A 114,073-nucleotide genomic window follows, 5' to 3' on the forward strand; every position below is an offset into this window, starting at 1 on the left:
TGAACCTGCCGCCGAAGCTGACGGATGACGCGGGCCGCATCCTGCTCAACCGCGCGCGCTTTCCCATGACGGTGCGCACGGGCGAACAGCCGCCGCTGCTCAAATTCCCGGCCCCGTTCGGCATCATCGAAGCGAAGGGCGACGGCTTGCTGCCCGTCACCGTGCGCAATATCGAGCCTGTGCTGTCGGGCAAGGAAATCGCCCAGCCATCGGCTGCCGCCACGGGCGCCACCTTGCGCGTGCCCGACAATGACGACAAGTTCATCATCGAGTGGATGCAGCGCCTGGCCGGCGATGGCGCCGGGGGCGAGTACTGGCAACCGTATGCGCAATATGCGGGCAACATGAGCAAGTCCGTGCTGGCGGGCGCGGCCGGTACGCGTCCCATCAGCCTGCCGCGTCCGGACGGCAAGAAAACCTTCGAAGTGATCGGCATCCCGTTGCAAAAACCGGGCTTTTATGTGGTCGAGCTGGCCAGCCCCATCCTCGGCAAGGTGCTGCTGGGCAAGCCGACCACGGCGTACATCCGCACGGCCGCGCTGGTGACGAATCTGGCGGCCCACTTCAAGCATGGCGCGCAATCGTCGCTCGTGTGGGTGACGTCGCTCGACAAGGGCGCGCCAGTTGCGAAAGCGCAAGTGGCCGTGCGCGACTGCGCCGGCAAGCTGCTGTGGCAAGGCCCCACGGGCGCGGACGGCGTGGCGCACATCCCCGGCGAGCTGGCCAACTCCAGCTGCAAGAACAATGGCCGCTACTTTATCAGTGCGCGTAGCGGCGGCGACATGACGTTCACCCTGTCGGACTGGGTGGGCGGCATCGAAGCCTGGCGTTTCAATTTGCCGACCGACGATACGCGCGCCGACAACACCTTGCTGGCGACGGTATTCGACCGCACCCTGCTGCGCGCCGGCGAAACGGTGCACATGAAGCATTTCATTCGCAAGCACACGGGCGAAGGCATGAGCCTGGTCGACAAGAACAACGGTCCCGGCAGCGCCACCTCCGTCGTCATCACGCACCAGGGCAGCGACCAGAACTATCAATTGCCGCTGCGCTGGTCCGCCAGCGGCACGGCGGAAAGCGACTGGGTCATTCCCGCCGACGCCAAGCAGGGCGAATACAGCGTCACCATGGCGGGACGCCCGTCCGGCAGTTTCCGCGTCGAAGCGTTTCGCGTACCGACCATGAAAGCCGTGCTGCAGGGGCCAAAGGCGCCCGCCGTGCAGGCAAAGCAGCTGGCCCTCGATGCGCAAATCACCTATCTGGCCGGCGGCGCCGCCACGAATGCGCCCGTCAAGCTGCGCACGGTGCTGCAAGACAAGAGCGTGACGTTTGCCGATTATCCCGACTATAGTTTCAGCAATGGCGACGTGAAGGAAGGTCTGGTGAAGCAGGGCACCGGTTACGACGACGACGAGGGCGAATGGCAGGACGAAGGCCATGGCGCGGCTGGTGCCGGTGCAGCTGCCGCGCGCACGCAAAGCTTGACCCTCGACAAGGCGGGCGGCGCGCGCATCGTCATCGACCAGCTGCCGCAGTTGTCCACGCCGCGCGACCTGGTGGCGGAAATGGCCTTCCAGGATGCGAATGGCGAGACAGCCTCGGTTGCCACGCGGGTGCCGCTGTGGCCGTCAAACTATGTGATCGGCATCAAGCCTGATGCCTGGGCCTTGAGCAAGGAGGCCTTCAAGTTCACGGTCGCCGTGCTCGGCACGAATGGCAAGCCCGTGGCGAATGCCCCGGTCGCCGTCGATTTCTTCCAGCGCAACAGCTATTCGCACCGCCGGCGCCTGATCGGCGGCTTCTATGCGTATGAAAACAGCAGCGAAGTGGTCAAGCTCGGTCCCGCTTGCAATGGCAAGACGGACAATAAAGGCCTGTTGATCTGCGACGTGAAAGCGCCCGCCAGCGGCAATCTGGTCTTGCGCGCCCGCACGCAGGATGCATCCGGCAACGCGGCCGTCGCCAACCGCGAAACCTGGGTGGCCGGCAGCGGCGACTGGTGGTTCAACGCCAGCGACAATGACCGCATCGACGTGCTGCCTGAAAAGAAACGCTATGAACCTGGCCAGGAAGCAAGCTTGCAGGTGCGCATGCCGTTCCGCTCGGGCACGGCCTTGATCACGGTCGAGCGCGAAGGCATCCTCGACACCTATGTGCGCCAGCTCAATGGCCGGGAACCGGTGGTCAATATCCCGGTCAAACCGAATTACGCGCCGAATGTGTATGTGTCCGTGTTTGTCGTGCGCGGACGCGTCGATGGCGTGCAGCCGACGGCGCTGGTCGACCTGGGCAAGCCAGCCTACAAGATGGGCATTGCACCGCTGAACGTGGGGTGGCAGGCGCATGAGCTGAACGTCATGGTGGTGTCCGACAAGGAAGTGTATAAAACGCGTGACAAGGCGGAAGTGTCCGTACGCGTGCGCCGCGCCGACGGCAAGCCGTTGCCGGCCGGTGCCGAAGTGGCGCTGGCGGCCGTCGACACGGGGCTGCTGGAACTGATGCCCAACGAGAGCTGGAAGCTGCTCGACACCATGATGGCGCAGCGCAGCCTGCAGGTGGAAACGGCGACGGCGCAGATGCAGGTCATCGGCAAGCGCCACTTCGGCCGCAAGGCTTTCCCGGCCGGCGGTGGCGGCGGCAAGGGTGCCAGCCGCGAACTGTTCGACACCCTGCTGTTCTGGAAGGGCACGGTCAAGCTCGACGCCAAGGGCGAGGCAACCGTACAAGTGCCGCTGAACGATTCGCTGACGGCGTTCCGCATCGTTGCGATCGCCAGCGCCGGCAAGGAATTGTTCGGCACGGGCAGCACGGATATCCGCAGCTCGCAAGACTTGATTTTGATGTCGGGCTTGCCGACCCTCGTGCGCGAAGGCGACCAGTTGCGCGCAGGCTTCACGGTACGTAACACCTCGGCCGCCGCCTTGAGCGTGGACCTGAACGCCACGGCGGCCGGCAAGGCGCTGCCGCGCCAGAGCTTGAGTCTGGCGGCGGGCGAAGCGCGCGAGGTGGGGTGGGATTACCAGGTGCCGCTCGGCGCGCAAACGGTCGTGTGGGAGATAGTCGCGAAAGCGGGAAGCCACAGCGATAAACTGAAAATCACGCAAAAAGTGGGCCAGGCGACGCCCGTGCGCACGTATCAGGCCACCTTGCAGCAGATCGACAAGCCCGTCAATATGTCCGTGCAAATGCCGGCCGGCGCCTTGCCGGGCCGGGGCGGCATCCAGACGAGCTTTGTCGCCAAGCTCGGTGGCGAGCTGCCCGGCGTGCGCGAGTACATGGCCGCCTACCCGTACACCTGCTTCGAGCAAAACACGTCGAAAGCCATCGCCCTGCAAGACCAAGAGGCGTGGAACAAGCTGGCTGCCAGCCTGCCCGCCTACCTGGACAGTGATGGCCTGCTGAAATACTTCCCCATCATGGAGCAGGGCAGCGACAGCTTGACGGCCTACGTGCTGTCGGCAACAAAAGAAGCGGGCTATGCGATTCCTGAACAGACGAAGAACCGCATGGAAGCAGCCTTGACGGCCTTCGTGCAGGGCCGCATCGTGCGCCGTTCCGCGCTGGATACGACCGACTTGGCCGTGCGCAAGCTCGCTGCGCTGGAAGCGCTGTCGCGTTCCAACAAGGTGCCGCCCGATGCGCTGGAAAGCATCAGCATCAACCCGAACCTGTGGCCGACTTCCGCCGTCATCGACTGGAGCTTGCTCCTGCAACGCACGCCAGGCCTGGCGCGCCGCGCTGCGCTGCTGGCTGAAGCGCAGCAGATCCTGCGTTCACGCCTGAATTTCCAGGGCACGACCATGGGCTTTTCCACCGAGCGCAAGGATAACTGGTGGTGGCTGATGGTGTCCGGCGATGTCAACGCCAACCGCCTGCTGCTGGCCGTGATGGACGACCCGGCGTGGAAAGACGACATCGGCCGCCTCGTGCGCGGCAGCATGGGCCGGCAGAAAAAGGGCCGCTGGGATACGACTGTCGCCAACGCCTGGGGCACCCTGGCGATTGCCAAATTCTCGGCCACATTCGAATCGACACCCGTGACGGGCGCCAGCGCCGTCAAGCTGGGTAGCGATACGCAAGCGCTCGTGTGGAATGGCGCGGCGAAAGTGGGCCCCGTGCTGCAGGCGTGGCCGAAGGGCACGGATACCCTGGGCCTGGCGCACAGCGGCACGGGCAAGCCTTGGGCCACCGTGCAAAGTCTGGCGGCCATCCCGCTCAAGGCGCCCGTCTCCAGCGGCTACACGATCAGGAAAACCGTGACGCCCGTGGAACAGAAGACGGCGGGTGCCTGGTCGCGCGGCGATGTCTACCGCGTGCGCCTGGATTTGTCGGCGCAGGCAGACATGAGCTGGGTAGTAGTCGACGATCCGATCCCCGCCAGCGCCACGGTGCTGGGCAATGGCCTGGGCCGCGATTCGCAACTGCTGACGGCGGGCGAGAAATCCACGGGCTGGGTCTGGCCCACGTTTGAGGAGCGGGCGTTTGACGCTTTCCGCGCCTACTACGCTTTCGTGCCGAAGGGCAACTGGAGCGTGGAATACACGGTGCGCCTGAACAATGCAGGTGACTTCAGCTTGCCGGCCACGCGCATCGAAGCGATGTATTCGCCCGAGATGTTTGGCGAGTCGCCGAACGCGAACGTGAAGGTGGGGCAGTGAGGAGTGTCATCGTTGTCCTGGGCTGCCTGCTGGCCAGTCCCGTCTTTGCAGAAGCGATATTGACGCCGGCCCAGGTGCAAGCCGCCTACCGCAGTTCGGAAGCACAGTTGCTGGACCGCAGCGGTGCACCGCTGCAATCGTTGCGCGTGGACATGAAGGTGCGGCGCTTGCCATGGGTGCCGCTGGCCGATATTTCACCGGCCGTGCAGCAGGCCGTGCTGCTGGCGGAAGACCAGCGCTTCATGCGCCATGGCGGCGTGGATGTGTCCGCGCTGGCCACGGCCGCCTGGGACAATCTGTTTTCGAAAAAGCCCCGGGGCGCTTCGACCATCACCATGCAGCTGGCGGGCCAGCTCGATGCGGACTTGCAGGCATCTTCGGGCGGACGCAGCCTGCGCCAGAAATGGGACCAGATGCGCGCCGCGCAAGCCATCGAAGATAGCTGGAGCAAGGCGCAGATTTTTGAAGCGTATCTGAACCTGGTGTCGTTCCGCGGCGAGCTGCAGGGCATCGCCTCCGCCTCGTACAGCCTGTTCGGCAAGGCGCCGTCCGGCCTGAACCAGACCGATGCCATCATTTTGGCCAGCCTCGTGCGCGCACCGAACGCGCCGCCAGCCACCGTCACGCGCCGTGCCTGTGCGCTGGCCAAAGAGTGGCGCATGGACAGCAGTTGCCAGCTGATCGGCCAGCGCGTGCAAACGGCACTGCAGCGCAATGCGGTCTACGCGGACCTGGCGCCGGCGCCGCAAGTGGCGCAGCAATTGCTGAAACAGCCCGGTGCGCAGGTGGCCAGCACGCTCGATGGCCCCTTGCAGCGCTTTGCACAGGAAAACCTGCGCCAGCAACTGGCCTCCTTGCGCGAGCGCAATGTCAACGATGGCGCCATCATCGTGTTGGATAACCGCAGCGGAGAAATCCTTGCCTATGTGGGCAATGCGGGCGGCAGCCACGTCGATGGCGTGGCTGCGCTGCGCCAGGCGGGATCCACATTAAAACCGTTTTTATATGAACTGGCCATCGAGCGCCGCTTGATGACGGCCGCGTCCGTCATGGACGACTCGCCGCTCGACGTCGCCACGGTGTCGGGCATGTATGCGCCGCAAAATTACGACCGCAACTTCAAGGGTTACGTCAGCGCCCGCACCAGCCTGGCCAGTTCGCTCAACATTCCCGCCGTGCGCACGGTGCTGCTGACGGGGCAGGACGGCTTTTACAACCGTCTCAAGGAAGTGGGCCTGTCCAGCCTGACGGAACCTGCCGAATACTACGGCCCTTCGCTGGCCCTGGGCTCATCCGAAGTGACCCTGCTGGAACTGGCCAACGCCTACCGCGCGCTGGCCAATGGCGGACTGTACAGCACCGCCAGCCTGCAGCCGGGGCAGGCGGGCAAGGACCGGCGCCGCGTGATGGACGCGGGCGCCGCCTTCATCGTCGGCGACATCCTGGCCGACCGCGCCGCGCGCAGCATGACGTTTGGCTTGCGCAATGAACTGGGGACGAATTTCTGGAGCGCCGTCAAGACGGGCACGAGCAAGGACATGCGCGACAACTGGTGCATGGGTTACTCGGCGCGCTACACGGTGGGCGTGTGGGTGGGCAACTTCGACGGCAAGCCCATGTGGGACGTGTCGGGCGTGACGGGCGCCGCGCCCGTGTGGCGCGACGTCATGGATTACCTGCACAAGAACGTGCCCAGCCACGCGCCGAAAGCCCCGCCCGGCGTGCTGCAGCAGATGGTGGCCTACCAGCCCGGGCTGGAGGCGCCGCGCCGCGAATGGTTTATCGCCGGCACGGAAAGCCCCGTCATCGCCGTCTTGGGCGACACCGTGAAGCCGCCCGCCATCGTGTATCCGGCCGAAGACAGCATCCTCGCCATCGACCCCGACATTCCGCCAGCCTTGCAGCGCGTCTTCTTCCAGGCCCAGGGCAGCCATGCCTTGCGCTGGGTACTCGACGGCAAGGATATGGGCGCGGCGCTTGACAGCATCAGCTGGCGTCCCGTGCCAGGCAAGCATGCGCTGGCCCTCGTCGATGCTGCCGGCAAGACGGTGGCGCAGGTGGCGTTTCAGGTGCGGGGCAATGCCTTGGCGCCGCTTGCCGCGCACTGAGATCAGTTCGATGGATAATTCGCCGGGTCGATGGCCGGCGTGACGTAATGCCGCAAGACGTCGCCGCCGTGCGGGTGTTTTTGCGTGCGGCGTTTTTCGTCCGACGGCGGGCTGACCAGTACGATGGTCGCTTCGTCCGGATTGCGTAAATTCACCACGGCGCTGACGCCGCCATCGCGGTAGCTGCCCATCACGGCGATGGCCATTTGCACGAACAGGGTGGCCGCACCCGTGTTGCCCAGGCGCTGGTCCGTGTCTATCCATTGCGCCGTGTTGCCGCTGTCGAGTTCCGTGCCGCCATCTTCCGCATGGCTCAGCAGGGTCTTGTGCAGTGCCACCAGCTGCGCCTGATTGCCACCGGTGGCGGCGACCAGGCGCGCCGGCGCAGCGGGGCGCTCCGCTTCCGGCAGACTGCGCAAGGCTTGCTGCCAGCCCGCCTGCAAGGCTTGTTCGCGCTGATCGCGCCGCGTCAGGGGCTTGCCATCTTTGTCGACCATTCTGACGAATGTGGGCCGGTGGAGGAAACCGAAGGTCGGCAGGCGGTCCAGTTGGGCCAGTTGTTCCTTGTTGAAGGGCAAGGGAAACCAGGGCGTGGGTTGCCAGTCTTTGGGCGGTTGGTAGGTCTTGTGCTGGAGCCTGTCGACCATGCTGAAGCTGCCCGTGCCGCGGATATCGGAGCGCTGCGCGAATTGCGCGGCGGCGGGGAGCCATTCGGCAACTAAAGGCGGGCGCCGGGTAATGGCTGATGGATCGCTTTCCAGGCGCGCTTGCGGCACGGTGCCCATCAACTCGTAGTACGCCAGATACAGCCGCCGCGCTACACCGAAAGTATTCAAATCATCGACGCTGTCTTCTGGCGGCGCATCGTCATACGCAAACTTCCGCACGGCATCGATGCGCTCGCGCCGGGCCAGCACGAACAGGGCGGAGGCGTCGGGCATTTCGGGGATGTAGCGGCCGTCCTTGACCAGCGATGGCGAATCAATGGGCCGGTACAGATCGCGCGTGGGCGTGCTGTCTTCGGAATTGAGCACGATGTAGGGTACGTCGGGATTGGCGTCAAAAAAGGCGAACACGTCTTCCAGGATGCGATCCGGATGCTCGCTGAAGCGGCGCGGACCGGCAATGAACAGATGCCAGTGCAGACCGGAGGGGGCGGCGCCACCTGTTAAACCGATGAGTGGAGCATCTGGTTTGTCCACCATGCGAGAATTGAAGACAGGCGGTTCTGCGTTAAACACGGGTACACCAAAATACATGGGGATGTACTTTGCGCCATTTTCCAGTGCATCGCCACCACGACTACCCGACATGCCTGATCTTTCCATGGCATCCCATGGATATTTTTCCTTGTCCTGTTCGCGGATGCTGGCATAGACATTTCCCTTCTGCAGCGCTTCCCACAATTTTCCTTGTCGGTATTTGTCCAGGGTGACGCCAAGGCCGATGACTTCCAGCACATATTCCCGCTTTTCCTGCTCGGTGGGCGTAGCAAGTTGCACTTGCGGCTTTGCGATGGGCACAGGCTTGGACGAATGCAGCCAGCGTGCACCGAGCAATGCGGCCGCCACGATGGGCAGGATCAGCAAGAACCATCGCAGGTGCTTCCATATTTTGCTGCTCATCGTTGCCTCCAGCAAGAAAGGTGAGTGATTGCTCAGTGCAGACCAAAGCAGTAGCAGTGCCAGTGCACCAAGGCCAGCAGCGAACGGATACGTCAAGCGAGGAAGCAAGTTGTTCATTTTGGGATATCATCGCTGGCTTTGTGGACGACTGGCGTGATGACCGATTCGGTGCGTTTGCCCATTACGGTTTCACACACGACGGTGGAGGGCATGCCAGCTTCCAGGGCAGGTAACCAGGCCGGTAGCACTCCCGAACTGTAGTAATGGGCATTTCCTTCGATAATTTGTCTGTATTGCGTGGATTCAGCCGCCCAATAGACACCAAATTGCGTCAAGAATTCTTCCCATCCGAGGATGGATAATCGCTTCGGGGCATAGATATTTCGTTGCAACCGCCAATCCGCCACCGCACACAAATACCGGTAAAACTTCGGATCGCTGCTCGCCTTGCCGCTACCGATGGCCACGTCATACGCCGTCACGTTGCGGTGGTTTTCCGCATTGCCGATAATGGCGCCGTGGAAGGATTTTGGGCTGACCTCGTTCTGCCAGCGTTTGCGCGCCTGGTTTGGGGTTTCCAGTGGATCGATGTACAGCAGGTCGCCGCCGCGCGGGTAGCGGGCCACGCGTTCCAGCTTGCGCCAGTCTCCCGGTTCTTTGCCCAGATTCAGAGCTTGCTCCACCTGTTTGAGTGCGGACGGACTGAAGGGGCCATAGTTGTATTCCGATTTCCGGTCGTGCAGGGGGCGAGGATCGTCCACGACTTCCCTCGGGAGTTTTCGCACGCCTTTTTTACTGGTAATGGCGATGGCCGCATCGATCGGGTCGACTTCTTCGCATGGTCCTTGCTTCTCGCGCGGCAGCTTGGCCTGGTCGGAATCCTTGGGAAACTGCCCAGGGCGGATCTCGCCGCCGTCCAGCACGGCGGCCCTGGGCACGCGCAGCGCTTCGCCATTGATCGTGCGCAATCCTTCGCGCCGACCAGCCTCCGTGGAAAAGACGTTCCATTTGCTGGGTTTGACGGGCGGCCACGGCGCCTCGTCATGGTTGCCGCGATGGCCACGGTTGGCGGCGGCCACGTGGGCGTGGTCGTCCTCGCCGTCCAGGCGCAGGGCGAAGTCGTGCGGCGGCAGGCCCACCAGCACCGGCCCTTTGTTCTTGCCAGCCGCATCGAGCCGCTGCTTGTTGGTGAAGACGCGCTGGTAGAATCCCGCCCCCAGTTCCGCCAGCGGCTTGCGCATTTGATACTCCTTTTCCCAATTAGTGGGACCTGCGCTCCAGATACCCCCCTCCTTCTTGCCCTTGCTTGTCGACAGACCATGGCCGTTCTGATGATCGGGTACGCCCTGCCAGCCGATGCCCTGCATATTGTCCAGCGCCACCGTCATGTCTTCGGGGCAGAAGTACAGGTAGACCTTGCCCCGGTTGTCGCGGTCCGCTTCCGCGCGCCATGCCGCGCCTGCCATGCCATGGCAAACGGCATGATCCTTGATCTGCGCAAAGGCGGGTGTGGCGTGCTTCTTGCTCACCACGCCTTGCACGATCTGCACCAGCGTTTGCAGGCGCGCATGAAAGGTCTGGCGGTCCGTGATGGCCATGTACTGCTTGCGCATGGCCGCATCCTGGCCGCCGCCGAAGATGCGGCTCGTTTCCGCCGCGCCGAAGAACATGGTCGTGTCTTCCACCAGGCTGTAGGGCGGATGCGTGAGAATCAGGGTGTCGGCGGGCCGCTTGCCCTCGTCGAGCAGGAAGGCTTGCGCCAGCAGCGAGATCAAGCAGCCCTGGCTGTGCGCGACGATGGAAACCACGTCGTCGCTGTCGTAATCGCGGATCATGGCGATGAGCGTTGCCAGGCGCTTGGCGGCCAGCACCATGTACATGCGGCCCGGCGCCGTCATCAGGGGGCGCACGGGGTCGCCGCCCAGGTCGTACGGAGAGAATAATCCCGTGTTCCACATGTCGGGCAAGGTGTTGGTGGCATTGCCGAACGGGCCGCCGTTCTTCGACATATCCTTGTCCAGGCGGTTGCCGTAGCGGTCAGTGTTCTGGCCGTTGACCACTTTGCTGGCGTTGCTGTGTTCGCGAAAGCCCCAGTAAAACGGGATGACGGGGCTGTACGTCGTGTCATCAGGCTTGCGCTTGAAATAGACGGCGTCCGGATCGGCGATCACTTCACGCTTGTCGGCCTCCTGCGGCAGGCGGTACGCGGCTGGGGTGAACACGTGGCCACCGTCATACATGCGCGCGTCGAGTCCCTGGCATAAACCCTTTTCCACGGCGGCAAAACTGGTGCCCACGTCATTGACGCCATGGATGACGATGATGTTGCCCGGCAGCTCAGGGCGGATGCGCACGATGGCGTCCTGCATGCGGTCGCAGTGCAGCAAGGCGGTACTCTTGCCGCTGGTGTAGGGAAGTTTGGGATACGCCATCGCCGCTCCATGCTGACCAGACAGGACAGTGTAGAGGGGCGCGATGGCGGATTAGTTGTGCTTGCGCAAGCTTTGCAGGAAAGAAGGCAGTGCTGCCGTAGGTGCAGGCGCTAGCGGCTGGCCGGTTTGCCCTCGGTTAGCTTGCTGTCCGCCAGCCCCGGTGCGGCCCACAACAGGCCCATCCAGATGCAGAACGACAGGCCGCGGTGCAGCGCTGTGAAGCACAGGCCGAAAATCAGGCCGCGCGCGAACGGGTTCATGTTTGGCACGTTGGCACTGTCGAGCAGAAACAGGGTAGCGATGGCGGCGACCATCATGACGGGCAGCATGAACCACCATTTGCGTTCGATCGGCGACATGGTTTCCTGATAAGAAGTGTGTCACCGATTCTAGCGCAATATTTTCAAAGTATCTATGGCGCGCTGAGGATGTTCGTCAGCGCAATGCGGTAGGCCGGCTGCACCTCGCCATCCCTGTCCAGCTTGTCCGTCATGATCACGCCATAGCCTTGCGCGTACCACACGTATTCGCCGCTTTTGCCTTTGCTCTTGCCACCGACGTCGCGCAGTTCGAACTTGCAGGCGTCGGGGAAGCGGCGCCCGCCCAGTTCCAGGCGTTCCCAGCCGAGGAAGGTGATGGAAAAGTTGCGTTCGTCCGTGCGCGTCGAGGTGGTGATCTTGTCGGACAGGCCCGCCAGCGGGTAGTGGGTGCTCGTTTGCGTGTCCGTGAACTGCACGCGCACTTCCTGGCCGGCGCGCATGTTGGCGGGGATGGCAGACTGCGCCGCGTAGACGTTCTTGCTGCGCACGCTGCCGTCTTCGTTGTAATGGACTGCGCCCGTCAGGAAGACCTGGCCGTCGCGGATGTCCTGGTAGGACGTGGCCAGCAGCACGCCGCCGTTGAGGATCAGCTGCGTGCCCTTGAGTTTCTTGCCCTCGAACAGTTCCTCGACGTTGACTTGGGCGTCGCCATTGTTCTTGCCGAACTTGATGCCCGTCGTCAGCTCCATGCACTCGCCCACCGTGGGTGCCGCCTGTACACCGGCGGCGGCCAGTACGCCTGCCGCAAGCATCATTTGCCATGCTGCTTTCATTGCCATCCTTGTTATTGTTAATGATGCGATGATAGCGTGCGGCTACTGTTCATGAGTGCACGATTGCCTTATGCTTGAGACGCGGGCGGCATCAGGACCACCTGCGACTGGCGTCAGCGGCCGCGCGTTTCGCGGCATGGATTGTTGCAGGAGTTAGCCCATGACGTTACGATTATCGATATTGCTGTCCCTGCTGTGCGGCGCGCTCGTGTTGTCAGCCGCGCAGGCGGAAGATGCGCCGTATGCCATGCGCGCCGCTTCGGCGCCTGTGCCAGGCGCGCTGGATCTGGGCTTCATGAATGAGGCGCCCAACCGGAAATTCAAGCAGCGCGTGGACTTGTCCGCCATCACCCGTGCCGACGACCTGGCGGTCGTCAAGGCGGCCATCAATCCGATCGTGCAATTTTTCCAGATGACAGGGCAGGTGCGCCAGCCTGCGCATGCGATACGGATGGTGACGACCCGCAACGGCGAACTGGCCTTGATCAAGCCGCCGCGTATCGATGACTACAATTATCTTCTTGCGCGCCGCTTATGGAACTGGACCGTGCATGATGCACAGACCATCAGCTTGACGGTCGAGTTCGTGGGACTCAGTCCTACTCAGCCCCACTATGTCAACACCTATGTCTTTGTCGAACGCTATGGCAGCTGGCTGTTCGACCGCCATGTGCTGTAGTTCAGCGCGTCGTCGCTGGCGGCGAGGTGGCCGGTCCGCTGGCGACCGGCGTGGCTGTCGGCTTGCCGCGCCGCGTGCGCTTGTCCGTGCGCGCCTTGGCGGGCTTGGCGTCGTGGATGACCTTGCCCTTGTTGTCGAGCTTGTCGGACTGGTCCGATTTCTGGCCCGGATCGTTGGGATTGTTGGTGTGGTTGCCCGTCTGGTTGACATTTGTCGTCGACTGGGCTTGCACCCAGGCGCCGCCGACGGTCATCAGGATGGCTGCCAGCAAGAGAGCGGGAGTTTTCATGGTGCGTGTCCTGTATCAAAGTTGGGAATTGCTGTCGAGACTGGATTGTCACATGCGTGTCGCCGTTTCCAAGTAGGAATATGCCGCATGCGCGTGTGAGCATATTGCCAGTGTTCAGGCATGCTTGCCCGCACGCAAGCGCAGGCGCCGCGCGCTCAGACCGTCGCGCACGCACCATGCCAGCGAGATGGCGCCCATGGCGGCCAGGCACTGGCCAGCTGCGCCGGGCGGCAGGGCTTGCATGGCGGTGGACAGGGCCAGCCAGCCGGGCAGCGCTTGCAGCAGCAAGTCGGCGATCACGCCCAGGTTGATGAACAGCAGGACGTGCAGGATGCGTTCGGGCACGGGCAAGCGGCGCGTGTCGCCTTCGACCACGGTGTCGCGCAGCGAGACGAGTATTTCCGCCAGCAGCAAAGCTACAGGCCAGCAAGCCAGCCAGCCATGCCAGCTGAGCAGGCCCAGCGAGGGAAACAGCAGGCCGAAGATGGCTTCGCGGGCGCTGTGCAGGCGCTGCTCGGCGGCCGCACCTGGGCGCGATGGCAGGCGCACGAGCAGTTCGTGGTTGAGGATGACGTCGGCCCCGCCCAGCAGGCCATGCAGCAGCAGTGCGGCCTGCAGCGCCGTCATGGCTATCCCGTGCCGTGTTGCCGGCGATTAGCGGCCGGGCTGGCGCGGCGGCACCACGCCCGTGTTGCCGTTCATGTTTTGCGTGCCGCTGCGCGCGGCGTTGCCTGCGGACTGGCCGGCGCTGCCCGGGGCGCCGCCGCCCGAGTTGCTGCCGCTGCTTGATTGTCCCGTATCGTGGCTGCGCGATTTGCCTGATTTCTTGTGTTGCTTCTTGCCATGCTTGCGCGTCGTCGTGTCGTCTTGCGATGTATTTTGCTGGGCGGACGTACCGGTGTTGCCGGTGCCCGTCGATTGCGCCTGTGCCAGGGCGCTTGCACTACCGAACAGCAGGATGGCCAGCATCAATGCGGATGGTTTCATGGAGAACTCCATCTCGTGGCAGGAAGTGGAGTCCCGATTCTGGCACGTTGGGGCAGGCCGGCAAGTAGGAGCGCGCCGCCTGCTGCTGTGGGTGCAGCGCTGGCCGCAGCGCAGGCGTCAGCGGAACTGCTCGGTTGAAATGTCGAATCGCTTGAGCTTGTCGTACAAGGTTTTCTTCGGGATATTCAAAGCTGCAGCCGCCTCGATGACGTTGCCGTTGTGACGGCGCAAGGCTTCCTCGATGATGGCAATCTCGAAGGTGTCGACTTGCTCGGCCAGCGACGCTTCGCGGCAGCCGGCCGGACTCAGCGTGTCGTCGAGCAGGCCCAGCACGAAGCGGTCGGCCACATTGTGCAGCTCGCGCACATTGCCGGCCCAGCGCTGCGCCATCAACGAGGTGATCAGCTCGCCGCTGACGAGGGCGGCCGGCTGGCCATAGCGCAAGGCTGCCTGCAGCACGAAAAACTCGAACAGCAGCGGGATATCCTCGCGCCGGTTGCGCAGGGCGGGCAGGGTGAGGCTGGCCACGTTCAGGCGGTAATACAGGTCGGGCCGGAATTTTCCTTGTTCCGCCAGCACATTCAAATCTTCCTTGGCGGCGGCAATCACGCGGAAATTGACGGAAATCAATTTGTTCGAGCCGAGGCGCTCCACTTGCCGTTCCTGCAGCACGCGCAGCAGTTTGACTTGCAGTGCCAGCGGCATGCTTTCGATTTCATCGAGGAACAGGGTGCCGCCATTCGCGTATTCGATCTTGCCGATGCGCTGGCGCTGCGCACCTGTAAATGCGCCTTCCTCGTGGCCGAACAGTTCCGACTCAAAGATCGATTCGGGCAGCGCGCCGCAATTGATGGCCACGAAAGGGTGGTCGCGCCGCTCGCTGAAGTCGTGCAGGCAGCGCGCGATCAGTTCCTTGCCGGTGCCCGTTTCGCCGAGGATGATGATGTCGGCCGACTTCGGCGCCAGGTTCAGCACCAGCTGGCGCACCTTGGCCATGGCCGCGCTGCGGCCCACGATGCGCGCCTCGATGCCGACCCGCTGCTCGAGCTGGCGGCGCAAGTTCATGTTTTCCAGCACCAGGTGGCGCTTGTCGAGCGCACGGCGGCACACTTCCACCAGCAAGTCGGCGGAAAACGGTTTTTCGATGAAATCATAGGCGCCACGGCGCATGGCGCCCACGGCCATCGACACGTCGCCGTGGCCCGTGACGAGGATCACGGGCAGGCTGGCATCCTGCGCCACGGCGATATCGAGCAGTTTCAAGCCATCCATACCGGGCAGCTTGATATCGCTCAATAAAATGCCCGCAAATTCGGGCACCAGCCAGGGCAGCGCTTCCTCGGCCGTGGCGACGGCCGTCACTTGCAGTCCCGCCAGTTCCAGCGATTGCCGGGCGCCCTTGCGCACGACGGCGTCATCTTCCACCAGCAGCACTTGCATGCCTTCAAAATTATTCTCGTGCATCAGATGTTTCCTTCGTCTCTCTCCCCCGGGTCGCAGCTCAGGGTGATGGTAAATTGTGCGCCGCCCCCTTCCTGCGCGCTGCGGTTGCGCACGGCCAGTGCGCTGCCGGCCGCGCGCAGTATGCCTGCGCTGATCGACAATCCCAAGCCCAGCCCGTGTTCCTTGGTGGTGTAGAAGGGATCGAAGATCTTGTCGAGCGAGGCCAGCGGGATGCCGGGACCATTATCGGTGATATGCAGCACAGCAAGGCTGCCTTCGCGGCGCACCTGTAACCATATCTGCACGGGCTCGCTTTCCGGCACGGCATCCATGGCGTTGGTGATCAGATTGGTAAACACCTGTTCCAGGCCGATGGCGTTGCACAGCACGATGATGTCATCCTCCAGCCAGCTTTCATGCAGGGTCAAACGCTGCGAGTTCTTGCGCGTGCGGATTTGCAGCATGGTTTGCGCAAACGCCTGGCGCACGCTGACGGGTTTGCGCGCATCGTCGCTGCGCCGCGCAAAGCCTTTCAGTTGCGAGGTGACATAGCCGAGACGCTTGACGAGGTCGGAAATGGTCGACAGGTTGTCGAGCGCGTCGTCGATCTGGCCCCGCGCCAGAAACACCTTGGCATTGTCGGAAAACGTTTGCAGGGCGGCCAGCGGCTGGTTCAGCTCGTGCGTGACGCCGGCCGCCATCTGGCCGATGGCCGCCAGCTTGCCGCTTTGCACCAGTTCCGCCTGGGCATAGCGCAAGGTCTGCTCGGCGCGCTCGCGCTCGGCCACTTCCGCCTGCAGGCGGCCATTCGCGTGCACCAGGTCGGCCGTGCGCTGCTCGACCTTGATTTCCAGCTGTTCATAGGCGCGCGCCAGGGTTTGCTGCGCATTGAGTTTGTCGGCGATGCGGCGCCGGCGCTGGCGCGCATACATCAGGGCCAGCAGCAGCAAGGCCCAGCCCAGCGCGGCGGCCATGGCTGCGTTGCGCGCGGCCGCGTTGACCTGGTCGAGTTCGGCCAGCACGGTGATCTGCCATTGCAGCGGGCCAAGAGCGCGGTTGACGGCAAGATAGTCCACCTTCTCGGCGCTGCCGGACAGGGCCGCCGTGTCGCCCGCCTGCGGGCGCTCCAGCGTCATCACGCTGGCGCCGTCGGCGAACTGGCGCAGCACCTTGTGCGGCAAAATGGGCAGGTTTTCCTGCAGGAACTGTCGCTGCGCGCTGATATCGTTCTTCGCGGCCGGCGACAAAGGCGCCAGGGTCTTGAACTTGAAGGCCGGCGTGGTGGCCAGGATGATCACGCCATTCGCATCCTTGACCCAGATCTGTTCGCCCGCACCGGGCGTGCGCCACGATTGCTCGATCCAGTCCAGGTTGACCTTGGCGGCGACGACGCCGATGATGCGCCCGTCGCGCTGCACGGGTTGTGAAATGAAATAGCCGGCCTCGAAGGTCGAGGCGCCGATGCCGTAGAAGCGGCCGATGCCGCCCGCGATGGAATTCTTGAAATAGGGACGGAAGCCGTAGTTGACGCCCACGTAGGAGCTGCGGTCTTGCCAGTTGCTCGATGCCAGGGTCGTGCCCTTGTCGTCGAGCACGTAGACGGCAAAGGCGCCCGCGCGGCGGTTCATGTCGACCAGGTAGGCGTTGATCTGCGTAACTTTATCGGCGCCGGGCTGCTCCAGCAGTTGCGCGACGGCATCGCTCTGCGCCACGGCCAGGGGCAGGAATTCGTATTTATTCAGGGCGCCGCCGATCGACGCCGCATACAGTTCCGCGCGCGAGTCTAGCGTGCGGTGCAATTCATCGAGCTGGCGCTGCTGGACCCAGGCATACGACGCCCAGGTCAGCACGACCAGCGACCCCACGGCCAGCAGGGGGGCGAATGGCCTTGGGGTCTGACCCGCCGGGTCAGACCCCAAATAAGTTTGCGGTCGCTTAATCAAGCTCCCTCAATCGGCGGTACTGGCCATGGTTTCGGCATTGTGATGACGCTGCTGCTCTTCCATCACCATCTCGCCCAGCATGCGTTTCAAGCGGTTGAACTCGGGGTCGCTCGGATCGCGCGGGCGCGGCAGGTCGATGGCCACGTCGCGCTTGATGGTGCCGGGACGGTAGGTCATGACGATGGTGCGGTCGGCCAGGTAGATCGATTCCTCAATCGAGTGCGTCACGAACACGATGGTGGTGCCGAAGACTTTCCAGATTTTCAGCAATTCATCTTGCAGGTTGCGTCGCGTCAAGGCATCGAGCGCGCCGAACGGTTCATCCATCAGCATGATCGGCGAATCGAGGGCCAGCACGCGGGCAATCGCCACGCGCTGGCGCATGCCACCCGACAAGTCTTTCGGGTAGCGGGCACGGAATTCCGTCAAGCCCAGCATGCTCAGCAGCATGTCGACCCGTTCGCGGATTTCGGCTGGCGTCTTGCCGGCGATTTCCAGGCCGAAAGCGATATTGCTCTCGATGGTCATCCACGGGAACAGCGCGTATTCCTGGAACACCATGCCGCGGTCAGGACCGGGCTCGGTGATCAGCTTGCCGCCGGCCAGGATCTGGCCCGAGGTCGGCTGCGAAAAGCCGGCGATGGCGTTGAGCAGGGTCGACTTGCCGCAGCCGGACGGCCCCAGCAGGCAGATGAATTCGCCGCTGGCGATTTCCAGGTTGATGTCTTTCAGGGCGATGACGTCCGCGCCGCCCGTGGTGAAGATTTTATTGACTGCATTGATATTGATCGTGGTCATGGCCGTTCCTCTCAGTGTTCCAGGCCGCGGTGCCACTGCAGCAAATGATTATTCAGGGCATTCATGGCCATATCGATGGCCAGGCCGAACAGGCCGATGGTAAACATGCCGGCGATAATCTTGTCAGACCAGAAGTACTCGCGCGCTTCCAGGATGCGGAAACCCAGACCGCTGTTGACGGCGATCATTTCCGCCACGATCACGACGATGAAGGCCGTGCCCATGCCGATGCGCGCGCCGGCCAGGATATACGGCGTGGCCGCTGGCAGGATCACGCGGCGGAACATCGTCATCTGGCTGGCGCCCAGGTTGCGCGCGGCGCGGATATAGATGCCGTCGACCTGGCGCACGCCGGCGATGGTATTCATCAGCACGGGGAAGAAGGAACCGATGCTGATCAGGAAGAAGGCGGGCGGGTTGCCCAGGCCGAACCACAAAATTGCCAGCGGGATGTAGGCGATCGGCGGAATCGGGCGCAGCACCTGCACCAGCGGGTCGAACAGTTTATAGATGGTCTTGTTGGTGCCCATCAGCAAGCCCAGCGGCAAGGCCAGGCCGGCGCCGATGGCGAAGCCGCCCAGCACGCGCGACAGGCTGGCCCAGGCGTCGTGCGGCAGTTCGCCGGAGAACATCCACACCAGGTAATTGCCCGCTTCGGGCGTGTACGCTTGCATGGGGATCAGGTATTCATACCACTTCACGACCACGGCGACGGGCGAGGGCAGGATTTGCGGGTTGATCCAGCCGAACGTGGACAGTGCTTGCCAGAATAGCAGCACGACCACGGGCACGATGGCACCGTGCGCGAAGCGTTTCATCATTTGAATATTCATCGTGATACTTTCAGATTAGCGTGGAGCGTAGGTTTTCTTGGCTTTTTCCAGCAGGTCCAGCTTGACCCAGTCCTTGGCGGCAGGCGCTTTGGCCATGCGGCCCACGCCGAATTTCACCATGTAGTCGGTGGTCAGCTGCACGTGGCTCTGCGTGATGTCTTCCGTGAAGATGGCGTTGTCGATGGCGTCGCGGTAATCGTCGGACGTGATCTGATTCTTGAACATCGATTCGCGCACGTATTTTTCCGCCAGTTTCGGGTCGGCCAAAAACGCCCGGGTGGCGGCGACGAAGCAATCCATGAAGCGCTGGGCCACGGCCGGCTTTTCCTTGTACATCTTTTCCGTCATCACGAGGGCGCGCACGGGCTCGCCCAGCGGCGTGTCGTAGGGCTTGATGATGGCCGAACCGTACTTCTTGTGGATCGCCTGGGTGGAATATGGCTCGGACTGGCTCATCACGTCGATATCCTTGGTCAAGAGAGCCTGGTTCAGGTCCGGGTAGCCCATATACAGAATCTGCACGTCCTTGCCCGGCTTGTCGGACCAGGTCAGCTTGGCCTTGGTCAGTTCGGCAAACAGCAGGATTTCCTGCGGGCCGCCGCGCGTGACGCCGACTTTCTTGCCTTTCAGGTCGGCAATGCCCTTGATGTTCAGGTCAGGGCGGCCGACGATCTGCACGCCGCCCTTGGCGAAGCCGCCCACCAGGTACACGGGCAAGCCCGTGGCGCGGCCCGTGATGGCCGCTTCCAGCGCGCTGGCGGACACGTCGATTTCGCCGGCGATCATGGCTGGCACGATGTCGAGGCCCTTGGCGAAGATGCGTTCCTCGATTTTCAGGTCGTATTTGGGCGCGATTTCCTTCATGTAGGCGACGGCGCCGTAATGGGCGAATTTCAGGTTGCCCAGGCGAACCAGGTCGGCCGCATGGACGGCCAGCGGGAATTGCGCGGCCAGGGCGACGGCCACGGTCAGAGCCTTGGTGTTGAGGAAGGACGAGATGCGGAAGGTGCTTGCCATGCTGTTGTCTCCAAAAGGTAGATGGTTTTATATAGTGGGTCAGGCTGCCGCTCTGATGGCGGTTATGAAAATATAAAAGCATCTTCCGTGCCAGTGGAGCGCATTTTGGCGTTTATTGCAAGTGATTGTTTATAAAGGTTTAATTTGATTCTATTGAAAATGGGAAATATCGATATTCCGTCTTTCCGCACGGCGAGGGGAAAGCTTGTGCGGATTGCCGCATTCCGGGCGCTGCGCATGCGGGACTGCATGCGGGTGAACCTTCACGGCGTGGCCGACTCCAATCGTAAAAAAACGCGTTGCAAACAGGCTGGCAACGCGTAACTCCCCCGTGGAGTAGGGGCGGCGCCGCGCGGGCGCCTGATCGATCGCCGGCTGGCGGGTTTATTTCGGCGCCGTGGCGGGCGGCAGTGCCGGCGCGGTGGCCGGATCGGTCAGTGGCGCAGGCGGCGTGACGTGGCCGGGACCGGCTTCCGGGACGGCTGGCGTGACGGGGGCGGGCATCACTTGTGGCGCGGATGTGGGGTTGGGCGCCGTTTCGGGCAGTGGCGCTTCTGCCGGTTTTTTACAGGCAGACAGGGTGACGAGCAAGGCGGCGGCCAACAGGGCAGGCAGGTTCATGATTTTTCCTTTGCAAGAGTCGACATAGCGCGATGCGGGGGCGTGCGCCGCGCGTGAAGCTTGAATTTATGGCAAGAAGGCTGATGCTTCTGTTCGCCACTTCACCTTGAACGCAGAAATGTCACTGCAGGTAGATGCTCTGTAGAAATAATTCAGTAAGGAAATATTTTTCACTTTCTTGTTCCTAATGTTCGTTAACGCACAGACCAAGGAAGAGCAGGGTGGCATTCTGTGACCAGACGCCCAGGATTTGTGGTGTTCTGGTATAAAAATTGCCAAGAACTTAACAATCCGGGCTACCGGCAATCGTTTAAAAGGAGTATTCAAATGCATGCAATGACTCAGTCTCACGTGAAGAGCGAATTAAAGGCAGCGCACCAGGAACTTCGTAGCCCCGAAAAAGGCTCGCAAATGGTAGAACGCGCAGCACCCATCCCCCCGGAACGCATGAACCCCATTTCCATGGCACCGATCGAGCGCGTGCGTTCGACGTCGGCCACCCTGCGCCGCATCGAAAACATGCAAAAGCTGATCGGCGAATTGTCGCTGCACGAGATGCTGGCCGATGAAATCGCCTGGTTCCTCAAGTTTTCGCCATCGGGCGCCCGCAAATACATCCGCGACTTGCGCGAAGCGGGCGTGATCGAACTGGCCCGCTACATCGAAGGCACCGCCACCTACCTGGGCAAGGCAGTGTACCAGCTGACCCCCGACCCTGAGCGCGTGCGCGCCTTCCTGGCCGCCATCGTCCAGCCGAAACGCGAAGGCGCGCCACCGCGCAAGGATCGTCCCGGCCTGCGCGAGCAAAGCATGGCAGGCAGCGGCCGCCACTTCCACATCCTGGCCGATGACACGCATTACGCCATCCGCGTCAACCGTGGTCCCGTGACGCGCGATCCGCTCGTCGCTGCATTGTTTGGAGCCCCACAGCAAAAATCTGCCGAGTAACACCTGACCAAACCTACTGCGCGTCGGGATAGGCGGCCTGCGATGCTCACCGTACCTTCGTACGGTTGCGCTTCTTAGCCACCTCTCCCTTCCGCTCGCTACGGTTTTGTCAGGCGTTGTGACGTAATAGAAGCCGGGTTGCAACCCGGCTTTTGGCGTTCAGGCAGGCCGTTTCACGTAGTCTGATTGAAAAGACTGCAAGCATCCCCATGTGGGCTGGACTGCCCGCTCGTTCCGCTGCGGGTTCATTCGAAGGAGCTTGTCCTTGTCAGCCTACGCCGTCTCCCTTGGCCTCATTACCCTCGCTGCCCTGCAGCGGGTCGCCGCATGAATCCGCTGCTGTGGATCGCCCTCGTCACGGCCGCCATCGTCTTGTCGCTGTGGTTTCCCCGCTGGCGTCTGAAGCGGGCCCTGTCCAGGCCCTTGCCAGCTGAAGGCCTGGCCGTGCTGGAAAAGAATATTCCCGTCTATCCCCGCATGCCGGCGCCGCTGCAGGAGCAGTTGCGCCGCCTCGTCGTGCAATTCCTGTATCAGAAGAAATTCGTCGGTTGCGGCGGCCTGGAAATCACGGACGAGATGCGCTACACCATCGCCGGCCAGGCTTGCTTGCTGCTGCTGAACCGCCAGACGCAGGTGTATCCGGAACTCGATACCATCCTCGTATACCCCACGGAATTCATCGTCACGCGCGATGAAGTGGGGCCGGGCGGTGTAGTCACGCCATCGGCCAACGGTTTATTGGGCGAGTCCTGGGGCGACGGCAGAGTGGTGCTGGCCTGGGACCACGTGCAGCGCGGTGCGGCCGACTGGACCGATGGACACAATGTGGTGCTGCATGAATTCGCCCACCAGCTCGACAGCGAATCGGGCGCCGCGAATGGCGCACCGTATTTGCCCAGCGTGTCGAGCTACCGCAGCTGGGCCACCGTGCTGTCGCGCGATTTCGACAACCTGCGCCATGACGCCATCTACCAGCAGCACAGCGTGATGGACCATTACGGCGCCACGAATCCCGCCGAATTCTTTGCCGTTGCCACGGAAACCTTCTTTGAAAAGCCGTACCAGATGGCCGAGCACCACGAGGAGCTGTACGCGCAATTCTTGCAGTACTACAAGGTCGACCCGCGCGACTGGATGGCGCCGCCCGTGGAAGCCGAACACATGGCCTCGCCATTCCCCAATTACGCGCCGCAATGGTAGGCGGCGGCGCCTTACCTGATTTACTCATAAGCAAGGCTGAAAAGATTCCTTTTTGGAAATAAGGGCGCTGCGGTCTAATGGCGGCATTCGTTATCCACCAGAGGAATTCCATGCAGACCCGTCTTCATTTCGCCGCCCTGTTATTTACCAGCATCGCCTTCACCCAAGTCGCGCAAGCGGACCAGCTGGCCAACATCAAGGCGAAGGGCGAGCTGGTCTGCGGCACCTTGGGCACGGACGAGCCCAACAGTTTCATCGACGCCAGGTCGCGCCAGCTGGTTGGCTATGAAGTGGACCTGTGCCGTGCCATCGCCCATGGCCTGGGCGTCAAGCCGGTGATCAAGCAGCTGGCCGTGGCGGCCCGCATTCCCGAATTGCAGCAGGGCCGCATCGATATCCTGACGGCGTCCTTGACGCACAACAAGGAACGCGAAGCGCTGGTCGACTTTTCCCTGTCTACGTTTTACACGGGCCAGCGCGTGCTGGTCAAAAAAAGCAGCAATATCACGACGGTCGCTGGCCTGGCCGGCAAGAAAGTGCTGACCGTCAAGGGCGGCACGCAGGAACCGAATCTCCGCAAGGCCGTGCCCGGCGTGGACGTGGTGACGTTCGAGACGGCGGGCCAGGCTTACCTGGGCTTGCAGCAGGGAAAAGGCGTCGGCTATGTCGACGATGAAGTCTCGCTGTTGAACAACTACGCCAAGCTGGGCGCCGCGCAAAAGGATTACCTTGTGCTGCCGCAAAACATCAGCCAGGAAGTGTTTGCCTTCGGCATCCGCAAAGGCGAGACGGGCGTGAAGACAGCCGTCGACCAGGTGTTGCGCGGGCTGGAGAAATCGGGCGAGGCGGAAAAATTGTTTTTCAAATGGTATGGCCCCACCAGCAACGTCAAATTTCAAAAACGTACCTTCAAGATCGAATCGGACAAGATCGACGCCTGAACCTTGCCTGACGCTTTCGCATGTTTGATCTGAACTTTCTGCTGGCCGGCGACTACCGCGACTGGTTGCTCTCCGGCCTGCTGCTATCCCTGCAACTGATGGGCATCACCTTGCTCTTGTCTCTGCCGCTGGCGTGCGGCGTGGCCATGCTGCGCATGGCGCCGTCGCGCCTGCTCAATGCCCTGGGTGCCGCGTATGTCGAGCTGATCCGCAACGTGCCCTTGCTGGCCCACTTCCTGTTCTGGTATTTCGGCGCGCCCGAATTGCTGCCCGACACGTGGAAGGAGCGCTTGTATGCCGGCAATATCGAAGCGGCCAGCGCCATTACGGCCCTGACCTTGTACACGGCCGCCTACATGGCGGAAGACATCCGCAGCGGCATCCGCGCCATTCCCGCCCAGCAATTCGAAGCGGGCCGGGCGCTGGGCTTCAGCTTTCTCGCCACCATGCGCCTGTGCGTCGTGCCGCAGGCGCTGCGGCTGGCCGCGCCACCGCTGCTGTCGCAAACCCTGACCTTGTGGCAAAACACCAGCATCGCCACCGTCATCGGCGTGGCCGAACTGATGTACCAGACGCAACGCGTGGAAGCGGCCTCGTTTCGCAGCGTGGAGGCGTTCGTCTTCGCCAGCGCGGCCTATCTGGCCGTTTCGCTGCTGATCGCGGGCCTGGCGGCTTTGCTGCAAAGGAAGGTGTCCTGATGCTGGAACTCATCCACGATTATTGGCTGTATTTTCTTGTGGGACGCTATCCCGAAGGGCCGCTGGGCGGCCTGGCGCTGACGGTCGTGCTGGCCAGCCTGGCGCTGGTGCTCAGCTTGCCGTTCGGCTTGCTGCTGGGGCTGGCGCGCCTGAGTCCCTGGCGGCTGCTGCGCTGGCCCGTCGCCGCGCTGATCCACGTGGTGCGGGGCATCCCCTTGCTGCTCGTCATCTTCTGGGCGTACTTTTTCCTGCCCAGCATCACCGGGCATGAAAGCGGGCAATTCGGCACCATGCTGGCAGCCCTCGTCATCTTCGATGGCATTTATCTGGCCGAGATCGTGCGCGCCGGGGTGCAAGCCGTGCCCACGGGCCAGGTGGAGGCGGCCCGTTCGCTGGGCTTGAATTACCTGGACAGCATGCGCACGGTGGTGCTGCCGCAGGCGCTGCGCCACATGCTGCCGTCCCTGGTGAACCAGTTCGTCTCGACCATCAAGGAAACCTCGCTGGGCACCATCATCGGCCTGGCCGAAGTGTCGTTCATCGCCTCGCAAGTCAATGGCCTGGTGCTGACGAAACCTGTGCAAGTGTATTTTTTGCTGGGCATGACGTACTTTGTTTTATGTTTCAGCCTGTCGCGCGCCGCCTTCTGGCTTGAGCGGCGCCAGGCGCGTGTTTTGAAAGCGGCAGCATGATTACCTTTGACAACGTCAACAAATACTATGGCGACTATCACGCCTTGAGCGATATCAATGAACACGTGGCCAAGGGCGAGGTGCTGGTCGTGTGCGGGCCATCCGGTTCCGGCAAGTCGACCCTGATCCGCACCATCAACCGCCTGGAGGCGATCGCTTCGGGCCGCATCACGGTGGCCGGCCAGGACATTTACGCGCCGGGGCTGGACGTGAACGCCTTGCGCTCGCACATCGGTTTTGTGTTTCAGCAATTCAATCTGTTTCCCCACTTGTCCGTGCTGGACAATTGCGCGCTGGCGCCGCAGCGCTTGCGCGGCCTGACCCGGCGCGAGGCGGAAGAGCGGGCGCTGGCCCTGCTGGAACGGGTGGGCCTGGCGCACAAGGCGCGCGCGATGCCGGCGGCTTTGTCGGGCGGCCAGCAGCAGCGCGTGGCGATTGCCCGCGCGCTGGCCATGCAGCCGCCGCTGATGCTGTTCGATGAACCGACCAGCGCGCTGGACCCGGAAATGGTGGGCGAAGTGCTGCAAGTGATGCGCGACCTGGCGCAGGGCGGCATGACCATGGTGTGCGTGACGCATGAGATGGGTTTCGCGCGCGAGGTGGCGGACCGCGTCTGGTTCATGGACCACGGGCACGTGCTGGAACGGGCCACGCCCGAGGATTTCTTTGCGCGGCCGCAACATGCGCGTGCACAACAATTCCTGTCCGATATACGCAGCCCGTTCGGCGCGACCGCATGATTGACCTGGTGTGTGCGCAAGCGAACGGTATTTCGCTGGCGGCAAGCGCACGCTAGCCAGGCAAGCGGCGCACGGTGCGCCAGCAGCCGACCAGGAGGGCCGTATCATGTCACGCATCATCGCAGGTCATTTTCAGTTGCAGGAACAGATAGACGCAGCGCGCGCCGCCCTGAACCAGGCGGGTTTTGCCGATAGCCGCATCAGCGCCTTCTTTGTCAACCAGCCGGGGCAGCACGACTTGCACGCGCTCGGCGGCGACCGCGACATGTCGCCCGGCGCGAAAGAGACGCCGGAAGGCGTGGTCGAGGGCGTGGCCGTCGGGGCCGCCGTCGGTGCGGGCATCGGCGCGGCCACCACCCTGGCGACGGGGCCGCTCGGTCCCGTCGTCGGCGCGCTGGTGGGCGCACACGTGGGCTCGCTCTACAGTTTCAATAAAATGAAGGAGGCGGGCGAGGCCGAAGCAAATGGGGACCGGGATGGCGAAAACCGCCGCCAGCCACGCCATCCTGGCATGCTGATCGCCGTGGCGCTGGGCGGCCTCGACGAGCGCGAACGGGCGCTCGAAGCGCTGCACCGGCTGGGCGCCGAGCATATCGAGGAAGCGGAAGGCACGATCGCCAATGGCGACTGGCATGATTTCGACCCGCTCAGCATTCCCGTGCTGGTGGCGTGAATTCATAAATTCCGAGCTGCATGAAATTTAGGTATGATACTTGTCAGTATTAGTAATTATTGGTAAACAATGCCGACAGGGATAGTTTCCGCGCGCCCAAAGTGACACCGGACCAAGGTGACTGCCTGTAGTACTTGCCTCGCATGCTAACGAGTATGGATAGGAGGTCGCGTCATGACACAGGCATGGTTCATTCTGACACGGGCAGACGGGCGCGACATCTGCGCGCCCTCGCCGGCACAGCTGGCCGATGCGCTGGCCGAGGTTTACCGCGGCGCCACGCCGGACGGCAGCCCGGCCGCCGTTTTGTTGCGCTTTGGATACGACGACGGCTTGATGTATCAGGTCGAGGTCGCTAGCGGAGGCGAAGTCACTTTCGAGGAATGGTCGGACCGCGATTGCGAAATCGCCCTGGCCAGTCCGCGCCACATGTCGGCTCTGCCGCAGGGCGACGCGCTGCAGCTGTGGCAGTGGCTGGCGCAGCGCCAGGTGGCGAAGATCCGCAGCCAGCCCTGGCAGGGCGGCTAGTCCGCCTTTTTCAACAGGCCCTAGTGCGCCATCAGCACGGGGATCGTCATGCTCTGCAAAATCGTGCGCGTGACGCCGCCGAGGATGGTTTCGCGCAGGCGCGAATGGCCATACGCTCCCATCACCAGCAAGTCGGCCGACAGGTCGGCGGCCTGCGACAGCAGCGCTTCGCCGATGTCGCCGCGCCGCACGCCACCGCCATCGAGCAGATGCAGCCGCGCTTCCACGCCGTGGCGCGCCAGGTAGTGCGTCAGTTCGGCGCCCGGTTGTTCGCCGTGTTCGGCCGCATGCACCTGGGCGTCGAAGATGGCCACGTGGACTTGCCCGGCACGCTGCAGCAGGGGCAGGGCGGCGCTCACGGCGCGGCTCGCTTCCTTGCTGGCGTTCCAGGAAATGAGCACATTGCGCGCCGCTGCCGGCGGCGCCAGCAGGGGCAGCGGCGGCGCATACGGCACGATCAGCACGGGACGGCCCGAATGCAGCAGCACATAGGCGGGGAAGTCGCGCATCACGGATGGCGATTTATCCTTGGCATTGTATTGGCTGATGACGACCAGGTCCGCATAGCGGGCCAGCAGGCTGATGCCGCCCGCCGCCTCGTCGTCGAGCACGCGCTGTTCGAACGAGGCGACGCCGGCCGCGCGCACCTGTTGCTCGAAACCGTCGAGGGCGCGCGTCGCCCGTTCGCGCAGGAAATTCAAATGCAAGCTCAGGTTCGGGTCGGCATCGAGGTCGGGCTGGTTCTGGTACAGCAGCCGCGACACGCCCGTCAGCGCCACGCCCGTCAGGTGGCCGCCGCACGCCTGGGCGATGCTGGCGGCCGCGTCGATGCGGGCGGCGCGCCCGGCGCTGTCGTCGATGTGGAGCAATACGGTTTTATATGTCATGGCCTGTCCTCTCGCTGTGCGGTAGCGGCCATTCTGGCACAGTCCGGGGTGCCGGCCGCGCACGACTGCATCAGGCTGACCACTTGATCTGGCGCAACGCTGGCGATAAAAACTGCCCCTACACTTGATCCCACGCAGAACAACCATAACAAGCGGGGAGAGACAGCAATGAAGGAACAAAAGGTAGCACTGGTCACGGGCGGCATGGGCGGCCTGGGCACGGCCTTGTGCCGCCGCCTGCATGCGGCGGGCTTTGCCGTTGTGGCGGCACATACGCCAGGCAATGCGCGCGTGGCAAGCTGGCTCGACGAGCAGCAGGCGCAGCAGTATTATTTCCATCCGCTGGCCATCGACGTGACGGATTTCGCTGCCTGCAGCGAGGCCGTCGGCAAGGTGCTGGCGCAGTTCGGCCGCATCGACGTGCTGGTCAACAACGCCGGCATCACGCGCGACCAGAGCATGCGCAAGATGGAATTGCCGCACTGGGCCGAGGTCATGCGCACCAATCTCGACAGCCTGTTCAACATGAGCAAGCAGGTGCTCGAACCCATGCTGGAAAAAAAATGGGGCCGCATCATCAATATCTCGTCCGTGAATGGCCAGAAGGGCGCGTTTGGCCAGTGCAACTATGCGGCCGCCAAGGCGGGCGTGCATGGCTTCAGCAAGGCGCTGGCGCTGGAAGTGGCGCGCCACGGCATCACCGTCAACACGGTCTCGCCCGGCTACCTGCGCACGCAGATGGTGACGGCCGTGCCGGCCGATATTTTGGAAACGAAGATCCTGCCGCAGATTCCCCTGGGCCGCCTGGGCGAGCCGGACGAGGTGGCGGCCCTGGTGGCTTACCTGGCGTCCGACGAGGCGGCGTTCGTCACGGGCGCGAACATCGCCATCAATGGCGGACAGCACATGAGTTAAGCAAGCTCAGTCAAGCAAGCAAGACTGCAGCTTGCATCAGGGCAATGGCAGTAGAGGAGACCCGTCCACCCAGCCGGCACGCACGATGCTGGCGCAGGACGGAAGGCAATGGTAGTCACGCTGGAAAACAGGGGGCAGGGCAGCGATGCCTTGCCCTTTGTCGTTGCGCCGCCGTCATGCTACGCCGCGCCGGGCTTTTTCCAGCCGTGTCTGGCAATCGATGCACAGGCGCGCTTCCGGGCGCGCATTCAGGCGCGACAGGCCGATGGCTTCGCCGCAGTTGTCGCACAGGCCATAACTGCCATCGGCAAACCTGGCCAGCGCATGCCGGATGATGGCCAGCTGCGCCAGGTTGTGCTCGGCCGCTTCGCTGACGAGGGCGTTCAAGGTGCGCACGCTGGCGTTGTCGGCCGGCGAAGCTTCGATTTCATTGAGCAGCGAGGCGCGCGCATCGGCTTCGGCCGTCTCGTTCTCGATCTGTTCCAGCAACGCCAGCTTGCGTTGCTCCAGCACGCCGCGCAGGCGTTGCAGCTGGTCTTGCGGCAATCCATTCATGGCTATCACCCGGTAGAGGTTACTCCCATCATGGTAGTCCAAGATCGGCAGCTTTGCTTGCGCTACTGCCTGCGCCGCGTTTGACGCGGCGCAGGCAGGCACGGGCCGTTCTATGCTGGCTCCTTCAGGCAGTTGACCATCCAGGCGACGCCGAACTGGTCTTTCAGCATGCCGAAGCGCTTGGCCCAGAACGTTTCCTCCAGCGGCATCTGGATGTTGCCATCACGCGCCAGCGCGTCGAAGGCCCGTTCCGCCTCTTCCGGCGTGTCGAGGGTCAGGCAGATCGAGCTGCCGTGCATGCCCTTGGCGCCATCTTCGGTGCAGCCGCCGTCCGAGCCCATCAGCATGGTGGGGCCCAGCTGCACGGAGCCGTGCATGATCTTGTCGTACCAGTCTTCCTTGACTTGCTCCTGGCCCGGCGAGCCGCGAAACGGCATCAGGCACAGGTCTGTGCCATGCAGGTGCTGGCGGTAGTATTCCAGCGCTTGTGCGCAATTTCCATTGAATTGCAAATACGGTTCGATACGCATATTGGCCTCCTCTGGTGGCCCCGCGGGCACGATTGCCAGGCGGGGACGTCCCAGTATAGGCGCTCGCCGGCCAAATTCAATCAGTCCGGCGCCATCTCTTGCAGCCGCTCACGCACCTTGCCCAGGGTGCCGAGGATGCGCTCGGGATTGCGGGCAAGCACGGCGCTGCCCAGGTGCAACAAGCTCGTCGCCAGGCTGATCCAGTGCCGCACGTCGTCGTTGCGGGCGATGCGCAGGCGCACCGTGTCGAGCAGGCCGCTGAGCTGGCGCTGCGCCGTTTCCAGGCCGGCCACCGTATGCCCGGCGGCATCGGCATACAGCTGGTTGGCTTGCTGGCGCAAGGCCACTTCCAGGGCGAAGACGGCTTGCGCCTGACTGTGGCTGATGCCGTTTTCTCCCTGGCTGGCGCGCTTGCGGATGGCGCGCATGACGGCGCCATGCAGGGTGACGGCCGCCTGCGACAGGCTGTCGGCCAGTTGCTCGACGCGCATGGCGCTGCTCAGGGCCGCTTCGCGGCGTTCGTCGCCGCTGTTCCTGTCTACCGATCCGTCCATCTTGCCTCCGTGGTGGTGAGGGTGGCAGCGAGCTGGGCGTGTTCACGCCCCAGTGCCGCCAGTTGCCGGCGCGCCAGAGTGTGGCGCAAGCCGTACAGCCGGTACTCCTCGGTTTTGCTTTGCTGCATGTTTTTCGCCAGCACGGCCAGCAGGCGCTGCTGCGGCGCGTCCGCATACGCGATTTCCACGTCGAGCAAGCCGAGCACCATGTCGCGCTCGTTGTCGCCGCTCTTGTCGTACAGCGCCAGCAAGCCGTCGAGCGCGGCCAGCAGGGCTTGCAGCGGCGCATCGCCCTCGTGCAGCACCTGCGCCAGGTGCGCCTGCTGGCTGGCCGCGCCGCCCAGGCGCGAGAGTTGCTGCAGCAGCAAGGTGTAGGCGCTGACATGGCGGTCATCGATGCCGCTGCCCGGCCAGGCGCGGATGGCGGCGCCGGCACTGGCCAGTTCGGGCTGCACGTCATACGCGTCGTCCTGCGCCAGCCGGCCCAGCGCCTGCAGGTACAGGCGCACGGCTTGCGCCAGGCGCGCGACATCCGCTTGTGCGGCACGGCGCTGGGCATCGAGCAGGCGTTCGCGCGCGTCTTCGGCCGGCGACAGATAGGGACGGGCGCGCTGGTAAGTGTCGACGTGGCGCTGCGACAGTTCGCTGAAGGCGTTCAGGGCATCGGTGCCGGCGGCCAGGGCGCGCACCTGCGCCAGCTCGGGGCGCGCGGTGGCGCAGCCGCACAGCACGGCAGCCAGGCAGAGGTGCAAAAAGAGGGTCAGGCCAAGGGTGCGGCCATGGCGGGCGGGCAGGGCGGACACGTCACCTCTCGACAGGAAATACTGTATGGAAAGGTATTGTCGTGCCGGCCTGCGCCGCCCGCCTTGTGCGGGCGCAAGCGCGCTGCGATCAGGCGCCGATTGTGCCCGCTCTGCCCGTCAATTGCCCGCGCCAGCCCAGCCCGGCGACAGTGTCGCTGGCGGGACGGTATTCGCAGCCGACCCAGCCTGCGTAGCCGATCTGGTCGAGCAGCTTGAACAGATGGCGGTAGTTGATTTCGCCCGTGCCCGGTTCGTGGCGGCCCGGCGTGTCGGCGATCTGGATGTGGCGGATCAGGGGCAGCAGGGCGCGGATGGTGTTGCTCAGTTCGCCCTCCATCCGCTGCATGTGATAGATGTCGTATTGCAGGAAGATGTTGCTGCGCTGGCAGTCGGCGATGATGTCGGCCGCTTGCTGGCTATGGTTCAGAAAGTAAGCGGGCATGTCGTAGTGGTTGATCGGCTCGATCAGCACGTGGATGCCGTGCGGCCGGCAGGCGTCGGCTGCATATTGCAGGTTGCCGATCAGGCTTTGCCGCGCCCGCTCCAGGCTCATGCCGGGCGGCACGATGCCGGACATGCAGTGCAGCTGTTTTGCGCCCAGCGCCAGCGCGTAGTTGAGCGCCAGTTGCACGTTGCTGCGGAATTCTTCGCCCCGGCGCGGATCGCAGGCGATGCCCCGGTCGCCGTGGTCCCAGTCGCCGGGCGGAAAGTTGAAGACGGCCAGCTGCAGATGGTGGCGTTCCAGGCACATGGCGATCTGTTGCGCCTCGACGGCATAGGGAAACAGGAATTCGACGGCATCGAAGCCCGCTACCCTGGCGGCGGCAAAGCGGTCCAGGAAGGGCAGTTCGGTAAACATCATGCTGAGGTTGGCAGCAAAGTTCGGCATGGCAGCACGCAGGTGAGGATGATGGACACTATCGTAGCCCAAAACGGCAATCGGTGGCGTGCATAAAAAAACCGTTCCAGAAACAAGTCCTGGAACGGTTTTTATCGTCTTTTTGATAAAGACAAACGCCGCCTGAAAGCGTAGCGAGCGGGAGTGATATTGCGTCGAGTAGCGCAGCCGTACAGGAGTACGGCGAGCAACGCAAACGCAATAGCGCCCCGCGCAGTAGCTTTAAGGCCGCGTTTTAGCGGCCGCGGCCGCCGGAGCGGTGATTGGCTGCCGAACGCGGCGCATTGCCGCTGCGGTTGCCGCCGCCACCGCCGCCCGCCGGGCCGGCGCTGCGTGGCTTGGCGCCGCTGCCGCCGGTTTTCACGCGCACCACGGCGCCGGCTGGCGCGCGGCTGTTGTTGCGGTGACCGCCGGTGCCGCTGCGCAATTGCACAGGCTGGGCGCGGGCGTTCAGGTCGGGCTCGAAGCCTTCGATGACTTCACGCGGCAGGGTTTGCTTGATCAGCTTTTCGATGTCTTTCAACATTTCGTGCTCATCCACGCAGACCAGCGACACGGCTTCGCCCTTGGCGCCGGCACGGCCCGTACGGCCGATACGGTGCACATAGTCTTCCGGAATGTTCGGCAAGTCGTAGTTGACGACGTGCGGCAACTGGTCGATGTCGATGCCGCGCGCGGCGATGTCGGTGGCGACCAGCACTTGCAAGGTGCCATCCTTGAACTCGGACAGCGCGCGCGTGCGCGCCGACTGGCTCTTGTTGCCGTGGATGGCCAGGGCGCCGATGCCGTCCGCGCCCAGTTGCTCGACCAGTTTATTGGCGCCATGCTTGGTGCGCGTGAAGACCAGTACTTGCGTCCAGTTGTTCGACTTGATCAGGTGGGACAGCATCGGGTGCTTCTTGTCGCGGTCGACCGGATGGATCTTTTGCTTGATCACTTCCACGGTCGAATTGCGGCGCGCCACTTCGATCATGGCTGGCTTGTTCAGCAAGCCGTCGGCCAGGGCCTTGATCTCTTCCGAGAACGTGGCCGAGAACAGCAGGTTCTGGCGTTTCGGCGGCAGCACGGCCAGCACTTTCTTGATGTCGCGGATGAAACCCATGTCGAGCATGCGGTCGGCTTCGTCGAGAATCAGGATTTCCACTTTCGACAGGTCAACCGTGCCCTGGCCCATGTGGTCCAGCAAGCGGCCCGGCGTGGCGACGAGCACGTCGACGCCGTGTTTGAGCTGCTTGATTTGCGGGTTGATGCCGACGCCGCCGAAGATCACGGTGGAGTTCAGCTTGGTGTATTTGCCGTAGGTGCGCACGCTTTCCTCGACCTGCGCGGCGAGTTCGCGCGTCGGTGCCAGGATCAGGGCGCGGATCGGGCGCGTGGACGTGTTGCTGGTGATGGCCGCGCCATTCGCGTCAGTCGACAGGCGGTGCAGCAAGGGCAGGGTGAAGCCGGCCGTCTTGCCGGTACCGGTTTGTGCGCCGGCCAGCAAGTCGCCGCCAGCCAGCACGGCGGGAATCGCCTGCGTCTGGATGGGGGTCGGCACGGTGTAGCCGTGTTCGGTAACGGCACGTACGATAGCGTCGGACAATCCGAGGGAGGAAAAGGACATGGTAACTTTATTGTGAGATCGGCCTGTCGCCATCGGGGGGCGCCAGTCGCAGGCAATCAGATTAGGGGTCGAAAGACAGCGGCAAGGGGACTGGTCATATGTGCCGCACACGCGAAGTATAACAGCATGGCAAAAACGCGCCTGTTTTGTTTCAACTTTGCAATGCCGCAAGTAAAGAAAAGTCAGGCCAAGGCGCGCTGCCGTCCTGGAAAGCCTCAGCTATACGATAGGGAAACGGGGCAGTGGCGATGTGATCACGGGCAAGGCGGCCTTTCGCCGCCACCTGGACATGGCGTGCCCGAGCGCAAGACGCGCGGGAGGCGTTTTAGCGCATGCGACATTTGTCGCACATGGCGCTTGCGTGTGTGTGACTCTTGTCGCATAATTGCGTCAATAGTCACTAAAAGGATGCACCATGAGCACGCCCTCCGTCACCGAACTGTCGTTATTGAAAGCCTTGTGGAAAGACCACCCGCTATCCGCGCGTGAATTGCACGAAAGGGTGGAAGACGAGCTGGGATGGTCGTTTTCATCCACGCGCAAGACGCTTGAACGCATGCTGGACAAGGGCATGCTGCTGCAGCGCAGCGTGCATGGCGTACTCGTGTATGAGGCGAACGTGGACAAGGTGGCTACCCTGGCCGCGTTCGCCCACGACTTTGGCCGGCGCGTGATGGAAATCGACAGTCCCTTGCCGGTCAGTATGTTTACGGGCAGCAAACTGGTGGACCAGCAGGAACTGGCGGCGCTGGAGCAATTGCTGCAGGACTGGCCGCTCGAGGGAAAGGACTAAGCGATGCTGCTGTTTTCTCTCACGCTGTTGCAGGCCAGCGTCGCCTGTCTCGTGACCGGTCCGCTGCTGTGGGTATTGCTGAGCCTGGCGCAACGGCGCTGGCCCGCGCTGGCGGCGCAGCGCAGCGTGTGGCTGGTCGCGCAACTGGTGCTGGCCGCCGTGTTCGTGCTGCCGCTGCTGCCTGACACGCGGCAACTGAGCGTGGTGCCCGAACTGAGCGTGCCCGTTTCGCTGGCCGGCGCCGCGCCCGACGTGCAGCTGGCTATGGCTGGGCCAGCTGTCGGGCTGCCACCCACTGCTTCCTGGCTGGCCCTGGTGCCATCCGCCTGGGGCCTGATCTACCTGCTGGGCGTCGCTTGGACCGCCTGGCGCTGGCAGCGTGGCCACGCCATGTTGCGCAGCTTGCTGCAACTGGCGCAGCGCCGCCGCCTGCACGGCATGGACGTGCTGGAAGTGGCGGCGCCGATCTCGCCGATGCTGGTGGGCGTGTGGCGGCCGCGTCTGCTGTTGCCGGCGCACCTGGCGCAATTTACGCCGGAACAGCAGCAGCTGGTGATCGCCCATGAGCTGACCCATGCACGCCGGCGCGACCCCGTGCTCCTGCTGCTGGCCAACATGCTGCAGGCGCTGCTGTGGTTCAATCCGGCCGCGCGCTGGCTGGCCGGCCAGCTGGCTTGGGCGCAAGAGCTCGGTTGCGACCGCCAGGTACTGGCTGGCCGGCCCCCGCGCCAGCGCCAGCAATATGCGGCGGCCCTGGTCAGGCAACTGGGCCTGCAGGCCCAGCCGCTGCCGGGGCTGGCCTTTGGCGGCGGCGGCATGGCCGAGCGCCTGCTGCGCATGCGTGACGGGCAGGCGCGCCCATCCACGGCCCTGCGGGTGTTGACGGCGCTGCTGCTGTGCGCGATCGGCGCGGCCAGCCTGGCGCTGCAGCCGGCACTGGCGTGGGCCGTGGCAGCCGCGCCGGCAAGCATGCTCGCTGCGCCAGCTCTCTTGCGCAATCCCCTGGACAGCATGCGCGTGACCGGCTTCTTTGGCGTCGTGCGCGAGTTGACGCCGCAAGGCCATCGCGGCATCGATCTGGGCGCCAGGCGCGGCACGCCCGTGCATGCAGCGGCCGACGGCATCGCCAGCGTCAGCGAAGATGCGCGCCTTGGCAAGGCCGTGCGCATCGACCATGGCGCTGGCGTCGCGTCGCTGTATGCCCATCTCGACCGGGTCACGCTGACGACCGGCATGGCCGTCACGGCAGGGCAGGGCATCGGCACCGTGGGCGCCACCGGTCTGGCGACGGGGCCGCATTTGCATTTCGAGGTCACCCGCGACGGGCGCTTGCAGGATCCGCAACAGTGGCTGGCCGGCCTCGATGCCAACGCCACCGCGCGCGCCCTGCGCATGCGCAAGGAACAATTCGGCCATTAGCGTGAGCTGGCCACGGGTCGGCTGAGCGCGGGAACGCGCCAGCCGACACCACCACAGACCTTTCAGGATTTCCCATGCGATTGAGTATTGTATTGTGCAGCCTTGCGCTGCCCTTGACGGCGCACGTGCGTGCCGAGGTCGTTCTGCCTTCCGTGACGGTCAATGCGGGCAAGGTGGAGCAGCGCCGCAGCGACACCGTGGCCGCCATCGTCGTCGGCCACGAGGAATTGATACGCCAGGGCGACCGTGCCCTGTCCGACGCCCTGAAGCGCCTGCCCGGCATTACCCTCGGCGGCACGGCTGGCGGGCAAATCCAGCTGCGCGGACTGGGCCAGGGTTACACCTTGATCATGCTCGACGGCGTGCCCGTGGCGCCCGGTTTTTCGCTCGACTCGCTGGACCCGGAACTGGTCGAGCGCGTGGAAATCATGCGTGCCGCCACGGCGCAATTTTCCGCCCAGGCGATCGCCGGTTCCATCAATATCGTGCTGAAAAAATCGGGCAAGCGGCGCGAACGCACCTTCAAGCTGGGGGCGTCCGGCAGCCACGGCATGCCCGCCGGCAGCACCACCGTGCAGTGGGCGGACAAGGACGGCCGCCTGTCGTATGCGCTGGCCGGCACGCTCGCGCACACGGGACGCCGGGGCTTGCTCGACGAGTGGAACCGCGCATTTGATGGCGAAGGCAGGCCCACGGTGGTGCGCCATATGCCGCTGACCGAGCGCGTGACCAGCGATACGTTCGAGCTGGCGCCCCGTTTGCAATGGGCGCTGGCGGGCGAAGACAGCCTGGCCTGGCAAAGCCTGGTCAGCTTGCGCCGCCTGGCCAGCCGCCGCCAGGTCGTGGAAACGGCTTACCTGGGCGGCCATACCGACTATCCGGACAACGACGCCGCGTTCAGCCAGGACAGCAGCACCGTGCGCAGCGATCTGCACTGGCTGCGCAAGTTCGGACCAGGGGATAGCCTCGACATGAAACTGGGCCTCGATGCCAATCACCGTGGCAGCGACTATCTGTTCCAGGGCGTCAGCGCCGCGCCCGGGCCGGCGAATGTGCGCCGGGTCGATGCGGGCCTCGATGATGTGGGCGTGCAGACCAGCGGCACCTATCGCCGGGCTCTGGGCCAGGGACATGCGCTGGCGGCGGGCTGGGATGCGGGCAGCCGGCGGCGCACGGAGTTCCGCCGCGAACGCCAGCTGTCGCCGGGCGGGCCACCCGTGCTGCCGGACGAAGACTATGCGGCCACGGCGCGGCGCCTGGCCCTGTTCGCGCAGGATGAATGGGATATCTCCGCGCGCTGGTCGCTGTATCTGGGGCTGCGCTGGGAAACCTTGCGCACGGCCAGCGCCAATGGTGCCGCGCAGCGCCGCGTCGACGTGCGCGCGCAGGTATGGAGCCCCGTGCTGCAAAGCCTGTGGAAGCTGGCCGGCAAGGATCAGGTGCGCCTGGCCGTCACCCGCACCTACAAGGCGCCGCAGATTTTCCAGCTGATCCCGCGCCCCTACCTCAACGACAACGGCAATAGTCCCGTGAATCCCGACAACCAGGGCAACCCGGCGCTGCGCCCGGAACTGGCGTGGGGCCTGGATGCGGCCTATGAATACTACCTTGGGCAAGGCGCCATGCTGGGCGCCAGCGCCTCGCTGCGGCGCATCGACGACGTAATGCTGGACCGGCTGTATCAGGACCAGGGGCGCTGGGTGGCCACGCCCGTCAATCAGGGCAGGGCGCAGGTGCGCGGCGTCGAACTGGAAGCGAAGCTGCCGCTGTCGGCGCTGTGGGCAGGCGCCCCCGCGCTGGACCTGCGGGCGAACGTGGCGCGCAACTGGTCGACGCTAGACGCCGTCGCCGGCCCGGACAACCGCCTCGACGGCCAGCTGCCTTGGAGCGCCAACCTGGGCGCCGATTACCGGCTGGCCGGCAAGCCCTTGACCCTGGGCGGCAATCTGCATTACCAGGGCGGTGGACGGACGCGCGAGTCAAGCCAGCTGCTGGCCTGGCAGGGCGCCCGGCGCGAACTGGATCTGTACGCGTTATGGACCTTCAGCGACCAGTTGCGCCTGCGCGTGTCGGGCGCCAATCTGCTGCGCCAGCCTGAGCGCACGCGCAGCCTGTATGCGGATGGCGGCGGCAGCCTGCTGCGCACGGTCGATACGGGCAGCTACCGCACCCTGCGCGTCATGCTCGAAGGCTCCCTGTAGCCTGTATTCAGTCGTCGATCTCGTCGACGGCATAGCGCACGCCCTGCGCATCGAGCCAGGCGCGCACGGTCTCCAGGCCGTGCCACGGGTCCGGGCGCAGGTGCTGGCATATATACAGGCCGGCGTCCGTCAGCCTCGCTTCGGTGTCGGGCATGGCGCCGCCGGGCGGGCGCGGCGCCGGCGCCGCCAACTCTGGCAGCTGCGCAAGGTGCTGGCGCTGCTCCTGCGTCAGGCTGGCCGCAATCCTGAATTCAAATCCCATGTTTTCTCCTCGATGTGCAGCTTGTAGCCGCGGTCATTTTTCATTGTCGAAAAAATTGCACATAGCTTGGCATTCTTTCCGTTTTTGTTTTCAAACCATCTCGTCCATACTGCATAGCACTGGCCCGGCACACACGGCGTGACGCAAGGGCAGGAGCAGAAGCACCGTATAACGACCTCTCTTTTTTATATTCAATTATTTTCACTAAGGAAAACATCATGCCTATCGCCACCGCCCAAGCCGCCCAAAAACTGCTGACCCCGAACGATCATACCCTGATCATGATCGACCACCAGTCGCAAATGGCCTTCGCCACCCGTTCCATCGACCTGGCCCTGCTGCGTAACAACGCGGCCCTGGTGGCCAAGGCGGCGGCGCAATTCAAGGTGCCGACGATTCTGACGACGGTGGCGGCCAAATCGTTCTCCGGCCCGATCTTCGACGAGATCCAGTCCGTCTTCCCGGATCAGGCGCCGATCGACCGCACCAGCATGAACACCTGGGAAGATGCGCGCATCGCCGACAAGGTGAATGGCTACGGCAAGGGCAAGATCGTGCTGGCCGGCCTGTGGACGTCGGTATGCATCGTGGGACCGGCGCTGTCGGCGCTGGAGCAGGGCTTTGACGTGTACGTGATCGCCGACGCCAGCGGCGACGTCTCCGACGAAGCCCATGCGATGGCCATGCAGCGCATGATACAGGCGGGCGCACAGCCGATGACGTCCGTGCAATACTTGCTGGAACTGCAGCGCGACTGGGCCCGCGGCGAGACCTACAACGAGACGGTAGCGACGGCCGTGGCGCACGGCGGCGGCTATGGCCTGGGTCTGATCTACGCCAAATCCATGTTCAACGCCAGCGAAGGCCATTGATTTTTCACTGATTTTGGCTCCGCCGCCCGCCGGCGGGGCCGTGTTTTCATTTGATCCGGGAGTTCTCATGCACGCAAACACCATCTTGCTCAACGGCCGTTTCCACACGGTCGACCGGACGCAGCCGCTGGCGTCCGCCGTCGCCATCGCCGATGGCAAATTTCTCGCCGTGGGCGACGTGGAGGACGTGATGCGCCATCGCGGCCCGGCCACGCAGCTGATCGACCTGGCTGGCCGCACGGTGATTCCCGGCCTGAACGACTCGCATCTGCACCTGATCCGGGGCGGCTTGAACTACAACCTGGAATTGCGCTGGGAAGGCGTGCCTTCGCTGGCCGATGCCTTGCGCATGCTCAAGGAACAAGCCTTGCGCACGCCGAACCCGCAGTGGGTGCGCGTCGTGGGCGGTTGGACCGAGTTCCAGTTCGCGGAAAAGCGCATGCCCACCCTCGATGAAATCAACGCGGCCGCGCCCGACACGCCCGTCTTCATCCTGCACCTGTACGACCGCGCCCTGCTGAACCGGGCCGCCCTGCGCGCCGTCGGCTACGATAAAAATACGCCGAATCCGCCGGGCGGCGAAATCGTGCGCGACGCGGCCGGCAATCCGACCGGCCTGCTGATCGCCCGCCCGAACGCCATGATTTTATATGCGACCCTGGCGCAAGGCCCCAAGCTGCCGCTCGACTTGCAAGTCAATTCCACGCGCCAGTTCATGCGCGAACTCAATCGTCTGGGCATCACCAGCGCCATCGACGCGGGCGGCGGCTTCCAGAACTATCCCGAGGATTACGCCGTCGTCGACGAGCTGGCGCAAAAGGAGCAGCTGACCATCCGCATCGCCTACAACCTGTTCACGCAAAACAAGGGCGCGGAACTGCGGGACTTCCAGAAGTGGACGGGCATGATCAAACCGGGCGACGGCACGGACTTTTACCGCCACAACGGCGCCGGCGAAATGCTGGTGTTTTCCGCCGCCGACTTCGAGGATTTCCTCGAGCCGCGTCCCGAGCTGGCGGCCGGCATGGAGGATGAACTGGAAAAGGTCGTGCGCCACCTGGTCGAGCAGCGCTGGCCGTTCCGCCTGCACGCCACCTATGACGAATCGATCAGCCGCATGCTCGACGTGTTCGAAAAGGTCAACCGCGACACACCGTTCGGCGGCTTGCACTGGCTGTTCGACCACGCGGAAACCATCAGCCCGAAAAACATCGACCGGGTCAGGGCGCTCGGTGGCGGCATCGCCATCCAGCACCGCATGGCCTTCCAGGGCGAATATTTTGTCGAGCGTTATGGCGCGGATGCCGCCAAGGCCACACCCCCCGTGCAGCGCATGCTGGACGCGGGCGTACCCGTGGGCGGCGGCACGGATGCGACCAGGGTCGCCAGCTACAACCCGTGGACGGCGCTGTACTGGCTGGTGTCGGGGCGCACCGTGGGCGGCCTGGCCCTGACGGAGGCGGCGGGCAGATTGTCGCGCGACACGGCGCTGGAACTGTGGACGGCGGGCAGCGCCTGGTTTTCCAGCGAACAAGGCAAGAAGGGGCGTATCCGCGAGGGCATGCTGGCCGACCTTGCCGTGCTGTCGGCCGATTATTTCGCCGTGCCGGAAGAGGCGATCAAGTCCATCGAATCCGTGCTGACCATGGTCGGCGGCAAGATCGTCTACGGCCAGGCGGAATTCACCACGCTGGCGCCGCCCCCGATTCCCGTGCTGCCCGAGTGGTCGCCCGTGCGCACGGTGCCGGGCCACTACCGTCCTGCGGCCAGGCCGGCGCAAGCCTTGCTACCGCACCAGTGCGCGGGCGCCTGCGGCGTGCACGCGCACGCCCACGACCGGGCGCGCAAGTCGGCCGTGCCGGTCAGCGATTTTTCCGGCTTCTGGGGCACCTTGGGCTGCAGCTGCTTCGCCTTCTAGGCGGCCGGGCCTTATTTGGAAATGCGCAGGATGGCCGAGGCGAGGCGCGTAAAGCAGGGGCTCAGGTCGCTCTCCGTGGCGGCATAGCAGTACAGGCCCACGGGTTCGGCCGGCTTGCGGCAGCGCAATGGCGCATCGGCCGTATTGGCCATGCAGCGCAGCAAGTCTTCGCCCACCTCGTTGTCCGGGCCTTCCTTGGCCTTCAGTCCCGCGCCCATGCCCAGGGTAAATATGTAGGTGTTTTCCAGGCGCGACTTGCTTGCCATCGCTTCGGGCAAGTTGCGCGCTGCACGGTGCACATTGTCGTATTGGAGCGTGCGTGTGGAAATGTCTGCCGTCACCTTGCGCGGCGTATTGGTCAAGATGGGAAATTCCCCTGGCGCCGCGGCATCGGCCTGGGCCTTGGTTTGGTGGGCGTTATACCAGGCAGGCAGCTTGTTGATCAGGCTAGCCGCGCACGAGTTGGTGGGGGGAAGACTTTGCGAGGCAGCATCAATGCGATACAGCCCGCTCGTTGCCCTGCCGCTGGAGGGCAGCGTGGCCGAGACGGCCAGCGCCCCGGCCTCCGTGCAGTTGCCGCTGGTGGCGGGGAAAAAATACGAGGACAAGGCAGTGGGCGCACCGTCGGAAAAGAAGACGATGACGCGCAGGCTGGAGCGGTCGGACTGGCTGATGCCATTGAGCTGTTCGCGTGCCCGCCACATGCCTTCCGAGTAATTCGTGTTGCCACTAAAAGCGTAGTTGTCGATCGCAGTGCTCGCTTGCGTGCGGTTGAAGCCCCGGTCGAGCTTCTTGATCGGCAGGTCGATGACGTTGCCGCTGGAAAAATGCAGCAAGCCGATCCGGTCCACGGTGGAATTGAATTTATTCAGGAATGACTTGCCTGCGGCCCGTACGGCGGCCGCATTGCTGGACAGCGACCCCGACGTATCCATGACCAGCACCATGTCGAGGTCCTTGCGGATGGTTTGCGCGGCAGCTGCCACGTTCAGGGTCTTGAAGCCGAGTATGCCCATCAGCGAGACGGGCATCGAGGCGGTGGCCGAGACGTCGATGGTGACGGTGCCCCTGTCGAAAACCACGCCGACGGGATTGAGTACGGGCGTGGAGAGCAGGAATTTGTCGGGATAGTTGATGTCAAAAAATTCCTTGGCCGATTGGCGCGCGTTGTTCGCCTGCGCCGCCTGTGTATCGCCCAAGGTCACGCCGCGCGCCGCCGCCAGGCTGGCCGAGTCGACGGCCGCATTGAGCTTGGCCTTGACGAAGTAGCCGAGCGCCGAATCGATGGCCAGGCCCGCCGAAGCGATCAGCACGACGGCCGATAGCGCCACCATGATCAGCACTTGGCCGCTTTGCCGCTTGTGTGGAATGCGCATCAGAATACCGTCATTGAATTAAGGTTGGGACCGAGGACAGGCGTCGTGCTGTTGCCAATTTTCAATGTGCCGAACAGCATGTCGAAATTATAGAAAGTCTCCACGGCATAAATCAGTTCGCCGTCGGACAACTGGCCCGACATCAGTGACACTGTGGGGGCACTGTCGGCCTTGGCGATATTGGTGCACGTGCCATTGCTCCAGCTGCCGCATTGTTTCCACACCTGGCTGGCGGGCAGGTAGCCGCTGGCCTTCGCGCCGGCGTCCCAGCGGTACTGTTCCAGCACGATATTGCGCAAGCCGCTCTTCGCCGTGTAGCCCATGATCTTGGTGATATAGATCATGCCGCGCTTGTTCATGTCCAGCGGCGGTGTGCTGGCGGCCAGCGCATTCATGATGGTCTGGCCCGAACCGCTCAGGTCGGTGGTCGAGCGCGAGGCCAGGTTGGCGCCTTCGCGGCTGATGTTGAGCAGGATGATCTTGGCCTGGATGGCGCGCGACAGGTCGACCACCATGAACAGCAGCACGGCCAGCAGTGGCAGCACGATGGCAAATTCCACCGCGGCGATGCCGCGCGCGGCACGGCGTAGCAGAGGGAGCGAGCGGCGGCGCATCATAGGCCGCCAAAGCTTTCATTGCGCATGGTGGCGGCGACGATGTTGGACGATTTGCCGTCCTTGTAGAAGGCGGCCATCATCGGCGTGGCGAATTTCCAGTTGTATGCGACGGAGATGACGACGATATCGCCGCTGTTGCCGAACATGCCGGTGCTGGTGCCGCTCACGCCGTTCACCGTGATGACGGGATTGACCTTGTCGTAGATGCCCATCGAACTTTCCTTCATTTTTTGAATGACGGCCTGGTAGCGCTGCTGGTTGCTGCTGGCGGGATCGAGATCCTTGTTGCCCGTCACGGCATAGCGCGCGCCTTCGCGTACCGCATGCTGCATGGTGAGATTGGCGAAATACGCCATGCTCACCTCGATGATGCCTATCATGAGCAGCAGGAAGGCTGGTGCGATGATGGCGAACTCGACGATGGCGGAGCCGCATTGCCTGAATCTGCCTTGCGGGGACCGGAAGGGTGTGGCCTGGTTGAGCATCATGTCTGGTATCCGTATCAAGGCTCGCGCCGGCATCGGTGTGATGGTGGGCCTGTTGCCCATGGAGCGGGCTTTATTGTATCTCGCTTCGAGTGCGCAAGGTTGGCACTAAAATGCATATAAATCAAGTTTCTTGCAATAAATGTAGTTAATTGTTTACTCCATACCCCTGAGTAACGTTCCTGAGAGTAAGATGCGGAGGCTTAAGAAATTAAAAAATAATTAACCATTTTCCTGGCGATCGAGCCGATGGTATTTTTGAAAAGTGAATACATAAGCATGCTGCAACAGCAACAACTGCACGAGGAACCACATGCCGATACGGCATTGCCAATGGTTGATCATGCAGATTTGATCATGATCTCTGGCATGCGCCTGCTGCTGTCGGTGACGGCCTTATTAACGCTGATCATCAACCCGGGCAAGCTGGGTGTGCCGAATCAGCTGGCCTGGCTGATCCTGTGTTCGTATGTGCTGCATAGCGCAGTGCTGTTTGTTTTTCTTTATTTCAAGCATCCGGTGGTGCATGGCAAGCTGATATCCTGGCTCGACGTGCTGTGGTGCGGGCTGATCGTGTATGGCACCGGGGGCGCCGATAGCTATTTTTTCCCCTTCTTTTTCTTCGTCATCCTGGCGGCGTCGTTTCAGCGCGGACTCGATGAAGGCGCGCGCATCACGCTTGCCTCCTGTGTTCTGCTGGTGCTGGCATCGGTGGCATCGACCCCTGAGCTGATCATTTCGCACCTGTTGCTGCGCACGACCTTTGTCATGGCGCTTGGCTACATGATTGCGTACTGGGGCGGCCTGGGGCTGTTGCAGAAGCGCCGCCTGGCGTTGTTGCGCGAGGTCAGCCAGCAATCGAATCCCCGCTTTGGCGTCGACCACACGGTGGCGTCGGTCTTGCAGAAAGCGCGAGTTTTTTTTGATGCCAGCAGCTGTATCCTCGTCATGCGCGAGGGCGATGCGGCGCAGTGGCAGTTGCGTACGGCGCTAGAAGAGAGAGGCGGACACGCGGGGCGTGTCAGCCAGCTGAGCGAAGCCGCGGTGGCGCCGCTGATGGTGTTCGATGCCAGCCAGAGCGTGCTGTACGCGCCGTCGTTGCGCACGCGCCTGGGGCTGGCGAGCGTGCTCACGGGAGTCGAACGCGGCAGTGTGAAGTGGCAGCGGATCGATGCGGATGGGCCGCAGGGCACGGCGCTGGCCGAACTGCTCGATGCGCGCTCCTTCATCAGCGTGCCCCTTCCTTTGCATAAGGGACTGGGCCGCATCTACGTGATCTCCGCGAAGAACCGGCTGACCCGGGCCGACGCCAGATTCCTGCTGCATATCGTGGCGCAAGTGTTCCCCCTGATTGAAAACATTGCCATTCTCGACAAGCTGGCCTCCGGTGCGGCGTTCCGCGAGCGGCAAAAGATTGCGCGCGACTTGCACGATTCGACCATCCAGCCGTATATCGGCCTGCGCCATGGCATGAGTGCCTTGCGCGCCAAGGTGGCCGCCGACAGCCCCTTGCTGGCCGATCTCGACAAGCTGATCGACATGAGTGGCCAGGTGATTGACGACCTGCGCCGGATGGCGCAGACGGTGCGCGGCGGCGCGGCGCGGGAGCAGGTGACCTTGCTGGTGGCGCTGCGGCGCCAGGCGGAACAGCTGAAGAAGTTTTTTGGCATCACGATCGAGATCGTCTCGGACAGCGCGTTTGATCTCAGCGACCGGCTGGCAGCCGAAGTGTTTCAGATAGTCAATGAAGGCATGAGCAATATCCGCAAGCACACCACTGCCCGCGAGGGCCGCGTGACACTCGTTTGCGATGCGCATGCCTTGTCGATCTCGATAGAGAATGCGGGCGAAACGTCGTCCCGTGTCGAGTTCATGCCTGCCTCCATTGCTGAACGCGCCATGGCGCTGGGCGGCCGGGTGCAGGTCAGCCAGGGCGCTGATGGTGCCACCGCCGTGCATATTGAAATTCCAGTCTGACGGCAAGAGCGTCACGGCTGACCCGTTAAAGGCCATCGTATGTCAAGTCTGCATCCCATCCGCGTCATGCTGGTTGATGATCATAAAACCATGTTGTGGGGACTGGAAAAACTGCTGGAAGAGGCGCAGCCGGCGATGCAGGTGGTCGCCAGCACCAGTACGATAGGCGGCGCGCTGGAGCTTGCCGAGAGCTTGCGCCCCGATATTGTCGTGCTGGACGTGGACCTCGCCGGCGTGTGTTCCGTCGATTTCATCCCCGCGCTGTTGGCCAATGGCGTCACGCGGGCGGTGATGTTCAGCGGCACGCGCGACCAGGAGGTGCTGGGCCGCGCCGTGCGCAGCGGCGCGCGCGGCGTGATCGGCAAGGAGGCGGTGGCGGAGCAGGTGATCGATACCATTGCCAGGGTACACCGGGGCGAATTGTGCCTGGACCAGGCTTTGCTGGGCAGTTTGCTGGGAGCACTGATCAAGCCGGCGCCAGCGCCGGCGCCGCCCGATCCCGAAATGGCGCGCATTGCCCAGTTGACCCTCAAGGAACGCAAGATAGTCGCCATGATGGTCGAAGGCAATGGGGCACTCAACAAGACCATCGCGCAGCGCGCCTTCATTTCCGAGCAAACCTTGCGCAATCACTTGACGTCGATTTATAGCAAGCTGGACGTGGCCAACCGTCTGGAATTGTATGTGTACGCGGTGAAGAACGGGCTGGCGGCGCCCCAGGAATGCTGATGCCAGTACAAATGTACTGATGCCGTGTAGGAAAATAGGCTCTTTTGTACCGGTAACAAAATGACTTTTGTCTGATTAGTATCAATGTGTATTTCCATACAATACCTTTATCAGCAATCGGTGATCGTCGCTGAGTTAGCCAGATTGAAAATGCGAACGGTGACAGGAGCTGGAAATGTGCTTGAACGATGGTGGGACGGGTGAGCTTGCGTATTTCTTGCAAGATCAAAGTGGTAGCTCATTTTTCGAACATGCTTTGTTGCTGTCGCTGATGAGCGTGGTGTTGCTGCTTGCGCTGCTGGCCATCTGCAAGGGTTTATAAGTGATCGATTGACTGCTTGCATCCGCAGTCCCACATGACGTTGTTAACATTTACTCTGAATGGATTAATCATGAATTTCATCAAAAACTTTATCGCTGAAGAAGATGGCGTGACCGCAATTGAATACGCACTGATCGCTGCGCTGGTCGCTGCAGCGCTGGTGGCCGGCATTGGCCTGTTCACGACTGGCTTGAAAGACGCCTTTGGCGCTATCGGCACCAAGCTGTCAGGTATCACGATCTAAGTCCTGTTCGAGGCGCGCGCTCACTGTTTTCTGTACGCTCGCGCCCCTTCAACAAGCCCTGCTTCCACGCCTGGACCAGGGCTTGTTGAATTTTAGGTGCCAGTGTCGTGCGATGCGATGTATTCGCTTCATGAGTTCCGCCTGTATTCGAAGAAATGATGAATGCTCACTCTTTTTGGATGTTTTCGCCTGCCCTCGTCCTATGGGGCTTGCTTGCCGCTGCCGTCTGGCATGACGTGCGCAGCCGCCGCATCCCGAATCGCTTGGTGTTTCCCGGCGCCCTGATGGGCCTGCTGCTCAATAGCCTGTCGGTGCACTTCGACGGCGTGCTGGCGCCGGTCTCCGCGCCACTGGGTTTGCCAATGGCGCTGGCCGGCTTTGCCGTGGGCCTGGTGCTGCTGCTGCCCATGTATGCGATAAAGGCGATGGGGGCCGGCGATGTCAAACTGATGGCGATGGTCGGTGCCTTTCTTGGCCCCTATCCGGTGGCCATCGCCTTGCTCTTCAGCTTGCTTGCAGGCGGCGTGATGGCGGTCTTTGTTGCGAGCTGGAATGGCACGCTGCTCAGGGTGACGACCAACAGCTACCATTTGCTGTTGCAAAGCCTGATGCGCGGCGTGGCCGGCGACTTGCCGCGCATCGATGCACCAGCGCTGCCTAGCGGCAAATTACCGTATGCGATCGCCATTGCTACCGGTACATTCATCTATCTTGCCTTGGCGGCGCGCGGCAGTCTCGGAGTGTTTGCGTGACGCCTGTCGCCCCGCCGGCCTTGCCTATCTTGCCAGCCGACGCCAGGGCCCCGCGCACCGTCGAAGAGACGGGCTTGCCCTTCTTTTTCCTGGTCGAATTGCTGGTGAAGGTGCTGTTCCAGCGGGGACAGCTGCACCTGCCTGAACTGGCCAGCTACGTCAAGCTGGGCCTGGGCGTGATCGACCCCGTCATGGCCTTCATGCGGCAGGAAAAAATGTGCGAAGTCATGCGCCGCGGCGCCAGCGGCACGGATGCCGATATCCACTACCAGTTGACGGACAGCGGCCGCCAACGCGCCCTCGAGTGCCTGGCGCGCAATGCCTATGCGGGCCCATGCCCTGTGCCGCTGGCCGCCTACAACGCGCAGGTGGCGGCGCAAAGCGTGGCCAACATGCACGTCACGCGCCCGCAGGTACAGGCCAGCTTCGACGGCGTGGTAGTCAATTCTGCCGTGCTCGACCAACTGGGCGCGGCCATGAATTCCGGGCGCGCCATTTTCATCTACGGCGCCGCCGGCAGCGGCAAGACGTATCTGGCCGAACGCTTGCAAGACTTGCTGCAAGGGGCCATTGCCCTGCCTTACGCCATCATGGTCGATGGCGAAGTCGTGCCCTTTTATGACCCGGTGCTGCATTTGCCGGCGGCGCAGCAGCAGGAAGCGCCGGCCGGCATCGAGCGCGCCGTGCAGCTCGACGCGCGCTGGGTGCGCGGCGTGCGCCGTCCGGCCGTGCTCACCGGCGGCGAGCTGACCCTGGAAATGCTGGACCTGCGCTTCGACAGCGTAACGCGTCTGTACCGCGCGCCGCCGCACCTGAAGGCCAACAACGGCATCTTCATCATCGACGACCTGGGACGCCAGCGCTGTTCGCCGCTGGAACTGATGAACCGCTGGATCGTGCCGATGGACCGCGCCATCGATTACCTGTCGCTGCACAACGGCCACACCTTTCAGGTGCCGTTCGACGTGGTGGTGGTGTTTTCCTCGAATTTCCTGCCCGAGCGCCTGTCGGATGCGGCCTTCCTGCGCCGCCTGGGTTACAAGATCGAAGTGCCGGCACTGAGCGCAGCGCATTACGAAACCGTGTTTCGCCAGACGTGCGCCACCTATGGCGTGGCGTTCGACGCGGCCGCCTTTGCCTTCCTGCTGCAGCGCCATGCGCGCGGCGCGACGCCCTTGCTGGCCTGCTATCCGCGCGACCTGCTGCGCCAGGTACGCGACCTGGCGCGCTACGAGGGCACGGCGGCGCAACTGAACGAGCAGGTGCTGGACTGGGCCTGGAACAATTATTTTGCCGGCGAGAATCAGCGCCATGGCGCGGACGATATGGCCGGGGAAGAGCGGGCCGTGCAAGAGCGGCGTGAACCGAAATCAAGCTGAAGTCAGAGGAAAAACGATGCGAAATACCCGAGCTTTACTCATGTTGCTGCTGGCCCTGGTGCTGGCCGGTGCCGCCGTGCTGACGGCGGCGATCTGGATGGGCGGCCAGAGTACGCCGTCGAACCAGAAGATCGTCGTGGCCCTGGTCGATATCGGCGTGGGTACGAAGATCACTCCGCTCATGTTGCGCAGCATGGACTGGCCCGCCGGCGCGCAGCCGCCCGGCGCCTTTGCCGACAGCAAGGCGCTCGACGGGCGCATCACGCGCACGGCCATCAGCCTCGGTGAACCGGTGCTGGAAAGCAAGCTTGCGCCACCGGGCACGAGTGGTGGCCTGTCGTCCATCGTGGCGGACGGCAAGCGCGCCATGACCGTGCGCGTCAACGATGTGGTCGGGGTGGCGGGCTTTGCCTTGCCTGGCAACTTTGTCGACATCCTCGTCAATACCCAGGATGACCGCGCCAAGGCCAGCGGCGGCGCCGAACTGGCCATTTCCAAGATCGTGCTCGAACGCATCCTGGTGCTGGCCGTGGCGCAGGAATCGAGCCGCGACGACAACAAGCCCAAGGTGGTCAATGCGGTGACCCTGGAATTGACGCCGGACCAGGTGGAAAAGCTCGACCTGGCGCGCAGCGTCGGCACCTTGTCGCTGGTGCTGCGCAACCAGATCGATCCGGCGCCCGTCAACACGGGTGGCGCCACCAAGGAATCGCTGCTGGGACTCAAGCCGCTGGCGCCGGTCGCCGCGCCGCGTGCGGCTGCGCCAGCGCCAGCGCGGCAGGCGCCGCGTGCTGCCGCACCACCGGCCGAGAGCGTCAAAGTGATCACGGGCATGGACACGCGTGTCCAGCAATTTTAAAAATTTCAGAACCAGGGATAGTTGATGACCTCATTTCGTACCCGTATCGTCAGGCCCCGCTTGACCTTGGCCCTGGCCCTGAGTGGCTTGACGGCGAGCTTGCTGTGGCAGCCCGGCGCCAGCGCCGCGCCCGCCGTGCGCAAGGTGGATGCCGTCAGCCAGGCGGCCCCGCTGTCGCTGGGGGCCGATATCGCCCGGCTGGGTCCGCCGATCCGCTTGTCCGTTGGCAAGTCGACCTTGCGCAGCCTGACGCGTGCCGTCTCGCAGATCGCCGTCAATGATCCGAAGGTGGCGGGCGCCAGGCTGCTGGGCAGTTCCAGCGAGCTGTATATCTGGGGCCTGGCACCGGGCAGTACCAATCTGATTCTGTGGGACAAGGATCACCGTCCCGTGATCGTCGATATCGAAGTCGGTGTCGATGCCGACGGCTTGCAGGCGCAATTGGCGCACGTGTTTCCCCGTGAAACAGATCTCAAGGCCAGCTCGGCTGGCGGCGCGATCGTGCTGACGGGCATGGTCTCGGATGCCGTCAAGGCCAGCCAGATCATGGCCATGGCCACGGCGTTCGCACAGCGCGGCGCCGGCGAAGCGGCCGCGCCCATTGCCACAGCGGGTGTGATGCCAGCGCCCGCTGCCGGCGGTGCCGCCGGTGCTGGCGCCGCCGGCGTGAGCGTGATCAACATGCTGACCATCGCCGCGCCGCAGCAGGTGATGCTGGAAGTCAAAATTGCCGAAGTCTCCAAAACCCTCGTCGACCAGCTGGGCGCCAGCATCGGCGCGCGCGCCAGCAGCGGCAACTGGACCTACAGTTTCTTGTCGAACTTGTTGAGTGGCAATCCCAGCATGATCGATGGCTTCAATGGTAAGAACGGCAATTTCCTCACGCTCGATGCGCAAAAGCGCGATGGCCTCGTGAAAGTGCTGGCCGAACCGAACATCATGGCCATCAGCGGCCAGGAGGCCAGCTTCCTGGCCGGCGGCAAGATCTACATTCCCGTCTCGCAAGACAGCGCCACCAACAAGATCACCCTGGAAGAAAAGGAATTCGGTATCGCCGTCAAGTTCACGCCCACCGTGCTCGATGGCGGGCGCATCAACCTGAAGGTGGCGCCGGAAGTGTCGGAGCTGAACAAGGACGGCATCGGCATCAGCACGGGCGGCACCGCCGGCAGCGCCATCCTGCCGGCGTTTACCACGCGGCGCGCCACCACCACGGTGCAATTGTTCGACGGCCAGAGCTTTGCCATCGGCGGCCTGATCAAGAACAATGTGACCACGAATATCAAGGCGCTGCCGATGCTGGGCGAGATTCCCGTGCTGGGCGCCTTGTTCCGCAGCAGCGATTTCCAGACCGACCGCACCGAACTGGTGTTCATCATCACGCCGCACCTGGTCAAGCCGCTGGCCGGCGACTACGTGCTGCCGACGGATGCCTATGTGGCGCCAAGCCGCGCGCAATTCTTCCTGCAAGGGAAGATGGAAGGCAATCCCAAGGCGCCGCCAGCGGCCGACAAACAACCGGGCGCCGCAGCGGCGACCGGCTTCGACATTCAATAGGAGAGTGAGCATGCAGCGTCCTCCATTCCTTCCCCTGCTGTGCGTGCTGCTGGCGTCGTTTGCCGCCAGCGGCTGCGCCACCACGCCGCACTTCGACCGCAACTTTGGCCGCAGCGTCGATTTGCTGCGCGCCCAGCAAGTGATCAACCCGCAGGCGGCACTGAACCGCGACCCGGTGACTGGCCTCGATGGCAAGGCGGCGGTGGCGGGCTACAACGCGTACCAGAAGTCGTTCACCGCGCCGGTGCCGCAATCGAGCGGCATGACGATCAGCCTCGGACGCCAATGAACATGTCACCGTTATCACAGAACAGGCAGGGCATATCGTGAAAATCGCCATCATATCCCGGGATGAAAAAGCATTGGCCGAGCTGGGCCGCCTGGTCGGCAACCGCAATCCGGCGGACGACGTCGATGCGCGCAGCGGACCGCTGGAGCAACTGTATTCGGCGCAAGAGCTGCCCGATGTGCTGATGTTCGACCGGCCCGGCAACGATGGCGCCGACCTGGCCGCCATCGAGCGCCTGAGCAATCAGTTTCCCCGCCTGGCGGTCATCCTGCTGTGTCCGCAGCATTCGCCCGACTTCCTGCTGCAAGCCATGCGTGCCGGCGTGCGCGAAGTGTTGCCGTCGCCGGCCGCAGCCGCCAGCATCTACCCGGCGCTCGAGCGCATCGAGGAAAAACTCGAGCGGCGCGACAATGGCAATGGCAAGGTGCTGGCCTTCATTTCCTGCAAGGGCGGCAGTGGCGCCACCTTTATCGCCACCAACCTCGGCTATGCCCTGGCAGCCAGCGGCCACAAACGTGTTGCGTTGCTGGACCTGAACCTGCACTTCGGCGATGCCTCGCTGTTTGTCTCCGAGAGCAAGCCGCTGGCCACGCTGGCCGACGTGACGCGCGACATCCACCGCCTGGACCCGTCGTTCCTCGCCTCGAGCATGCTCAATGTGCTGCCCAATTTCAGCGTCCTGGCGGCACCGGAAGACCCGGCCCACGCCAGCGAAGTGCTGCCCGAACATATCGACGCCATCATCAAGCTGGCGCGGCGCCAGTATGATTTCGTGGTGCTCGACGTGGGGCGCAACCTCGATGCGGTCAGCGTGCGCGCGCTCGACCACGCTGACCTGATTTTCCCCATCCTGCAAACGACCTTGCCGTACATCCGCGATGGCAAGCGCCTGCTGGGCATGTTCCGTTCGCTGGAATACGACAAGGACAAGGTGCGCCTGATCGTCAACCGGCACGACAAGGGCGGCGAAATCCGCCTGCAGGACTTGGAGGCGGCGTATGGCACCACGATCGACCGCACAGTGCCGAATCATTATGCGTCGGCCGCCGCATCGGTCAACCAGGGCATGCCGATCTTGCAGCTTGATAAGAACAGCCCCATCACGCGCTCGCTGCAGGAGTTTGCCTCCAGCCTGACGGGCGTCAGCGCCGAAGCCGTGCCGCAGGGCTGGCTGAGCCGCATGCTGCGGCGCGCCTAACGCGCGCCTAACATCACTCGAACAGGAATTTTTTTATGGCTACTTCTCCCGCCTCCAGTCTGTCGATCCGCGAGCGTCTCGGTAGCGGCAAGATCGCTACCCTGACGCCGCAGCGCGCGCCGTCCATCGACAACCGCAGCTACCGCGAGCTGAAGCAGCGCATCCACGCGCTGCTGCTCGAACGCGTCGACCTGGAAAGCATGCAGCGGCTGACGCAGGAACAGATCCGCGACGAGTTGCGCAGCCTGGTCGAGCGCCTGCTCGACGAAGAAGCCGTGGTCATCAATGATGTCGAGCGCAAGAACCTGACGCGCGACATCCGCAACGAGATGCTCGGTTTTGGCCCGCTGGAAACCTTGTTGTCGGACCCGACCGTGTCGGATATCCTCGTCAATGGACACAAGCAAGTGTATGTCGAGCGGCGCGGCAAGCTGGAATTGACCGATGTCGTGTTCAATGACGATGCCCATCTGATGAAGATCATCGACAAGATCGTCTCGCGCGTGGGCCGCCGCATCGACGAGTCGAGCCCCATGGTCGATGCGCGCCTGCCCGATGGGTCGCGCGTCAATGCCATCATCCCGCCGCTGGCCATCGACGGGCCCGTGATGTCGATCCGGCGTTTTTCCGTCGACCCGCTGCGCCTGGCCGATCTGGTCGCCTACACCAGCATGACGGCCGAGATGGCCGAGGTGCTGCAGGGCCTGGGCAAGGCGAAGATGAATATCCTCATTTCCGGCGGCACGGGCAGCGGCAAGACCACCATGCTGAACGTGATTTCCGGCTTTATCGGCCATACGGAACGCATCGTCACGGTGGAAGACGCGGCCGAGCTGCAATTGCAGCAGCCGCACGTGGTGCGCCTGGAAACGCGCCCGCCGAATATCGAAGGCAAGGGGGAAGTGTCGCAGCGCGCGCTGGTGCGCAATGCCTTGCGGATGCGTCCCGACCGCATCATCCTGGGCGAGGTGCGCGGCGCCGAAGCGCTCGACATGCTGGGCGCGATGAACACGGGCCATGAAGGCTCGATGGCCACCATCCACGCCAACACCCCGCGCGACGCCATTACGCGACTGGAAAACATGATCAGCATGGCGGCCGCCAACCTGCCCAGCAAGGCCATCCGCCAGCAGATCAGCTCGGCCATATCGGTGGTGGTGCAAGTGTCGCGCCTGATCGACGGCAAGCGCAAGGTCACGTCGATCCAGGAAATCACGGGCATGGAGGGCGATGTCATCACGATGCAGGAAATCTTCAGCTTCAAGCAGACGGGGGTGGGCGAGAGCGGGGCGGTCGTCGGGTATTTCTCGGCCAGCGGCATCCGTCCCCATTTCCTGGAACGCCTGAAGAGTTTTGGCATCGGCATTTCCAGCGCCGTCTTCGAGCCGACCGGTACCGGGCGCTGACGCGGCATGGGCTATCTTTCGTATCTGGTGTATCTGTTGGTCTTCCTGGCGGTCATGCTGCTGGTTGGCGCCGTTTACTTCAACCTGCAGTCGCGCGGCGCCGGCGCCGGGCGCGTGGCGCGCCGCTTGCGGGCGATGAATACGGCCAGCGACGACGCGCAGAAAACCGTGTCGATCACCAAGGATAGGCAGCTCAGCTCGCATGCGGGTGTACAGGGCTTGCTGGAGGCACTCCCTGGCATGCAGGTGCTGGACCGCTTGCTGCTGCAGTCGGGTAAAAACTGGAATGTGGGCAAGTTGCTCGGCTACTGCCTGCTGGGTTGGCTATTCGGGCTGCTGCTGGGCAGCCTCAGCCCCTTGCCCTGGTATCTGCGTCTGCTGCTGAGTCTTGCCTGCGCAGCGCTGCCTTTCTTGCTCGTGATGCGCGCCAAGGCCAGCCGGCTGGTGCGCATCGAGCAGCAGTTGCCCGACGCCCTGGACATGATGAGCCGTGCCATGCGTGCCGGCCACGCCTTTCCCACGGCCCTGAAAATGGTCGGCGAAGAGATGACGGGGCCCCTGGCCGAAGAATTTCGCGCCGTGTTTGATGAAGTCAATTTCGGCGTGGCGATGTCCGATGCCCTGTCGGGCCTGGCCGCGCGTGTGCCCAGCACGGACCTGCGCTATTTCGTCATCGCCGTGCTGATCCAGCGTGAAACGGGCGGCAATCTGACGGAATTGCTGAACAGTATCAGCGCGATTATCCGCGACCGCCTCAAGCTGCTGGGCCAGGTGCGCGTGCTGTCTGCCGAAGGGCGCATGTCGGCCTGGGTGCTGGGCTTGCTGCCATTTGGCGCGGCCCTGATGATGCATCTGATGAATCCGCAGTTCCTGTCCGTACTGTACACCGACAGGGGCGGACGCAAGATGGTGGCGGTGGCATTTTGCCTGCTCCTGGTCGGCGTGCTGGTGATCCGCAAGATCGTGCGTATCCGTGTGTGAGGCAATGAAATGATGCATTTGACTATACAGAAGGTGGCACGATGAGCGGCTTGCAGATTGGCCTGTTGGTGGTGCTGTTCCTGATCGTGTTCGGTATCGTTTTGGTGCTGGCGCGCTTGTTTGCGGGCAATGCCGTGCAAGTGCGCCTCGATACGCTTGACGGCAAGAAGGTCGATACCGACAAGGGACGCCGCACCAGTCAGCGCTGGATGGCGCGTGTCGTCAGCCTGACGCGTCCGCTTGCCAAGCTGTCGCTGCCGGAAGAGGGCTGGGAAGAATCGCCCATCCGCATCCGCTTCATCAATGCGGGCTGGCGCAAGAGTACCGCGCCGGCGCTGTTCTACGCCGCCAAGACGGGGCTGACGTTGCTGTTGCCCATCCTGATGTATCTGCTGCTGCGCCACGGTGATCACAATCTCTTTCTTTGGGTGGTGGCAGCTGCGGCCACCGGCTATTACCTGCCCGACCTGTGGCTCAAGCACTGTTTGAAGGAGCGCCAGCGTGAGGTCTTTGAAACCTTCCCCGATGCGCTGGACTTGATGACCGTGTGCGTCGAAGCGGGCCTGGCGATGGATGCGGCGCTGGCCCGCGTGGCGCAGGAAATCGGCATGAAAAGTGAGATCCTGGCCGAGGAGTTGCAACTGGTGACGCTGGAGCTGCGCGCCGGCAGTACCAAGGACAAGGCCTTGCGCAACCTGGCCCTGCGCACCGGTGTGGAAGATGTCGATGCACTGGTTACCCTGCTGATACAGGCGGAGCGTTTCGGCACCAGCATCGCCGCCTCGCTGCGCGTGCAGTCCGACCAGCTGCGTACCAAGCGGCGCCAGCGCGCCGAGGAAACGGCCGCCAAGATCGCGCTCAAGCTGCTGTTCCCGCTGATATTTTTCATTTTCCCTTCGCTGATGGTGGTGCTCATGGGCCCGGCCATCCTGCAGATTTACCGTGTCTTGTTACCGGCGATGAAGGGCGTATGAGCATGCCTACGCGTCTTTTCAGCCTGCTCCTGCTGCTTTGCCTGTTACAAGGCTGCGCGAGTGCGCCCGCCGTGCCCAAGTGGAACATGCAGGCGGTACAGCGCATCAGCCATTCCGCCGGCCAGAATGCCGCCACGTATTTTGAACTGGGCAAGTTTTACCAGGCACGCGGCCAGCTGGCGCTTGCCGCCGAAGCCTTTGCCGCCTCGATCGCCCTTGATCCGCAGCAACTGGCGGCGCGCAATGCGCTGGCCGTGCTCGACGCGCGCCAGGGCCGGCTGGAACAGGCTGCCACGGCGCTGCTGGCGCTGGTGCGCGACTTCCCCGAGGCTGCCCAGCCCCTGAATAATCTCGGCTATGTGTATTACCTGCAAGGGGAGCTGGCGCAAGCGTCCAGCATGCTCGGGCAGGCCACGGCGCGCGATGGCGGCACGTTACTGGCGCGCAATAACTTGCAACTGGTGCAGGCGGCGCAGCTGGCGCTGGCGCCGGCCGCGCCAGCCACGCCAGCCGTGGCCGTCGCGCCGGAGGCGCTGGCCGAGATCGAAATCATCAATGGCAATGGCATACGCGGCATGGCGGCGCAGATGCGCTTGCGCGTGCAGGCGCGGGGCATGGCGGTCAGCCGGCTGCGCAACCAGCCCGGTTTTCGCCAGGAACGCAGCCAGATCCTGTACGCGCCCGGCCACGCACGCCAGGCCGATGCCTTGCGGCAAGCCCTGGCGCAGCGGGGGGCGGCCATGCCACTGGTGGCCGTCGCCAGCCTGGGGCGCGGCGCCGGCATCCGCCTGATCCTGGGACGCGACCAGGCTTGAACAAGATAGCAGTAATACATGATCAGCAGCAAAATAACAGGGAGAAGTACATGTCTGGATTGATGAGTAGAGGTGTGCCGGCGCGCTGGGCGCTGTGTCTGGCTGCCGGCACGGCAGTGACCTTGCTGGCCGGCTGTGGTGGGGGCGGTTCCGGCAGCAGCGATTGCAGCACCCTGGATCCGAGCCGCAATCCGAACCTGCCCGGCTGCGTGGTGCCGCCCGTCACGCCGGTGGTTCCCGTGACACCGGCGCCGGCGACCCTGGCGCTGAGCCTGAAAGACGGGGCCGGCAAGGCGACCACCTCGGTCGGCCCCGGCAACAGCGCTACCGTGCAAGCCGTCGTCAAGGATGGCAAGGGTGCGGCGCTGTCGGGCGTCTTGCTGACCTTGAACAGCAGCGACAAGAGCGCCAGCTTCACCCCGGGTGCGGCCAGCGCCCTGACGGACGCGAACGGCGTGGCCAGCATCGTCATTGCAGCCGGCAGCCAGAGCGGCGCTTTTGCGCTGACGGCCAGCGCGACGGTGAATGGCAGCGTGTTGACGTCGAATATCAATTACACGGTGGTCTACCCGACCCTGGCCCTGGGCGGCGTGGGCGTCGTGCCGGCGACCCTGTCGGCGGGCGGTACGGCCGGCCTGAGCGTGACGGTGATGAATGGCGCGGCCGTGTATGCGCCGGTGCAGTCGGTCGTCTTCAGCTCGCCTTGCGCCGCAGCCGGCAAGGCGGCCATCAGCAGTCCCGTGAATACGGTCAATGGCGTGGCCAGCACCTCGTACATCGACAAGGGCTGCGGCGCGGCGGACGTGATCACGGCCAGCACCGTCTTCAATGCCACCACCTTGAGCCAGACGGGCACCCTGACGGTGCAGACGGCCAGTGCCGGCCAGATCGGCTTTGTCTCGGCGCTGCCGCAAAACATCGCCCTGAAAGGCACGGGCGGTGCGGGCCGGCAAGAGTCGTCCATCGTCACCTTCAAGGTGCTCGACAGGAACGGCAATCCCGTCAGCGGCAAAGCGGTCAATTTCTCGCTCAACACCACGGCCGGTGGCCTGAGTCTCAATCCGGCGCAATCGACCAGCGGCGCCGATGGCAGCGTCAGCACCACGGTGGCTTCCGGCACCGTGAACACGCCGATCCGCGTCACGGCCACCCTGCAAGGCACCAGCCTGTCGACGGTCTCGGACCAGCTGGTGGTATCCACGGGTGTGCCCGAGCAGGACAGCTTTACCTTGAGCACGTCCATGTTCAATACGGAGGGCGGCGATTTTGCCGGTTGCACCGCGCCAACGGGCGCCACCATCACGGCGCGCCTGGGCGACCATTTCCACAATCCCGTGCCCGACGGCACGGCCGTCAGCTTCACGGCCGAAGGCGGCACCGTCGATGCATCCTGCCTGACGGGCCTGGTCAACACCACCTTGACGGACGGTACGGTGATCACGCAGAAGGGCATACCGGGTTCGTGCAGCGTGCGTTTCTGTCCCGGCAACCCGCGTCCGCTTGACGGCCGCGTGACCATCCTGGCGTACGCCTTGGGCGAGGAAAGTTTCGTTGATACGAATGGCAACAATCTGTTTGAGAATGGCGAGACGTATGTCGACCTGGGCGAGCCGTTCCGCAATGACCGCGCCATCATTGGCAACAATGCCAATTTCAAGGATGACGCCTACAGCACGGGCAATGCCGTGCGCGCCGATGGCGAACCGTATATCGACTCGAATGGCAGCGGCAGCTGGAATGCCGTGGGCGACAAGGAGTACAACGGCGTGCTGCGCGCGGCCGCCAGCGTCAACACCACGGCGGCCAATACCGTGCATATACGCCAGGCACTGGTGCAGGTGCTGTCCGGCAGCACGGCGCGTTTCACGCCGCTGGGCGCTGCCACCATTGATCTGGACAAGTGCGTCGATGGCAGCGTGTTCGAGAACCGGGTACGCACCTTCCCGCTCGCCATCCGCGACAGCAATGGCACCGTGTTTGCCATGAATCGTGCCGCCGTTACGGGGCAGGCGATGGATTTGCCCGGCAATCCGCTGCCGGCCGGCACGACGATCAGCTTCTCGGCGAGCAATGGCAGCATCGTCAGCGGCACCAGCTTTGTCGTGCCGAGCATGGACAGCGCCAGTTCCGCGAACTGGATCTATCCCGTGCAAATGATCAGCGACGTCACCCAGATCGGCACCGCGTGCCAGCCGAACAACGTGCGCAACGGCCTGCTGACGGTGACGGTACGCACGCCGAATGGCATCCTGACGTCGGCGTCGTATGCCGTCAGCGACTGATCGCCATACATTTGGGCAATAAAAAAGCTGCCGGAGTTTCCTCCGGCAGCTTTTTTTACATCAGAGCGCGTCTGGCGATCAGGCGAAAGGCGTCAGCAGCGTGATCATCTGGCCAAAGATCTTCGGGCTGGCGGCGATGACGTCGCCCTTGTACAGGTACTCCGATTCGCCGGAAAATTCACCGACGATGCCGCCCGATTCCGTGATCATCAGGGCGCCAGCGGCGATATCCCAAGGCTTCAAGCCTTTTTCGTAGAAGCCGTCCAGGCGGCCGCAAGCGACGTAGGCCAGGTCCAGCGCGGCCGAGCCAGCGCGGCGCACGCCCTGGCTGCGTTCGCCCATGATCGCGTACATCTTCAGGTATTCGTCCAGCGCGCGGGCGCTGCCGGCCACGTAGCCGGTGCCCAGCAGGGCGTTCGAAATGCGGTCGAGCTTGGTGACGCGGATGCGTTTTTCGTTCAGGTAGGCGCCGGCGCCCTTGGTGGCCGTGAACAGGTCGTTGCGGACCGGATCGTAGATGACGGCTTGCGTGACGACGCCGCGATGCGCGAGCGCGATCGAGATGCAGTATTGCGGGAAGCCGTGGATAAAGTTGGTGGTGCCATCGATCGGGTCGATGATCCACTGATATTCATTCTCGTCGTGCGAGTTGGCGGAAGCTCCCGATTCCTCAGCCAGGAACGCGTGGTCCGGGTAGGCTTTGGACAGCACCTCGATGATGGCTTGTTCGGCCGCCTGGTCGACGTCGGTGACGAAATCGTTATGTTGTTTTTCCGTGACGACGACGCGGTCGAGGTCAAAAGAGGCGCGATTGATGACGGCGGCGCCGCGGCGGGCGGCTTTGATCGCCGTGTTGAGCATTGGGTGCATGTGAGCTTCCGTTAAAAGCACGCGACCGCCCATGGCCGCCTTACGGCGCCGGTACGATAGAGTGCAAGAATGAATTAAAGAGCGGAGCGGTGCCGAAGTGGTTAAAATCCCGGCCTGGCGTCAGCGTTTTGTGACTCCGTTTCCCGAAATTTCCTGTATCGATACCGCGCAATAGCGCTATTTTAAATGAATCTGCCCGAAATCAACACGTCTCTTTTCAAACGCCTGCGATTTATTCTTGTCGAAACTAGTCGTCCTGGCAACATTGGCGGCGTCGCGCGCGCCATGAAAACGATGGGTTTTTCCGATCTGGTGCTGGTCAACCCCCGTTTTTCCGATGCCTTGACGGATGCGGAAGCGGTGGCCTTCGCCAGCGGCGCGCAGGATATTTTGTCCGGCGCGCGCATCGTCGGCTCGATCGCCGAGGCGCTTGAAGGCTGCAATTACGCGGCCGCCGTGTCGGCCCGCTTGCGCGAATTCTCGCCGCCCGTCACGGCCCCGCGCGCCATCGCCAGCCAGCTGGCCGCCAGCGAAGAGTTGCACGCGGCCGTCATCTTCGGCAACGAGCGCTTCGGCCTGCCCAACGAGATCGTCGAGCAGTGCAATGTGCTGATCAACATTCCCGCCAATCCCGCGTATTCCTCGCTGAACCTGTCGCAGGCGGCACAGGTCGTGGCTTATGAATGCCGCGTGGCGGCCCTCGGCGATGGACAAGCCGCCAGCCCCGTCGGTTTCCATGGCGACGCGGCCAGCCTGGCGCAGGTGGACGGCATGTATGCGCATCTGGAGCAGGCCCTGGTTGCCATCGATTTCCTCGATGCCGACAACCCGAAAAAACTGATGCCTCGTTTAAAACGCCTGTTTTCGCGCACGGGGCTGGAGACGGAAGAAGTCAATATCCTGCGCGGCATCGCGCGCCACATCCTGGCGGCAGCCAAAAAAGGCCCATGATCGAGACCCGGCTGCTGCGCCAGTTCATCGCCGTCGCCGAGGAACTGAACTTCCGGCGCGCGGCCGAACGGCTGCACATGGCGCAGCCGCCGCTGTCGCAGGCGATATTGCGGCTGGAGGAAGCCCTGGGCTACCCCGTATTCGAGCGCACCAACCGCAAGGTTGCCTTGACGCCCGCCGGCAGCACGTTTCTGGCCACGGCGCGCCAGGTGCTGGCCAGCCTGGAAGAGGGTGTGGCCGCTGCGCGCCGCGTGGCGCAGGGCATCGAGGGGCACTTGCGCCTGAGCTTTATCCACATCACGCCCTACGCCCACGTGCTGGCCGCCTTGCGCGCCTTCCGCCTCGCCTCGCCCGCCGTGCAATTCACCTTGCGCGAAGCGTCGACGCAGCAGCAGGTCGAGTGGCTGGAGCGGGGCGAGGTCGATATCGCGCTGCTGCGCGTGCCGGGCCGCAGCACGCCGGGCTTGCGCTTCGAGCGCCTGTCGGGCGAAGACGTCGTGATCGCGCTTCCCTTGAACCACCGCTGCGCGGGCCAGGCGCGGGTGGACCTGGCCGAGCTGTCCGGTGATGATTTCGTCGCTTCGCCGCGCGACCTGGGCCAGGGTTTTCATGACCAGCTGGCCAGCCTGTGCCTGCATGCGGGCTTCGTGCCGCGCGTGGCGCAGCAGGCGCGCCGGCTGCAAACGGTGCTGGGCCTGGTGGCGGCCGGTTTCGGCGTGGCCCTGCTGCCAGCCAGCCTGGCCGCGTGCGCGCCTGCGGGTGTCGTCATGCTGCCGTTGGCAAGCAGCGCGCCCGCGCCGCTGCGCCAGCTGGACCTGTACATGGCGTGGGATTCGCAACGAGACTCTCCCGTGCGCGAGCGGCTGCTGGCGCAATTGCGGCACTTTTCCAGCCATTGAGATTTGAATTGAGACGTTAAACGTCTCGTTTCAAGATAAATAAGATATTTTACAGATGATGGCCCAGGGGCCAGCATGGCGTTTTTGATTGTCGGGAATTGCCATGTCCATCGTTTCATCGCGCAGCCGCGCGCTGCCTCCCTCTATTTATTGGCTGTCGCTGTGCAGTTTCGCCTTTGGTTTATCTGAATTCATCGCCGCCGGCCTGCTGTCTCCCATGGCGCGCGACTTGCACGCCAGCGTGGCGGCGGCCGGCGGCGCCATTGCCGCGTATGCACTGGGGGCGGCCATCGGTGCACCGATCCTGACGGCCCTGCTGGCGCGCCTGCCCACGCGCCAGGTGCTGGTGGCCACCATGCTCGTGCTGGCCGCTGGCAGCGTGGCCATGGCGCAAGCGCCTGCACTGGGCGCGCTGCTCGGCGTGCGCTTTGTCGTGGGCCTGGCGCATGGCGTGTTCATGGCGGTGGCCTCGCATGCGGCCACCAGCCTAGTCGAACCGTCCCGCGCGGGCAGGGCGCTGTCCATCGTCTGGCTGGGCCTGACCCTGGCGCTGGCGGGCGGCGTGCCGCTGGGGACGTGGCTGGGCGCCGTCGCGTCGTGGCGCTGGGTCTTTGCCGCCATCGGCGTGCTGGCCTTGTGCGGCGGCGCCGGCTTGCGCTTTGCCATGCCGGCTGCGCGCCAGCAGCTTGCCGCCGTATCGGCCCTGGCCAGCCTGCGCGCCATCTTGCAGCCGTCCCTGCTGCTGGCGGCCGGCGTGGCGGCGCTGGTCAGCGTGGCCACCTTCAGTTTTTTCACGTATATCTCGCCCTTCCTGCTGCAGCTGGGCGGGCTCGATGCGGGCTGGCTCAGTGCCGCCATGCTGTGCTTTGGCGCGTGCGCCATCGGCGGCAACCTGCTGGGAGGGCATTGCGCCGATGGCGCACACGCGGACCGTGCGGCCATGCTGGCCCTGGCCGCGCTGGCGTGTAATCTGCTGGGGTTCTATGTGCTGCGCACGCATCCCTTTGCCATGCTGGCCCTGTGCGGCACTTTGGGCTTGCTGTTCTTTGCCCTCGTCACCCTGTCGACCATGCGGCTGCTACGCCTGGCGCAGCGGCATTGCCCGGGCAGCGACGCCGTGGCGGCTGGCCTGAATATCGCCGCCTTCAATGCGGGCACGGCCGTTGGAGGAGTGCTCGGTGGCGCGCTGATCGTCGCCTTTGGCTTGCCCAGCATCGCCATCGGCGGCGCGCTGGCGGCGCTGCTGGCGATGCTGCTGCTGTGCTTCCCGTCGCGCAAACTAGACGGGTCGCTCTAGTTTTTGCGTTCAAACGCCCACTGCCTTTGGCGTACACTGGCCTGCAAAAGGCCGTACAAAACAAGGGGAGACATGGGATTGCAACGCAGATCGTTTCTGAAAATGGGCGTGCTGGGCGCCTGCGTGCTGGCCGCCGGCGGCGCCGCGTACCGTCTCGTGCGCGGACCGGCGGCGCCTGGCCGCTTCATGCTTGATGGCGGGGCGCGCGCGGCGCTGGCAGCCATCGTGCCGGCCATGCTGGGCGAGGCCTTGCCGCGCGGGGGCGATGCGCGCCGCAAGGCCCTCGACGGCGCCATCGCCGGCGTGGACACGGCCATCCGTGGCTTGCCGCTGGCGGCGCAGCAGGAGGTGCAGGATTTGTTTGGCTTGCTGGCGCTGGCGCCCGCGCGGCGCTTCGTCGCCGGTGTGCATGGCGGCTGGCTTGACGCCGACCCGGCCCAGGTGGCCGCTTTCCTGCAGGCGTGGCGCACGCACCGCCTTGCCACCTTGCAGACGGCTTATCTGGCCCTGCACGATCTGATCCTCGGCGCCTGGTATGCCGATGCCGCCCATTGGGCCGCCATCGGCTATCCGGGACCGCTGCCCGAACTGAGCGCATAAGGCATACATGAGCACATCCCCCATTCCTGACCCCATCGCCATCGGTATTGCCGCCGGCTGGAACGTCACCGACGCCAGCACATTGAGCGCTGACCGCACCCTGGAGGCCGATGTCGTCGTCATCGGCAGCGGCGCCGGTGGTGGCGTGACGGCGGAAATCCTCGCGCTGGCCGGCCTGAAAGTGCTGATCGTCGAGGAGGGCGGCTTGAAGTCCTCGCAAGACTTCAAGATGCGCGAAGCGCAGGCTTATCCTGCCCTGTACCAGGAATCGGCCGCCCGCAAGACGCGCGACAAGGCGATCAATATCCTGCAGGGGCGCACCGTGGGTGGTTCAACCACCGTCAACTGGACATCGAGCTTTCGCACGCCGCCCGGCACGCTGGAATACTGGCGCCAGCATTTCGGCTTGGCCGGCTATGGCGTCGACGCCATGGCGCCGTGGTTCGCCATGATGGAAAAACGCCTGCACGTGAGCGACTGGGCCGTGCCGCCCAACGAAAACAACGACCTGTTGCGCCGTGGCGCGCAGGCGCTGGGCATTCCCACGGCCGCCATCCGGCGCAACGTGAACGGCTGCTGGAACCTCGGCTACTGCGGCATGGGCTGCCCGACCAACGCCAAGCAGTCGATGCTGGTGACGACGATCCCCTCGGCGCTGGCGCTGGGCGCAGGCCTGCTCGTGCATGCGCGCGCCGAGCGTTTCAGCTTCAAGGGCGAGCGCATCGACAGCTTGCAGGTGACGGCGCTGGACGCCGCCGGGCAAGTGCCGACGGGTGTGCGCCTGACGCTGCGCGCCAAACATTTTGTGCTGGCAGGCGGCGCCATCAATTCGCCTGCGCTGCTGCTGCGCTCGCAGGCGCCCGACCCGCACGGCTTGCTGGGCCGGCGCACCTTTTTGCATCCGACGCTGGTTTCGGCCGGCCTGTTCCCCCAGCGCGTCGATGCCTACGCGGGCGCGCCGCAGACGATTTATTCCGACCATTTCCTGCACGTGGCGCCCATCGATGGTCCCATCGGCTACAAGCTCGAAGCGCCGCCTTTGCACCCGCTGCTGATGGCCACCACCATGGGCGGTTTCGGCGATGAGCATGCGCGCACGATGCGCGAATTCCCCCATGCGCACGCCTTGCTGGCGCTGCTGCGCGACGGCTTTCACCACGACTCGGCGGGCGGCAGCGTGTCGATCGACGGTTTCGGCGCGCCCGTGCTCGACTATCCGCTCACGCCGTTCATCTGGGATGGCGCGCGGCGCGCGTTGCTGTCGATGGCGGAAATCCAGTTCGCCGCCGGCGCGAAGAGCGTGTATCCCGTGCATGAAATGGCCAGCCACTACACCAGCTGGGCGCAGGCGAAACAGGCCATCGGCGCATTGCCGATGCAGGCGCTGCTGGCACGCGTGGTGTCGGCCCACGTGATGGGCGGCTGCGCCATGTCGGACGATGCACGGCTGGGCGTGACGGGCGCCGATGGCCGCTATCACGGCGTGCGCAACCTGTCCGTGCACGACGGTTCGCTGTTCCCCACCTCGATCGGCGCCAATCCGCAGCTGAGCATTTACGCGCTGGCGGCGCGCCTGGCCAGCGGCCTGGCGCAGCAGTTGACGGGCAAGCCGGCCCCCGTGCCAGCGCCAACTGCCGCATGATCGCGCGCATCCTCAAGTGGCTGATGCTGCTGCAGGTGCTGGCCGTGCTGGGCGTGGCGTACCTGGCCATGCAGGCCTGGGGCGTCGCCTCGCCGGCCATGGCCGTGCTGCTGGCGGGCGCCATGCTGCTGGCCGTGCGCGCGCTGATCGTGGCGCGCAACTTTTGGGAAAGCCGGCGCCTGGGCAGCCCCGTGCCGCGTGAATACCAGCTGGGCATCATGGGCGCCGCGCGCCTGTTTTTCGGCGAATTGCGCGCCACCTTGTGGGCCTCGTCGTGGGGCATGCTGCGTCCGCGCCTGCAGGCGGCCGACACCATCGCTGGCCAGGGGCTGCCGGTGCTGCTGGTGCACGGTTATGTGTGCAACGGCGGCTACTGGACGCAGCTGAGCCGGCAGCTGGCGCAGGCCGGCATCGTGCACAAGGCGGTCGACCTGGAACCGATCAACGGCGACATTGAGGCGTTCGTGCCGCAAGTCGGACAAGCCATCACCGAGTTGTGCGCCCGCACGGGCAGCGACCGCGTGATCATCGTCGCGCACAGCATGGGTGGCCTGGTGGCGCGTGCCTGGCTGCGCCATGACGGCGCGGCCCGCGTGGCGCGCATCATCACGATCGGCACGCCGCACCACGGCACGGCGCTGGCCAACCTGGCGGCGGGGACGAATGCGCGGCAGATGAGCCGTATCGATGGCGCGCCGAGCGGCTGGCTGGCGCAGCTGGCCGCCAGCGAGACGCCGGAAACGCGCGCCCTGATCACGTCGATCTATTCGCATCACGACAATATCGTCACGCCGCAATGTTCCGCGCACTTGCCCGGCGGGCGCAATCTGGCCTTCGGCGGCATCGGCCATGTGGCGCTGGCCAGCGATGCGCGCGTGCTGCGCCAGGTGCTGGAAGAAATCACTATCAAGAACGAAGTCGCCCAGCCCCCGTCCGCCCCCCATTTTGCCTGAATCCTGTTGTGTTTTATCTGCATGGCAAGACTGTCTCTTTTGTCTCTGCTGTTGCCCAGGTTTAACAGGTGCAGGGCCAGAAAATGCTGTTTTCCACTGGCGTACTGTATTAAGCTAGCATCACGAAGGTGGCGGCCAGCAATGATTGCCGAGGCCGTATGCGCCGCGCCACAGCGATCCGTATGCGAGATATTTGCGGGGATGCATGGCAGGATGTTGTAGGATTAGCATGTTGCCGCGCAAGCGGAAAGATCGGTGCAGGCAGAAAATGAGTGTATGCAGTTTTCATGGGAGTGCTAATTGTCCGCACGTATCCTGATTATCGAAGATAACGCCACCAATATGGAATTGATGGTGTACCTGTTACGTGCCTTCGGGTACACGCCGCTGGCCGCCTATGACGGCGAAGAGGGCGTGCGCATGGCGCGCAGCGAATTGCCGGACTTGATCATCTGCGACGTGCATTTGCCCAAGCTCGATGGCTATGGCGTGGTGGCCGAGCTGAAGAAAGACCCGCTGCTGCGCACCATCCCGGCCCTGGCCGTGACGGCGCTGGCCATGGTGGGCGACCGCGAACGCCTGCTCGAAGCGGGTTTCAATGGCTATATCGGCAAGCCGATCGAGCCGGACCTGTTCGTGGCGGAGCTGGAATCTTTTTTACCCGGGGCGCCGTCGACGCCAGTTAAAAACGACATAGCGACCATCCTGATCGTCGACGATCATGTGCTGAACCGCGAATTCCTGACCGCGCTGCTGGGCTACGGCGGCCACCGTCTGCTGGAGGCGGCCAATGGCGCCGACGCGCTGGAAATATTGCGCACCGAGCGGCCGGACCTGATTATCTCCGACATCCTCATGCCGAACATGGACGGCTACGAATTCGTCACGCGCGTGCATGCCGATCCCGCGCTGACCGACGTGCCCATCATTTTTTATACGGCCACCTACCGCGAGCAGGAAGCGATCTTGCTGGCGCAGGCATGCGGCGTGCGCTGGGTGCTGCCCAAGCCGTCCGACCCCGAAGTCATCGTGCGCACGGTCAACGAGGCGCTGGGACTGATGCCGGCGGCCGCCCAGGCGCCCGTTGTGCCGGGCGGTGGTGTGGCCCGTCCCGCCACTGGCAAGCTGGCCGCCATCGAACACCAGGTCAGCGGCTACCTCGACGAAGTCGAGTCCAGCAGCCAGCAGATTTCGCAGCTGGCCAGCCTGCGCGAGGGGCAGGCAGCGCTCCCCGAAGACCTGGGCATCATGACGGAGCGCCTGTCGCGTTCTCTGTCGAGCCTGCAGGCGGTGAGCCTGCGCCTGACGGCCCTGATCGAGCTGGGCATCGAGCTGGGCGCCGAACGCGATCCGCGCGCCCTGATCGAAGCGGGCTGCAAGGTGGCGCAAAATATCTGCGTCTCCAGGTATGCCTGCATCGGCGTGCTGGAAGAGGGTGCCGAAAAGCTCAGTTATTTTTCCTCGTGCGGCGCCGAGAAAGACCTCGAGCGCATTGCCAGCGCGCCGCGCACGGGCATCCTGAACCGCTTGCTGGAACAGCGCCAGCCCTACCGTGTCAATGGCTTGAAGGGCGACCCCACGGCGCTGGGCTTGCCCGACACGCACCCGCCCGTGCACTCGTTCCTGGGCGTGGCCATCGCCTCGCGCGAGCGCAGCCACGGCTGGCTGTACCTGGTCGACAAGCTGGGGGCGAACGAGTTTTCCGAAGTCGACGAACGCGTGGCCGCCACGGTGGCGGCGCAGATCGCCGTCGCCTACGACAACCTGCTGCTGTACGACGAGATCAAGCGCCACCACGAGCAGCTGACCCTGGACATGGCGGCGCGCATCCGTCTCGATGAAGACTTGCGCCGCTTCCGCCTGGCGATGGATGCCACGGCCGACGCGATTTTTCTCGTCGACCGCGCCGGCATGTGCTTCGTCGACGTCAACCAGACTGCCTGCCGCATGCTCGGTTTTGAACGCGAGGATTTCCTGCGCGTGGGGCCGGGACGCTCGAACGAGGGCGAGACCCAGCTGGAAGAACTGTACAACAAGCTGCTGGCCGGCGACCAGGGCGGGCCCATGACGGAATTGCAGTTGCAGCGCAAGGACGGTTCGCCGCTGTCGGTGGAAGTGCAGCGGCGTACCCTGCGCTCGGGGCAGAGCTGGATTCTGGTGGCCGTGGCGCGCGACATCACCGAGCGCAAGGATGCCGAGCAACGCCTGATGAAGCTGGCCCATTTCGATACCTTGACGGGCTTGCCGAACCGCAGCCAGTTTTACGCCTCGCTGACCCATTCGCTGTCCCAGGCGGCCGAACACCAGTGGGCCGTGGCCGTGCTGTTCATGGACATCGACCGCTTCAAGAATATCAACGACACCCTGGGCCACACCATCGGCGACGACCTGCTGCGCCAGTTCTCCAGCCGCCTCGTCGATTGCCTGCGCGTGCGCGATACCATCGGCCGCTTTGGCGGCGATGAATTTGCCACCATCCTGGTGCTGCCGGAAGGCGTCCAGCATGCCGTGGGCGTGGTCGACAAGATTCGCGAGGCGATGCGCAAGCCCTTCGACTTGCAGGGCCACGAAGTAACGGTGACGGTCAGCATCGGCATTTCCGTGTTTCCCGAAGATGGCGTCGATGCCGATACCCTGATTCAGTATGCCGACACGGCCATGTACCGCGCCAAAGAGGCCGGGCGCGACGCCTTCCGCTTCTTCACGGCGGAAATGAACGCGCAATCGATGGCGCGGCTGGACATGGAAAATGCCCTGCGGCGTGCCATCGACAACGAGGAATTCGTGCTGTTCTTCCAGCCCAAGGTGAATATCATCTCGGGGCGCATCAGCGGCGCCGAGGCGCTGATACGCTGGCGCCGCCCCGGCCACGGCATGGTTTCGCCGGCCCTGTTCATCCCCCTGCTGGAAGAAACGGGGCTGATTGTGCGTGTCGGTAACTGGGTGCTCGACGAAGCCTGCAAGAAAATCAGCGAATGGGGCGCCAGCAGCATCGGCCCCGTGCACCTGTCGGTGAATGTCTCGGGCATCCAGTTTTTCGTCGGCGGCCTGGAAGAAGAGGTGCTCAAGGCGATCAGCAAGCACGATATTGCGCCCGACCTGCTGGAACTGGAGCTGACGGAAAGCTCGCTGATGTCGAACGCCGAGGAAACCATCGCCGTGCTGCGCAACCTGAAGGCGCTGGGCATCCAGATTTCCATCGATGATTTCGGCACCGGCTATTCCAGCCTGGCCTACCTGAAGCGCTTCCCCATCGACAAGCTGAAGATCGACATCGCCTTCGTGCGCGAAGTGACCAGCAATCCGGACGACGCAGCCATCGTGCTGGCCATCATCAGCATGGCGCACAGCATGAAGCTGGAAGTGATCGCCGAAGGCGTGGAAAACGATGCGCAGCTGGCTTATTTGCGGCGCCACGGTTGCGATGAGATGCAGGGCTATTATTTCAGCCGCCCCGTGCCACAGGAAGAATTCGAGCAGATGCTGATGGCGGGCAAGCTGCTGCAGGCGCCGCAGGATGTGGGCAGCGAAGAGCAGCAAACCTTGCTGATCGTCGACGACGATGTCTTCATGCTCGACGTGCTCAGCGACTTCCTGGCGCAGGACGGCTACCGCATCCTGACGGCGCAGACGGCCGCCGAGGGCTTCGACATCCTGGCGCGCCACAAGGTGCAGGTGATCCTGTGCGACCAGTGCATGCCGCTCATGAGCGGTACCGAATTCATGGAGCGGGTCAAGCACCTGTGCCCCGATACTTTCCGCATCATGCTGTCGGCTTTTGCCGACCTGACGCCCATCATGGCGGCCATCAACCGCGGCGCCGTCGACCGCTTCTATACCAAGCCGTGGAAAGGCGCCGTGCTGCGCGAGAACATCCGCGAAGGCTTCCGCCTGCACACGCTGCTGCATGGCCCGGTGAAAGCGGCCGCCTGAGCTTGCCGGGCAGGCCGCCATGTGCGCTGGCGCACGTTGAGCAGCAGCTTTGTATCGAATTAGACTCCCGTCTCTAGTTTTGCTCACTAGAATAAAACGCATCCATGAAGTGGCATGGCCTTTCATATGACGGGAGCGGGCGATGGTGAAGAAATTGAAGGAACTGGCGGAAGACGCGGAATTGGCGGGCGCCGTGCGCTCGTCCGCGCAGCAGATCTGGCAAGCGGGCCTCGGTGCTTTTGCCAAGGCGCAGGAAGAGGGCGGGCGCGTGTTTTCCAAGCTGGTCAAGGAAGGCACGCAATTCCAGAAGCGCGCCGAAGACAAGGTGGCCGATGTCGGCGACAGCGTCAGCAAACTGGCCGATGGCGTGGGCAAGCAGGCCAGCGGCTCCTGGGACAAGCTGGAACAGGTGTTTGAAGAGCGCGTGGCGCGTGCGCTGGCCACCATCGGCGTGCCGATGCAAAACGATATCGCCGCGCTGCAGGCGCAGATCGATGCCTTGAGCCGGCAAGTGGCGGCGTTGTCGGCCAAGCCGAAGGCGGCGGTGAGGGCGGCGCCGAAAACTGCGCCGAAAGCGGCACCGAAAGCCGCGCAAAAAGCTGCGCCGAAAGCCGCACCGAAAGCCGCTCCGAAGGCGGCTGTCGCCAAGGCTCCGGCCAAGCCCGCGAGCAAAGCGGTGAGCAAACCGGCCGCGAGACCGGCAGCGAAGAAAAAAGCGCCGGCCGCCTGAGCTGGCGTCGCATCCCTCCAGCCTGCGCGAGCAGGCTTTTTCTTGCCCGCGTTTTTCGCCCGCGCCTGGGGGCGGAGTGTTTCATTACGGCTATCTTAGGTGGTATGCTTGAGGCAGAACACAGAGAGATTGCCCGCCATGCTACAAAAAGCACCACGCCGTACCCGCGAACGCATCCTGGAGTTGTCGCTGCGCCTGTTCAATGAGTTTGGTGAGCCGAATATCACGACGACCGTGATTGCGGAAGAGATGAATATTTCGCCGGGAAACCTGTATTACCACTTCCGTAACAAGGATGACATCGTCAACTCGATCTTCGTCCAGTTCGAGGCGGAAATCGAACGCATCCTGACCGTGCCTGACGGGCGCCGTTCGAATATCGAGGATGTCTGGCTGTATTTGCACCTGATGTTCGAACTGATCTGGCGCTACCGTTTTTTCTATCGCGACCTCAATGATTTGCTGTCGCGCAACCGCAAGCTGGAATTGCACTTCAAGCTGATCCTGGCGCACAAGATCAAGGTCGCCACGCAGCTGTGCGAAGACTTGCGCAGCGAACAGTCTTTGGAGGCGTCGGATATGGAGGTTGCCGCGATGGCGACGAATATGGTGGTCGTCGCCACCTACTGGCTGTCGTACGAATATGTGCGCAACCCGCGCAAGTACAGCGAGCAGCAATCGATGTCCGATGCGCTGGCGCGTGGCTGTTACCAGGTGTTGTCCCTGATCGGCCCGTATCTGCGCAATGAAACGCATTTGCTGTTTCGCAAACTGTCGGAAGAGTATGTGACCAAACTCAAGAACGACTGACGCGGCTGCTGGCGCCACGTCGTCATTTACAGGAGAGATAGATGGCTTGGAAACAATTCCCTTATCCGGACGCAGCCTATGTCTATACGCCGCAGACCCTGGAAGCGGCCTGGGCGCGCCTGCATGCGGGCGACATGGAACCGTTTCCCACGCACGCGGCGCTGGTGCAAGCCTGGCTGGCCTTCCACGCGGGCGACTTCGAACGCGCGGTGAAGCTGGGCCTGGCCGTCGGCGTGCCCGGCTATGCGGTGGCGCACAAGGCGACCTGCATCTATGCCACGCATCTGGAAGTGGACGACCGCCAGAAACTCGACATGTACGAAGAAGTGGCGGAGCGCTGCGAGCGCCAGCAGAGCGAACAGCCGGACAACCCGGCCGGCTACTACTGGCACGCCTACAGCCTGGGCCGTTATGCGCTGGGCACCTCCGTCGTCAAGGCCCTGGCGCAGGGCATGGGCGCACGCGTGCGCAACAGCCTGGACCGTACGATGACTGTAGCGCCCATGCATGCGGAAGCGCATATTGCGTTTGGGATTTATCATACGGAAATTATCGACAAGGTCGGCGCCATGATCGGCAGCCTGACCTACGGCGCCAATAAGGAAGATGGCTATCAGCACTTCAAGACGGCGCTGGCCCTGACGCCGTATTCGGCGCTGGCGCACAGCGAGTATGCGCGCGCGTTGAACATGCTTGACGGAAAGAAAAAGCTGGCGGAAGCGCTGGCCCTGTATGAAAAGGCGGCCGAGTGCGTGGCACTGGATGCCAAGGAACGCCTCGAGGTCGAGGCGGCGATCGATGAATTGAAAGACTAGGGACTACTGTGATCAAGGCTTTGTGTGTGTACTGTGGCGCCAACGCGGGCGTCTCGCCCGACTATGCGGTGGCGGCGCGCGAATTGGCGCGCGTGCTGGTGGCGGAAAATATTTCTCTGGTGTATGGCGGCGGCAAGGTCGGCCTGATGGGCGTGATCGCCGATGAAGTGCTGCGCCTGGGCGGCGAGGTGACGGGCGTGATTCCCACCCAGCTGGTTGAACGCGAAGTGGGCCACATGGGCTTGACGCGCCAGTTCATCGTGAAGGACATGCATGAGCGCAAGGCGATGATGGCCAGCCTGTCCGACGCCTTCATCGCCATGCCCGGCGGCTATGGCACCCTGGAAGAGCTGTTCGAGATGCTCACGTGGGCCCAGCTGGGCTTGCACGCCAAGCCCATCGGCTTGCTCAATGTCGACGGGTTTTATGATGGCTTGATTGCTTTCGTGCAAAACGGCAGGGAACAGGGCTTCATCCGCCCGCAGCACGCCGCCTTCCTCAATGCCGACGCCGATCCTGCCGCGCTGGTGCAACGGCTGAAGGAATGCGCGCCCTAGGCGCTGGACAGTGCTTGAGCGCCGCGCTTCACGACCACAGGCGCTGGCCCGACAGGTCGAGCTGGGTCAGGTACAGGCGCACGTCGAATTCGTACTGGTGGTATTGCGGTTCCATATACGTGCACAGCTTGTAGAACGGCTTGTCATGTTGCTTTTCTTTTACATGCGCCAGTTCATGCACGGCGATCATGCGCAGGAATTCCAGCGGCACTTCCTTGAACATGGTGGCCACGCGGATTTCATGCTTGGCCTTGAGCTTGCCACCCTGCACGCGCGAGATCGAGGTATGCAAGCCCAGCGCATGCTGGATCACGTGGATCTTGCTGTCGAACGCCACTTTGTTGATGGGTTCGGCATTGCGCAGGAATTCATTCTTTAAATCTTGCACGTACTGGTACAACGCCTTGTCGTTGCGCACATCGTGCGCATGCGGGTAGCGTTTTAGCAGGACTTCGCCCAGCTTGTCCTGCGCGATCAGTTGTTGCACTTGCGCTTGCGTTTGTTCGGAATAGGCGCTCAGGTATTTCAGGGATGGCTGCATGCGGGGATGGGCGGGGTGGGGAGTAGGGCGAGAATGTACCATACCGCCGCGCCCCGCGCTGCGCCAGCCCCGGCACGGGGCTGCCAGGGCCGCCCCATGCCATCGTCAAGCCGCGTGCCAGGTCAGCCCTTGTCGTCTTCGTCCTTGTTGCCCTGCCGGCTAGCCTTCGACTGTTGTTGCTCGGCGCCGCCGCCGCGTGCCGCCGTGCTGCCGCGGCTTTCATTGGCGCGCTGGGCCGATTGCCGGCTTTCGCCGCCCTTGCGGCCGATTTCCGCCATGTGTTCGCGGTTGCGGCTGACGGCTTCACCGCCTTTCTGCCCGGCCCGGCGTGCTTCTTCCGAGTCGAATTCATGCGCCGTGCCCTTTTGATGGGCTGCCTGGCCGCCCTTGCTGGCAATTTCGCGTTGCTGCTCCTCGTTCATGGCGGCGAAACCGCGCTTGCTCGTACCTTTGCTGCTGCCCGATTCGCCGGCCTTCTGGCTGCTGCCAGCGCCTTTGCCCTGCTCATTACTGTTAGCCATGTCGCTCTCCTTGCTGTCGGGTGGGGTCACTGTTCAATGCGCCTGATCGGAATGCCTGCCGGTCTCGCGGCCGTGGCCCGCGCCATCGCGGTGGCCCGAGGCATGCATTTTTTCGATCATGTCACGCTGGCGCTGCGTGGCTTTTTCTGTTTCTTCGGCCGTCTTGCGCACCACTTCGTCGGCGAAGGCCACGGCCGTGCGGCTCGTTTCGGGCAGGTGGTTCTCTGCCGTGCGGTTCATCTCGACATTGGCGCTGGCGACGAGATTGCCGAGTTGTTGCTGGTACTGCTGCAGCTTGTTGCTGCCCGGCTGTAACTGGGCCGCGGCCAGCGACATGAACTCGCCCGTGTCGCGCGCCGACAGCAATTGCTGGCTGGCGTTGCTCCATTCCTGCAGCAAGTCTTGCGCCAGCCGCAGATGCAACTCGCTCAGTTGCTGCGCCGTATCGAACATCTTGCGCGATAGTTCTGTGGCGAAATTGCACTGGGCCTCCAGGTGGGACTTCAGGGCGGGGCTGAGACTGGGGGGGATACTGTTTGTGAACATGTTCTACCTCAATGAAAATCTGGTCCGAGAAACACCCGGTGTACCGGATGCGACGTGTGCTGAAACAAGCAAAGAGATAGACGCCGGACGGCGTGCCAGGTTCCACGCCAGGTGCCGGTTTTGCGCGAGAATGGTGCTTGGCCGCTTGAAAAAAGCGAGGACTTTGTGCCAGATCAAAGTAACGTCAATCTGCTTGTCACCGTCGGCGGCCACGCTGCTTGCGTGGAAAATGCAGGTTTACAAGCCCGGCCGTGCGACAATAGCCGGCTCGCGGCAGCGCAGCCGATGGCCGGCGCGCGTGGCTGAGCCGAGCATCGCCTTACTTTTTACCTGATTCCGCGACCATGACGCATCCTGAATACATCCTGACCCTGTCCTGCCTGGACCAGCGCGGCATCGTGCACCGCGTGTCCGGCTTCCTGGCCGAACACGGCTGCAACATCCTCGATTCCGCCCAGTTCGGCGACCAGGAATCCCAGCTGTTCTTCATGCGCGTGCATTTCGCGCTGGAAGACGGCGCCGTCAGCGACGCCCAGTTGCGCAGCGACTTCGCCGACCTGTCGCAAGCCATGCAGTTGAACGGCGCTTTCCATGGCCAATTGCACGATGCGCGCGTCAAGCCGCGCGTGATGCTGATGGTGTCGAAGATCGGCCATTGCCTCAACGATTTGCTGTTCCGCTACAAGAGCGGCTTGCTGAACGTGGAAATTCCCGCCATCGTCTCGAACCACATGGAGTTCTACCAGCTGGCGGCCAGCTACAATATTCCCTTCCATCACTTGCCGCTGGCCGCCGGCGCGCCGGAAGCGGCCAAGCTGGCGCAGGAAGCGAAGATCATCGAGCTGATGGACACGCACAAGATCGACCTGGTGGTGCTGGCGCGCTACATGCAGATCCTGTCGCCGGGCCTGTGCCAGGCGCTCGACGGCCGCGCCATCAATATCCACCATTCCTTCCTGCCCAGCTTCAAGGGCGCCAAGCCGTATGCGCAGGCGCACCACCGCGGCGTCAAGCTGATCGGTGCGACGGCCCATTTCGTCACGGGCGACCTCGATGAAGGCCCGATCATCGAGCAGGACGTCGAGCGCGTCGACCATGCGATGGATGCGGAAACCCTGACGGCCATCGGCCGCGACGTCGAGTGCGTGGTGCTGGCGCGCGCCGTGAAATGGTTCGTCGAGCACCGCATCCTGAAAAATGGCGACAAGACCGTGGTCTTCCGCTGATACCGACTTCACTCTTCACTTTACCGAGACAGAAACACGATGGCCCTCAAAGCAACAATTTTCAAAGCCGATCTGCAGATCGCCGACATGGACCGCAATTACTACCAGGATCACGCGCTGACCCTGGCGCGCCACCCGTCCGAAACGGACGAGCGCATGATGGTGCGCCTGCTGGCGTTCGCCATCCACGCCGACGAGGCGCTGACCTTCACCAAGGGACTGTTCGACACGGAAGAGCCCGACCTGTGGCAGAAAGACCTGACGGGCGCCATTCAGCTGTGGATCGAAGTGGGCCAGCCTGACGAAAAGCGCATCCTGAAGGCCTGCGGGCGTTCGGAACAGGTGATCGTTTACAGCTATGGCGCAACCAGCCACATCTGGTGGAAGCAGATTGCCAACAAGCTGGAACGGGCGAAGAACTTGACCGTGATCAACCTGCCATCTGAAGCGGCGCAAGACATGAGCAAGCTGGCGCAGCGCAACATGCAGCTGCAATGCACGATCCAGGATGGCCAGATCTGGCTGACGGACAGCGTCAACACGGTCCTGATCGACCGCGAACCGGTCAAGCCAGCGCGCTGATGTCGGCTGTCTGAAACGCAAAAAGCCCGGATCGCTCCGGGCTTTTGTCATTGCGGGCGCCTAATTCGGCGCAGCGCCCAGGCGGCGGATGCTGCTCGAACGCTGCATGCTGCGGCTGATGCGCGGATCGCCGTAATAGCTCACTTCGCCCGAGCCGCCGATGCTGATGGCCAGGTCATCCTTGGCCCACACTTGCGCCTCGCCCGAGCCGCCGATGCTTACCTGCACCTCGCGCGCGGCCAGGCGGCCCGCTTCGATATTGCCCGAGCCGCCGATCGATGCCGTCAGCTGCTCCGTCTTGCCGCTGGCCTTGAAGCTGCCGCTGCCGCCGATGGCGATGGAAACCTGGCGGCTGTCGAGGTCGCGCGCATGGATGGAGCCGGAACCGCCCACGTCGAAGCGCAGATTTTCGGCGCGCAAGCCCGTTGCCGTGACGTTGCCCGAGCCGCCCACGCTGATGCGTTCCACCTGGCGCGCCTGGATGACGATGGTCAGGCTGCTCTGGCGGAAATTCGCATTGCGCTTGGCGGGCCGGATGCGCAGGGTGCCGTTTTCCACCACCGTGTCGATCAGCGGCAGGATATTGTCGTCGGCCTCGATGGTGACGCTGTCCGTGTTGCCGATGCGCAGCTCGACCGTGCCCGGCACGTTCAGCGCCACGCCATGGAAGCTGCCCACGTCGCGCGTCTGTTTTTGCAGCTTGCCGCTGCCCTGGATGCTGTTGCCGGAAATCCAGTCGAGCGGCGACGCCAGCGCCGGCGCGGCCGGGATGGCCAGGGCGCCGACGGCCAGCAGCAGGGCGGCGCCAAGGTGGCGGCAGTGGCGCGGGTGGAAAAGTGGCTGTGTCATTCTTGCTCCCTGTTTTGAATTGGATTGCATGCATGGTATGCCAGCCGGGCGCGCCTGCGCAGCGCGCTGCGACAGACTGCGCCAGCAGCGGCATGGAATGCAGGAGGCTGCGACAGGATGGCATGAGGTATCATGCGGGTATTGGACATACGACGAGCGGCACGCGCCGCTCACACTACTGGAATTACATGCTGATCATCACCATCAAACAGGGCAAGGAAAAGAGCTTGCTGGGCCAATCGTGGATTTACGCGTCCGCGATTGAAAAAGTCGAAGGCAAGCCGCAGGAAAAAATGAAGCCCGGCTCGACGGCCATCGTGCAAAGTTCGGCTAAGCAATTCATCGCCCGCGCCGCCTACAATTCGAAGTCGCAGATCCGCGCGCGTATCTGGAGCTTCAAGGAAGACGAGCCGGTCGACCACGCGCTGATCAAGCGCAGAGTCAAGGCCGCCATCGAGAAAAAACTGCCAGCCATCAAGAAGGCGGGCGAAAACCAGCTGCTGACCCTGATCAAGGGCGAAGACGAGGGCTTGCCGGGCCTGGTGGTGCAGCTGTTTGGCGGCGTGCAAGGCTATCTGATCTGCGAATTCAATGCCGGCGGCGTCGATGCGTGGAAAGTGGCCATCGTGCAATCGCTGATGGCTTCCACCGGCTGCGTCAATGTGTACGAGCGCTGCGACGACCTGATGCGCAAGGGCGAAGGCTTGCCCCTGATCGACGGCGCCCTGGCCGGCGAGGAACCGCCCGATGAAGTCATGCTGACGGACAATGGCGTGCGTTATGCGCTGAATTTGAAGACGGGGCACAAAAGCAAGTTCCGCTGAAAGCGGCTGTTTGAAATGAAAAACCGGCGCTGGCCGGTTTTTTTATGGGTAACCCGCGCACCACTGGGGTCGGACCCTCAGGGTCCGACCCCGGCTGTAGCCGGGCTTAGGGGGGGGATTGAGGGCTACTCCAGCGGCACGCTGCGGTACTTGTTCACCTCCAGCGCCGACACGGCCGGCGCATCATTGCCCCACGACGCGCGCAGATACGTCACCACGGCCGCCACTTCCGCGTCATCCATGACGGGGCCGAACGGCGGCATGCCGTAGGGGCGCGGGTTGCCGCTGGTGCCGGGCGCAAAGCCGCCGTTGAGCACGAGGCGGATGGCGTTCACGGCCGACTCCGTCGTCAGCGCGCGGTTGCCGGCCAGCGGCGGGTAGCCGGGCGGCACGCCCTTGCCATCGGCCTGGTGGCAGCTCGCGCATTGCGCCTCATACAGTTTCGCGCCCAGCGCCAGTTGCTGCGTGGCTTGCTCCGAGGTGCCGCGTGGCGCCTTTTTCGCCGCTTGCGCGGGGCCGGGCAAGCTTTTCAGGTAGACGGCCATCGCCTGCACGTCGGCCGTGCCCATGTGCTGCAAGCTTTGCCGCACGACTTCCGCCATGGGGCCGAAGACGGTGGCGCGCGGCGACACGCCCGTTTGCAGCAATTCCACGATATGCGCCGTGTCCCAGTCGCCCAGGCCCGCTTCCGCATCCGACGTCAGCGAGGGCGCGTACCAGCCCAGCACGGGGATCAGGCCGCCCGACAGGCCGTCGTCGCTGCCGCCCAGGGTGGTGCGGCTGCTATGGCAGGCGCTGCAGTGGCCCAGGCCCTGCACCAGGTAGGCGCCGCGGTTCCACTCCATGCTTTGTGTCGTGAGCGGCTGGTACACGCCCGGCTTGAAATACAGCGCGCGCCAGGCGGCCAGCGCGATCTGCTGGTTGTAGGGGAAGCGCAGCGCGTGCGGCGCGTTCGTCTGCCTGTGCGGCGGCACGCTCTGGAAATACGCGTACAGCGCGTCGCTGTCCTCGCGCCGCACCTTGGTGTAGCTGGTGTAGGGAAAGGCTGGATACAGCAGCCGGCCATCCTTCGACTTGCCGTTGTGGATGGCGCGCCAGAAATCGTCGGCCGTCCAGCTGCCGATGCCCGTTTCCTTGTCGGCCGTGAGGTTGGGCGAGAGCACCTTGCCGAACGGCGTCTGCAAGGCGCGTCCACCCGCGTAGGGCACGCCGCCGCGCGTCGTGTGGCACGCCATGCAGTCGCCCGCCTTGGCCAGGTAGGCGCCGCGCGCGACCAGCTGTTGCTGGCTCAGGGTGCTGGCCACGGCGGGCGGGCCGATGTCGTCGTCCGGGTACAGCAGGAATGTGGCGCTGCCGCCGGCAATCAGCAGCAAGCCGGCCGCGATCATCCATTTCTTCATGGCGCCACCTGCGCGGTAGAACCTGGCACGCCGCCGCAGTGCAGCGGCAAGGGCAGGGTGATGCCGCTGGCGGGACGCGCGTCGGCGCTGGCCACCTGCGTGCCCAGCCAGGCCGAGACGGCGCCCACGTCCGCGTCCGACAGGCGCTGCGCCACTTGCGCCATGCAGTCGGGTGCATGGGCGCGGCGGATGCCGTTCTTCCAGGCGCCTAGCTGGGCGTTGATGTAGTCGCGGGGCAAGCCCAGCAAGCCGGGGATGGCGGGCGCCACGCCGGCCAGTTTATCGCCATGGCAGGAGATGCAGGCGGGAATCTTTTTGCCCGCATCGCCATGCAGCACCAGCTGCTTGCCACGCGCCAGGGCCGTCGTGCCCGCGCTGCTGGGCTGGGCCGGCGGCGGGGCAGGGTGCTGCGCCGAAAAATACTCGGCGATTTCGCGCAGGTAATCGTCGGGCAAATGCTCGACCATGTAGTTCATCATCGGATACTGGCGTCTTCCCTCGCGGAAATTGAGCAGCTGGTTGTACAGATAGCCTGCAGGTTTACCGGCGATGCGGGGAAAGAAGGCGTCGTGGCGTTCCTTGGGTGCATGGCAGGCCGTGCATGCCTTGATGCGCTGTTCCAGGCTGTCGTGGCTGGCAGAGATGGCAGCGGGCGCGGCTATGGCCAGCATCAGCGCGAGGGGGAAATGCAGTAGCATGGAAAGTCGCATGGAAAGATCACCTGTCTCGTCGGTCTGTGTCGCGTGCCGGTGTTGCTGCCCGGATGTTGTTACCCTAGCATATAACGGGCGCTGTCACTGTGACAGGATCAGTTGTGCAATAAAAATACGGATCAGTTTGAGGAGCAGGGTTGAAACGATATGAGGAATTGGCGGAAGAAGTCGCCGCCATGATCAGCACGCAGCTGTTGCTGCCTGGTGACAAGTTGCCTTCCGTGCGCCAGCAGCATGCGCGCAGGGGCGTGAGCCCGTCGACGGTGTTCCAGGCCTATTATTTGCTCGAAGCGCGCGGCATGATCGTCTCGCGTCCCCGCTCCGGCTATTACGTGGCGCCGCAGCGCGCCGCGCTGGCGCCCGAGCCGGACAGCTCGCGCCCGCTCGATGCCAGTACCACCGTCGACGTCAGCGACCTCGTCTTCGAGGTGCTGGGTGCCGTAGGCGCGCGCGATATCGTGCCGTTCGGTTCGGCGTTTCCCAGCCCGCACCTGTTCCCGATGGAAAAACTGGCGCGGGCCGTGTCGGCCAGCATGCGCCGCCTCGATCCGTGGAGCACGGTCACGGATCTATCCCTGGGCAATGCGGAATTGCGCCGCCAGATCGCGCTGCGCTACCAGCTCGACGGCTTGCTCGTTTCCAGCGACGACATCGTCATCACGAATGGCGCGCTGGAAGCGCTGAACCTGTGCCTGCAAGCCGTCACGCGGCCCGGCGACACGGTGCTGATCGAGTCGCCCAGCTTCTATGCCTGTTTGCAGGCGCTGGAGCGGCTGGAGCTCAAGGCCGTCGAGATCGCCACCAGCCCGCGCGACGGCGTCGATCTGGCGGCGCTGGAAGAGTTGCTGCAGCGCCACCAGCCCAAGGCGTGCTGGCTGATGACGAGTTTCCAGAATCCCCTGGGCAGCCTGATGTCGCCGGAAAAGAAACGCGCACTGGTGGCACTGCTGGCGCGCCATGGCGTGCCGCTGATCGAGGATGACGTGTATGGCGAGCTGTACTTTGGCAAGCAGCGCCCCGGCCTGACGAAAAGCCACGATGGCGCGGGTCTGGTCATGCATTGCAGCTCGTTTTCCAAGACCCTGGCGCCCGGTTTCCGCCTGGGCTGGGCAGTGGCGGGCCGCTACGCGCGCCAGGTCGAGCGCTTGAAACTGACCACCAGCCTGTCGGCGCCGATACCGCTGCAGATGGCGCTGGCCGATTACCTGGCGCACGGCGGCTACGACCGCCATTTGCGCCAGCTGCGGCTGACCCTGGCGGCGCAGCAAAACACCATGCTGCAAGCCATCGCCGTGCATTTTCCGCCCGGCACGCGGGTCACGCGGCCGCAGGGCGGCTATTTTGTCTGGGTGGAAATGCCTATCGGCATCGATGCGCTGGCCTTGCACCGCAGCGCGCTGGCGGCCGGCATCAGCATCGCGCCCGGCCCCATCTTTTCCGCCACGCGCGCGTTTCGCCATTGCATCCGCCTCAATTACGGCCACCCGTGGAGCGCGCAGCTGGAAGAAGCCATCGCCACGCTGGGGCGGCTGGCGGCGCAGCAGCTGGCGCCGTAGGGGAAGTCAGCCGGGACGGCCGGGCAGGGCGAGAAAGGCGCTAAAGTCGGGCGCCACCATGCTGGCGGCCCCCGTTTCATGCGACCACAGCACGACCACCGGCTCGCCCGACGGCCCGATGTGGGCATAGTCGAAACAATAGCAGTCGCCCGTGCCGAATTGCGCGAAGGGCAGCAGGCTGGCGCAATCGATGCCGCTGCCGGCGAAGTTGTCCAGCCACGCCTGCCAGCCTTCGCGGTAGTGTCGGTCGATCGATTCCCAGGTCTTGCGCGGATTGTCCGCGTCGTAGACGGGAAACAAGGTCAGGGCGCCCAGTGCGCGGCCATTGTTGGCCAGCAGCCACGCAGCGTGCGATGGCGGCAACGCGCGGCCCAGCGCCTGTGCTGCAGCGGCGATGGCTGCGGCGCTGGTGCCGGTGCTGTTTTTCCTGCGCATGCGATGGACGCTGGAATCAGGCCGGGGAAGCGGGCGCAGCGGGCGGCGCAGCGGCCGGACGCGGGGCTTTTTGCGGCGTGACTTTACCGCCGTCGGCGATCCAGCGGCGGTACACGCGCAGAGCTACTTGCGCATCGTCGGCCGCGTACAGGATCTGCTTTTCCGTCAGGCGCGAGGTGGCCCAGTTGGTGGTGGAGATCTTTTTCGATTTCTGCAGGTGCAGGCCGAAGAACTTGGCCACGGCCGTCTTGGCGCCCAGGTCGTTGCGCTGGCCGCCGCGCAGGGCGACGGACAGGTCCAGCACTTGCGCTGGAACAATGCCCAGCTTGTTGCGCAGGCGCTTGACGTCGTCGGACAGGCCAAAGCCCACCTTCAGGGTGGTGGCCGATTCGAGGATGGCTTTCAGTTCGGCCAGGGCCGGCGCCGGCGTGCTGCCCACCTGGAACAGGTAGGCGATGTCGTCGGTGGCCAGCTGGATCAGGTGCGGGCCCGTGGAGGACTCGCCCTTGACGAACGTCGGCTTCGATTCCGTATCGAAGCCGATGGCATCGGCGGCCAGCAGGGCGGCCATGGCTGCCCTGGCATCGTCACTGGTGCGTACCAGTTTGACGTGGTCGAGTGCAATGCCTTGATACGGGGGCAGTGGCGGTGCGGCAGCTGTGTCCATGAAACCGGATCAGCCTTTGCGCGAGAATTTCGCGGTCAGCTGATTCAGTTTTTCCAGGCGCAAACGGTTCGCTTCTTCGGCGGCGGCCGCGTCGCGTTCGGCTTTCTTGCGCTCGGCTTCTTTCTTGAAGCGCTGCTGCAATACTTGCGTGGCGTGGTCGCGGTGGGTTTGCGTCACTTCCGCGCCGGCAGTGCCGTCGAGGTCGTAGCGGATCTTGGCTTTTTCCATCATGCGCAGGTAGCGCAGCGAACCCGTGTGGATGCCCAACGCCGTGCGCATCAGCTTGCGGTCCAGGTCCGGCAGGCGCGCCAGGATCTGCTTGTCGATACCGATCGACAAGGGCAGGCAATCGCGGAATGGCGGGAATTGCTCCTGGAACTGCTTGAGCAGCGCGCGCGCGGTCAGGCCGGCAGGTGCCGGCGTGGTCGCCGCTGGGGCTGCATCGACTGGCGTGTCAGGAGTGGTGGCTTGCTGGTCTGGCGTGGAGCTGGTCATCGACATCATTGGTTGGGCTATAAAAGGGGAGCATAGCACGCGCCACAGGCAAGTGCATTGTCTTTTTTGGCAACTTGCGCACAGATAAGCGGGTCCGTACGACAGTGCATGCAGCGCGAAATGCGGGAAATGTGTATAATGTCGGCTTGCGCTGATGACTGGACCCTGTTTTTGAAGGTCTGGCTCAGGTGTGCAGGGGATAGGAGCAGTGCGGTGCAGGGCCATCATTATTGATATTTTTGATATCAGATATTTTGCTTATCAATTATCCAGATAACTGGCCTTCGTGCATAATCTTGCTCTCCGCTGTGTCTTCACTGAACAACAATAGATTCAAGCCCGTTCTGGTACGGGCTTTTTTTCATTCCGCAATGTACATCGCTTATTTATCTGATCCGGCTTCGGCCCCGCCGCCCTCATCACGGGATGCGCGGGCTTTGAGCGCCCTGATAAGCAGGCGCCGCTGCCGTTAACGGCAGCCGCAACAATACGCTCCATCGAGTCCGGTTTCGCAGGCTTAGGTGGAATCATTCACTTCGCGCCGACACCATCTGGTCTCGCATTAAGAGATATCTCATGAAGAATACGCCAAAAACTTTAACGTTGTCCGCCAAGGCGCCACGCCCAGCCGCGGCACCACTTGCCGTACCCAAAACGACTTTATCTTACTTCATCGATAATGCGCAAGCGAATCCGGAAGCGACCGTCACGACGGCACCCACCGTCGTCACCGTGGTGAAGAAAAGCCGTTCGCGCCTGGCCGCCGTGCCGGCGGCCGAATCGGCTGCCGAAGCGCCCGTTGCAGTCGCGGCCGCCGAAGCCGTTGCCGAGGCAGCCGACGCTGCAGCGGCCAAAACGCCAAGCGTGAAGATCGCCCCCGGCGCCAAGGCCCCGGCCGCGCCGCGCAAGGTCAGCGAAAGCGCGGCCACGAACAAAGTGGTGACGGCAGCCCGTTCGAAAGTCGTGCGCGCCAAGCCTGAAGTGGCGCCCGTGACCATCATCACCGGCGCGCAAGTGGTCAGCAAGACCACCGACGCCGATGCCCTGGCCGCCATCGATACCTCGAATTACTTCTTGCCAACCGTCAAGGTGCCGGGTCGCCGTGGCCGCAAGCCTAGCGAATTCACGCCGGAAAACGATGAAGTGGCAGCACTGAACGCCGTCGAACGCGCCGAATTGAAGGCCGTGTCGAAAGCGCGCGACCGCAAGGCCAAGGGCGGCCTGGCCGATGCACTGGGCGATCCGGAAGCGTCGGCAGCGGACCTGGAACGCCGCCGCAAGCAGATCACTGGCTTGATCAACATGGGCAAGGAACGCGGTTTCCTCACCTATGCCGAGATCAATGACCAATTGCCGGAAAACATCATCGATCCGGAAGCGATCGAAGGCATCATCGCCACGTTCAACGACATGGGCATCGCCGTCTACGAGCGCGCTCCGGACGCGGAAAGCCTGTTGTTGACCGACAACGTCGCCACCGTTACCAGCGACGATGAAGTGGAAGCGGCTGCCGCGACCGCCCTGTCGACGGTCGACTCCGACTTCGGCCGCACCACCGACCCCGTGCGCATGTACATGCGTGAAATGGGCGCCGTGGCGCTGCTCACGCGCGAAGGCGAGATCGAGATCGCCAAGCGCATCGAAGGCGGCTTGAAAGACATGATCCAGGCCATTTCCGCCTGCCCCACCACCATCGGCGAAATCGTTGCGCTGTCGCAAAAAATCGCGCGCGACGAAATCAAGGTCGATGAAGTGGTCGACGGCTTCGTCGACTTGAACGAAAGCAATGCCCCGGCACCGGCCGCCGCCCCCGCGCCCGCTAGCGCCAGCGGTGACGACGAGGAAGAGGAAGAAGAAGCCGAAGAAGAAGACGGCGACGCCAATGGCGGCGCGGCCGGTTTCTCCAGCGAGCAGCTGGCGCAGCTGAAAAAGAATGCGCTGGAGAAATTCAACGTCATTTCTACGCAGTACGACAAGATGCGCAAGGCGCCCGAGGGTTACAACTCGAAAGCCTACATCAAGGCGCAGGAAGCCATTTCGCAGGAATTGCTGGGCATCCGCTTCACGGCCAAGGTCGTCGAAAAGCTGTGCGACACCCTGCGCGGCCAGATGGAAGAAGTGCGCCACATCGAGCGCGCCGTGCTGGAACTGTGCGTGAACAAATGCGGCATGCCGCGCGCCCACTTCATCAAGGTGTTCCCGGGCAATGAATGCGACCTGGAATGGGTCGACCGCGAAGTCGATTGCAAGTATCCGTACAGTGCCATCCTCAGCCGCAACGTGCCTGCCGTCAAGGAACTGCAAAAGAAGATGATCGACCTGCAAGCGCGCGTGGCCCTGCCGCTGGCGGACTTGCGCAAGATCAACAAGCAGATGGCTGCCGGCGAAAAGCGTGCGCGTCACGCAAAACGCGAAATGACGGTCGCCAACTTGCGCCTGGTCATTTCGATCGCCAAGAAATACATCAACCGCGGCTTGCAATTCCTCGATTTGATCCAGGAAGGCAACATCGGCTTGCTGAAGGCCGTCGATAAATTCGAATACCGCCGCGGCTACAAGTTCTCGACCTACGCCACCTGGTGGATCCGCCAGGCCATCACGCGTTCGATCGCCGACATGGCCCGCACCATCCGCGTGCCCGTGCACATGATCGAAACGATCAACAAGATGAACCGCATCTCGCGCCAGATCATGCAGGAAACGGGCAGCGAGCCGGACCTGGCGACCCTGGCCGTCAAGATGGAAATGCCGGAAAACAAGGTGCGCGAAATCATGAAGATCGCGAAAGAGCCGATTTCCATGGAAACGCCGATGGGCGAAGATGGCGATTCGCAACTGGGCGACTTCATCGAAGACAACACGACCCTGGCGCCGCTGGATGCCGCGCTGCACGCGTCGATGCGCAACGTGATCAAGGAAGTGCTGGACTCCCTGACGCCGCGCGAAGCGAAAGTACTGCGTATGCGTTACGGCGTGGAAATGTCGAACGACCACACCCTGGAAGAAGTGGGCAAGCAGTTCGACGTGACGCGCGAGCGCATCCGCCAGATCGAGGCGAAAGCCATGAGCAAGCTGCGCCAGCCTTCGCGTTCGGACAAACTTAAAACTTTCCTGACGCAAAACTAATCGTACGGCAAGCAAACAAAAAAAAGAGGCGCAAGCCTCTTTTTTTACGTCTGTAGCATGCCTTCCTACATGAAACGCGTGCGCGCGCCCAGCAGGCCCAGGCGATAGTTGCGCTGCAATTTGTACAGCACCACGCCGCTGGCGGAGATGAGGATGGTGATGAACAGCCAGTCCAGTGGATTGCTGCGCTGCGGTGCGGGCGCCGCTTGCGACGGCACGGCGAAGGCCTGGAACTTGTGCCCCGTGTAGATGGCGCCGACCACCAGGCCCGCATCGGTGATCTTGTTGGTCAGGTACAGGCCGTCGTCGCGGCGGCGCACCGTCATCACGCCTTCCTTGTAGACAAAGGTCATCGGTTCAAAGCCTTTGATGCTGACGCTGCCGACGACGTGTCCGGCCGCGTTGACTGCCGTGGCGTAGCTGTCGCCCTGGCCGATCATGGCGCCCAGGTCGAGCATGCGCTTGCCATCCCAGGCAAACGCGTGCCAGCGGCGCTTCTCCGTTTCCGACGCGCCCACGACCAGGCCTGCGTCATTGATGGCGGTGGCTGAACTGATGCGTCCGCCGGGCAGGGTGCCGATTTCCTGCATGCCCGTGCCGGGGCGGTAGACGAAGGCGCGGCGGTAGCCGTCGCCGCGCTGCGCCGTGCCGACCACTACGCCATGGCTGTTCAGGCCGCTGGCATAGCTGCTGGCGCCGCCCAGGGTACCCAGGTCTTGCAGGCTGTGGTCGGCTTTCGTCACAAAGGCGTGGAAATCGCCGGCGCTGGTGTCGGCATAGCCGGCGATCATGCCGTCGCGCGTGATGGCCGTGGCATAGCTGCTGGTGCCGCCCAGGGTGCCCAGGTCGCGCATGCCGCCCGCTGCTTCAAAGCGGAAGGCATGCCAGGCGCCGCTGGCCGTTTGCGCCGAGCCCACCACCACGCCATGGGTATTGATGGCCTTGGTAAAGCCTTCATTGCCGCCCAGGGTGCCCAGTTCGCGGAGGCGGCCATGCTGATAGGTCACGGCGCGGCGCCGTCCTTCTTCTTCCATGATGATGCCGGCCACCAGGCCGGCCGGGTTCAGGTCGGATGCGATGCTGCCATTGCCATCCCTTTCACCAAAGCCGCGTTCGGCATAGATGGTGGCGCTGGCGGTGGGGATGGCGGCCAGCAGGAGCAGGCCGAGCAGTGGGGCGGGGAAGCAGGCGAACCGTGGCGGCATGATAGTTTCCTCAAAGAAAAAACTTACTATACTTTTTTATGCCGCAAATGCATACTTAATTTACTACTGTTTTTGATAATTTTTGTGTTTTAGCATGATCGACATGCTGCTGGCCTGCCTGCTGGGGCAGGTGGATGGCCAGCGCCGTGCCGCAGCCCGCCTGGCTGTCGATGCGCAGTTCGCCGCCCAGCGCATGGACACGTTCGCGTATGCTCTTCAGGCCGAAGGCGGCCCGCTTGCCGTGGTCGCCCGGCTGCATGCCGATGCCGTTGTCGCTGATGCGCAGGACGATGGCGTCCGCATCTTGCGTCAGCGCCACTTCCACTTCGCTGGCCTTGGCGTGGCGCACGATGTTCGACAGCGATTCCTGCAGCACGCGGAAGATGGCCGATGTCTGGCGCTGGTCCAGGCCCAGGTCCGGCGCCTTGCTGTCGAGCGTGAGCCGGTAGCGGATGGCGCTGCGGCTCTCCATCTGGCGGATCAGCCACTCGGCCGCCGGGCCCAGTCCCAGCTCCAGGGTGCTGGGATGCAAGTCATTGATGATGGTGCGCACGGAGCGGATGGTGGCGTCGATGGTGTCGAGCATGCGCTGCGCATGGCGGTGCAGGCGCGGGTGGGTGGTGGCCGTGCGCGCATGCAGCAGCGACACGTCGATGCGCAGCACCATCAGATTCTGGCCCAGGTCGTCATGAATATCGAGCGCGATGCGGCGCCTTTCCTGTTCCTTGATGGTTTGCTGGTGGTCGCTCAGTTCGCGCAGCTGGGCCAGGGTGCGCTGCACGTTTTCCTCGTTGCGCTTGCTTTCCGTGATGTCGATGCCCATGGCGATGATCATCTGCGGTTGGCCTTGCGCATCGAAGATGGGTTTTTTATGCGTCTGCAGCAGGCGGTTTTCCTGCAGCCGCGCATTCCACACGAGTTCTTCGCGTATCACCAACTGGCGGCTGGCAAACGCTTCCTGGTCCGCCGCGTGGAATCCCTGGGTCTGGTCCGCAGGGAAGTGCCGCACGTCGCGTCCTTCGGCGATATCCTGGAATTGCACGCCCCATTGCTGCTCGCAGGCCTGGTTCATCAGCACGATGCGCGAGTCGGCATCTTTCAGGAACAGCGACAGGGGCATCATGGAAATGATGTCCTGCAGCCGCTCTTCGCTGCGCGCCAGGGCCGCTTCCGTTTGCGCGCGCATGGCGATTTCCGCAGAGAGCTGGAGATTGACATCGAGCAATTGGGCCGTGCGCAGGGCCACGCGGCTTTCCAGCTCCGCATGGGCCAGGCTCAATGCATGTTCGGACCGCTTGTGTTCGGTGATGTCGCTGGCCAGCACCAGTGCGCCCGTCACGGTGCCGTGCTGGTCGTACAGGCGCCGTCCGCTGAGCATGGCCCAGCGCTGTGTGCCGTCGCCATGCTGGTATTGCAATTCGCCCATGCAGCTATCGCTCGCCGTCTGGCGTAGCGGACACAGGCGCAGCAAGGTGGCCTCGTCGTGGAATTCCTCCATGGAGTGGTTCAGCAGCAGCTCGGCGGGGAGGCCCAGCATGTCGCACAGGCGCTGGTTGACGTACAGGATGCGGCCTTGCGCATCCGTTTGCCACATGCCGTCCTGCGCCGTTTCGCTCAGGTTCTGGTAGCGCAGGAGGCTGGCGTCGAGTTGCGAACGCGTGCTGGCGAGGTGGGTGCGCAGCCTGCGCATCAGCCACATGGCCGTGCCGGCGGCGGTCGCCAGCAGCAGGGTCAGCCAGACATGCTCCCAGAAGTCGAGCGCCGGCCAGGCCGCACCGGCCAGCCAGCCCAGCATGATCAGGATGAGGGCGGCGCAGGCAGCACTCAGCGTTTCAATCGACCATTTGCTCATCCGCGTCCCTGGCGTCATGGTTGGCCGCTGCGGTGTGCATGGGGCCTAAGTTGGGAAGGTGTCAACCGCTAGTGTAATACCAATTGTTGTTTTATTGAGAATATTTTGCAACTGGGCAAGCAAAAGGGCCGGCCCTTGCGGTGCCGGCCCTTGTCTGCCGATGGCAGCCTGGCGCGATCAGCCCGTGTTGCGCAGGCCGGCCGCCACGCCGTTGATCGACAGCTGGATGCCGCGGTGCACCCTTTCGTCGATCTTGCTTTCCGCCGACAGGGCGCGGTTGCGCTTGATCAATTCCACCTGCAAGTGGTTCAGCGGGTCGAGATAGGCGAAGCGGTTCTGGATCGAGCGGGCCAGCAGCGGATTGCCCGCCAGCCGTTCCGTGTTGCCGGTGATCAGCTCCAGGCAGCGCAAGGTGTTGCCATGCTCGTCCGTGATGCGCTTGTAGATGCGTTCGCGCAAGTCCTGGTCTGCCACCAGTTCCGCATAGCGCGAGGCAATCGCCAGGTCCGTCTTGGCCAGCACCATGTCCATGTTCGACAGCAAGGTGGCAAAGAATGGCCATTCGGCATACATGGCGCGCAGGGTGGCGATCTTCTCATCTTTCGACGCGCCGTCAGCCTGGTCGATCCAGGCCTCGATGGCGCTGCCGAAACCGAACCAGCCCGGCAGCAGCAAGCGGCACTGGCCCCAGGAAAAGCCCCAGGGAATGGCGCGCAAGTCTTCGATGCGCTGGTTGGCCTTGCGCGAGGCGGGGCGCGAGCCGAGGTTCAGCTCGGCGATTTCCGCAATCGGCGTGGCCGAGAAGAAGTACTCCGTAAAACCCGGCGTTTCATACACGAGGTGGCGGTAGGCGTGATAGGCCAGGTCCGACAGCTGCGCCATCACGGCTTCGAACTGCGCCAGTTCGCTTGCGTGCGCGGGGTTGGCCGCTTGCGGCGCCAGGCTCGCTTCCAGGGTGGCAGCGACCAGCAATTCCAGGTTGCGCCGGCCGATTTCCGCGTTGGAAAACTTCGAGGCGATGATTTCGCCCTGTTCCGTCAGGCGGATCTGCCCGTTGACGGTGCCCGGCGGCTGGGCCAGGATGGCTTCGTAGCTGGGTCCGCCGCCGCGGCCCACCGTGCCGCCACGGCCATGGAACAGGCGCAGCTTGACACCGGCCTTCTGGAAGTCGGAGACCAATGCCAGTTCCGCCTTGTACAGTTCCCAGTTCGACGTCAGGAAGCCGCCATCCTTGTTCGAATCGGAATAGCCGAGCATGACTTCCTGCAACTGTCCCTGCTTGGCGATCAATTGTTTTACCAATGGCAAGGCCATCACCTGGCTCATGATGCCGGCCGCGCGCTGCAGGTCGGGGATCGTTTCAAACAGTGGGATGACCATCAGCTCGCAGCTGCTGTCACCGTCGCCGCCGGCTTTCCAGTCGGTGCGCAGCAAGCCCGTTTCCTTTTGCAGCAGCAACACTTCCAGCAGGTCGGACACGGTTTCCGTGTGCGAAATGATGTAGTTGCGGATGGCCCGCGCGCCGTAGCGCTGGCGGATGTCGCGCGCCGCGCGCAAAATCGCCAGCTCGGAATCCGTTTCCGTGGCGTAGGCGATGTAAGGCGAGTACAGCAAACGCGGCTGGGCCAGTTCGCTCAGCAGCAGCGCCTGCTTGTCTTCCTCGGACAGGGACGTGTAATCGGCGGCCACGCCGCTTTGCGCGAACAGGTCGGCCAGCACGCGCTCGTGCACGTCGGACGTCTGGCGCATGTCGAGCGAGGCCAGGTGGAAACCGAAGATGTCGGCCGCGCGTGCCAGCGTGGCCAGGCGCGGACGCACGAGGGCCGCGCCGTGGTGCGATTCGAGCGAGGCGACGATGGTGCGCAGGTCGGCGACAAAGGCGGCCGCGTCAGGGTAGGCGGCGGCCGCGCCCACTTCCTTGCGCAGGATATTGGTGGCGCCCAGCGCGCGGGCCGTGGCGGCCAGGCGCGCATAGATACCGATCAGGGCGCGGCGGTACGGCTCGTCGCTGCGGTGCGGCGAGGCGTCCGGCGACTGGTCGGCCAGCGCCTGCAGTGCGGCGCTGACGCCCACCATCAGGGTCGAGACGGACAATTCCGCGCCCAGCGCGTGCACTTCGTCGAGGTAAAAGTCGAGGATGGTGGTGGCGTGGCGCGCCAGCGCGTGCTGCATGGTGCCCGCGTTGACGTTCGGGTTGCCGTCGCGGTCCCCGCCGATCCAGCTGCCCATCTGCACGTAGGCGGCATTGATCGGTACTATCGTGCCGTCGCCGTTCGGGTACTCGGCGGCGATGTCATCCTCGATGTCGTCATACAGGCCCGGCAGTTCGCGCAAAAAGGTGATGCGGTAGTAGGACAGGGCGTTTTCGATTTCGTCGGCCACCGTCAGCTTCGAGTAGCGCAGCATGCGCGTCTGCCACAGGGTGGAGACGCGCGAGCGCAGCAGCTGCAGGTTGGCTTGCCGCTCTTTCGGCGTCTGCGGCAGGTCGCGCTCGGCCAGCAGGCGGGCGATGTCGTGCTCGGCGTCGAGGATGCTCTTGCGCTGCACTTCCGTCGGGTGGGCCGTCAGCACGGGTGCGATCAGGGCGTCCTGGAAGAAGGTGTCGACCGTCTTGCGCGGCACGCCGGCCATGCGCAGTTTTTTCAGCGCGAAGCTGACGCTGCCCTTTTGCGCGCTGGACCCTGCCAGCAAATGGGCGCGGCGGCGGCGGATGTGGTGCTGGTCTTCCGCAATGTTGGCCAGGTGCGAGAAATAGGAAAAGGCGCGCACCACGGAAATCGTCTGCTCGCGGCTCAGTTCTTTCAGCATGGCGTCGAGTTCCAGCGCGGCGCCGGCGTCCGCTTCGCGGCGGAAGCGCACGGAGGTCTGGCGTATGGTTTCCACCACATGGAAGACGGCGTCGCCTTCCTGTTCGCGCAGCACGTCGCCCAGCAGGCGGCCCAGCAGGCGGATATCTTCTTTCAGTGGCGCGTCCTTGTCGGAAGCGGCCGCTGGAACTATTTCTGGTGCTACTGCGTCATTGAGCATAATAAAGAACCAAAGTAAGTGTAAAAGCAAGGGAATGTGGATCGCACCGGGCGTTTGGCCGCAGAGGGGAGGGGCGCATGATAAAATTTGTGGTCTTCAACATGGACGCTAGCCTGACTTGGCCTTCTAGGCCAAGGGATAACGATTATAGCGACGCCGGGCGCCATTCCGATACAAATTGATATCGGACGGGCGAATTGGCAACGATAATGACAACGACAGCCACAGCGAAAGAACTTGTTTTGAAAGCATCCGAATTGACCCCGAACGAATTGACCATTCCCGCCCGCCTGGTGATCGCCACGCGCGAGAGCCGCCTTGCCATGTGGCAAGCTGAACACGTGCGTGCGCGCCTGGCCGCCCTGTATCCGCAGTGTAGCGTTGAAATTCTCGGCATGACCACACGCGGCGACCAGATTCTGGACCGCGCCTTGTCCAAGGTAGGCGGCAAGGGCCTGTTCGTCAAGGAGCTGGAAGTGGCGATGGAAGAAGGCCGCGCCGACCTGGCCGTGCATTCGCTCAAAGACGTGCCGATGGAGTTGCCAGAAGGCTACAGCCTGGCCGCCATCCTCGAACGTGAAGACCCGCGCGACGCGTTCGTGTCGAACGACTACGCCAGCCTGGCCGAGCTGCCGCATGGCGCCGTGGTCGGCACCAGCAGCCTGCGCCGCCAGTCGCTGATCGCCGCGCGCTACCCGCACCTGACGATTCTGCCCCTGCGCGGCAACCTCGATACGCGTTTGGGCAAGCTGGACCGTGGCGATTACGCCGCCATCATCCTGGCCGCCGCCGGCCTGAAACGCCTGGGCCTGGCATCGCGCATCCGCGCCGTGCTGGCGCCGGAAGACAGCTTGCCGGCCGCCGGGCAGGGCGCCATGGCGATTGAAATCCGCAGCGGCCGCGTCGACGGCGCCGACCTGGTGCGCCTGCTGGCGCCGCTGAACCATCTTGATACGGCGCACGCCGTCACGGCCGAGCGCAAGGTATCGAAGATTTTCGGCGGCAGCTGCCAGATTCCGCTGGCCGCGTTTGCCACAGTCGAGGGCGAACAGATGCGCTTGCGCGCCATGGTCGCCACGCCCGATGGCGCGCGCATGGCCAGCGCCGACGTCAGTGGCCCGGCCAGCGCGCCGGAACAGCTGGGCGAGCAAGTGGCCGAATTGCTGCGCGGGCAAGATGCCGCCGGCATCCTCGCCTCGTGCGCCGTCACGCCCGACAACCATGAAGGCCTGGCGCCGCATGCCTGACAGTGTGGTGATCACGCGGCCCGCGCAACAAGCGGGGCCGCTGGCCGCACGCATCGCGGCGCTGGGCTGGCCCGTGACCCTGCTGCCGCTGCTGGAAATCCACGCGCTGGACGGCGAGGACGAATGCGCGCAGCTGCAAGCCGTGCTGGCGCGCCTGCAGACATTTGACCTGGTGGCGTTCGTTTCGCCCAACGCCATCGATTGCGTCTTTGCGCACCTGCCCGCCTGGCCGCCTGGCGTGCCGCTGGCCGTGGTGGGCGAGGGCAGCAAGATGGCCCTGGCCGCGCATGGCGTCACGCACGCCAACGCGACCATCACCAGCCCGCTGGACACGGCGCGCAGCGATTCCGAACATCTGTTGCTGGCGCTGGACTTGCCGGCCCTGCGCGGCAAGCGCGTGCTGATCGTGCGCGGCGACGGCGGACGCGACTACCTGGCCGACGGCTTGCGCGCGGCCGGCGCGCAAGTCGAGTTCGTCACAGCTTACCGCCGCAAGGTGCCGACGCTGACGCCGGCCTTGCGGGCGACCCTGGAAAACCTGTTGCAGCATAATAATGACTGGATCATCACCAGCTCGGAAGCGCTGCGCGGTTTGCTGGCGCTGCTGGGCGAAATGGGCGATGACAAGATGGCTGTTGCAAAAATGCAACAGCAGCATTTGATCGTGCCGCACGCGCGCATTGCACAAACGGCGGCGGCCCTGGGTTTTGCCCGTGTCACCTTGACAGGATCAGGCGACGCGGGAGTGCTCGCCGCGTTACAATCACGACCATGAACGAAATGCCTACACTCTCCGAACCGAATGCAACGCCTGGCAGCGCCGTGAAGACGGCGCCGCAGGCGGCCGACCAACCTGCCGGCCGCGCGCCGACCCTGCTGGAACAGCTGCAAAAGCCGATGAGCATCGCCGTCATCGTGCTGGCCGTGCTGCTCGCTGCGCAAAGCTGGTCGACCAGCAAGCAGATCCGCAACCTGCGCGAAGAAGTGGCCAAGCGCCTGCAAAAGGGCGATGTCAGCAACGCTGAAACGGGCGTGCTGGCGCGCAACGTGCAAGAAGGCACGAAAGAGCTGCAAATCAAGGTGGGCGCGCTGGAAAACCGCCAGAGCGAAACGCAAAGCCAGCAGCTGGCGCTGGAACAACTGTATAACGACTTGTCGAAAAACCGCGACGAGTGGGCGCTGACGGAAATCGAGCAAGTGCTGTCGACGGCCAGCCAGCAGCTGCAACTGGCCGGCAACGTGCCCGGCGCGCTGATCGCCCTGCAAAACGCGGACCGCAGCCTGTCGCGTTCCGACAAGCCGCAATTCATCACCATCCGCCGCGCCATTGGCCGCGACATGGAAAAACTCAAGGCCCTGCCCAGCGTCGATTCGACGGGCGTGGCCCTGCGCCTCGATGCCGTGATCGCCCAGATCGACGCCTTGCCGATGCTGGCCGATGAAACGCCGGCCTTGCCGGCCGCGCCGGAAAAACCGGGCAAGGCCGCGGCCAAGGCCGGGGCCAAGCCCGTGCGCGATGCCAGCGGCAAGCTGGTCGGCCCGCCAGCGCCGGAACCGCTGCTGCAAACAGTGCGCGACGGCTTCAATACCTGGAGCGGCGACATGTGGAATGACGTGCGTCAATTGATCCGCATCCGCCGGGTCGATACGCCGGAAGCGCTGATGCTGTCGCCGACGCAATCGTATTTCTTGCGGGAAAACGTCAAGCTGCGCTTGCTGAATGCCCGCATGGCCCTGTTGTCGCGCAATGAAACGGCTTTCCGGAATGACCTGATCGCCGCCCAGGATGCGCTGGCCAAGTATTTCGACACCCGCGCCAAGAACACGCAGACGGCGCAAGCCCTGTTGCGCCAGGTTCAGGGCAGCAACCTGGCCATCGAAATGCCAACCTTGTCCGACAGCCTGACGGCTGTGCGCAACTACAAAGCGAAGTCCTGAGCCCATGCGTCTATTTCTCTGGTTACTCGCCCTGATGGCTGCGGCGATCGGTATCGCCGTGACGGCCCGTTTCAACCCCGGCAACGTGGTGCTGTTCTATCCGCCTTACCGCATCGACTTGTCGCTGAACTTCTTCCTGCTGCTGCAGGTCGTGCTGTTCGTGCTGCTGTACCTGCTGGTGCGCGCCGTGCGCGCCACCGTGCGCATGCCGGCGCAAGTGGCGGCCTATCGCCAGCGCAAGCGTGAGCGCGATGGCAACAAGGGCTTGCGCGAAGCCTTGAAAGCCCTGTTCGAAGGCCGTTTCGGCCATGCCGAAAAGGCCGCCTTGCGCGCCGCCGAACTCGATGAAAACGCGGGCCTGGCCGCGCTGATCGGCGCGCGCGCCGCGCACCGCATGCGCCAGTCCGAGCGTCGCGACAGCTGGCTGGCCCGTGTCGAAGGCGATGCCAGCCTGAAGACGGCGCGCTTGATGACGGTGACGGAATTGCTGGTCGACGACCACCAGCCGGAAGCGGCCCTGGCGGCCGTGCGCGAACTCAATGCCAGCGGCACGCGCCATATCCATGCGCTGCAATGGTCGCTGAAAGCCGAGCAGCAGGCGAAGAACTGGCCGGAAGTGCTGCGCCTCGTGCGTTCGCTCGACAAGCACCGCGCCCTGCATCCAGCCCTGTCGTCGCGCCTGCGTGAACTGGCCTACGACCATTTGCTGTCCGACACTTCGCATGACGCCGAATCGCTGATGCGCGTCTGGTCCAGCGTGCCCAGCAGCGACCGGGTCAAGCCGTACATCGCCTGCCGCGCCGCCACGGCCCTGAATGCGCGCGGCCTGCACGACGAAGCGCGCCTCGTGTGCGAAGAGTCGCTGGCCGCCGACTGGGACGACCGCGTCGTGCGCGCCTACCGCGAAGCGGCGGCGCCCGCCGGCACGCCGGCCCTGCTGCTGCAGATCGAGCATTGCGAGCAATGGATGAAACAGCGTCCGCTCGATGCGGAACTGGCGCTGACCCTGGGCACCTTGTGCCTCAAGCAAAAACTGTGGGGCAAGGCCCAGCGTCACCTGGAGCAGGCCTTGTCGGACGCGAACGAGCCGCAGATGGTGCGCGACGCCCACCTGAAGCTGGCGCAGATGCACGACGCCTTGCAGCAGACGGAACAGGCTGCCGCGCATTACCGGCAGTGCGCCTTGGCAACCATCCTGTAATGTGAGTATGCAGACGTAAAAAAGCCGTTCAGTGCAGACTGAACGGCTTTTTTTTGCGCTGCTAGCTTGCTACTTTACTTCTTCGCGCTTTACTTCTTCGCTGCTGCAGTGCCTTCCGGCAAGGCGTACGCGACCAGGGTGTCGCTCATCTTCGTGCCCAGCGAACCGTGGCCGCCGGCCATGACGACGACGAACTGGCGTCCCGACTTGTTCGACACATAGCTCATCGGCGTAGCCTGGCCGCCGGCTGGCAAGCGGGCTTTCCAGATGACTTTACCGTTGCTGACGTCGTAGCCGCGGATGGTGTAGTCGAGCGTGCTGCTGAGGAAGGTCACGCCGCCACCGGTGGTGACCATGCCGCCCAGGCTAGGGACGCCCAGTGGCAACGGGATCGGCACGGGGCCGCTGTCGCGCGTGGTGCCGTTCTTGTGCATCCACACTTTTTTCATGGTGCGCAGGTCGACGGCGGCCACATAGCCCCACGGCGGCGCCTGGCATGGGAAGCCCAGCGGCGACAAAAAGGCCTTGATTTCCACGGCGAACGGGACGCCCGTCTGCGGTTGCAAGCCCATTTCGCCACCCGTGCCGCCCTTGGCCGTCGTTTCCGCGCGCGGCACGAGTTTTTCCAGGAAGCCCATGTAGTCAGGGTTGACGATCAACAACTGGCGCACGGGGTCGATGGCCGCGCCGCCCCATTCGAAGATGCCGAGCGGGCCCGGCGAAATGACGGCGCCCTTGCCGGCCGTTTGCGGCGTGAACGGGCCTTCATAGCGGCGTTCCTTGAAGATGATGCGGCAGGCGAGCTGGTCGAACGGCGTGGTGCCCCACATGTCCGCTTCGCTGATGTTGCGTTCAGGCAAGAAGGTCAGGGCCGAGAACGGCTGCGTGGGCGACAGGGTGTCGCCAGCGGCAGGATTGCTCGTCGGCACGGGTTTTTCCGGCGCCGGCACGACCAGGCTGCCGTCGCGGCGGTCGATCACATAGATGTCGCCGCGCTTGGTGGTGGCCACGACGGATGGCACTTTGCCTTTCGGCGTGTCGATGTCGACCAGGCTAGGCTGGCCGCCGATGTCCATGTCCCAGATATCGTGGTGCACGGTCTGGTAGACCCAGCGCACTTTTCCGGTGGCAAGGTCCAGCGCGACGATGGCGCTGTTGAATTTCTCGCCATTCTTGTTGCGGTTGCCGCCCCAGGTATCGGGGGTTTCATTGCCCATCGGAATGTAGACCATGCCCAGCTTTTCATCGATGCTGGCCACGCCCCACGAGTTGGGCGAGTTGTTGGTGTAGTGCTTGCCTTCAGGGAAGGGCTTGGTATCTTCCGGCGTGGCCGGGTCCCAGTTCCACAGCAGCTTGCCGGTGACGGGATCGTAGCCGCGGATCACGCCCGATGGCTCTTCCGTCGAATGGTTGTCCGTCACGCTGGCGGCGATCACGGCCACGTTTTGCGCCACGGCCGGTGGGGACGTGGGCATCAGGAAACCGCGCTTGATCATGGCCATGTTTTTATACAGGTTGACGACGCCGTTGTTGCCAAAGCTCTTGCACGACTCGCCCGTATCGGCGTTGACGGCGATCATGGTGCCATCCATGGTCGGCGCCAGGATGCGGCGCGGGCATTCCATGCCGGCAGCTTCGGGGGCAGGGTTGTTCTTGGCGCGGCCCGCGTTCACGTCCCAGTACGCCACGCCACGGCAGATCATGTGCTGGTAGCTGGCCGCGTCGCGGTTGATCTTCGGATCGTGGCGCCAGATTTCCTTGCCAGTGTCCGGGTTCAGGGCGATGACGATATTGTGCGGCGTGCACAGGTACAGCATGTCATTGACCTTCAGCGGCGTGACTTCGTTGGCGATCTCGCCCGGGTCGTTCGGTCCCTTGAAGTCGCCCGTGTGGTAGGTCCAGGCTTCTTTCAGGCCGGAAATATTCGCGGGCGTAATCTGCGCGGCCGGGGCGTAGCGGTCGCCATAGCCGGAGCGGCCATACGCGGACCAGTCGTTGTGCTCGACGCCGGGAGCGAAATCTCCGGTGGCGGTGGCGGCCATGTTTTCTGCCGGCACGTCGCCATGCAGGTCATGGTAGTCCTGGAACAGGGCGATGACGCCGGCGATGACGGTGAGGGCCACGGCGGCGGACAGCGCCGTCTTGCCCGCCTGCCCCTGTTTCGCTGCGGCGGCTGGCGCCAGGCGGCGGCTGACGAATGGCAGCAGCAGCCAGACGGCGGCGGCAAACCAGATATCGAGGCGCGGCAGCAATTGCCACCAGTCAAATTTCACTTCAATCACGGACCAGATCAGGGTGGCGAGCAGCAGCAGCGCCATGAAGGCTTGTGCGCTGCGCTTGCCTTTGAAGACGAGTACGCCTGCGACCAGCATGCCGATGCCGGCCAGCAGGTAGTACCAAGAGCCGCCGAGCGTGGCCAGCCAGATGCCGCCGCCCAGCAGGGCGAGGCCAAACAGAATGAAAATAATGCCGGTGACCTTTAATAAAGGACCGGGCCGGAAAGAGGGAATCATCATATTCCTTTTTGCAAGGATTTATCGGTGGCGCGTGTATGCGCCATATTGAATCTAGCGAAGGCTTTGTTTGCAGAGTATGCGAAGTTTTGGAAACACCAGAATGTGACAGTTTATCAGAATTGATGATTGTCTTCTGGTCGCGCCCTTTTTTGGCTGGGGTGCCATTTGAGTCAAATACATGCTTCAAATAAGCGCAAATATTATGCTGGAAGAGTGGATTGCCGGGCTGTGCAGGCCTTCGGCGTAGCAAATTGAGGCGCCTGCGTAATGAGGCGAAGACATCGCGGGATGAATGATGATGAAATTGTTATTACAAATTGTTGTTATAAACTGCTGCAATAAATACAATGCCGTTTATAATAACCATGCCTGCTGCAGGGTGATATTGAAATGGAAATGGCCAGATAATCCGACGGTATTAACTCAGGGGCGCGGTAGTATTACTTAAGTGTTTATACTTATTGCTGTCGATGGTCTGTTTATTTTCTCTGTGGCAGGTTGTGTGCGCTGGCAGGCGGCCCGTGCCACTGTTGTTGGCTGGATGCGCAAAACGCCGGCGGGCCGCTGCTGCATCGCACAAGCGGCCTGTACTTCGCTATAATTACGCGGTTAAAACACCATCCGCTAATGAGGAACCCCATGAGTTTGAATAACGTCTCTTCCGGCCGCGACCTGCCGAACGATTTCAACGTCGTCATCGAAATCCCGATGAACGCCGATCCGATCAAGTACGAAGTCGACAAGGAAAGCGGCGCGATCTTCGTCGATCGCTTCATGGGTACCGCCATGCATTACCCGTGCAACTACGGCTACGTGCCGAACACCCTGTCGCCGGACGGTGACCCGGTTGACGTGCTGGTCATCACCCCGTTCCCGCTGATCCCGGGCGTGGTCGTGCGCTGCCGTCCTATCGGCGTGCTGAAAATGACCGACGAGTCGGGCGAAGACGCGAAAGTGCTGGCCGTGCCAGTCGACAAGGTCCTGTCGATCTACAGCCACTGGCAAAAGCCGGAAGACTTGAACGAATTGCGCTTGCGCCAGATCCAGCATTTCTTTGAGCACTACAAAGATCTGGAAAAAGGCAAATGGGTCAAGATCGACGGCTGGTATGGTCCGGAAATCGCCAAGGAAGAAATCCTGAACGGCGTCGCCGCGTTCAAGGCCGATGCCGCCAAAGCCTAAGAACACGCAGTAAAATAAAAAACGCTCCCCGCCAGTCATGGCCGGGAGCGTTTTTTTATGCGCGAAACGGGCTGTGCTCGTTCAATTCATCGAGGTAGGCATCGATGCCGCCCCGTTCCCTTTCCAGGAAGCGCTGCACGGCGTCGGCGAAGGCCGGGTGCGCCAGCCAGTGGGCGGACCAGGTCTTTTGCGGCAGGAAGCCGCGTGCCATCTTGTGTTCGCCCTGGGCGCCTCCTTCGAAGGTGGCGATGCCGTTGGCGATACAGAATTCCAGCGGCTGATAATACGCCGTCTCGAAATGCAGACAGGGCACGTGCTCGAGCGCGCCCCAGTAGCGGCCATATAAAGTGTCTGCCGTGTGGATCACCAGCGAGGCGGCGATGGCCCGGCCTTCGCGCTCGGCGATCACCAACAAAATGTTCTGCGGCATGCTGGCACCGATGCGCAGGAAGAAGTCGAGCGACAGATAGGGTGAGGAGCGGTGTTCCGCATAAGTGTTGCTGTAGCAGCGGTGGAACAGCTGCCAGTCCGCCTCTGTCGCCACCGTCCCGCGTACCTGGCGCAGGGTGACGCCCGCTTCCAGCACCTTGCGCCGCTCGGCGCGGATATTCTTGCGTTTCTTGTGTTCCAGGGTGGCGAGGAATTGCTCAAAATCCGTGTAGCCGGGATTGAGCCAGTGAAATTGCACGCCACTACGCATCAGGTAGCCAGCTTCTTCCAGCTGGCGCGCTTCGCTTTCCGGCGGGAACAGGATGTGGCAGGACGACACGTCGGCCGCTTGCTGCTGCGCCTGCAGGAAGGCCAGCAGGGTGGCGCGCGCCTGGCCATCGCGGGCCAGCAAGCGCGTGCCGCTCACGGGCGTGAATGGGATCGCCGACAACAGTTTCGGGTAATATTCCAGGCCATGCTGCTGATACGCGTCGGCCCAGGCCCAGTCGAACACGTACTCGCCATACGAGTGCATTTTGAGGTACAGGGGCAGGGCGGCGGCCAGGGTCTCGCCTTGCCACAGCACCAGGTAATTCGGCTGCCAGCCCGTGTCCGCGCTGGCGCAGCCGGACTCGTGCAGCGCGTGCAAAAAGGCGTAGGAAAGGAAGGGATTGGCCTCCGCCTGGCTGGCCAGCAGTTCAGACCAGGCCGCTTCGCCAATTTCAGCCAGGGTAGAGACGATAGCCGTGCGATAATTCATTGTTGTAGTGTGCATTCATCACTCTCGGGGCGCCGCCGTCGGCCTGCGCGCCCCTGTCTTGTTTAATAGAACGAAAATATCCATCATCATCATGACAGTCAAAGTCGCAATTGCTCAAATGAATAGTACGGTCGGCGATCTGGCCGGCAACCGTGCCAAGATCTTCGACCTTTCCCGCCGCGCCTTTGAAGCGGGCGCCGATATCGTGCTCACGCCGGAACTGTCGCTGGTCGGCTATCCACCCGAGGACTTATTACTGCGCAATGCATTCTACGCAAAAACGCAGGAAGCGTTTGCGGGGCTGGCTGCCGACCTGGCCCAGTTCAAGGATCTGCACGTGGTGGTGGGCTTGCCTCTGCAAGACGAGAAGGGCGTGCGCCACAATGCCGCCTCCGTGCTGGTCAATGGCGAAGTGCTGGGCACTTACCGCAAGCACGATTTGCCGAACACCACCGTGTTCGATGAAAAACGTTATTTCACCTCGGCGGACCAGGCTTTCGTGTTTGGCGTGAAGGGCGTGCGTTTCGGTATCAATATCTGCGAAGACACGTGGTTCGAGCACGCGCCCATGCGCGCCCGCGCGGCCGGCGCGCAAGTGCTGCTGGTACCGAACGGCTCGCCCTACCACATGAACAAGCAGCATCTGCGCTATGAAACCATGCGCAAGAATGTCAGCGCGCAAGGCATGGCCCTGGTGTACGCCAACCTGGTCGGCGGCCAGGATGAACTGATCTTCGATGGCGATTCGTTCGTCATGGACGCGGCCGGCACCATCTGCGCCCAGTTGCGCCACTTCGAGGAAGACTTGCAACTGGTCGAGTTCGACGGCGCCACGCCCGTGCCGCAGCCGCTGGCCGCGCCGTTGACCACCGAAGCGCAGGTGTACCAGGCGCTGGTGCTGGGCGTGCGCGACTATATCGGCAAGAATGGCTTCCCTGGCGTGCTGATCGGCATGTCGGGCGGCGTCGATTCCGCGCTGACCCTGGCCATTGCCGTCGATGCGCTGGGCGCCGACAAGGTACGCGCCGTCATGATGCCATCGCAATTTACGGCCGATATCTCGTGGATCGATTCGCGCGACATGGTAAAACGCCTCGATGTGCGCTACGATGAAATTCCGATCAAGCAAACCTTCGACGCTTTCCGCGCCACCCTGGCCGGCGAGTTCGCGGGACTGGCGGAAGACGCGACGGAAGAGAACATCCAGGCGCGCATCCGCGGCACCTTGCTGATGGCCCTGTCGAACAAGCATGGCAGCATCGTGCTAACGACTGGCAACAAGAGCGAGATGGCCGTCGGTTATTGCACCCTGTACGGCGACATGGCGGGCGGCTTTGCCGTGATCAAGGATATCGCCAAGACGCTCGTGTACCGTTTGTGCGCATGGCGTAACGGTGTGTCGGACGTGATTCCCGAGCGCATCCTGACGCGCGGACCGTCGGCCGAGTTGCGCGCCGACCAGCTGGACCAGGATTCTCTGCCGCCATACGACGTACTCGACGGCATCATGCAGCTGTACATGGAAGAAAACCGGCCGATCGCCGAGATTATCGAGGCTGGCTACCCGCCGGCCGATGTAGCCCGGGTCACGCGCCTGATCAAGATCAATGAATACAAGCGGCGCCAGTCGCCGGTGGGCATCCGCGTCACGCACCGTGGCTTCGGCCGCGACTGGCGTTACCCGATTACCTCGAAGTTTTACGAGTAAGGCGGCGTTCCGTTAAGCCAGCTAATGAAGAACTGACGATTACCAATAAGGAGAAAGCCATGAAACAGATTACCGCCATCATCAAACCATTCAAGCTCGATGAAGTGCGCGAAGCGCTGGCCGATGTGAACGTGACGGGCTTGACCGTGACGGAAGTGAAGGGCTTTGGCCGCCAGAAGGGCCATACCGAGCTGTACCGTGGCGCCGAGTACGTGGTCGACTTCTTGCCGAAGGTGAAAGTCGAAGTGGTGGTGGACGACAGCGTGTCGGAACTGGTGGTCGACGCCATCATCAAGGCAGCCCGCACGGGCAAGATCGGCGACGGCAAGATTTTCGTGCGCGACGTGGAGCAAGTCATCCGCATCCGTACGGGTGAGACGGGTCCGGACGCGGTGTAAGTCTGGGTCAACAATCTTGTCGGATTACGGCTCTTTGAGCCTGATCCGACCTACGCGATGTATCGCTTATCTGGCCGTAGGTCGGCTTAGCGCGCCAGCGCGTAAGCCGACGCTGCCGAGCCAAAAAAACCGCCGAATTAGCCCTCAGCGCGCTTCAGCGCCCCAGCCGCATATCGAATTTCCAGCAGATCAGGCGCAAAATCGTGATGCCGCTGGCGCTGGTCCACAGCGCGAAGTCGTGCTGGGCGCCGAAGTGCATCTGCAATAAATAAGCCCAGCAGCCGAAAAAGGCGCAGATCGCGTACGGTTTGCCGTCGCGAAACACCATCGGTACTTCGTTGCAGACGATGTCGCGCATCACGCCGCCAAAAATCCCCGTAATCACCCCCATCATCGACGCGATGAAGAGCGGCATGCCAGCGCGCGTCGCTTCAGCCACGCCCGCGATGGCGAACATGCCCAGGCCGATGGCGTCGGCGATGACGATCAGGCGTTCCGAGACGATCTGGCGCAAATGCTGGATCAACGGTGCGGCCGTCAGGGCCAGCACGAAAATCAGAATCGCGTATTCCTGGTGCGAGACCCAGAACAGGGGCCGCTTGTCGAGCAGGATGTCGCGCAAAGTCCCCCCGCCGAAGGCCGTGATGAAGGCCACGACGAACACGCCGACCAGGTCCATGCGCTTGCGGCGCGCTTCGATGAAACCGGAAAACGCACCCACCAGGATGGCGATGACCTCGATGATCTTGATCAGCGAGCCAGGCGGTAGTTGGGGTGGCATCATGGGGGGGAGCGCGTGCACGAGACGCTAAGCAGGAAATAATTGTCACAGGTTAACATGACACGGCCCCGAATGGTGACAAACGGGGCCGTGCGCGTGGGCTAACTTGTTACTGAATTGTAATTTCTTGCTGCGGTGTTCAGCGGATGGGCTGCAGGGCGGAAGAAAGCAATACGACCAGGGCGCCATCGCCCCCTTCGGAGCGGCGCGCCTGGCAAAAGGCGATGACTTCATCCTTTTGTACGAGCCAGCTGTGCACCATCGATTTCAAGACCGGTTCCTGGCCTTTCGAGCCAAAACCCTTGCCGTGGATCACGCGCACGCAGCGCAGCTTGCGCCGCGCCGCCTGGTTCAAAAAGGCGCCGATGCCGTCGCGCGCCTCGTCGCGGCGCAAGCCGTGCAAGTCCAGCTCATCCTGGATGGGCCAGTGGCCCTTGCGCATCTTTTTTACCACGTCCGGCCCCACGCCGGGGCGGGCGTAGTTCAGGGCCGGATCGTTTTCCAGGTAATGGTCGACCTCGAACAAGTCCGACAGCGACTCGCGCAGCACGGCCGCATCGTCCTCTTCCGCAGACAACTTGCGCGCCGGCTGCTGGGCCGCCATGGCCCCGGCCTTGGGCAGGCTGGGCACGTAGCGGTCCGACTCGGGCAGGCGCTTGACGCCGCCGATGCTGGCCTTGAACAGATTGCTCTCCACGGCTTGCACCTTGACCCGCTGGGCGCGCTCAGCCGCGGCTTGCGCGCGCGCATCGGCCTGCTCCTTGAGCTGCTTGCTGACCGCTTTCAGGTCGGCAAAGTCTTTCATCGACGCCATGCGACGCTTACTCCTGGCCTTCCAGGTAGCGCTGGGCGTCCAGTGCTGCCATGCAACCCGTGCCGGCGCTGGTGATGGCCTGGCGGTAGATATGGTCTTGCACGTCGCCGGCGGCGAACACGCCCGGTGCGCTGGTGGCCGTGGCCATGCCTTCCAGGCCGGTTTTCGTCTTGATGTAGCCGTTGTGCATGTCCAGCTGGCCTTCGAAGATGCCCGTGTTCGGTTTGTGGCCGATGGCGATGAACACGCCGTGCACGCTCAATGCTTCAACCTTGCCGTCGATGGTGGACTTGATGTTCAGACCCGTCACGCCGCTGTCGTTGCCCGTCACTTCGTCCAGAGTGTGGTTATATTTCAACACAATCTTGCCTTCGGCAACCTTGGCGTTCAAGCGGTCGATCAAAATCGCTTCGGCGCGGAACTTGTCGCGGCGGTGGATCAGCGTGACTTTATTGGCGATGTTCGACAGGTACAGCGCTTCTTCGACGGCCGTGTTGCCGCCACCGACAACGGCCACTTCCTGATTGCGGTAGAAGAAGCCATCGCAGGTGGCGCAGGCGGACACGCCCTTGCCCATGAATGCCGCTTCCGATGGCAGGCCCAGGTATTGCGCGGACGCGCCCGTGGCGATGATCAAGGTGTCGCACGTGTATTCGTGGCTGTCGCCCTTCAGGCGGATCGGCTTTTCATTGAGGAAGGTGGTGTGGATGTGGTCAAACACGATTTCCGTATTGAAACGCTCGGCGTGCTGCAGCAAGCGCTGCATCAGGTCCGGGCCTTGCACGCCCATCGGGTCGCCTGGCCAGTTTTCCACGTCGGTGGTGGTCATCAACTGGCCGCCCTGTTCCACGCCGGTGACCAGCATCGGGTTCAGGTTGGCGCGGGCGGCGTAGACGGCGGCGCTGTAGCCGGCTGGGCCGGAGCCGAGGATCAAAACGCGGGCGTGTTTGGTAGTGGTCATGGGAAGCTTCTCTATGAGTGGGGTCTATCCGAATTGGGGGCATACGCGCGAAGAACAAGGGCGTATTGCGCTTGCGCAAGCAATCCACGATTATAGACCAAGCCGCCTGTAGCGACGAATCGTGGGGCCGTCCGGGGCATATATGGCTTAGAATACTTCCTTATTATGGGAAATTCCCTTTCAGAAACATTTTTCACCTTGCAGCGCTTCCCAGAATGACTAAACCAGCCCAGGCCAATCAAAATAGCTACACCCGAAAACCGGTCGAACGCCGGCCCTTGCCGAACCGGCTGGTGCGGCTGCTGTCCGAGGCGCGCTGGTTCGCGCTGGCCGCGTTTGCCCTGTATTTCGTGCTGATACTGGCCAGCTTCAACAAGCTCGACCCGGGCTGGTCGCATGCGACCTCCGTCGACAAGGTGGCCAACCTGGGCGGCAAGCTCGGCGCGACCTTCTCCGATCTGTTGCTGTATATCTTCGGCTTTTCCGCCTGGTGGTGGTGTGTCTGGCTGCTGCGCACGGTGTGGAATGGCTATCGCCGCCTGAGTAAGCGCTTCCTGCTGGAAGAGGAAGAGGTGGAGCGCGAACACCATGTCGAGATGCTGATCCGCATCGTCGGCTTCTCCATCATGCTGATCGGCAGCATGGGCCTGGAATACCTGCGCATGGCGAAAAGCCTGCACGTGCAGCTGCCGCGCGATCCCGGTGGCGTGCTGGGCCAGCTGGTGGGCCACTCGGCCCACGTGGCCTTCGGTTTCACGGGCGCCACTTTATTACTGTTGCTGCTGTTCGGCCTGGGTTTTAGCCTGTTCTTCCACGTATCGTGGCTGCAAGTGGCCGAACGCATCGGCGGCGCCATCGAAGACGTTTTCAACTGGTTCGTGCTGCGCTACCAGGACCGCGAAGACCGCCGCCAGGGGGAAGTGGCCGCCGTGCGCCGCGACGAAGTGGTGGTCATCGAACGGGCCAAGCATGTGGAAAAGCACGTGGCCGCGCCGCCCGTGAAGATCGAGCCGCAGGTGGTGACGGTGGTGAAATCGGAGCGCGTGGAAAAGGAACGCCAGGCGCATCTGTTTGAAACCCCCGGCGATGGCAAGCTGCCGCCGCTGTCCCTGCTCGATGAGGCGCCGCCCGTGGTGGAAACGGTGTCCGTGGAAACGCTGGAATTCACGAGCCGCCTGATCGAGAAGAAATTGTCTGACTTTGGCGTGGATGCCAAGGTAGTGGCCGCTTACCCCGGTCCCGTCGTGACGCGCTATGAAATCGAGCCGGCCACGGGCGTCAAGGGCAGCCAGATCGTCGGCCTGGCGCGCGACCTGGCCCGTTCGCTGTCGCTCACTTCCATCCGTGTGGTGGAAACCATTCCCGGCAAGAATTACATGGCCTTGGAGCTGCCGAACAGCAAGCGCCAGATCGTGCGCCTGACGGAAATCCTCGGCTCCAAGGTCTACAACGATGGCGTATCGAGTCTGACGATTGCGCTGGGCAAGGATATCGCCGGCAAGCCCGTCGTGGCCGACCTGGCCAAGATGCCCCATTTGCTGGTGGCCGGCACCACCGGTTCCGGTAAATCCGTGGGCATCAATGCGACGATTTTGTCGCTGCTGTACAAATCCGACCCGCTCGACGTGCGTTTGATCCTGATCGATCCGAAGATGCTGGAAATGTCCGTCTACGAAGGCATTCCCCACTTGCTGGCGCCCGTCGTGACCGACATGCGCCAGGCGGGCCACGCGCTGAACTGGGCCGTGAACGAGATGGAACGCCGCTACAAGCTGATGAGCAAGATGGGCGTGCGCAACCTGGCCGGCTACAACGCGAAGATTGCCGACGCGAAAAAGCGCGAAGAACACATCCCGAATCCGTTCAGCCTGACCCCGGATTCGCCCGAGCCGCTCGATAAACTGCCGACCATCGTCATCATCATCGACGAGCTGGCCGATTTGATGATGGTGGTGGGCAAAAAAGTCGAGGAATTGATCGCGCGTATCGCGCAAAAGGCGCGCGCCGCCGGTTTGCACTTGATTCTGGCCACGCAGCGCCCATCTGTAGACGTGATCACGGGCTTGATCAAGGCGAATATCCCCACGCGTATCGCTTTCCAGGTATCGTCGAAGATCGACTCGCGCACCATTCTCGACCAGATGGGCGCGGAAACCCTGCTGGGCATGGGCGATATGCTGTACATGCCGCCCGGCACCGGTTTGCCGATGCGCGTGCACGGCGCGTTTGTGTCGGATGAAGAAGTCCACCGGGTCGTCAGCCACTTGAAGCTGCAGGGCGAACCGAATTACATCGAGGGCATCCTCGAAGGCGGCACCTTGGAAGGCGATGGCGCCGAAGGCGGCGCGCCGGGCGAGGGCGGCGGCGAGGCCGATGCCCTGTACGACCAGGCGGTGGCGGTGGTGCTGAAAAACCGCCGCGCCTCGATTTCGCTGGTGCAGCGTCATTTGCGCATCGGCTACAACCGCGCGGCCCGTCTGCTCGAGCAGATGGAGCAGAGCGGGGTGGTATCAACCATGCAATCCAATGGCAACCGGGAAATCCTGGTGCCGGCGGCGAGTAGTGAACAAGGGTAACGGAATGAAGAACACGACTTTCGCAACAAAAATGATCATCGGCGCGGCCAGCGTCGCCTGCAGTCTGCTGTTCGCGGCCAGCGCCTCGGCCAGCGCACTGGAACAGTTCAAGAGCTTTGCGGCCGGCACCAAGTCGGCCAAGGGCGAGTTCGTGCAGCGGCAAGTCAAGAAGGCGGACGCCAGCGGCAAGGCGAAAGTATCGACCCCCGCCAGCGGCACGTTCGAGTTTGCCCGCCCGGGCAAGTTCATCTGGACTTATCTGAAGCCATACGAGCAACTGCTGCAAGCCGATGGCGACAAGCTGTATATCTATGACAAGGACCTGAGCCAGGTGACGGTCAAGAAACTGGGCGACGCGCTCGGTTCCTCGCCAGCAGCCATCCTGTTCGGCAGCAACGACCTGGAAAAGAATTTCACCCTGGCCGAAGCGGGCACGCGCGATGGCCTGGAATGGCTGAAGGCGACGCCGAAAGCCAAGGACACGACGTTCGATGAAATCACCATCGGCCTGCGCAACGGCGTGCCCGAAGCGATGGAATTGCGCGATTCGTTCGGACAGACGTCGGTGCTGGCGTTCAAGAATTTCCAGAAGAATCCGGCGCTTTCGGCCAATCACTTTAAATTTGTCATGCCCAAAGGCGCCGACGTCATCAACAATTAAGACTGTCGCGCCTTGCGTATGAGCCGGCCTCGCAGCAATGCGGGGCTTTTGCATTCTTATTAGGTAACTCATTATGGCGGATCTCTTTTCCACCGCACCGCGCCAGCCGCTGGCCGAAGCCTTGCGGCCGGCTACCCTTAACGAAGTCATCGGCCAGACGCATCTGCTGGGCGTGGGCAAGCCGCTGCGTTTGGCGTTCGAGGCGGGCAAGGCGCACTCGATGATCTTGTGGGGGCCGCCCGGCGTGGGCAAGACGACCCTGGCACGGCTGATGGCGAACGCTTTCGACAGCGAATTCATTGCCCTGTCCGCCGTGTTTGCGGGCGTAAAAGATATCCGCGCAGCCATGGACCAGGCGCGCCACAGCCTGGACCAGTTCGGCAAGCACACCTTGTTGTTCGTCGACGAGATCCACAGGTTCAATAAATCGCAGCAGGACGCCTTGCTGCCCTTCGTCGAATCGGGCCTGGTGACGTTTATTGGCGCCACCACCGAAAACCCCAGCTTTGAAGTCAATTCGGCGCTGCTGTCGCGCGCGCAAGTGTATGTATTAAAGTCGCTCAACGAAGACGAGATGAAGCAGTTGCTGGCCAAGGCGCAATCGACGGCCCTGACGCATCTGACGTTTGACGAGGCCGCCGCCGACACCCTGATCGGCTACGCGGATGGCGATGCGCGGCGCTTCCTCAATTTGCTGGAACAGGCCGAGACGGCCGCCAGCTCGACGGGTACGACCAGGATCGACGCAGCCTTCGTCGACAATGCACTGACCTTGAATTCACGCCGTTTCGACAAGGGCGGCGACAATTTCTATGACCAGATTTCCGCGCTGCATAAATCCGTGCGGGGATCGAACCCCGATGCGGCCCTGTACTGGTTTTGCCGCATGATCGATGGCGGCGCCGACCCGCGCTATCTGTCGCGGCGCATCGTACGCATGGCCTGGGAAGACATCGGCCTGGCCGACCCGCGTGCATTGACCATGGTCAATGACGCGGCGGAAACGTATGAACGGCTCGGTTCGCCCGAAGGCGAGCTGGCCTTGGGCCAGGCCGTGATTTATTTGGCCATCGCCGCGAAAAGCAATGCCGGCTACAACGCGTTTAATACGGCGATGGCGTTTGTGAAGAAGGATAAATCGAAGGAAGTGCCCGTGCATTTGCGCAATGCGCCGACGAAGCTGATGAAGGAACTCGGCTACGGCCACGCCTACCGCTACGCGCACGACGAGCCCGATGCGTATGCGGCTGGCGAAACCTATTTCCCGGATGGTATGGCCGAACCGGGCTGGTACCAGCCCGTGCCGCGCGGCCTGGAAAGCAAAATAGCCGACAAGCTGGCCTGGCTGCGCGAGCTGGACAGGAAAGCAGGAAAACCAGCAGGCAAGGGCTGAATTACAGTCCCAGCAAGCTAAAACCGTCATCCTGCGGCGCGTAGCCGACCAGCTGGCGCGTCGTTTCGATGGATAACCGCTTGTAGCGGTTGTCCGAGACGCCATGCACGACGTGGTAGCCTGGCGCCACGTCCGCCGCCACGCAGCATGCCAGCAGCTGCACCACGTCGCGCTCGCTGATGAAGGCGGCGATGTCGCGCGTGCTGTGCTGTTGACCTGGCGCAAAGTGGGCCACGTTGGCGATGCGCACGGCAATCGCCGTCATGCCATGCTGGTGCGCGAACGCGGAGGCCACGCCTTCGCCAAAGGCCTTGCTGGCGCCATACATGTTGGCCGGCCGGGCCGGCATGTGCTCATGCACTTGCATGTCCAGCGGATAGCCCTCGATGGCTTGCGCGCTGCTGGCAAACACCACTCTTTTTACTCCCTGCGCCTGTGCCGCGCGAAAGATGTTGTGCGTGCCGATGATGTTCGGCTGCAGCAGCTGCGCATCGAAATCGGCGCTGGCGTGCGGCACGCCGGCCAGGTGCAGCACCACGTCGATGTCCATGCAGGCGGCCAGGCAGGCGGCGTAGTCGCTCACGTCGAGCTGCATGGACGGGCAGGGCGCTTCGGCCAGCTTGCCTGTGTGCAGGTCGGCCAGGCGCAGGGAGAATTCCCCGTGCCGGCGCTTCCAGAAAGCGGTGCCGATGATGCCGGCGGCGCCCGTGACGAGGACGCGCAATGGTGCAGGTTTCATGTATTCCTTGTGTTCAATGTGTGGGGCAGTGCCAGGTGTAGCCAGCGCAGCAGGGTGGGGCGCGGTGCGGCGGTCCCATGCACGCGGATGCGTCCGCTGCCCACGGCTTCGACCAGCACCAGGCCGTCATTCGGGATCGTGTAGCGTTCGCCGCTGCGCAGCACGCAATCGTCGAATTGGGCGTAGGCCGTGATCCACGCCGTGCCGGACAGGCATTCGATGACACTGGCGTGCGCCTTTTCCAGGCGCAGAGGCCGTTCGCTGCGTAATTCGTGGTCGGTATGCATGGCATCGCTCCTGTTGTGCTGACAGGAACAGCTTAGGCGCTTGCGGTGAAGCATGACAGATGCAGGAAAACGAAATTGTAATGCATACAGTGTGCCTTGCCGTACACTGTGCTTGTCAAAAAATCGGGCAACTGTATCTGTGCCGGCGCCGCGCGGTAGCCGCATACTGAAGGGATGAACATGAGCGCGCATTTGAATCTGTACGAGCACCTGGCCAACGAGCTGGGCGCCCTGATCGACTCGCGCGTGTTCGCGCCCGGCGACCGCCTGCCATCGATCCGCCACCTGGCGCAGCAAAAGCGCATTTCCGTCAGTACCGTGATGCAAGCGTTGCGCCTGATGGAAGACCGGGGGCAAGTCGATGCGCGGCCCCAGTCCGGCTATTTCGTGCGCCACCGGGCGCCGCGCCGCCCGTGCAGTGCCGATGCCCAGCATTTGAAGGAGCCGGCCTTTGTCGGCATCAACAATCTGCTGATGCGCGTGCTGAAGGAAAACGAGGCGCCCGATATCGTGCAGCTGGGCACGGCCTGGCCGCCCGACGAAATATTGCCGATCAAGCGCATGCAGCGCACCATCAGCGCGGTGGCGCGGCGCGAACCCGCTTTGTTGAGCAAGGTCAGCTGCTACGACGTCAGCGAAAGCAATTTCCTGCGCCAGGTGACGCGCCGCGCGCTGGATTGGGGCAAGCTGGACCCGCACGAGATCGTCGTGACGAATTCCTGCACGGAAGCGATCAGCCTGTGCCTGCGCGCCGTCGCCAGGCCGGGCGACACGATCGCCATCGAGTCGGCCACGTATTTCGTGCTGCTGCAGATGATAGAAAGCCTGGGCATGAAGGCGCTGGAAATTCCCACCGACCCGAAGACGGGGCCGTCGCTCGACGCGCTCGAGCTGGCCCTGCGCGCCGGCCTCGTGCAAGCGTGTCTGTTCGTGCCGAACGCAAATAATCCTTTGGGTTGCGTCATGCCGGAAGCCAACAAGAAGCGGCTGGCGGGCCTGCTGTCGGAATTCAATATTCCGCTGGTGGAAGATGATGTCTATGGCGACCTGTGCTTTGCGCCGCAGCGGCCCTGGCCTGTGAAAGCCTACGATACGAGCGGCAACGTCTTGCTGTGCTCCTCGTTTTCCAAGGCGATTACCCCTGCGTCGCGCGTCGGTTACGTGCTGGCCGGGCGTTTCGCGCAGGAAGTGGCCTTGCTGAAAACCGTGTCGAGCGGTGCCACCAGCCATTTCTTCCAGGCCGTGCTGGCCGATTTTCTGGAAGGCAGCAGCTACGACCAGCAGCTGCGCAAGATGCGGCGCACCCTGGTGCAGCGCATCGCCCGCATGTCCGACGCGGTGGCGGCCAGCTTTCCCGGGGACTGCATGCTGTCCGAGCCGCAGGGCGGTTTCGTGCTGTGGGTGCAGATGCCGCCGCAAGTCGATGCGCTGGCCCTGCATGGCCCGGCCATCGCCG

At 63.4% G+C, this 114,073-nt stretch carries 103 protein-coding genes (2 of these 103 cut by a window edge); 59 read left to right on the top strand and 44 right to left on the bottom strand.

The genetic code is table 11. The features are described 5' to 3' along the window. A protein-coding gene (locus CLU91_RS24710) for an alpha-2-macroglobulin family protein (RefSeq protein WP_232730871.1) crosses the window boundary here: on the top strand, nt 1-4,661 show its 3' portion. The gene continues 1,087 nt to the left of window position 1, outside the view; the window shows 4,661 of its 5,748 coding nt (coding positions 1,088-5,748); its start codon lies beyond the left edge, outside the window; its stop codon occupies nt 4,659-4,661. Further along, entirely contained in the window at nt 4,658-6,769 is a 2,112-nt protein-coding gene (pbpC, locus tag CLU91_RS24715) for a penicillin-binding protein 1C (protein WP_232730872.1), read from the top strand. The genes CLU91_RS24710 and pbpC overlap by 4 nt, the downstream gene beginning before the upstream one ends. Before the next feature lie 2 nt (nt 6,770-6,771). On the opposite strand, the gene CLU91_RS24720 is transcribed toward pbpC, so the two are convergent. From CLU91_RS24720 to CLU91_RS24735, 4 genes are all read right to left on the bottom strand, one after another. Further along, the gene (locus CLU91_RS24720; protein ID WP_198521401.1) at nt 6,772-8,394 is read right to left on the bottom strand and encodes a type VI lipase adapter Tla3 domain-containing protein; all 1,623 of its coding nucleotides are present in this window, start codon (nt 8,392-8,394) and stop codon (nt 6,772-6,774) included. Between the two features lie 113 nt (nt 8,395-8,507). Then, nucleotides 8,508-10,826, bottom strand: coding sequence for a T6SS effector phospholipase Tle3 domain-containing protein (locus CLU91_RS24725; RefSeq protein WP_100876225.1), 2,319 nt, complete (start codon nt 10,824-10,826; stop codon nt 8,508-8,510). A gap of 110 nt (nt 10,827-10,936) precedes the next feature. Then, the gene (locus CLU91_RS24730; RefSeq protein WP_100876226.1) at nt 10,937-11,185 is read right to left on the bottom strand and encodes a hypothetical protein; all 249 of its coding nucleotides are present in this window, start codon (nt 11,183-11,185) and stop codon (nt 10,937-10,939) included. A gap of 53 nt (nt 11,186-11,238) precedes the next feature. Then, complete coding sequence (locus CLU91_RS24735; RefSeq protein WP_157814800.1) at nt 11,239-11,919, bottom strand: hypothetical protein; 681 nt, start codon at nt 11,917-11,919, stop codon at nt 11,239-11,241. 160 nt (nt 11,920-12,079) lie between these two features. On the opposite strand from CLU91_RS24735, the gene CLU91_RS24740 reads away from it, so the two are divergent. Continuing rightward, complete coding sequence (locus CLU91_RS24740; RefSeq protein WP_157814801.1) at nt 12,080-12,598, top strand: hypothetical protein; 519 nt, start codon at nt 12,080-12,082, stop codon at nt 12,596-12,598. A gap of 1 nt (nt 12,599) precedes the next feature. Here CLU91_RS24740 and CLU91_RS24745 read toward each other — a convergent pair whose 3' ends face one another. The 9 genes from CLU91_RS24745 to CLU91_RS24785 form a co-directional block, all read right to left on the bottom strand. Further along, the gene (locus CLU91_RS24745; RefSeq protein ID WP_157814802.1) at nt 12,600-12,887 is read right to left on the bottom strand and encodes a hypothetical protein; all 288 of its coding nucleotides are present in this window, start codon (nt 12,885-12,887) and stop codon (nt 12,600-12,602) included. Nucleotides 12,888-13,001: 114 nt separating this feature from the next. After that, entirely contained in the window at nt 13,002-13,514 is a 513-nt protein-coding gene (locus tag CLU91_RS24750) for a hypothetical protein (RefSeq protein WP_100876230.1), read from the bottom strand. A gap of 27 nt (nt 13,515-13,541) precedes the next feature. Then, nucleotides 13,542-13,874 (bottom strand): hypothetical protein, encoded by a 333-nt coding sequence (locus CLU91_RS24755; RefSeq protein ID WP_157814803.1) that lies wholly within the window; start codon nt 13,872-13,874, stop codon nt 13,542-13,544. Between the two features lie 117 nt (nt 13,875-13,991). Continuing rightward, nucleotides 13,992-15,338 carry a sigma-54-dependent transcriptional regulator gene (locus CLU91_RS24760; protein ID WP_100876232.1) on the bottom strand — a complete coding sequence of 449 codons (1,347 nt, stop codon included), beginning with the start codon at nt 15,336-15,338 and terminating at the stop codon, nt 13,992-13,994. Continuing rightward, entirely contained in the window at nt 15,338-17,236 is a 1,899-nt protein-coding gene (locus CLU91_RS24765) for a sensor histidine kinase (RefSeq protein WP_100876233.1), read from the bottom strand. Before CLU91_RS24765 ends, CLU91_RS24760 begins: the two co-directional genes overlap by 1 nt. Before the next feature lie 30 nt (nt 17,237-17,266). Then, on the bottom strand, nt 17,267-18,058 hold the full coding sequence (locus CLU91_RS24770; RefSeq protein WP_100876234.1) for an ABC transporter ATP-binding protein: 792 nt from the start codon (nt 18,056-18,058) through the stop codon (nt 17,267-17,269). Nucleotides 18,059-18,069: 11 nt separating this feature from the next. Next, nucleotides 18,070-18,879, bottom strand: a complete 810-nt coding sequence (locus CLU91_RS24775; protein ID WP_373629728.1) for an ABC transporter permease — start codon at nt 18,877-18,879, stop codon at nt 18,070-18,072. Between the two features lie 27 nt (nt 18,880-18,906). Then, entirely contained in the window at nt 18,907-19,908 is a 1,002-nt protein-coding gene (locus tag CLU91_RS24780; protein WP_100876235.1) for an ABC transporter substrate-binding protein, read from the bottom strand. A 384-nt stretch (nt 19,909-20,292) separates the two neighbouring features. Beyond that, nucleotides 20,293-20,529 (bottom strand): hypothetical protein, encoded by a 237-nt coding sequence (locus CLU91_RS24785; RefSeq protein WP_100876236.1) that lies wholly within the window; start codon nt 20,527-20,529, stop codon nt 20,293-20,295. Between the two features lie 447 nt (nt 20,530-20,976). Between CLU91_RS24785 and CLU91_RS24790 the strand changes: the two genes are divergently transcribed. From CLU91_RS24790 to CLU91_RS24825, 8 genes are all read left to right on the top strand, one after another. Further along, nucleotides 20,977-21,477, top strand: a complete 501-nt coding sequence (locus tag CLU91_RS24790; protein ID WP_223278908.1) for a winged helix-turn-helix domain-containing protein — start codon at nt 20,977-20,979, stop codon at nt 21,475-21,477. Nucleotides 21,478-21,804: 327 nt separating this feature from the next. Beyond that, nucleotides 21,805-22,677, top strand: coding sequence for a zinc-dependent peptidase (locus CLU91_RS24795; RefSeq protein ID WP_100876237.1), 873 nt, complete (start codon nt 21,805-21,807; stop codon nt 22,675-22,677). Nucleotides 22,678-22,787: 110 nt separating this feature from the next. Beyond that, entirely contained in the window at nt 22,788-23,618 is an 831-nt protein-coding gene (locus CLU91_RS24800) for a transporter substrate-binding domain-containing protein (RefSeq protein WP_100876238.1), read from the top strand. 20 nt (nt 23,619-23,638) lie between these two features. Then, complete coding sequence (locus CLU91_RS24805) at nt 23,639-24,316, top strand: amino acid ABC transporter permease (RefSeq protein WP_100876239.1); 678 nt, start codon at nt 23,639-23,641, stop codon at nt 24,314-24,316. Further along, the gene (locus tag CLU91_RS24810) at nt 24,316-25,008 is read left to right on the top strand and encodes an amino acid ABC transporter permease (RefSeq protein WP_100876240.1); all 693 of its coding nucleotides are present in this window, start codon (nt 24,316-24,318) and stop codon (nt 25,006-25,008) included. Before CLU91_RS24805 ends, CLU91_RS24810 begins: the two co-directional genes overlap by 1 nt. Then, nucleotides 25,005-25,748 (top strand): amino acid ABC transporter ATP-binding protein, encoded by a 744-nt coding sequence (locus CLU91_RS24815; RefSeq protein ID WP_100876241.1) that lies wholly within the window; start codon nt 25,005-25,007, stop codon nt 25,746-25,748. The genes CLU91_RS24810 and CLU91_RS24815 overlap by 4 nt, the downstream gene beginning before the upstream one ends. A 106-nt stretch (nt 25,749-25,854) precedes the next feature. Then, nucleotides 25,855-26,421, top strand: coding sequence for a glycine zipper domain-containing protein (locus CLU91_RS24820; RefSeq protein ID WP_100876242.1), 567 nt, complete (start codon nt 25,855-25,857; stop codon nt 26,419-26,421). Nucleotides 26,422-26,595: 174 nt separating this feature from the next. After that, nucleotides 26,596-26,949, top strand: coding sequence for a hypothetical protein (locus tag CLU91_RS24825; protein ID WP_071078622.1), 354 nt, complete (start codon nt 26,596-26,598; stop codon nt 26,947-26,949). A 20-nt stretch (nt 26,950-26,969) separates the two neighbouring features. Here CLU91_RS24825 and CLU91_RS24830 read toward each other — a convergent pair whose 3' ends face one another. Next, on the bottom strand, nt 26,970-27,836 hold the full coding sequence (locus tag CLU91_RS24830) for a universal stress protein (protein WP_099760024.1): 867 nt from the start codon (nt 27,834-27,836) through the stop codon (nt 26,970-26,972). Between the two features lie 168 nt (nt 27,837-28,004). Between CLU91_RS24830 and phbB the strand changes: the two genes are divergently transcribed. Then, nucleotides 28,005-28,751, top strand: coding sequence for an acetoacetyl-CoA reductase (phbB, locus tag CLU91_RS24835; RefSeq protein ID WP_100876243.1), 747 nt, complete (start codon nt 28,005-28,007; stop codon nt 28,749-28,751). Between the two features lie 174 nt (nt 28,752-28,925). Here the strand turns inward: phbB and CLU91_RS24840 are convergent, their stop codons facing one another. From CLU91_RS24840 to CLU91_RS24865, 6 genes are all read right to left on the bottom strand, one after another. After that, complete coding sequence (locus CLU91_RS24840) at nt 28,926-29,306, bottom strand: TraR/DksA family transcriptional regulator (RefSeq protein WP_198521402.1); 381 nt, start codon at nt 29,304-29,306, stop codon at nt 28,926-28,928. 110 nt (nt 29,307-29,416) lie between these two features. After that, nucleotides 29,417-29,836 (bottom strand): VOC family protein, encoded by a 420-nt coding sequence (locus CLU91_RS24845; RefSeq protein ID WP_100876244.1) that lies wholly within the window; start codon nt 29,834-29,836, stop codon nt 29,417-29,419. 80 nt (nt 29,837-29,916) lie between these two features. After that, complete coding sequence (locus CLU91_RS24850; protein ID WP_100876245.1) at nt 29,917-30,390, bottom strand: hypothetical protein; 474 nt, start codon at nt 30,388-30,390, stop codon at nt 29,917-29,919. Continuing rightward, nucleotides 30,375-31,193, bottom strand: a complete 819-nt coding sequence (locus CLU91_RS24855; RefSeq protein ID WP_100876246.1) for a hypothetical protein — start codon at nt 31,191-31,193, stop codon at nt 30,375-30,377. The genes CLU91_RS24850 and CLU91_RS24855 overlap by 16 nt, the downstream gene beginning before the upstream one ends. An 88-nt stretch (nt 31,194-31,281) precedes the next feature. After that, nucleotides 31,282-32,082, bottom strand: coding sequence for a 2-oxo-tetronate isomerase (gene otnI, locus CLU91_RS24860; RefSeq protein WP_100876247.1), 801 nt, complete (start codon nt 32,080-32,082; stop codon nt 31,282-31,284). Between the two features lie 244 nt (nt 32,083-32,326). Further along, complete coding sequence (locus CLU91_RS24865; protein WP_100876248.1) at nt 32,327-33,697, bottom strand: DEAD/DEAH box helicase; 1,371 nt, start codon at nt 33,695-33,697, stop codon at nt 32,327-32,329. 415 nt (nt 33,698-34,112) lie between these two features. Between CLU91_RS24865 and CLU91_RS24870 the strand changes: the two genes are divergently transcribed. The 3 genes from CLU91_RS24870 (at nt 34,113) to CLU91_RS24880 (ending at nt 38,110) form a co-directional block, all read left to right on the top strand. Continuing rightward, nucleotides 34,113-34,490, top strand: a complete 378-nt coding sequence (locus CLU91_RS24870; protein ID WP_100876249.1) for a BlaI/MecI/CopY family transcriptional regulator — start codon at nt 34,113-34,115, stop codon at nt 34,488-34,490. 3 nt (nt 34,491-34,493) lie between these two features. After that, entirely contained in the window at nt 34,494-35,909 is a 1,416-nt protein-coding gene (locus CLU91_RS24875; RefSeq protein ID WP_100876250.1) for a M23/M56 family metallopeptidase, read from the top strand. A gap of 74 nt (nt 35,910-35,983) precedes the next feature. Further along, entirely contained in the window at nt 35,984-38,110 is a 2,127-nt protein-coding gene (locus CLU91_RS24880) for a TonB-dependent receptor plug domain-containing protein (protein WP_100876251.1), read from the top strand. Nucleotides 38,111-38,117: 7 nt separating this feature from the next. Here CLU91_RS24880 and CLU91_RS24885 read toward each other — a convergent pair whose 3' ends face one another. After that, nucleotides 38,118-38,372 carry a hypothetical protein gene (locus tag CLU91_RS24885; protein WP_100876252.1) on the bottom strand — a complete coding sequence of 85 codons (255 nt, stop codon included), beginning with the start codon at nt 38,370-38,372 and terminating at the stop codon, nt 38,118-38,120. 218 nt (nt 38,373-38,590) lie between these two features. On the opposite strand from CLU91_RS24885, the gene CLU91_RS24890 reads away from it, so the two are divergent. Together CLU91_RS24890 and CLU91_RS24895 are read left to right on the top strand one after the other, a co-directional pair. Then, nucleotides 38,591-39,244, top strand: a complete 654-nt coding sequence (locus tag CLU91_RS24890) for a hydrolase (protein WP_100876253.1) — start codon at nt 38,591-38,593, stop codon at nt 39,242-39,244. 67 nt (nt 39,245-39,311) lie between these two features. Then, complete coding sequence (locus tag CLU91_RS24895) at nt 39,312-41,162, top strand: amidohydrolase (RefSeq protein ID WP_100876254.1); 1,851 nt, start codon at nt 39,312-39,314, stop codon at nt 41,160-41,162. A gap of 11 nt (nt 41,163-41,173) precedes the next feature. Here CLU91_RS24895 and CLU91_RS24900 read toward each other — a convergent pair whose 3' ends face one another. Genes CLU91_RS24900 through CLU91_RS24910 form a run of 3 tightly spaced genes read right to left on the bottom strand, consistent with a single transcriptional unit; the run spans nt 41,174 to nt 43,643 of the window. Continuing rightward, nucleotides 41,174-42,538 (bottom strand): vWA domain-containing protein, encoded by a 1,365-nt coding sequence (locus CLU91_RS24900; RefSeq protein WP_100876255.1) that lies wholly within the window; start codon nt 42,536-42,538, stop codon nt 41,174-41,176. Beyond that, the gene (locus tag CLU91_RS24905) at nt 42,538-43,155 is read right to left on the bottom strand and encodes a TadE/TadG family type IV pilus assembly protein (RefSeq protein WP_232730873.1); all 618 of its coding nucleotides are present in this window, start codon (nt 43,153-43,155) and stop codon (nt 42,538-42,540) included. Before CLU91_RS24905 ends, CLU91_RS24900 begins: the two co-directional genes overlap by 1 nt. Next, nucleotides 43,152-43,643, bottom strand: coding sequence for a TadE family protein (locus CLU91_RS24910; RefSeq protein WP_100876256.1), 492 nt, complete (start codon nt 43,641-43,643; stop codon nt 43,152-43,154). Before CLU91_RS24910 ends, CLU91_RS24905 begins: the two co-directional genes overlap by 4 nt. A gap of 354 nt (nt 43,644-43,997) precedes the next feature. Between CLU91_RS24910 and CLU91_RS24915 the strand changes: the two genes are divergently transcribed. The 15 genes from CLU91_RS24915 to CLU91_RS24980 all read left to right on the top strand — a co-directional run bounded on the left by CLU91_RS24915 (nt 43,998) and on the right by CLU91_RS24980 (nt 59,404). Beyond that, nucleotides 43,998-45,617 (top strand): sensor histidine kinase, encoded by a 1,620-nt coding sequence (locus tag CLU91_RS24915; RefSeq protein WP_157814804.1) that lies wholly within the window; start codon nt 43,998-44,000, stop codon nt 45,615-45,617. 39 nt (nt 45,618-45,656) lie between these two features. Next, on the top strand, nt 45,657-46,346 hold the full coding sequence (locus CLU91_RS24920) for a response regulator (RefSeq protein ID WP_071078607.1): 690 nt from the start codon (nt 45,657-45,659) through the stop codon (nt 46,344-46,346). Nucleotides 46,347-46,521: 175 nt separating this feature from the next. After that, the gene (locus CLU91_RS28025) at nt 46,522-46,668 is read left to right on the top strand and encodes a hypothetical protein (RefSeq protein WP_157814805.1); all 147 of its coding nucleotides are present in this window, start codon (nt 46,522-46,524) and stop codon (nt 46,666-46,668) included. 70 nt (nt 46,669-46,738) lie between these two features. Then, nucleotides 46,739-46,912 (top strand): Flp family type IVb pilin, encoded by a 174-nt coding sequence (locus CLU91_RS24925; protein WP_100876258.1) that lies wholly within the window; start codon nt 46,739-46,741, stop codon nt 46,910-46,912. A gap of 179 nt (nt 46,913-47,091) precedes the next feature. Beyond that, nucleotides 47,092-47,664, top strand: a complete 573-nt coding sequence (locus tag CLU91_RS24930; protein WP_100876259.1) for an A24 family peptidase — start codon at nt 47,092-47,094, stop codon at nt 47,662-47,664. Continuing rightward, nucleotides 47,661-49,043 (top strand): ATP-binding protein, encoded by a 1,383-nt coding sequence (locus CLU91_RS24935; RefSeq protein ID WP_232730874.1) that lies wholly within the window; start codon nt 47,661-47,663, stop codon nt 49,041-49,043. The genes CLU91_RS24930 and CLU91_RS24935 overlap by 4 nt, the downstream gene beginning before the upstream one ends. A gap of 16 nt (nt 49,044-49,059) precedes the next feature. After that, nucleotides 49,060-49,902, top strand: a complete 843-nt coding sequence (cpaB, locus tag CLU91_RS24940; protein WP_100876260.1) for a Flp pilus assembly protein CpaB — start codon at nt 49,060-49,062, stop codon at nt 49,900-49,902. 24 nt (nt 49,903-49,926) lie between these two features. Continuing rightward, on the top strand, nt 49,927-51,459 hold the full coding sequence (locus CLU91_RS24945; protein ID WP_100876261.1) for a type II and III secretion system protein family protein: 1,533 nt from the start codon (nt 49,927-49,929) through the stop codon (nt 51,457-51,459). A gap of 10 nt (nt 51,460-51,469) precedes the next feature. After that, the gene (locus CLU91_RS24950) at nt 51,470-51,748 is read left to right on the top strand and encodes a pilus assembly protein (RefSeq protein WP_100876262.1); all 279 of its coding nucleotides are present in this window, start codon (nt 51,470-51,472) and stop codon (nt 51,746-51,748) included. Between the two features lie 37 nt (nt 51,749-51,785). Then, on the top strand, nt 51,786-52,946 hold the full coding sequence (locus CLU91_RS24955; protein WP_100876263.1) for an AAA family ATPase: 1,161 nt from the start codon (nt 51,786-51,788) through the stop codon (nt 52,944-52,946). A 59-nt stretch (nt 52,947-53,005) separates the two neighbouring features. Next, nucleotides 53,006-54,352 (top strand): CpaF family protein, encoded by a 1,347-nt coding sequence (locus tag CLU91_RS24960; RefSeq protein WP_100876916.1) that lies wholly within the window; start codon nt 53,006-53,008, stop codon nt 54,350-54,352. A 6-nt stretch (nt 54,353-54,358) separates the two neighbouring features. After that, on the top strand, nt 54,359-55,333 hold the full coding sequence (locus tag CLU91_RS24965; RefSeq protein WP_100876264.1) for a type II secretion system F family protein: 975 nt from the start codon (nt 54,359-54,361) through the stop codon (nt 55,331-55,333). A 41-nt stretch (nt 55,334-55,374) separates the two neighbouring features. Next, entirely contained in the window at nt 55,375-56,307 is a 933-nt protein-coding gene (locus CLU91_RS24970) for a type II secretion system F family protein (RefSeq protein ID WP_100876265.1), read from the top strand. Between the two features lie 2 nt (nt 56,308-56,309). Beyond that, entirely contained in the window at nt 56,310-57,122 is an 813-nt protein-coding gene (locus CLU91_RS24975) for a LytR C-terminal domain-containing protein (protein WP_157814806.1), read from the top strand. A gap of 50 nt (nt 57,123-57,172) precedes the next feature. Then, the gene (locus CLU91_RS24980) at nt 57,173-59,404 is read left to right on the top strand and encodes an Ig-like domain-containing protein (RefSeq protein WP_157814807.1); all 2,232 of its coding nucleotides are present in this window, start codon (nt 57,173-57,175) and stop codon (nt 59,402-59,404) included. A 78-nt stretch (nt 59,405-59,482) separates the two neighbouring features. On the opposite strand, the gene CLU91_RS24985 is transcribed toward CLU91_RS24980, so the two are convergent. Continuing rightward, a complete protein-coding gene (locus tag CLU91_RS24985) occupies nt 59,483-60,265 on the bottom strand; it encodes an inositol monophosphatase family protein (RefSeq protein WP_100876268.1) in 783 nt (260 codons plus the stop codon). Between the two features lie 195 nt (nt 60,266-60,460). On the opposite strand from CLU91_RS24985, the gene CLU91_RS24990 reads away from it, so the two are divergent. The 11 genes from CLU91_RS24990 (at nt 60,461) to CLU91_RS25040 (ending at nt 73,461) form a co-directional block, all read left to right on the top strand. Then, nucleotides 60,461-61,225: an RNA methyltransferase gene (locus tag CLU91_RS24990; protein ID WP_100876269.1), complete on the top strand. Its 765-nt coding sequence runs from the start codon at nt 60,461-60,463 to the stop codon at nt 61,223-61,225. Continuing rightward, nucleotides 61,222-62,124 carry a LysR substrate-binding domain-containing protein gene (locus CLU91_RS24995; RefSeq protein WP_100876270.1) on the top strand — a complete coding sequence of 301 codons (903 nt, stop codon included), beginning with the start codon at nt 61,222-61,224 and terminating at the stop codon, nt 62,122-62,124. Before CLU91_RS24990 ends, CLU91_RS24995 begins: the two co-directional genes overlap by 4 nt. 103 nt (nt 62,125-62,227) lie before the next feature. After that, on the top strand, nt 62,228-63,421 hold the full coding sequence (locus CLU91_RS25000; RefSeq protein WP_232730875.1) for an MFS transporter: 1,194 nt from the start codon (nt 62,228-62,230) through the stop codon (nt 63,419-63,421). Between the two features lie 72 nt (nt 63,422-63,493). Further along, nucleotides 63,494-64,021: a hypothetical protein gene (locus CLU91_RS25005; protein ID WP_100876271.1), complete on the top strand. Its 528-nt coding sequence runs from the start codon at nt 63,494-63,496 to the stop codon at nt 64,019-64,021. A 7-nt stretch (nt 64,022-64,028) separates the two neighbouring features. Further along, complete coding sequence (locus CLU91_RS25010) at nt 64,029-65,663, top strand: GMC family oxidoreductase (protein ID WP_100876272.1); 1,635 nt, start codon at nt 64,029-64,031, stop codon at nt 65,661-65,663. Beyond that, nucleotides 65,660-66,616, top strand: coding sequence for an esterase/lipase family protein (locus CLU91_RS25015; protein WP_100876273.1), 957 nt, complete (start codon nt 65,660-65,662; stop codon nt 66,614-66,616). Before CLU91_RS25010 ends, CLU91_RS25015 begins: the two co-directional genes overlap by 4 nt. 300 nt (nt 66,617-66,916) lie before the next feature. Further along, complete coding sequence (locus CLU91_RS25020) at nt 66,917-70,549, top strand: EAL domain-containing protein (RefSeq protein WP_100876274.1); 3,633 nt, start codon at nt 66,917-66,919, stop codon at nt 70,547-70,549. Between the two features lie 142 nt (nt 70,550-70,691). Then, a complete protein-coding gene (locus tag CLU91_RS25025; RefSeq protein ID WP_100876275.1) occupies nt 70,692-71,279 on the top strand; it encodes a phasin family protein in 588 nt (195 codons plus the stop codon). Between the two features lie 138 nt (nt 71,280-71,417). Further along, nucleotides 71,418-72,089, top strand: a complete 672-nt coding sequence (locus tag CLU91_RS25030) for a TetR/AcrR family transcriptional regulator (protein WP_034758777.1) — start codon at nt 71,418-71,420, stop codon at nt 72,087-72,089. Nucleotides 72,090-72,130: 41 nt separating this feature from the next. Beyond that, a complete protein-coding gene (locus CLU91_RS25035; RefSeq protein WP_100876276.1) occupies nt 72,131-72,904 on the top strand; it encodes a hypothetical protein in 774 nt (257 codons plus the stop codon). A gap of 11 nt (nt 72,905-72,915) precedes the next feature. Continuing rightward, the gene (locus CLU91_RS25040; protein ID WP_198521512.1) at nt 72,916-73,461 is read left to right on the top strand and encodes a TIGR00730 family Rossman fold protein; all 546 of its coding nucleotides are present in this window, start codon (nt 72,916-72,918) and stop codon (nt 73,459-73,461) included. 28 nt (nt 73,462-73,489) lie between these two features. Here the strand turns inward: CLU91_RS25040 and CLU91_RS25045 are convergent, their stop codons facing one another. The 3 genes from CLU91_RS25045 to CLU91_RS25055 form a co-directional block, all read right to left on the bottom strand. Continuing rightward, on the bottom strand, nt 73,490-74,002 hold the full coding sequence (locus tag CLU91_RS25045) for a YgjP-like metallopeptidase domain-containing protein (RefSeq protein ID WP_100876278.1): 513 nt from the start codon (nt 74,000-74,002) through the stop codon (nt 73,490-73,492). Nucleotides 74,003-74,124: 122 nt separating this feature from the next. Further along, entirely contained in the window at nt 74,125-74,523 is a 399-nt protein-coding gene (locus tag CLU91_RS25050) for a KGG domain-containing protein (RefSeq protein ID WP_100876279.1), read from the bottom strand. 33 nt (nt 74,524-74,556) lie between these two features. After that, nucleotides 74,557-75,069 carry a phasin family protein gene (locus tag CLU91_RS25055; protein WP_100876280.1) on the bottom strand — a complete coding sequence of 171 codons (513 nt, stop codon included), beginning with the start codon at nt 75,067-75,069 and terminating at the stop codon, nt 74,557-74,559. Between the two features lie 344 nt (nt 75,070-75,413). On the opposite strand from CLU91_RS25055, the gene purU reads away from it, so the two are divergent. Both purU and CLU91_RS25065 read left to right on the top strand, forming a co-directional pair. Beyond that, the gene (gene purU, locus CLU91_RS25060; protein WP_100876281.1) at nt 75,414-76,295 is read left to right on the top strand and encodes a formyltetrahydrofolate deformylase; all 882 of its coding nucleotides are present in this window, start codon (nt 75,414-75,416) and stop codon (nt 76,293-76,295) included. Between the two features lie 39 nt (nt 76,296-76,334). Beyond that, complete coding sequence (locus CLU91_RS25065) at nt 76,335-76,877, top strand: YaeQ family protein (RefSeq protein ID WP_034758748.1); 543 nt, start codon at nt 76,335-76,337, stop codon at nt 76,875-76,877. A gap of 60 nt (nt 76,878-76,937) precedes the next feature. Here CLU91_RS25065 and CLU91_RS25070 read toward each other — a convergent pair whose 3' ends face one another. Further along, nucleotides 76,938-77,726, bottom strand: coding sequence for a head GIN domain-containing protein (locus CLU91_RS25070; protein ID WP_100876282.1), 789 nt, complete (start codon nt 77,724-77,726; stop codon nt 76,938-76,940). A 188-nt stretch (nt 77,727-77,914) separates the two neighbouring features. Here CLU91_RS25070 and CLU91_RS25075 point away from each other — a divergent pair, with 188 nt between their 5' ends. After that, the gene (locus CLU91_RS25075; RefSeq protein WP_100876283.1) at nt 77,915-78,550 is read left to right on the top strand and encodes an SAM-dependent methyltransferase; all 636 of its coding nucleotides are present in this window, start codon (nt 77,915-77,917) and stop codon (nt 78,548-78,550) included. Nucleotides 78,551-78,675: 125 nt separating this feature from the next. On the opposite strand, the gene CLU91_RS25080 is transcribed toward CLU91_RS25075, so the two are convergent. Further along, complete coding sequence (locus CLU91_RS25080; protein ID WP_100876284.1) at nt 78,676-79,950, bottom strand: cytochrome c; 1,275 nt, start codon at nt 79,948-79,950, stop codon at nt 78,676-78,678. Further along, complete coding sequence (locus CLU91_RS25085; RefSeq protein ID WP_232730876.1) at nt 79,947-80,648, bottom strand: c-type cytochrome; 702 nt, start codon at nt 80,646-80,648, stop codon at nt 79,947-79,949. Before CLU91_RS25085 ends, CLU91_RS25080 begins: the two co-directional genes overlap by 4 nt. Before the next feature lie 152 nt (nt 80,649-80,800). Here CLU91_RS25085 and CLU91_RS25090 point away from each other — a divergent pair, with 152 nt between their 5' ends. Beyond that, nucleotides 80,801-82,219, top strand: a complete 1,419-nt coding sequence (locus CLU91_RS25090) for an aminotransferase-like domain-containing protein (RefSeq protein ID WP_100876286.1) — start codon at nt 80,801-80,803, stop codon at nt 82,217-82,219. A gap of 6 nt (nt 82,220-82,225) precedes the next feature. Here CLU91_RS25090 and CLU91_RS25095 read toward each other — a convergent pair whose 3' ends face one another. From CLU91_RS25095 to CLU91_RS25105, 3 genes are read right to left on the bottom strand one after another with little or no spacing between them, the layout of a single operon-like run. Beyond that, nucleotides 82,226-82,654: an SMI1/KNR4 family protein gene (locus CLU91_RS25095; protein WP_100876287.1), complete on the bottom strand. Its 429-nt coding sequence runs from the start codon at nt 82,652-82,654 to the stop codon at nt 82,226-82,228. A gap of 16 nt (nt 82,655-82,670) precedes the next feature. Further along, complete coding sequence (locus CLU91_RS25100; protein WP_100876288.1) at nt 82,671-83,321, bottom strand: 3'-5' exonuclease; 651 nt, start codon at nt 83,319-83,321, stop codon at nt 82,671-82,673. 9 nt (nt 83,322-83,330) lie between these two features. After that, the gene (locus CLU91_RS25105; protein ID WP_100876289.1) at nt 83,331-83,825 is read right to left on the bottom strand and encodes a ProQ/FINO family protein; all 495 of its coding nucleotides are present in this window, start codon (nt 83,823-83,825) and stop codon (nt 83,331-83,333) included. A gap of 567 nt (nt 83,826-84,392) precedes the next feature. Here CLU91_RS25105 and rpoD point away from each other — a divergent pair. Then, nucleotides 84,393-86,942: an RNA polymerase sigma factor RpoD gene (gene rpoD, locus CLU91_RS25110; RefSeq protein WP_100876290.1), complete on the top strand. Its 2,550-nt coding sequence runs from the start codon at nt 84,393-84,395 to the stop codon at nt 86,940-86,942. Nucleotides 86,943-87,007: 65 nt separating this feature from the next. Here the strand turns inward: rpoD and CLU91_RS25115 are convergent, their stop codons facing one another. The 3 genes from CLU91_RS25115 to ppc form a co-directional block, all read right to left on the bottom strand. Next, nucleotides 87,008-88,147 carry an HAF repeat-containing protein gene (locus CLU91_RS25115; protein WP_100876291.1) on the bottom strand — a complete coding sequence of 380 codons (1,140 nt, stop codon included), beginning with the start codon at nt 88,145-88,147 and terminating at the stop codon, nt 87,008-87,010. Between the two features lie 55 nt (nt 88,148-88,202). Then, a complete protein-coding gene (locus CLU91_RS25120; protein WP_198521404.1) occupies nt 88,203-89,999 on the bottom strand; it encodes a PAS domain-containing sensor histidine kinase in 1,797 nt (598 codons plus the stop codon). Nucleotides 90,000-90,176: 177 nt separating this feature from the next. Continuing rightward, nucleotides 90,177-93,026, bottom strand: a complete 2,850-nt coding sequence (gene ppc, locus CLU91_RS25125) for a phosphoenolpyruvate carboxylase (RefSeq protein ID WP_100876293.1) — start codon at nt 93,024-93,026, stop codon at nt 90,177-90,179. Between the two features lie 242 nt (nt 93,027-93,268). Here ppc and hemC point away from each other — a divergent pair, with 242 nt between their 5' ends. From hemC to CLU91_RS25145, 4 genes are read left to right on the top strand one after another with little or no spacing between them, the layout of a single operon-like run. Next, entirely contained in the window at nt 93,269-94,273 is a 1,005-nt protein-coding gene (hemC, locus tag CLU91_RS25130) for a hydroxymethylbilane synthase (RefSeq protein ID WP_100876294.1), read from the top strand. Further along, nucleotides 94,266-95,048, top strand: a complete 783-nt coding sequence (locus CLU91_RS25135; protein ID WP_100876918.1) for a uroporphyrinogen-III synthase — start codon at nt 94,266-94,268, stop codon at nt 95,046-95,048. Before hemC ends, CLU91_RS25135 begins: the two co-directional genes overlap by 8 nt. After that, nucleotides 95,045-96,211, top strand: coding sequence for a uroporphyrinogen-III C-methyltransferase (locus CLU91_RS25140; protein ID WP_100876295.1), 1,167 nt, complete (start codon nt 95,045-95,047; stop codon nt 96,209-96,211). Before CLU91_RS25135 ends, CLU91_RS25140 begins: the two co-directional genes overlap by 4 nt. 4 nt (nt 96,212-96,215) lie before the next feature. Next, nucleotides 96,216-97,412, top strand: a complete 1,197-nt coding sequence (locus CLU91_RS25145; RefSeq protein WP_100876296.1) for a heme biosynthesis protein HemY — start codon at nt 96,216-96,218, stop codon at nt 97,410-97,412. Between the two features lie 89 nt (nt 97,413-97,501). Here the strand turns inward: CLU91_RS25145 and CLU91_RS25150 are convergent, their stop codons facing one another. Beyond that, entirely contained in the window at nt 97,502-99,928 is a 2,427-nt protein-coding gene (locus CLU91_RS25150; RefSeq protein WP_232730878.1) for a membrane-bound PQQ-dependent dehydrogenase, glucose/quinate/shikimate family, read from the bottom strand. A gap of 639 nt (nt 99,929-100,567) precedes the next feature. Between CLU91_RS25150 and ppa the strand changes: the two genes are divergently transcribed. Beyond that, nucleotides 100,568-101,110: an inorganic diphosphatase gene (ppa, locus tag CLU91_RS25155; protein WP_035826464.1), complete on the top strand. Its 543-nt coding sequence runs from the start codon at nt 100,568-100,570 to the stop codon at nt 101,108-101,110. A gap of 55 nt (nt 101,111-101,165) precedes the next feature. Here ppa and CLU91_RS25160 read toward each other — a convergent pair whose 3' ends face one another. Beyond that, a complete protein-coding gene (locus CLU91_RS25160) occupies nt 101,166-102,299 on the bottom strand; it encodes a GNAT family N-acetyltransferase (protein WP_100876297.1) in 1,134 nt (377 codons plus the stop codon). 91 nt (nt 102,300-102,390) lie between these two features. On the opposite strand from CLU91_RS25160, the gene CLU91_RS25165 reads away from it, so the two are divergent. Further along, complete coding sequence (locus tag CLU91_RS25165) at nt 102,391-104,007, top strand: NAD+ synthase (RefSeq protein ID WP_100876298.1); 1,617 nt, start codon at nt 102,391-102,393, stop codon at nt 104,005-104,007. A gap of 59 nt (nt 104,008-104,066) precedes the next feature. Beyond that, nucleotides 104,067-104,405 carry a P-II family nitrogen regulator gene (locus tag CLU91_RS25170; RefSeq protein WP_034758685.1) on the top strand — a complete coding sequence of 113 codons (339 nt, stop codon included), beginning with the start codon at nt 104,067-104,069 and terminating at the stop codon, nt 104,403-104,405. Between the two features lie 154 nt (nt 104,406-104,559). Here CLU91_RS25170 and CLU91_RS25175 read toward each other — a convergent pair whose 3' ends face one another. From CLU91_RS25175 to trxB, 3 genes are all read right to left on the bottom strand, one after another. Further along, complete coding sequence (locus CLU91_RS25175; RefSeq protein ID WP_096234652.1) at nt 104,560-105,189, bottom strand: trimeric intracellular cation channel family protein; 630 nt, start codon at nt 105,187-105,189, stop codon at nt 104,560-104,562. 136 nt (nt 105,190-105,325) lie between these two features. Then, the gene (locus CLU91_RS25180) at nt 105,326-106,000 is read right to left on the bottom strand and encodes a Smr/MutS family protein (RefSeq protein ID WP_100876299.1); all 675 of its coding nucleotides are present in this window, start codon (nt 105,998-106,000) and stop codon (nt 105,326-105,328) included. A 7-nt stretch (nt 106,001-106,007) separates the two neighbouring features. Further along, complete coding sequence (gene trxB / locus CLU91_RS25185) at nt 106,008-106,961, bottom strand: thioredoxin-disulfide reductase (RefSeq protein ID WP_100876300.1); 954 nt, start codon at nt 106,959-106,961, stop codon at nt 106,008-106,010. 215 nt (nt 106,962-107,176) lie between these two features. Between trxB and CLU91_RS25190 the strand changes: the two genes are divergently transcribed. The 3 genes from CLU91_RS25190 to CLU91_RS25200 all read left to right on the top strand — a co-directional run bounded on the left by CLU91_RS25190 (nt 107,177) and on the right by CLU91_RS25200 (nt 111,591). After that, nucleotides 107,177-109,537: a DNA translocase FtsK gene (locus tag CLU91_RS25190; protein WP_100876301.1), complete on the top strand. Its 2,361-nt coding sequence runs from the start codon at nt 107,177-107,179 to the stop codon at nt 109,535-109,537. Nucleotides 109,538-109,568: 31 nt separating this feature from the next. After that, a complete protein-coding gene (lolA, locus tag CLU91_RS25195; RefSeq protein ID WP_099759968.1) occupies nt 109,569-110,198 on the top strand; it encodes an outer membrane lipoprotein chaperone LolA in 630 nt (209 codons plus the stop codon). A 73-nt stretch (nt 110,199-110,271) separates the two neighbouring features. Next, the gene (locus tag CLU91_RS25200) at nt 110,272-111,591 is read left to right on the top strand and encodes a replication-associated recombination protein A (RefSeq protein WP_100876302.1); all 1,320 of its coding nucleotides are present in this window, start codon (nt 110,272-110,274) and stop codon (nt 111,589-111,591) included. 1 nt (nt 111,592) lies between these two features. Here CLU91_RS25200 and CLU91_RS25205 read toward each other — a convergent pair whose 3' ends face one another. Beyond that, on the bottom strand, nt 111,593-112,330 hold the full coding sequence (locus tag CLU91_RS25205; protein WP_100876303.1) for an NAD-dependent epimerase/dehydratase family protein: 738 nt from the start codon (nt 112,328-112,330) through the stop codon (nt 111,593-111,595). After that, entirely contained in the window at nt 112,327-112,617 is a 291-nt protein-coding gene (locus tag CLU91_RS25210; protein WP_100876304.1) for a DUF2917 domain-containing protein, read from the bottom strand. Before CLU91_RS25210 ends, CLU91_RS25205 begins: the two co-directional genes overlap by 4 nt. A 180-nt stretch (nt 112,618-112,797) precedes the next feature. On the opposite strand from CLU91_RS25210, the gene CLU91_RS25215 reads away from it, so the two are divergent. Then, nucleotides 112,798-114,073: the 5' portion of an aminotransferase-like domain-containing protein gene (locus tag CLU91_RS25215; RefSeq protein WP_100876920.1), read on the top strand. Its footprint extends 146 nt past the window's final position; the window shows 1,276 of its 1,422 coding nt (coding positions 1-1,276); the start codon lies at nt 112,798-112,800; the stop codon falls past the right edge of the window.

This window comes from Janthinobacterium sp. 64 (genome assembly GCF_002813325.1).
Taxonomy (GTDB): Bacteria; Pseudomonadota; Gammaproteobacteria; order Burkholderiales; family Burkholderiaceae_D; genus Janthinobacterium.

Excerpts from the sequence above, each read along its gene's own strand:
- CLU91_RS24720 (WP_198521401.1), bottom strand. The coding sequence starts at position 8,394 with ATGAGCAGCAAAATATGGAAGCACCTGCGATGGTTCTTGCTGATCCTG.
- CLU91_RS24725 (WP_100876225.1), bottom strand. The coding sequence starts at position 10,826 with ATGGCGTATCCCAAACTTCCCTACACCAGCGGCAAGAGTACCGCCTTG.
- CLU91_RS24730 (WP_100876226.1), bottom strand. The coding sequence starts at position 11,185 with ATGTCGCCGATCGAACGCAAATGGTGGTTCATGCTGCCCGTCATGATG.
- CLU91_RS24735 (WP_157814800.1), bottom strand. The coding sequence starts at position 11,919 with ATGAAAGCAGCATGGCAAATGATGCTTGCGGCAGGCGTACTGGCCGCC.
- CLU91_RS24740 (WP_157814801.1), top strand. The coding sequence starts at position 12,080 with ATGACGTTACGATTATCGATATTGCTGTCCCTGCTGTGCGGCGCGCTC.
- CLU91_RS24745 (WP_157814802.1), bottom strand. The coding sequence starts at position 12,887 with ATGAAAACTCCCGCTCTCTTGCTGGCAGCCATCCTGATGACCGTCGGC.
- CLU91_RS24750 (WP_100876230.1), bottom strand. The coding sequence starts at position 13,514 with ATGACGGCGCTGCAGGCCGCACTGCTGCTGCATGGCCTGCTGGGCGGG.
- CLU91_RS24755 (WP_157814803.1), bottom strand. The coding sequence starts at position 13,874 with ATGAAACCATCCGCATTGATGCTGGCCATCCTGCTGTTCGGTAGTGCA.
- CLU91_RS24760 (WP_100876232.1), bottom strand. The coding sequence starts at position 15,338 with ATGCACGAGAATAATTTTGAAGGCATGCAAGTGCTGCTGGTGGAAGAT.
- CLU91_RS24770 (WP_100876234.1), bottom strand. The coding sequence starts at position 18,058 with ATGACCACGATCAATATCAATGCAGTCAATAAAATCTTCACCACGGGC.
- CLU91_RS24775 (WP_373629728.1), bottom strand. The coding sequence starts at position 18,879 with ATGATGAAACGCTTCGCGCACGGTGCCATCGTGCCCGTGGTCGTGCTG.
- CLU91_RS24780 (WP_100876235.1), bottom strand. The coding sequence starts at position 19,908 with ATGGCAAGCACCTTCCGCATCTCGTCCTTCCTCAACACCAAGGCTCTG.
- CLU91_RS24785 (WP_100876236.1), bottom strand. The coding sequence starts at position 20,529 with ATGAACCTGCCTGCCCTGTTGGCCGCCGCCTTGCTCGTCACCCTGTCT.
- CLU91_RS24790 (WP_223278908.1), top strand. The coding sequence starts at position 20,977 with ATGAACCCCATTTCCATGGCACCGATCGAGCGCGTGCGTTCGACGTCG.
- CLU91_RS24795 (WP_100876237.1), top strand. The coding sequence starts at position 21,805 with ATGAATCCGCTGCTGTGGATCGCCCTCGTCACGGCCGCCATCGTCTTG.
- CLU91_RS24800 (WP_100876238.1), top strand. The coding sequence starts at position 22,788 with ATGCAGACCCGTCTTCATTTCGCCGCCCTGTTATTTACCAGCATCGCC.
- CLU91_RS24805 (WP_100876239.1), top strand. The coding sequence starts at position 23,639 with ATGTTTGATCTGAACTTTCTGCTGGCCGGCGACTACCGCGACTGGTTG.
- CLU91_RS24810 (WP_100876240.1), top strand. The coding sequence starts at position 24,316 with ATGCTGGAACTCATCCACGATTATTGGCTGTATTTTCTTGTGGGACGC.
- CLU91_RS24815 (WP_100876241.1), top strand. The coding sequence starts at position 25,005 with ATGATTACCTTTGACAACGTCAACAAATACTATGGCGACTATCACGCC.
- CLU91_RS24820 (WP_100876242.1), top strand. The coding sequence starts at position 25,855 with ATGTCACGCATCATCGCAGGTCATTTTCAGTTGCAGGAACAGATAGAC.
- CLU91_RS24825 (WP_071078622.1), top strand. The coding sequence starts at position 26,596 with ATGACACAGGCATGGTTCATTCTGACACGGGCAGACGGGCGCGACATC.
- CLU91_RS24830 (WP_099760024.1), bottom strand. The coding sequence starts at position 27,836 with ATGACATATAAAACCGTATTGCTCCACATCGACGACAGCGCCGGGCGC.
- phbB (WP_100876243.1), top strand. The coding sequence starts at position 28,005 with ATGAAGGAACAAAAGGTAGCACTGGTCACGGGCGGCATGGGCGGCCTG.
- CLU91_RS24840 (WP_198521402.1), bottom strand. The coding sequence starts at position 29,306 with ATGAATGGATTGCCGCAAGACCAGCTGCAACGCCTGCGCGGCGTGCTG.
- CLU91_RS24845 (WP_100876244.1), bottom strand. The coding sequence starts at position 29,836 with ATGCGTATCGAACCGTATTTGCAATTCAATGGAAATTGCGCACAAGCG.
- CLU91_RS24850 (WP_100876245.1), bottom strand. The coding sequence starts at position 30,390 with ATGGACGGATCGGTAGACAGGAACAGCGGCGACGAACGCCGCGAAGCG.
- otnI (WP_100876247.1), bottom strand. The coding sequence starts at position 32,082 with ATGCCGAACTTTGCTGCCAACCTCAGCATGATGTTTACCGAACTGCCC.
- CLU91_RS24865 (WP_100876248.1), bottom strand. The coding sequence starts at position 33,697 with ATGTCCTTTTCCTCCCTCGGATTGTCCGACGCTATCGTACGTGCCGTT.
- CLU91_RS24870 (WP_100876249.1), top strand. The coding sequence starts at position 34,113 with ATGAGCACGCCCTCCGTCACCGAACTGTCGTTATTGAAAGCCTTGTGG.
- CLU91_RS24875 (WP_100876250.1), top strand. The coding sequence starts at position 34,494 with ATGCTGCTGTTTTCTCTCACGCTGTTGCAGGCCAGCGTCGCCTGTCTC.
- CLU91_RS24880 (WP_100876251.1), top strand. The coding sequence starts at position 35,984 with ATGCGATTGAGTATTGTATTGTGCAGCCTTGCGCTGCCCTTGACGGCG.
- CLU91_RS24885 (WP_100876252.1), bottom strand. The coding sequence starts at position 38,372 with ATGGGATTTGAATTCAGGATTGCGGCCAGCCTGACGCAGGAGCAGCGC.
- CLU91_RS24890 (WP_100876253.1), top strand. The coding sequence starts at position 38,591 with ATGCCTATCGCCACCGCCCAAGCCGCCCAAAAACTGCTGACCCCGAAC.
- CLU91_RS24895 (WP_100876254.1), top strand. The coding sequence starts at position 39,312 with ATGCACGCAAACACCATCTTGCTCAACGGCCGTTTCCACACGGTCGAC.
- CLU91_RS24900 (WP_100876255.1), bottom strand. The coding sequence starts at position 42,538 with ATGCGCATTCCACACAAGCGGCAAAGCGGCCAAGTGCTGATCATGGTG.
- CLU91_RS24905 (WP_232730873.1), bottom strand. The coding sequence starts at position 43,155 with ATGATGCGCCGCCGCTCGCTCCCTCTGCTACGCCGTGCCGCGCGCGGC.
- CLU91_RS24910 (WP_100876256.1), bottom strand. The coding sequence starts at position 43,643 with ATGATGCTCAACCAGGCCACACCCTTCCGGTCCCCGCAAGGCAGATTC.
- CLU91_RS24915 (WP_157814804.1), top strand. The coding sequence starts at position 43,998 with ATGATCTCTGGCATGCGCCTGCTGCTGTCGGTGACGGCCTTATTAACG.
- CLU91_RS24920 (WP_071078607.1), top strand. The coding sequence starts at position 45,657 with ATGTCAAGTCTGCATCCCATCCGCGTCATGCTGGTTGATGATCATAAA.
- CLU91_RS28025 (WP_157814805.1), top strand. The coding sequence starts at position 46,522 with ATGTGCTTGAACGATGGTGGGACGGGTGAGCTTGCGTATTTCTTGCAA.
- CLU91_RS24925 (WP_100876258.1), top strand. The coding sequence starts at position 46,739 with ATGAATTTCATCAAAAACTTTATCGCTGAAGAAGATGGCGTGACCGCA.
- CLU91_RS24930 (WP_100876259.1), top strand. The coding sequence starts at position 47,092 with ATGTTTTCGCCTGCCCTCGTCCTATGGGGCTTGCTTGCCGCTGCCGTC.
- cpaB (WP_100876260.1), top strand. The coding sequence starts at position 49,060 with ATGCGAAATACCCGAGCTTTACTCATGTTGCTGCTGGCCCTGGTGCTG.
- CLU91_RS24945 (WP_100876261.1), top strand. The coding sequence starts at position 49,927 with ATGACCTCATTTCGTACCCGTATCGTCAGGCCCCGCTTGACCTTGGCC.
- CLU91_RS24950 (WP_100876262.1), top strand. The coding sequence starts at position 51,470 with ATGCAGCGTCCTCCATTCCTTCCCCTGCTGTGCGTGCTGCTGGCGTCG.
- CLU91_RS24965 (WP_100876264.1), top strand. The coding sequence starts at position 54,359 with ATGGGCTATCTTTCGTATCTGGTGTATCTGTTGGTCTTCCTGGCGGTC.
- CLU91_RS24970 (WP_100876265.1), top strand. The coding sequence starts at position 55,375 with ATGAGCGGCTTGCAGATTGGCCTGTTGGTGGTGCTGTTCCTGATCGTG.
- CLU91_RS24975 (WP_157814806.1), top strand. The coding sequence starts at position 56,310 with ATGCCTACGCGTCTTTTCAGCCTGCTCCTGCTGCTTTGCCTGTTACAA.
- CLU91_RS24980 (WP_157814807.1), top strand. The coding sequence starts at position 57,173 with ATGTCTGGATTGATGAGTAGAGGTGTGCCGGCGCGCTGGGCGCTGTGT.
- CLU91_RS24985 (WP_100876268.1), bottom strand. The coding sequence starts at position 60,265 with ATGCTCAACACGGCGATCAAAGCCGCCCGCCGCGGCGCCGCCGTCATC.
- CLU91_RS24990 (WP_100876269.1), top strand. The coding sequence starts at position 60,461 with ATGAATCTGCCCGAAATCAACACGTCTCTTTTCAAACGCCTGCGATTT.
- CLU91_RS24995 (WP_100876270.1), top strand. The coding sequence starts at position 61,222 with ATGATCGAGACCCGGCTGCTGCGCCAGTTCATCGCCGTCGCCGAGGAA.
- CLU91_RS25000 (WP_232730875.1), top strand. The coding sequence starts at position 62,228 with ATGTCCATCGTTTCATCGCGCAGCCGCGCGCTGCCTCCCTCTATTTAT.
- CLU91_RS25005 (WP_100876271.1), top strand. The coding sequence starts at position 63,494 with ATGGGATTGCAACGCAGATCGTTTCTGAAAATGGGCGTGCTGGGCGCC.
- CLU91_RS25010 (WP_100876272.1), top strand. The coding sequence starts at position 64,029 with ATGAGCACATCCCCCATTCCTGACCCCATCGCCATCGGTATTGCCGCC.
- CLU91_RS25015 (WP_100876273.1), top strand. The coding sequence starts at position 65,660 with ATGATCGCGCGCATCCTCAAGTGGCTGATGCTGCTGCAGGTGCTGGCC.
- CLU91_RS25025 (WP_100876275.1), top strand. The coding sequence starts at position 70,692 with ATGGTGAAGAAATTGAAGGAACTGGCGGAAGACGCGGAATTGGCGGGC.
- CLU91_RS25030 (WP_034758777.1), top strand. The coding sequence starts at position 71,418 with ATGCTACAAAAAGCACCACGCCGTACCCGCGAACGCATCCTGGAGTTG.
- CLU91_RS25035 (WP_100876276.1), top strand. The coding sequence starts at position 72,131 with ATGGCTTGGAAACAATTCCCTTATCCGGACGCAGCCTATGTCTATACG.
- CLU91_RS25045 (WP_100876278.1), bottom strand. The coding sequence starts at position 74,002 with ATGCAGCCATCCCTGAAATACCTGAGCGCCTATTCCGAACAAACGCAA.
- CLU91_RS25050 (WP_100876279.1), bottom strand. The coding sequence starts at position 74,523 with ATGGCTAACAGTAATGAGCAGGGCAAAGGCGCTGGCAGCAGCCAGAAG.
- CLU91_RS25055 (WP_100876280.1), bottom strand. The coding sequence starts at position 75,069 with ATGTTCACAAACAGTATCCCCCCCAGTCTCAGCCCCGCCCTGAAGTCC.
- purU (WP_100876281.1), top strand. The coding sequence starts at position 75,414 with ATGACGCATCCTGAATACATCCTGACCCTGTCCTGCCTGGACCAGCGC.
- CLU91_RS25065 (WP_034758748.1), top strand. The coding sequence starts at position 76,335 with ATGGCCCTCAAAGCAACAATTTTCAAAGCCGATCTGCAGATCGCCGAC.
- CLU91_RS25070 (WP_100876282.1), bottom strand. The coding sequence starts at position 77,726 with ATGACACAGCCACTTTTCCACCCGCGCCACTGCCGCCACCTTGGCGCC.
- CLU91_RS25075 (WP_100876283.1), top strand. The coding sequence starts at position 77,915 with ATGCTGATCATCACCATCAAACAGGGCAAGGAAAAGAGCTTGCTGGGC.
- CLU91_RS25080 (WP_100876284.1), bottom strand. The coding sequence starts at position 79,950 with ATGAAGAAATGGATGATCGCGGCCGGCTTGCTGCTGATTGCCGGCGGC.
- CLU91_RS25085 (WP_232730876.1), bottom strand. The coding sequence starts at position 80,648 with ATGCTACTGCATTTCCCCCTCGCGCTGATGCTGGCCATAGCCGCGCCC.
- CLU91_RS25095 (WP_100876287.1), bottom strand. The coding sequence starts at position 82,654 with ATGCGCAGGAAAAACAGCACCGGCACCAGCGCCGCAGCCATCGCCGCT.
- CLU91_RS25100 (WP_100876288.1), bottom strand. The coding sequence starts at position 83,321 with ATGGACACAGCTGCCGCACCGCCACTGCCCCCGTATCAAGGCATTGCA.
- CLU91_RS25105 (WP_100876289.1), bottom strand. The coding sequence starts at position 83,825 with ATGATGTCGATGACCAGCTCCACGCCAGACCAGCAAGCCACCACTCCT.
- rpoD (WP_100876290.1), top strand. The coding sequence starts at position 84,393 with ATGAAGAATACGCCAAAAACTTTAACGTTGTCCGCCAAGGCGCCACGC.
- CLU91_RS25115 (WP_100876291.1), bottom strand. The coding sequence starts at position 88,147 with ATGCCGCCACGGTTCGCCTGCTTCCCCGCCCCACTGCTCGGCCTGCTC.
- CLU91_RS25120 (WP_198521404.1), bottom strand. The coding sequence starts at position 89,999 with ATGAGCAAATGGTCGATTGAAACGCTGAGTGCTGCCTGCGCCGCCCTC.
- ppc (WP_100876293.1), bottom strand. The coding sequence starts at position 93,026 with ATGCTCAATGACGCAGTAGCACCAGAAATAGTTCCAGCGGCCGCTTCC.
- CLU91_RS25135 (WP_100876918.1), top strand. The coding sequence starts at position 94,266 with ATGCCTGACAGTGTGGTGATCACGCGGCCCGCGCAACAAGCGGGGCCG.
- CLU91_RS25140 (WP_100876295.1), top strand. The coding sequence starts at position 95,045 with ATGAACGAAATGCCTACACTCTCCGAACCGAATGCAACGCCTGGCAGC.
- CLU91_RS25145 (WP_100876296.1), top strand. The coding sequence starts at position 96,216 with ATGCGTCTATTTCTCTGGTTACTCGCCCTGATGGCTGCGGCGATCGGT.
- CLU91_RS25150 (WP_232730878.1), bottom strand. The coding sequence starts at position 99,928 with ATGATGATTCCCTCTTTCCGGCCCGGTCCTTTATTAAAGGTCACCGGC.
- ppa (WP_035826464.1), top strand. The coding sequence starts at position 100,568 with ATGAGTTTGAATAACGTCTCTTCCGGCCGCGACCTGCCGAACGATTTC.
- CLU91_RS25160 (WP_100876297.1), bottom strand. The coding sequence starts at position 102,299 with ATGAATTATCGCACGGCTATCGTCTCTACCCTGGCTGAAATTGGCGAA.
- CLU91_RS25165 (WP_100876298.1), top strand. The coding sequence starts at position 102,391 with ATGACAGTCAAAGTCGCAATTGCTCAAATGAATAGTACGGTCGGCGAT.
- CLU91_RS25170 (WP_034758685.1), top strand. The coding sequence starts at position 104,067 with ATGAAACAGATTACCGCCATCATCAAACCATTCAAGCTCGATGAAGTG.
- CLU91_RS25175 (WP_096234652.1), bottom strand. The coding sequence starts at position 105,189 with ATGATGCCACCCCAACTACCGCCTGGCTCGCTGATCAAGATCATCGAG.
- CLU91_RS25180 (WP_100876299.1), bottom strand. The coding sequence starts at position 106,000 with ATGGCGTCGATGAAAGACTTTGCCGACCTGAAAGCGGTCAGCAAGCAG.
- trxB (WP_100876300.1), bottom strand. The coding sequence starts at position 106,961 with ATGACCACTACCAAACACGCCCGCGTTTTGATCCTCGGCTCCGGCCCA.
- CLU91_RS25190 (WP_100876301.1), top strand. The coding sequence starts at position 107,177 with ATGACTAAACCAGCCCAGGCCAATCAAAATAGCTACACCCGAAAACCG.
- lolA (WP_099759968.1), top strand. The coding sequence starts at position 109,569 with ATGATCATCGGCGCGGCCAGCGTCGCCTGCAGTCTGCTGTTCGCGGCC.
- CLU91_RS25200 (WP_100876302.1), top strand. The coding sequence starts at position 110,272 with ATGGCGGATCTCTTTTCCACCGCACCGCGCCAGCCGCTGGCCGAAGCC.
- CLU91_RS25205 (WP_100876303.1), bottom strand. The coding sequence starts at position 112,330 with ATGAAACCTGCACCATTGCGCGTCCTCGTCACGGGCGCCGCCGGCATC.
- CLU91_RS25210 (WP_100876304.1), bottom strand. The coding sequence starts at position 112,617 with ATGCATACCGACCACGAATTACGCAGCGAACGGCCTCTGCGCCTGGAA.